The 112,262-nt window shown below is 63.9% G+C and carries 108 protein-coding genes, 1 tRNA gene and 1 pseudogene (2 of these 110 running past the window's edge); 69 read left to right on the top strand and 41 right to left on the bottom strand.

Annotation, left to right across the window (positions count from 1 at the left end):
* The 7 genes from I6F35_RS04580 to I6F35_RS04550 form a co-directional block, all read left to right on the top strand.
* Positions 1-1,482, top strand: partial view of a putative porin gene (locus I6F35_RS04580; protein ID WP_225116445.1) — the 3' portion only. Its footprint begins 393 nt before the window's first position; only the last 1,482 of its 1,875 coding nucleotides appear in the window; the start codon falls outside the window, past its left edge; the stop codon is at positions 1,480-1,482.
* Between the two features lie 2 nt (positions 1,483-1,484).
* On the top strand, positions 1,485-2,084 hold the full coding sequence (locus tag I6F35_RS04575; RefSeq protein ID WP_225116444.1) for a hypothetical protein: 600 nt from the start codon (positions 1,485-1,487) through the stop codon (positions 2,082-2,084).
* Positions 2,081-3,151 carry a peptidylprolyl isomerase gene (locus I6F35_RS04570; RefSeq protein ID WP_225116443.1) on the top strand — a complete coding sequence of 357 codons (1,071 nt, stop codon included), beginning with the start codon at positions 2,081-2,083 and terminating at the stop codon, positions 3,149-3,151. The genes I6F35_RS04575 and I6F35_RS04570 overlap by 4 nt, the downstream gene beginning before the upstream one ends.
* An 8-nt stretch (positions 3,152-3,159) precedes the next feature.
* Positions 3,160-3,909, top strand: a complete 750-nt coding sequence (locus I6F35_RS04565) for a hypothetical protein (RefSeq protein WP_225116442.1) — start codon at positions 3,160-3,162, stop codon at positions 3,907-3,909.
* Positions 3,910-3,933: 24 nt separating this feature from the next.
* On the top strand, positions 3,934-4,461 hold the full coding sequence (locus tag I6F35_RS04560; RefSeq protein ID WP_225116441.1) for a YbjN domain-containing protein: 528 nt from the start codon (positions 3,934-3,936) through the stop codon (positions 4,459-4,461).
* A 15-nt stretch (positions 4,462-4,476) separates the two neighbouring features.
* Positions 4,477-4,827 (top strand): hypothetical protein, encoded by a 351-nt coding sequence (locus tag I6F35_RS04555; RefSeq protein ID WP_225116440.1) that lies wholly within the window; start codon positions 4,477-4,479, stop codon positions 4,825-4,827.
* 168 nt (positions 4,828-4,995) lie between these two features.
* Positions 4,996-5,745, top strand: a complete 750-nt coding sequence (locus I6F35_RS04550) for a transglycosylase SLT domain-containing protein (RefSeq protein ID WP_225116469.1) — start codon at positions 4,996-4,998, stop codon at positions 5,743-5,745.
* A 97-nt stretch (positions 5,746-5,842) separates the two neighbouring features.
* On the opposite strand, the gene I6F35_RS04545 is transcribed toward I6F35_RS04550, so the two are convergent.
* A tRNA-Gln gene (locus I6F35_RS04545) sits at positions 5,843-5,916 on the bottom strand.
* Between the two features lie 537 nt (positions 5,917-6,453).
* Between I6F35_RS04545 and I6F35_RS04540 the strand changes: the two genes are divergently transcribed.
* The 5 genes from I6F35_RS04540 to I6F35_RS04520 all read left to right on the top strand — a co-directional run bounded on the left by I6F35_RS04540 (position 6,454) and on the right by I6F35_RS04520 (position 11,118).
* Positions 6,454-7,707: an ABC transporter substrate-binding protein gene (locus tag I6F35_RS04540; RefSeq protein ID WP_225116439.1), complete on the top strand. Its 1,254-nt coding sequence runs from the start codon at positions 6,454-6,456 to the stop codon at positions 7,705-7,707.
* A gap of 82 nt (positions 7,708-7,789) precedes the next feature.
* Positions 7,790-8,653, top strand: coding sequence for a branched-chain amino acid ABC transporter permease (locus I6F35_RS04535; RefSeq protein ID WP_225116438.1), 864 nt, complete (start codon positions 7,790-7,792; stop codon positions 8,651-8,653).
* Positions 8,653-9,648, top strand: a complete 996-nt coding sequence (locus I6F35_RS04530) for a branched-chain amino acid ABC transporter permease (protein WP_225116437.1) — start codon at positions 8,653-8,655, stop codon at positions 9,646-9,648. The genes I6F35_RS04535 and I6F35_RS04530 overlap by 1 nt, the downstream gene beginning before the upstream one ends.
* The gene (locus I6F35_RS04525; protein WP_225116436.1) at positions 9,638-10,405 is read left to right on the top strand and encodes an ABC transporter ATP-binding protein; all 768 of its coding nucleotides are present in this window, start codon (positions 9,638-9,640) and stop codon (positions 10,403-10,405) included. The genes I6F35_RS04530 and I6F35_RS04525 overlap by 11 nt, the downstream gene beginning before the upstream one ends.
* Positions 10,402-11,118, top strand: coding sequence for an ABC transporter ATP-binding protein (locus tag I6F35_RS04520; protein WP_225116435.1), 717 nt, complete (start codon positions 10,402-10,404; stop codon positions 11,116-11,118). Before I6F35_RS04525 ends, I6F35_RS04520 begins: the two co-directional genes overlap by 4 nt.
* 116 nt (positions 11,119-11,234) lie before the next feature.
* Here I6F35_RS04520 and I6F35_RS04515 read toward each other — a convergent pair whose 3' ends face one another.
* Positions 11,235-14,375 (bottom strand): multidrug efflux RND transporter permease subunit, encoded by a 3,141-nt coding sequence (locus tag I6F35_RS04515; protein ID WP_225116434.1) that lies wholly within the window; start codon positions 14,373-14,375, stop codon positions 11,235-11,237.
* Positions 14,372-15,541 carry an efflux RND transporter periplasmic adaptor subunit gene (locus tag I6F35_RS04510; RefSeq protein ID WP_225116433.1) on the bottom strand — a complete coding sequence of 390 codons (1,170 nt, stop codon included), beginning with the start codon at positions 15,539-15,541 and terminating at the stop codon, positions 14,372-14,374. The genes I6F35_RS04515 and I6F35_RS04510 overlap by 4 nt, the downstream gene beginning before the upstream one ends.
* 296 nt (positions 15,542-15,837) lie before the next feature.
* Here I6F35_RS04510 and I6F35_RS04505 point away from each other — a divergent pair, with 296 nt between their 5' ends.
* The 5 genes and pseudogenes from I6F35_RS04505 (at position 15,838) to I6F35_RS04485 (ending at position 19,332) form a co-directional block, all read left to right on the top strand.
* Positions 15,838-16,296 (top strand): MarR family transcriptional regulator, encoded by a 459-nt coding sequence (locus tag I6F35_RS04505; protein ID WP_225116432.1) that lies wholly within the window; start codon positions 15,838-15,840, stop codon positions 16,294-16,296.
* 340 nt (positions 16,297-16,636) lie between these two features.
* Positions 16,637-17,077, top strand: a pseudogene (locus I6F35_RS04500) (PKHD-type hydroxylase); the annotation flags it as partial.
* Complete coding sequence (gene exbB, locus I6F35_RS04495) at positions 17,074-18,057, top strand: tonB-system energizer ExbB (RefSeq protein WP_225116431.1); 984 nt, start codon at positions 17,074-17,076, stop codon at positions 18,055-18,057. The pseudogene I6F35_RS04500 and the gene exbB, both read left to right, overlap by 4 nt.
* Before the next feature lie 3 nt (positions 18,058-18,060).
* Complete coding sequence (gene exbD, locus I6F35_RS04490) at positions 18,061-18,531, top strand: TonB system transport protein ExbD (RefSeq protein ID WP_225116430.1); 471 nt, start codon at positions 18,061-18,063, stop codon at positions 18,529-18,531.
* 12 nt (positions 18,532-18,543) lie between these two features.
* Positions 18,544-19,332 carry an energy transducer TonB gene (locus I6F35_RS04485; RefSeq protein WP_225116429.1) on the top strand — a complete coding sequence of 263 codons (789 nt, stop codon included), beginning with the start codon at positions 18,544-18,546 and terminating at the stop codon, positions 19,330-19,332.
* Positions 19,333-19,551: 219 nt separating this feature from the next.
* Here the strand turns inward: I6F35_RS04485 and I6F35_RS04480 are convergent, their stop codons facing one another.
* From I6F35_RS04480 to I6F35_RS04470, 3 genes are all read right to left on the bottom strand, one after another.
* Positions 19,552-19,959, bottom strand: coding sequence for a hypothetical protein (locus I6F35_RS04480; RefSeq protein ID WP_225116468.1), 408 nt, complete (start codon positions 19,957-19,959; stop codon positions 19,552-19,554).
* A gap of 44 nt (positions 19,960-20,003) precedes the next feature.
* Complete coding sequence (locus I6F35_RS04475) at positions 20,004-20,684, bottom strand: site-2 protease family protein (protein ID WP_225116428.1); 681 nt, start codon at positions 20,682-20,684, stop codon at positions 20,004-20,006.
* A 114-nt stretch (positions 20,685-20,798) separates the two neighbouring features.
* On the bottom strand, positions 20,799-21,719 hold the full coding sequence (locus tag I6F35_RS04470; RefSeq protein WP_225116467.1) for a DMT family transporter: 921 nt from the start codon (positions 21,717-21,719) through the stop codon (positions 20,799-20,801).
* A gap of 101 nt (positions 21,720-21,820) precedes the next feature.
* Here I6F35_RS04470 and I6F35_RS04465 point away from each other — a divergent pair, with 101 nt between their 5' ends.
* Complete coding sequence (locus I6F35_RS04465) at positions 21,821-22,669, top strand: LysR substrate-binding domain-containing protein (RefSeq protein WP_225116427.1); 849 nt, start codon at positions 21,821-21,823, stop codon at positions 22,667-22,669.
* On the opposite strand, the gene I6F35_RS04460 is transcribed toward I6F35_RS04465, so the two are convergent.
* From I6F35_RS04460 to I6F35_RS04450, 3 genes are all read right to left on the bottom strand, one after another.
* Positions 22,666-23,412, bottom strand: a complete 747-nt coding sequence (locus tag I6F35_RS04460; protein WP_225116426.1) for an SDR family NAD(P)-dependent oxidoreductase — start codon at positions 23,410-23,412, stop codon at positions 22,666-22,668. The two genes, I6F35_RS04465 and I6F35_RS04460, sit on opposite strands and share 4 nt — an antisense overlap.
* Before the next feature lie 124 nt (positions 23,413-23,536).
* Positions 23,537-24,268 (bottom strand): SDR family oxidoreductase, encoded by a 732-nt coding sequence (locus tag I6F35_RS04455; protein WP_225116425.1) that lies wholly within the window; start codon positions 24,266-24,268, stop codon positions 23,537-23,539.
* Positions 24,269-24,400: 132 nt separating this feature from the next.
* The gene (locus I6F35_RS04450) at positions 24,401-26,209 is read right to left on the bottom strand and encodes an IlvD/Edd family dehydratase (RefSeq protein WP_225116424.1); all 1,809 of its coding nucleotides are present in this window, start codon (positions 26,207-26,209) and stop codon (positions 24,401-24,403) included.
* Between the two features lie 222 nt (positions 26,210-26,431).
* On the opposite strand from I6F35_RS04450, the gene ugpC reads away from it, so the two are divergent.
* The 14 genes from ugpC to I6F35_RS04380 all read left to right on the top strand — a co-directional run bounded on the left by ugpC (position 26,432) and on the right by I6F35_RS04380 (position 40,128).
* On the top strand, positions 26,432-27,493 hold the full coding sequence (ugpC, locus tag I6F35_RS04445; RefSeq protein WP_225116423.1) for a sn-glycerol-3-phosphate ABC transporter ATP-binding protein UgpC: 1,062 nt from the start codon (positions 26,432-26,434) through the stop codon (positions 27,491-27,493).
* A gap of 54 nt (positions 27,494-27,547) precedes the next feature.
* Positions 27,548-28,867 carry an ABC transporter substrate-binding protein gene (locus I6F35_RS04440; protein ID WP_225116422.1) on the top strand — a complete coding sequence of 440 codons (1,320 nt, stop codon included), beginning with the start codon at positions 27,548-27,550 and terminating at the stop codon, positions 28,865-28,867.
* A 116-nt stretch (positions 28,868-28,983) separates the two neighbouring features.
* Positions 28,984-29,943, top strand: coding sequence for a sugar ABC transporter permease (locus tag I6F35_RS04435; protein ID WP_225116421.1), 960 nt, complete (start codon positions 28,984-28,986; stop codon positions 29,941-29,943).
* The gene (locus I6F35_RS04430) at positions 29,936-30,844 is read left to right on the top strand and encodes a carbohydrate ABC transporter permease (protein ID WP_225116420.1); all 909 of its coding nucleotides are present in this window, start codon (positions 29,936-29,938) and stop codon (positions 30,842-30,844) included. Before I6F35_RS04435 ends, I6F35_RS04430 begins: the two co-directional genes overlap by 8 nt.
* Before the next feature lie 44 nt (positions 30,845-30,888).
* Complete coding sequence (denD, locus tag I6F35_RS04425) at positions 30,889-31,875, top strand: D-erythronate dehydrogenase (protein WP_225116419.1); 987 nt, start codon at positions 30,889-30,891, stop codon at positions 31,873-31,875.
* 20 nt (positions 31,876-31,895) lie between these two features.
* A complete protein-coding gene (locus I6F35_RS04420) occupies positions 31,896-32,864 on the top strand; it encodes a sugar kinase (RefSeq protein ID WP_225116418.1) in 969 nt (322 codons plus the stop codon).
* Positions 32,861-33,508 (top strand): bifunctional 4-hydroxy-2-oxoglutarate aldolase/2-dehydro-3-deoxy-phosphogluconate aldolase, encoded by a 648-nt coding sequence (gene eda / locus I6F35_RS04415; RefSeq protein WP_225116417.1) that lies wholly within the window; start codon positions 32,861-32,863, stop codon positions 33,506-33,508. Before I6F35_RS04420 ends, eda begins: the two co-directional genes overlap by 4 nt.
* Before the next feature lie 53 nt (positions 33,509-33,561).
* Positions 33,562-34,728 (top strand): acetyl-CoA acetyltransferase, encoded by a 1,167-nt coding sequence (locus I6F35_RS04410; RefSeq protein ID WP_225116416.1) that lies wholly within the window; start codon positions 33,562-33,564, stop codon positions 34,726-34,728.
* Between the two features lie 161 nt (positions 34,729-34,889).
* Positions 34,890-35,090 (top strand): hypothetical protein, encoded by a 201-nt coding sequence (locus I6F35_RS04405; RefSeq protein WP_225116415.1) that lies wholly within the window; start codon positions 34,890-34,892, stop codon positions 35,088-35,090.
* 132 nt (positions 35,091-35,222) lie between these two features.
* Positions 35,223-36,422 carry a CoA transferase gene (locus I6F35_RS04400; protein WP_225116414.1) on the top strand — a complete coding sequence of 400 codons (1,200 nt, stop codon included), beginning with the start codon at positions 35,223-35,225 and terminating at the stop codon, positions 36,420-36,422.
* A gap of 11 nt (positions 36,423-36,433) precedes the next feature.
* Positions 36,434-37,600: an acyl-CoA dehydrogenase family protein gene (locus I6F35_RS04395; protein WP_225116413.1), complete on the top strand. Its 1,167-nt coding sequence runs from the start codon at positions 36,434-36,436 to the stop codon at positions 37,598-37,600.
* A 150-nt stretch (positions 37,601-37,750) separates the two neighbouring features.
* The gene (locus I6F35_RS04390; RefSeq protein ID WP_225116412.1) at positions 37,751-38,887 is read left to right on the top strand and encodes a thiolase family protein; all 1,137 of its coding nucleotides are present in this window, start codon (positions 37,751-37,753) and stop codon (positions 38,885-38,887) included.
* On the top strand, positions 38,884-39,231 hold the full coding sequence (locus I6F35_RS04385; protein ID WP_225116411.1) for an OB-fold domain-containing protein: 348 nt from the start codon (positions 38,884-38,886) through the stop codon (positions 39,229-39,231). The genes I6F35_RS04390 and I6F35_RS04385 overlap by 4 nt, the downstream gene beginning before the upstream one ends.
* Positions 39,232-39,600: 369 nt before the next feature.
* Positions 39,601-40,128 carry a carboxymuconolactone decarboxylase family protein gene (locus tag I6F35_RS04380; RefSeq protein ID WP_225116410.1) on the top strand — a complete coding sequence of 176 codons (528 nt, stop codon included), beginning with the start codon at positions 39,601-39,603 and terminating at the stop codon, positions 40,126-40,128.
* 12 nt (positions 40,129-40,140) lie between these two features.
* Here I6F35_RS04380 and glsA read toward each other — a convergent pair whose 3' ends face one another.
* The 4 genes from glsA to I6F35_RS04360 all read right to left on the bottom strand — a co-directional run bounded on the left by glsA (position 40,141) and on the right by I6F35_RS04360 (position 45,659).
* The gene (gene glsA / locus I6F35_RS04375) at positions 40,141-42,000 is read right to left on the bottom strand and encodes a glutaminase A (protein ID WP_225116409.1); all 1,860 of its coding nucleotides are present in this window, start codon (positions 41,998-42,000) and stop codon (positions 40,141-40,143) included.
* Positions 42,001-42,022: 22 nt separating this feature from the next.
* Positions 42,023-44,098 (bottom strand): TRAP transporter permease, encoded by a 2,076-nt coding sequence (locus tag I6F35_RS04370; RefSeq protein WP_225116408.1) that lies wholly within the window; start codon positions 44,096-44,098, stop codon positions 42,023-42,025.
* A 41-nt stretch (positions 44,099-44,139) separates the two neighbouring features.
* Positions 44,140-45,285, bottom strand: a complete 1,146-nt coding sequence (locus I6F35_RS04365) for a TAXI family TRAP transporter solute-binding subunit (RefSeq protein ID WP_225116407.1) — start codon at positions 45,283-45,285, stop codon at positions 44,140-44,142.
* A gap of 152 nt (positions 45,286-45,437) precedes the next feature.
* On the bottom strand, positions 45,438-45,659 hold the full coding sequence (locus I6F35_RS04360; protein WP_225116406.1) for an acetyl-CoA carboxylase biotin carboxyl carrier protein subunit: 222 nt from the start codon (positions 45,657-45,659) through the stop codon (positions 45,438-45,440).
* Positions 45,660-45,792: 133 nt separating this feature from the next.
* Between I6F35_RS04360 and I6F35_RS04355 the strand changes: the two genes are divergently transcribed.
* Both I6F35_RS04355 and I6F35_RS04350 read left to right on the top strand, forming a co-directional pair.
* Complete coding sequence (locus I6F35_RS04355; protein WP_225116405.1) at positions 45,793-46,770, top strand: helix-turn-helix domain-containing protein; 978 nt, start codon at positions 45,793-45,795, stop codon at positions 46,768-46,770.
* Positions 46,700-48,259: a carboxyl transferase domain-containing protein gene (locus I6F35_RS04350; protein WP_225116404.1), complete on the top strand. Its 1,560-nt coding sequence runs from the start codon at positions 46,700-46,702 to the stop codon at positions 48,257-48,259. The genes I6F35_RS04355 and I6F35_RS04350 overlap by 71 nt, the downstream gene beginning before the upstream one ends.
* A gap of 301 nt (positions 48,260-48,560) precedes the next feature.
* Here the strand turns inward: I6F35_RS04350 and I6F35_RS04345 are convergent, their stop codons facing one another.
* A complete protein-coding gene (locus tag I6F35_RS04345) occupies positions 48,561-49,730 on the bottom strand; it encodes a patatin-like phospholipase family protein (protein ID WP_225116403.1) in 1,170 nt (389 codons plus the stop codon).
* Positions 49,731-49,883: 153 nt separating this feature from the next.
* Here I6F35_RS04345 and I6F35_RS04340 point away from each other — a divergent pair, with 153 nt between their 5' ends.
* The 3 genes from I6F35_RS04340 to I6F35_RS04330 all read left to right on the top strand — a co-directional run bounded on the left by I6F35_RS04340 (position 49,884) and on the right by I6F35_RS04330 (position 53,184).
* On the top strand, positions 49,884-50,666 hold the full coding sequence (locus I6F35_RS04340; RefSeq protein ID WP_225116402.1) for an acetoacetate decarboxylase: 783 nt from the start codon (positions 49,884-49,886) through the stop codon (positions 50,664-50,666).
* 138 nt (positions 50,667-50,804) lie between these two features.
* Positions 50,805-51,824 (top strand): transporter, encoded by a 1,020-nt coding sequence (locus tag I6F35_RS04335; RefSeq protein ID WP_225116401.1) that lies wholly within the window; start codon positions 50,805-50,807, stop codon positions 51,822-51,824.
* Positions 51,825-51,843: 19 nt separating this feature from the next.
* Complete coding sequence (locus I6F35_RS04330; RefSeq protein WP_225116400.1) at positions 51,844-53,184, top strand: carbohydrate porin; 1,341 nt, start codon at positions 51,844-51,846, stop codon at positions 53,182-53,184.
* Here the strand turns inward: I6F35_RS04330 and I6F35_RS04325 are convergent.
* The 3 genes from I6F35_RS04325 to I6F35_RS04315 form a co-directional block, all read right to left on the bottom strand.
* Positions 53,181-54,473 (bottom strand): MFS transporter, encoded by a 1,293-nt coding sequence (locus I6F35_RS04325; RefSeq protein WP_225116399.1) that lies wholly within the window; start codon positions 54,471-54,473, stop codon positions 53,181-53,183. The genes I6F35_RS04330 and I6F35_RS04325 overlap by 4 nt on opposite strands.
* A gap of 127 nt (positions 54,474-54,600) precedes the next feature.
* On the bottom strand, positions 54,601-55,797 hold the full coding sequence (locus I6F35_RS04320) for an acetyl-CoA C-acyltransferase (protein WP_225116398.1): 1,197 nt from the start codon (positions 55,795-55,797) through the stop codon (positions 54,601-54,603).
* Positions 55,798-56,027: 230 nt separating this feature from the next.
* Positions 56,028-56,798 (bottom strand): enoyl-CoA hydratase, encoded by a 771-nt coding sequence (locus I6F35_RS04315; protein ID WP_225116397.1) that lies wholly within the window; start codon positions 56,796-56,798, stop codon positions 56,028-56,030.
* Positions 56,799-56,931: 133 nt separating this feature from the next.
* Here I6F35_RS04315 and I6F35_RS04310 point away from each other — a divergent pair, with 133 nt between their 5' ends.
* The gene (locus I6F35_RS04310) at positions 56,932-57,468 is read left to right on the top strand and encodes a PaaI family thioesterase (protein WP_225116396.1); all 537 of its coding nucleotides are present in this window, start codon (positions 56,932-56,934) and stop codon (positions 57,466-57,468) included.
* Between the two features lie 60 nt (positions 57,469-57,528).
* Entirely contained in the window at positions 57,529-58,146 is a 618-nt protein-coding gene (locus I6F35_RS04305; protein ID WP_225116395.1) for a TetR/AcrR family transcriptional regulator, read from the top strand.
* 91 nt (positions 58,147-58,237) lie between these two features.
* Here I6F35_RS04305 and I6F35_RS04300 read toward each other — a convergent pair whose 3' ends face one another.
* The gene (locus I6F35_RS04300; RefSeq protein ID WP_225116394.1) at positions 58,238-59,149 is read right to left on the bottom strand and encodes a LysR family transcriptional regulator; all 912 of its coding nucleotides are present in this window, start codon (positions 59,147-59,149) and stop codon (positions 58,238-58,240) included.
* 175 nt (positions 59,150-59,324) lie between these two features.
* Here I6F35_RS04300 and I6F35_RS04295 point away from each other — a divergent pair, with 175 nt between their 5' ends.
* From I6F35_RS04295 to I6F35_RS04260, 8 genes are all read left to right on the top strand, one after another.
* Positions 59,325-60,821, top strand: coding sequence for a CoA-acylating methylmalonate-semialdehyde dehydrogenase (locus tag I6F35_RS04295; protein ID WP_225116393.1), 1,497 nt, complete (start codon positions 59,325-59,327; stop codon positions 60,819-60,821).
* A gap of 20 nt (positions 60,822-60,841) precedes the next feature.
* A complete protein-coding gene (locus I6F35_RS04290; RefSeq protein WP_225116392.1) occupies positions 60,842-61,987 on the top strand; it encodes an isobutyryl-CoA dehydrogenase in 1,146 nt (381 codons plus the stop codon).
* Positions 61,984-63,060: an enoyl-CoA hydratase/isomerase family protein gene (locus I6F35_RS04285; protein ID WP_225116391.1), complete on the top strand. Its 1,077-nt coding sequence runs from the start codon at positions 61,984-61,986 to the stop codon at positions 63,058-63,060. Before I6F35_RS04290 ends, I6F35_RS04285 begins: the two co-directional genes overlap by 4 nt.
* A 25-nt stretch (positions 63,061-63,085) precedes the next feature.
* Positions 63,086-63,973, top strand: coding sequence for a 3-hydroxyisobutyrate dehydrogenase (mmsB, locus tag I6F35_RS04280; RefSeq protein ID WP_225116390.1), 888 nt, complete (start codon positions 63,086-63,088; stop codon positions 63,971-63,973).
* A gap of 47 nt (positions 63,974-64,020) precedes the next feature.
* The gene (locus tag I6F35_RS04275) at positions 64,021-65,754 is read left to right on the top strand and encodes an AMP-binding protein (RefSeq protein WP_225116389.1); all 1,734 of its coding nucleotides are present in this window, start codon (positions 64,021-64,023) and stop codon (positions 65,752-65,754) included.
* Between the two features lie 3 nt (positions 65,755-65,757).
* On the top strand, positions 65,758-66,234 hold the full coding sequence (locus I6F35_RS04270; RefSeq protein WP_225116388.1) for a MaoC family dehydratase: 477 nt from the start codon (positions 65,758-65,760) through the stop codon (positions 66,232-66,234).
* A gap of 115 nt (positions 66,235-66,349) precedes the next feature.
* Positions 66,350-67,267: an SDR family NAD(P)-dependent oxidoreductase gene (locus tag I6F35_RS04265; RefSeq protein WP_225116387.1), complete on the top strand. Its 918-nt coding sequence runs from the start codon at positions 66,350-66,352 to the stop codon at positions 67,265-67,267.
* Between the two features lie 110 nt (positions 67,268-67,377).
* Complete coding sequence (locus tag I6F35_RS04260) at positions 67,378-68,607, top strand: TIGR03862 family flavoprotein (protein WP_225116386.1); 1,230 nt, start codon at positions 67,378-67,380, stop codon at positions 68,605-68,607.
* 139 nt (positions 68,608-68,746) lie between these two features.
* Here the strand turns inward: I6F35_RS04260 and I6F35_RS04255 are convergent, their stop codons facing one another.
* From I6F35_RS04255 to I6F35_RS04240, 4 genes are all read right to left on the bottom strand, one after another.
* Positions 68,747-69,205 carry a hypothetical protein gene (locus tag I6F35_RS04255; protein WP_225116385.1) on the bottom strand — a complete coding sequence of 153 codons (459 nt, stop codon included), beginning with the start codon at positions 69,203-69,205 and terminating at the stop codon, positions 68,747-68,749.
* 49 nt (positions 69,206-69,254) lie between these two features.
* Positions 69,255-69,632, bottom strand: a complete 378-nt coding sequence (locus tag I6F35_RS04250; protein ID WP_225116384.1) for a hypothetical protein — start codon at positions 69,630-69,632, stop codon at positions 69,255-69,257.
* Between the two features lie 706 nt (positions 69,633-70,338).
* Positions 70,339-70,836: a DUF4265 domain-containing protein gene (locus I6F35_RS04245; protein ID WP_225116383.1), complete on the bottom strand. Its 498-nt coding sequence runs from the start codon at positions 70,834-70,836 to the stop codon at positions 70,339-70,341.
* 29 nt (positions 70,837-70,865) lie between these two features.
* Positions 70,866-71,288 (bottom strand): hypothetical protein, encoded by a 423-nt coding sequence (locus I6F35_RS04240; protein ID WP_225116382.1) that lies wholly within the window; start codon positions 71,286-71,288, stop codon positions 70,866-70,868.
* A 409-nt stretch (positions 71,289-71,697) separates the two neighbouring features.
* Between I6F35_RS04240 and I6F35_RS04235 the strand changes: the two genes are divergently transcribed.
* Positions 71,698-71,844 (top strand): hypothetical protein, encoded by a 147-nt coding sequence (locus I6F35_RS04235; RefSeq protein WP_225116381.1) that lies wholly within the window; start codon positions 71,698-71,700, stop codon positions 71,842-71,844.
* 3 nt (positions 71,845-71,847) lie between these two features.
* Here I6F35_RS04235 and I6F35_RS04230 read toward each other — a convergent pair whose 3' ends face one another.
* The 3 genes from I6F35_RS04230 to I6F35_RS04220 are packed head-to-tail and all read right to left on the bottom strand — an operon-like array spanning position 71,848 to position 75,254.
* Positions 71,848-72,927: a D-TA family PLP-dependent enzyme gene (locus tag I6F35_RS04230; protein ID WP_225116380.1), complete on the bottom strand. Its 1,080-nt coding sequence runs from the start codon at positions 72,925-72,927 to the stop codon at positions 71,848-71,850.
* Positions 72,928-72,930: 3 nt separating this feature from the next.
* The gene (locus tag I6F35_RS04225) at positions 72,931-74,742 is read right to left on the bottom strand and encodes an ATP-binding cassette domain-containing protein (protein ID WP_225116379.1); all 1,812 of its coding nucleotides are present in this window, start codon (positions 74,740-74,742) and stop codon (positions 72,931-72,933) included.
* Complete coding sequence (locus I6F35_RS04220; RefSeq protein WP_225116378.1) at positions 74,742-75,254, bottom strand: YaiI/YqxD family protein; 513 nt, start codon at positions 75,252-75,254, stop codon at positions 74,742-74,744. The genes I6F35_RS04225 and I6F35_RS04220 overlap by 1 nt, the downstream gene beginning before the upstream one ends.
* A gap of 115 nt (positions 75,255-75,369) precedes the next feature.
* Here I6F35_RS04220 and I6F35_RS04215 point away from each other — a divergent pair, with 115 nt between their 5' ends.
* The gene (locus I6F35_RS04215) at positions 75,370-76,167 is read left to right on the top strand and encodes a hypothetical protein (RefSeq protein ID WP_225116377.1); all 798 of its coding nucleotides are present in this window, start codon (positions 75,370-75,372) and stop codon (positions 76,165-76,167) included.
* 150 nt (positions 76,168-76,317) lie between these two features.
* Here I6F35_RS04215 and I6F35_RS04210 read toward each other — a convergent pair whose 3' ends face one another.
* Entirely contained in the window at positions 76,318-78,693 is a 2,376-nt protein-coding gene (locus I6F35_RS04210) for a xanthine dehydrogenase family protein molybdopterin-binding subunit (protein ID WP_225116376.1), read from the bottom strand.
* 194 nt (positions 78,694-78,887) lie between these two features.
* Here I6F35_RS04210 and I6F35_RS04205 point away from each other — a divergent pair, with 194 nt between their 5' ends.
* Both I6F35_RS04205 and I6F35_RS04200 read left to right on the top strand, forming a co-directional pair.
* Positions 78,888-79,943 carry a Ppx/GppA phosphatase family protein gene (locus tag I6F35_RS04205; RefSeq protein ID WP_225116375.1) on the top strand — a complete coding sequence of 352 codons (1,056 nt, stop codon included), beginning with the start codon at positions 78,888-78,890 and terminating at the stop codon, positions 79,941-79,943.
* Positions 79,944-79,955: 12 nt separating this feature from the next.
* Complete coding sequence (locus I6F35_RS04200; RefSeq protein ID WP_225116374.1) at positions 79,956-80,648, top strand: RlmE family RNA methyltransferase; 693 nt, start codon at positions 79,956-79,958, stop codon at positions 80,646-80,648.
* Positions 80,649-80,938: 290 nt separating this feature from the next.
* On the opposite strand, the gene I6F35_RS04195 is transcribed toward I6F35_RS04200, so the two are convergent.
* From I6F35_RS04195 to I6F35_RS04185, 3 genes are all read right to left on the bottom strand, one after another.
* Positions 80,939-82,810, bottom strand: a complete 1,872-nt coding sequence (locus tag I6F35_RS04195) for a ferrous iron transporter B (RefSeq protein WP_225116373.1) — start codon at positions 82,808-82,810, stop codon at positions 80,939-80,941.
* A gap of 19 nt (positions 82,811-82,829) precedes the next feature.
* Positions 82,830-83,105, bottom strand: a complete 276-nt coding sequence (locus I6F35_RS04190) for a FeoA family protein (RefSeq protein ID WP_225116372.1) — start codon at positions 83,103-83,105, stop codon at positions 82,830-82,832.
* Between the two features lie 93 nt (positions 83,106-83,198).
* Positions 83,199-84,674: an MFS transporter gene (locus I6F35_RS04185; RefSeq protein WP_225116371.1), complete on the bottom strand. Its 1,476-nt coding sequence runs from the start codon at positions 84,672-84,674 to the stop codon at positions 83,199-83,201.
* 346 nt (positions 84,675-85,020) lie between these two features.
* Between I6F35_RS04185 and guaB the strand changes: the two genes are divergently transcribed.
* The 4 genes from guaB (at position 85,021) to I6F35_RS04165 (ending at position 88,772) form a co-directional block, all read left to right on the top strand.
* Positions 85,021-86,517: an IMP dehydrogenase gene (gene guaB / locus I6F35_RS04180; protein ID WP_225116370.1), complete on the top strand. Its 1,497-nt coding sequence runs from the start codon at positions 85,021-85,023 to the stop codon at positions 86,515-86,517.
* A gap of 178 nt (positions 86,518-86,695) precedes the next feature.
* Positions 86,696-87,733 carry an NADP-dependent oxidoreductase gene (locus I6F35_RS04175; protein ID WP_225116369.1) on the top strand — a complete coding sequence of 346 codons (1,038 nt, stop codon included), beginning with the start codon at positions 86,696-86,698 and terminating at the stop codon, positions 87,731-87,733.
* 246 nt (positions 87,734-87,979) lie between these two features.
* Positions 87,980-88,252 (top strand): hypothetical protein, encoded by a 273-nt coding sequence (locus tag I6F35_RS04170; protein WP_225116368.1) that lies wholly within the window; start codon positions 87,980-87,982, stop codon positions 88,250-88,252.
* A 205-nt stretch (positions 88,253-88,457) separates the two neighbouring features.
* Positions 88,458-88,772, top strand: coding sequence for a hypothetical protein (locus tag I6F35_RS04165; protein ID WP_346283136.1), 315 nt, complete (start codon positions 88,458-88,460; stop codon positions 88,770-88,772).
* Here I6F35_RS04165 and I6F35_RS04160 read toward each other — a convergent pair.
* Entirely contained in the window at positions 88,732-89,571 is an 840-nt protein-coding gene (locus I6F35_RS04160; protein WP_225116367.1) for a metallophosphoesterase, read from the bottom strand. The two genes, I6F35_RS04165 and I6F35_RS04160, sit on opposite strands and share 41 nt — an antisense overlap.
* A gap of 127 nt (positions 89,572-89,698) precedes the next feature.
* On the opposite strand from I6F35_RS04160, the gene I6F35_RS04155 reads away from it, so the two are divergent.
* Together I6F35_RS04155 and I6F35_RS04150 are read left to right on the top strand one after the other, a co-directional pair.
* Complete coding sequence (locus I6F35_RS04155) at positions 89,699-90,115, top strand: MAPEG family protein (RefSeq protein ID WP_225116366.1); 417 nt, start codon at positions 89,699-89,701, stop codon at positions 90,113-90,115.
* Between the two features lie 9 nt (positions 90,116-90,124).
* Positions 90,125-91,423 (top strand): RsmB/NOP family class I SAM-dependent RNA methyltransferase, encoded by a 1,299-nt coding sequence (locus I6F35_RS04150; RefSeq protein ID WP_225116365.1) that lies wholly within the window; start codon positions 90,125-90,127, stop codon positions 91,421-91,423.
* 71 nt (positions 91,424-91,494) lie between these two features.
* Here I6F35_RS04150 and I6F35_RS04145 read toward each other — a convergent pair whose 3' ends face one another.
* Positions 91,495-92,604: an endonuclease/exonuclease/phosphatase family protein gene (locus I6F35_RS04145; protein ID WP_225116364.1), complete on the bottom strand. Its 1,110-nt coding sequence runs from the start codon at positions 92,602-92,604 to the stop codon at positions 91,495-91,497.
* Positions 92,605-92,928: 324 nt separating this feature from the next.
* Between I6F35_RS04145 and guaA the strand changes: the two genes are divergently transcribed.
* On the top strand, positions 92,929-94,527 hold the full coding sequence (guaA, locus tag I6F35_RS04140; protein ID WP_225116363.1) for a glutamine-hydrolyzing GMP synthase: 1,599 nt from the start codon (positions 92,929-92,931) through the stop codon (positions 94,525-94,527).
* A gap of 119 nt (positions 94,528-94,646) precedes the next feature.
* Here the strand turns inward: guaA and I6F35_RS04135 are convergent, their stop codons facing one another.
* Positions 94,647-95,249, bottom strand: a complete 603-nt coding sequence (locus I6F35_RS04135) for a TetR/AcrR family transcriptional regulator (RefSeq protein ID WP_225116362.1) — start codon at positions 95,247-95,249, stop codon at positions 94,647-94,649.
* Between the two features lie 118 nt (positions 95,250-95,367).
* On the opposite strand from I6F35_RS04135, the gene I6F35_RS04130 reads away from it, so the two are divergent.
* The 3 genes from I6F35_RS04130 to I6F35_RS40110 all read left to right on the top strand — a co-directional run bounded on the left by I6F35_RS04130 (position 95,368) and on the right by I6F35_RS40110 (position 97,462).
* Complete coding sequence (locus I6F35_RS04130; protein WP_225116361.1) at positions 95,368-96,408, top strand: aldo/keto reductase; 1,041 nt, start codon at positions 95,368-95,370, stop codon at positions 96,406-96,408.
* 492 nt (positions 96,409-96,900) lie between these two features.
* Positions 96,901-97,212, top strand: coding sequence for an SDR family NAD(P)-dependent oxidoreductase (locus I6F35_RS40115; protein WP_275945432.1), 312 nt, complete (start codon positions 96,901-96,903; stop codon positions 97,210-97,212).
* A 130-nt stretch (positions 97,213-97,342) separates the two neighbouring features.
* Positions 97,343-97,462, top strand: a complete 120-nt coding sequence (locus I6F35_RS40110) for an SDR family oxidoreductase (RefSeq protein WP_275945431.1) — start codon at positions 97,343-97,345, stop codon at positions 97,460-97,462.
* 67 nt (positions 97,463-97,529) lie between these two features.
* Here the strand turns inward: I6F35_RS40110 and I6F35_RS04120 are convergent, their stop codons facing one another.
* Positions 97,530-98,129: a TetR/AcrR family transcriptional regulator gene (locus I6F35_RS04120; protein WP_225116360.1), complete on the bottom strand. Its 600-nt coding sequence runs from the start codon at positions 98,127-98,129 to the stop codon at positions 97,530-97,532.
* 112 nt (positions 98,130-98,241) lie between these two features.
* On the opposite strand from I6F35_RS04120, the gene I6F35_RS04115 reads away from it, so the two are divergent.
* Positions 98,242-99,273 (top strand): aldehyde reductase, encoded by a 1,032-nt coding sequence (locus I6F35_RS04115; RefSeq protein ID WP_225116359.1) that lies wholly within the window; start codon positions 98,242-98,244, stop codon positions 99,271-99,273.
* Between the two features lie 286 nt (positions 99,274-99,559).
* Here the strand turns inward: I6F35_RS04115 and I6F35_RS04110 are convergent, their stop codons facing one another.
* A complete protein-coding gene (locus I6F35_RS04110) occupies positions 99,560-100,159 on the bottom strand; it encodes an NADPH-dependent F420 reductase (protein ID WP_249792366.1) in 600 nt (199 codons plus the stop codon).
* Positions 100,160-100,175: 16 nt separating this feature from the next.
* A complete protein-coding gene (locus I6F35_RS04105) occupies positions 100,176-100,910 on the bottom strand; it encodes an SDR family oxidoreductase (protein ID WP_225116466.1) in 735 nt (244 codons plus the stop codon).
* Positions 100,911-101,200: 290 nt separating this feature from the next.
* Here I6F35_RS04105 and I6F35_RS04100 point away from each other — a divergent pair, with 290 nt between their 5' ends.
* Entirely contained in the window at positions 101,201-102,097 is an 897-nt protein-coding gene (locus I6F35_RS04100) for a LysR family transcriptional regulator (protein ID WP_225116357.1), read from the top strand.
* Between the two features lie 135 nt (positions 102,098-102,232).
* Positions 102,233-102,838, top strand: a complete 606-nt coding sequence (locus tag I6F35_RS04095) for a hypothetical protein (RefSeq protein ID WP_225116356.1) — start codon at positions 102,233-102,235, stop codon at positions 102,836-102,838.
* A gap of 41 nt (positions 102,839-102,879) precedes the next feature.
* Here I6F35_RS04095 and I6F35_RS04090 read toward each other — a convergent pair whose 3' ends face one another.
* Positions 102,880-103,854: a LysR family transcriptional regulator gene (locus I6F35_RS04090; RefSeq protein WP_225116355.1), complete on the bottom strand. Its 975-nt coding sequence runs from the start codon at positions 103,852-103,854 to the stop codon at positions 102,880-102,882.
* 94 nt (positions 103,855-103,948) lie between these two features.
* On the opposite strand from I6F35_RS04090, the gene I6F35_RS04085 reads away from it, so the two are divergent.
* A complete protein-coding gene (locus I6F35_RS04085; RefSeq protein WP_225116354.1) occupies positions 103,949-104,572 on the top strand; it encodes a permease in 624 nt (207 codons plus the stop codon).
* A gap of 632 nt (positions 104,573-105,204) precedes the next feature.
* On the opposite strand, the gene I6F35_RS04080 is transcribed toward I6F35_RS04085, so the two are convergent.
* From I6F35_RS04080 to I6F35_RS04070, 3 genes are all read right to left on the bottom strand, one after another.
* Positions 105,205-105,759 carry a CDP-alcohol phosphatidyltransferase family protein gene (locus tag I6F35_RS04080; protein WP_225116353.1) on the bottom strand — a complete coding sequence of 185 codons (555 nt, stop codon included), beginning with the start codon at positions 105,757-105,759 and terminating at the stop codon, positions 105,205-105,207.
* A 1-nt stretch (position 105,760) separates the two neighbouring features.
* Positions 105,761-106,360, bottom strand: a complete 600-nt coding sequence (locus I6F35_RS04075) for a hypothetical protein (RefSeq protein ID WP_225116352.1) — start codon at positions 106,358-106,360, stop codon at positions 105,761-105,763.
* Positions 106,361-106,679: 319 nt separating this feature from the next.
* Positions 106,680-107,564: an SDR family oxidoreductase gene (locus I6F35_RS04070; protein ID WP_225116351.1), complete on the bottom strand. Its 885-nt coding sequence runs from the start codon at positions 107,562-107,564 to the stop codon at positions 106,680-106,682.
* Positions 107,565-107,657: 93 nt separating this feature from the next.
* Here I6F35_RS04070 and I6F35_RS04065 point away from each other — a divergent pair, with 93 nt between their 5' ends.
* Together I6F35_RS04065 and I6F35_RS04060 are read left to right on the top strand one after the other, a co-directional pair.
* Positions 107,658-108,506, top strand: coding sequence for a helix-turn-helix transcriptional regulator (locus I6F35_RS04065; RefSeq protein ID WP_225116350.1), 849 nt, complete (start codon positions 107,658-107,660; stop codon positions 108,504-108,506).
* A gap of 106 nt (positions 108,507-108,612) precedes the next feature.
* Complete coding sequence (locus tag I6F35_RS04060; protein WP_225116349.1) at positions 108,613-109,833, top strand: MFS transporter; 1,221 nt, start codon at positions 108,613-108,615, stop codon at positions 109,831-109,833.
* Between the two features lie 22 nt (positions 109,834-109,855).
* Here the strand turns inward: I6F35_RS04060 and I6F35_RS04055 are convergent, their stop codons facing one another.
* Positions 109,856-110,317 (bottom strand): hypothetical protein, encoded by a 462-nt coding sequence (locus I6F35_RS04055; RefSeq protein WP_225116348.1) that lies wholly within the window; start codon positions 110,315-110,317, stop codon positions 109,856-109,858.
* A gap of 121 nt (positions 110,318-110,438) precedes the next feature.
* Between I6F35_RS04055 and I6F35_RS04050 the strand changes: the two genes are divergently transcribed.
* Both I6F35_RS04050 and I6F35_RS04045 read left to right on the top strand, forming a co-directional pair.
* Entirely contained in the window at positions 110,439-111,107 is a 669-nt protein-coding gene (locus tag I6F35_RS04050) for an isoprenylcysteine carboxylmethyltransferase family protein (RefSeq protein ID WP_225116347.1), read from the top strand.
* 15 nt (positions 111,108-111,122) lie between these two features.
* Positions 111,123-111,989 carry an SAM-dependent methyltransferase gene (locus I6F35_RS04045; protein ID WP_225116346.1) on the top strand — a complete coding sequence of 289 codons (867 nt, stop codon included), beginning with the start codon at positions 111,123-111,125 and terminating at the stop codon, positions 111,987-111,989.
* Positions 111,990-112,088: 99 nt separating this feature from the next.
* On the opposite strand, the gene I6F35_RS04040 is transcribed toward I6F35_RS04045, so the two are convergent.
* Positions 112,089-112,262: the 3' end of an alpha/beta hydrolase gene (locus tag I6F35_RS04040; protein ID WP_225116345.1), read on the bottom strand. The gene runs 792 nt beyond the window's last position; only the last 174 of its 966 coding nucleotides appear in the window; its start codon lies off the right edge, out of view — the gene reads right to left on this strand; the stop codon is at positions 112,089-112,091.

The raw sequence follows: 112,262 nt of genomic DNA, 5'->3' as shown, positions 1-112,262 counted from the left end.
ATCGTGAAGCGGCAACTCCGCGAAGACATCAAGAAGGAGGTAATGGCGAAGGCCGAGAAGGAGAACTGGGCCTCGCCGGGCAAGTATCCGGAATGGGCGCAGCGCATCCGCTTCTACGGTGATTTCCGCGCCCGCTATCACGGCAGCTTCTTCCCCACCGGCAACGATCCGTTCTTGCCCAACTTCAACGCAGTCAATTCGGGCTCGCCCTACAACGTGTCCGATGACAACATCAACCAATTCCCGTCATACAACACCTATCAGAACCGCAACCAGGTGCGGCTGCGCGCCCGCCTCGGGATGGATGCCGACCTCACCAACGGCTTCGCGGCGGGCCTGCGGATCGCCACCGGCGAGAGCAACTCGCCGGTCTCGACCAACCAGACCCTGGGCGGCAGCGGCTCGAACTTCTCCAAATATTCGATCTGGCTCGATCGGGCGTTCCTGAAGTATCAGCTGCCGAACCAGGACGTCGTGGCCTCGGTCGGCCGGTTCGACAATCCGTTCTGGTCGCCGACCGACCTGGTCTGGTACCGCGAACTGGGCTTCGACGGCTTCGCCGTGCAGGCCAAGCAGGAGGTGATGCCTGATATCACGGCGTTCGGCGTGCTGGGCGCGTTTCCGATCTACAATACCGACTTCAACGTGGGTACCAGCTCGCTTTCCTTCAATGGTGGAGGAAAGCTTCCGAGTCACGACAAGTGGCTGTTCGGCGGTCAGGCCGGTTTCGCGGCACGGTTCGACCCAGTCTCCGAATTCCGCTTCGGCGTCGCCTATTACGACTTCGAAAATGTCCAGGGACAGGCCTCTGCGCCCTGTTTTGTGTTGAACGCCGCGGACAGTTGCAGTTCTGACCTGACGCGCCCGCTGTTCGCGCAGAAGGGCAACACTTATTCGGCGTTGCGCAACATCATCTCGGACAGCTACAACGACTTCGGAACGATCACTCAGTTTCAATACTTCGGGCTGGTCCAGAAATATCGGCCGGTGGTCGCCAGCGCCTCGCTCGACCTCGGCGAATTCCACCCGTTCCACATCGTACTCGACGGCGAGTTTGTCTGGAACTCGGCCTTCGATCGCGCACTGACGGTGGCCGGCACCGGGCCTGGGGCTCTGCCCAACATCCCCGGCGTCGCTCTCAACAACCGCGCCGGCACCGCGAATGGCGCGGTCGGCCCGTTCAACGGCGGCGACATGGGCTGGATGGCGCGCGTCACGGTCGGCAACCGCGAGATCAAGCACTTCGCCGACTGGAACGTCCATGTCGGTTACAAATACCTGGAATCCGACGCGACGCTCGATGCCTTCGCCGACGCCGATTTCGGGCTCGGCGGCACCAACCTCAAGGGCTACTTCCTCGGCGGCAATGTCGGCCTCAGCGAGAACGTGTGGGCAACCGTGCGCTGGCTCAGCGCCAACAACATCGCCGGCTCGCCCTATGCCGTCGACGTCCTCTTGGTCGACCTCAACGCGAAGTTCTGATCATGAAGAAACGCATCCTCACCTTCCTCACGATCGCCGCCGCGGTGGGTTCGCACGTCGACCTCGCCTGCGCCGACACCGAGACCGACCGGCTGCGCGAAGCCCTGCGCAGCGCCACCTTGCAGACCCGGCAATTGGAGGACCAGCGCACCGCGCTGCAGGCCAAGCTGGCGGACGCCGAGCGCGACAAGGCCGCGGCCAAGGCCCAGGTCGACGCCGCCAAGGCGCAGGTGCGCCAGGTCGAGAAGCAGCATCGCGAGGCGGTCGACGAGTTCAACAAGCGGCTCGCCGAACGCGACGAGACGCTGGAGAAGTGGAAGTCAGCCTATGAGGAGGCCGCCACCGTCGCCCGCGACAAGGACGCCGCGCGCGCCAAATTCGAGGGCGAGGCCAACGCCTACAAGGCCTCGACCAAGGGCTGCATCGCCAAGAACGACCAGATGCTGAAGGCCGGCCGCGAGCTGTTGAAGCAGTACAAGAGCGTCACCATCGGCGACACCATCGTCGCGCACGAGCCGATGCTGGGGCTGCGGCGGGTGGAAATCCAGAACCGGATCCAGGACAGCGGCGACAAGATCCTCGACCAGAAGGCAGAACAATGAAACGCTCTCTTTTCCGCGGCGCACTCCCGATCCGGTCCGTGCGCGTGTCGCTCATGGCAACGGCGCTCGCCGGCCTGCCGCTGGCCGTCGCCGCCCAGACGGCACCGCCGCCGGCGCCGCAGCGTCCGGTGCAGGCCGTCGCCAAGCCGAAGCCGGTGGCCCCCGTCGCCGCGGCTCCGCAGCCGGCGGCGACGACGCAGGGCGCGGCCACCGCGAAATCCGGCGCCGGTGACGACGTGATTGCCCGGGTCGGCAGCACCAACATCTCGGCCGACCAGATCCGCGCCTATGTCGCCGCGCTCGGGCCGCGCGAGCGCGCCGCGTTCGGGCAGGATCCGAACCTGCTCGGCCAAGCGGTGCGCTTGATGCTCGCCAACCGCCTGGTGCTGCAGGAGATCACGGCCAAGAAGTGGGACCAGCAGGCGGCCATCGCCGAGCAGCTCGAGCGGGTGCGCGAGAGCGCGGTGGTCGAGCTCTATCTGCAGCAGGTCTCGACCCCGCCGGCCGGCTTCCCGAGCGAGGACGAGTTGCAGAAGGTCTATGACGCCAACCGGGCCTCGTTCCTGACGCCGCGGCAGTTCGAGCTGGCGCAGATCTTCGTGCCGGTGGCCAAGGACGCCGACAAGGCGGCCGAGGACACGGCGAAGAAGGCGGTCGAGGACATCCAGCGCAAGCTGAAGGCCCCTGGCGCCGACTTCGCCGCGCTCGCTAACGAGACCAGCGACGCCAGGAACGCCGACAAGACCGGCGGCGCGCTCGGCTGGGTCGCGGAAAATCAGATCCGGCCGGAGATCCGCAGCCAAGTGATGGCGCTCGCCAAGAGCGCGATCGCCGAGCCGATCAAGCTCGACGACGGCTGGCACATCATCAAGCTGACCGACACCAAGGCCTCCTACACCAAGACCTTGCCGGAGGTGCGAGAGTTGCTCACCCAGCAGATGCGCAGTGAGCGCGCTGCCGCGCTGCGGCGGGCCTATCTCGCCGAGCTGTTGAAGCAGAACCCGCCCGTCATCAACGAGCTCGCGCTGTCGGGCCTGATCGGCGGCCCGGCGCCGGCGGCGCGGTAGCCTGCGCGATGGCCGCGATGCCGCCGCGCGCCGCACCGGCCCCGGACCTGACGCTGAGCGCCGGCCAGCTCCGGACCCTGCTCGCGATCGGCGGCTACCGCGGCGACGTGATTGCGAGCTGGCGGCGGCACCTGCTGCCGGCCGGCTGCCGGGTCATGTTGCAGTTCGGCGATCAGCTCGCGCGCGACGGCGACGGTCCGACCCAGGTCGTGATCCGGTGCAGCCTGGAGCTCAACGGCGATGCCGCGCGGATCGGCGAGGTGAGCTATTGGCAGATCCGCAAGGTGCTGCCGGTCACGGTGGACGGCGAGCGCGTCCAGCTGGCGCTCGACGCCGACCTGTTGCTCGGCAGCGCAATCCGGCTCGACGATGTCCTGGCGCAGGGCGCGGCGATCGTTCGCCATCTGAAGCTGCTGCTGTCGGACGCCCGTCGGACGCTGAGCCATCTGCCGGTCGACGACCGGACGGGCGAGGACACCGGTCCGCCGGTGGTGCGGATCGAGGCCCGCTTCGCCGCCGACCTGGCCGCCGGGCGCTCCGGCCTCGTGGCCCCCGAGCCCGGCGGACCGGCGCCGGTGCGCACCACCACGCGCCATCTCGCCATCGGCATGGCAGCCTGCGACTGCCTGGCCGATCACGTGCTGCCCGAGCTGGCGCAGGCCGTTCGCGCTGTCATCGCGCAGGCGCGATCGACCCGCGCGCTGCCGGACCACCACAACCTCCGCACCACAACCCACCCGCATTCCGCCGCCATTTGACGATCTCTCATCACGGAGCTTTCCATGTCCGATGACACCATTACCAAACTGACTCTCGAGAGCCTGCGCGACCTGTTTCAGCTCGCCGGCTATCGCGTCGAGACCTTGACCGATCCCGTCGCCAACATGTCCTATCTGCGTTCCGGGACCAACGGACTGGCGTTCGACGTCCGCCCTGGAAACCGGATCGGCGACGAAGAGCAGAGCTTCATCGATGTCGCCCTCATTGCCGTGCTGCAGGTGCAAGGCGAACTGCCGCTTGACGTGGTCAACCGCTGGAATGCCACCCGCCGGTTCGCACGCCTGCAGTTGAGCCCGCCGTTTCTCGCTCTGTCGCTCGACTTCTCGGTGGCGGGCGGCGTGACGCAGAATAATCTGCGGGCCCAGATCGAAATCTGGGATCACCTGGTGCAGCAGCTCGTGGCCTATCTGCGCGAGGAGCTGGCCAATCTGTCAAAGGCCAAGGCGCCAGCGCCGGCTGCGAGCGCGGCCTTGCAGACGCCGGCCACCGATCGCGTCGCCGAGACCGACGTACCCCATACGGTGCAGTAGTCGCGCTACATGCGGATGAAGAGAGGTCGCGTCTCCTGGCGACGACGAAGCGCGCGAGGGCTCGGCGCGGCGCTGGGCGCGCTCGCCGTGTTGTTCGGGGACAAGCCGACCTCGGCAAGGGCCGCGCCCGATGTCGATGGCAGGCTGAACGCGGCACAAGTGCCGGCGGCTTGGCAGGATTTTGCCAAGCGCCTGCAGCTTCGATTGCAGGAGCGGCTGGCGTCGGACTCTACGCCGGCGCTCCGCTTCCACGATGCGATCGCAAGGCGCGCACCTGAGGCCGGGGCGGCGCCACCGTCGATTGTCGTGCGCGTGTGGGTGATGCCCGACGGCAAAGTGCAGCGCATCGAATTGGAAAGGCCTTGACGGCGACGCCTCGCATGATCTGTCCGCGCTTCTGATCGGAGATGGCGTGGGCAGCACGCCGCTCGATATGCCGCAGCCGCTGCGCATGCGGCTCTCCTTGCGACCGAAGACGCCCGCGGAGGATTGAAAGTGCCAGCAGCACGGGCATGGCAGCGACGACGCGGTCTGATGATGGCGATGGCTGCACTATCCGCCACTTTGATGATGACCGACGGTCGGGCCGAGCCAGCCATCAACGATGCGAGTTTCGCTGTCCGTTACGCCGCGATCGAAGGGCCCGCAGACACGGTGCCCGCGCCGGGCCCACCGTCCGGCGGGCCGCTGGCTGGTCCTCCGGCTCCAGCCAAGCCCGATGCGCCCATGAACCGTAGCGACGCGCTCGCCTACTACCGGGCGCTGATCGAGAAGGAGGCCGGGCGGCAGGGACTGCCGCCGGCCATTGCCGAGGCAGTGATGGCAGTGGAGAGCGGTTACAATCCGGGCGCGATCGGCGGTGTCGGCGAAATCGGATTGATGCAGATCCTGCCGTCGACAGCGCGCATGTTGGGCTTCACGGGAAGCAATGCCGAGCTGGCGATGCCGGAGAACAACATCCGCTACGGCGTGACTTACCTCGCGCAGGCGTGGCGGCTTGCCGGCGACCTTTGCACCGCGACGATGAAGTATCGCGCAGGGCACGGCGAAACGCGCTTCTCCCATCTTTCGGTGAACTACTGCCTCGCCGTACGCGCCAAGCTGGCCGCGCGCGGATTTCCCGTCACCGGCAGCGTGCCGGTGGCAACCTTCGGCAAGCCGGCCGGGCAAGGCGGCGGCTGCGGTCAAAAATGTCTTCGAACAGCAGCCGTCGGCCGCGTCGATCTCGCAGCCCTCAACGCCAGGCTGAGCGCAATCGTGATGCAGGCGCGCAGCGGAAGGTGAGGGGTCGGTAGGTCGGTCCACGACCGACCCCGACGGTCTATCGTTCGGGCCAAAAGCCGGCTCCGGATCATCAAATGGTTGGTGAGATTGCCTGATCTGGCTGGGGAACCTGGATTCGAACCAAGACAAACAGAGTCAGAGTCTGTTGTGCTACCGTTACACCATTCCCCAAAATTGCTCAACGGCATCAATAGCTTAAGTCTGTGGCCGGGGCAATTGGTGGCGAGTGAGATCGTTGCGGATCGTCGCCTCGCGTCGAGGTCCTTCTACTGTCCGGTCGGGGCCTTGGCAAGCAGGTAGGGTGGGTCTTTCCGCGTAAAATGCGGCCGGCCACGGGTAGGTCCATCGGCCAATTGGCTTCGGTGCTCCCCGAATTCTTCTTCGCAGGATGGCTGTGACCATCGGCATCTGCCTGATTGGGACAACACTCCCTCACGCCTGACATGACGCGACGCGTGTGGTGACATGCAACGTCGCACGCGAATGTGCGCGCCGCACGCGCAGTGCTCAATTGACCAGCGTTGAATCGGCGGCGCGATCAATTGCGTGATGCGCATGCGCACTCGCGGTCTGCTCAGCTTGCCGAGGTCAAAGCGCCATGCGATGGTGATGTACCAAGAAAGCGGGAGACGGGGCTGCAACGGCTCATGGCCATCCCGCGCATAAAAGAAGCCCGGCACCGGGCAGGGATATTGGAGGCGTTCGAGGATGAGATTTTCATATGTCATCGGGCTGTGTTCGGCTGCCGTCATGTCGGTCGCGCTGGCGGGCAATGCCGCGGCTCAAGGCAAGACCGTCAAGATCGGCGCGATTTTCCCGATGAGCGGCAATGCCGCGAGCATCGGCGTTCACGTCAAGCATGCGTTCGATGTCGCGCTCGACATCATCAACAATCCTCATCCCGAGCTCGGCAACTTCCCGCTTGCCAAGAATGGCGGTCTCGCGGGCCTCGGCGGCGCCAAGGTCGAGATCGTCTACGCGGATAACCAGGGCAGCCCAGCCACCGGACAGAACCAGGCGCTGCGGTTGATCACGGAGGAGAAGGTGGTGGCGCTGACCGGCGCCTATCAGTCCGGCATCACGCTGACCGCGAGCGCGATCGCCGAGAAATACAACATCCCCTTCGTCAACGGCGAGTCGGTGGCGCCGAACCTCACCGAGCGTGGCTTCAAATGGTTCTTCCGCGTCACGCCGATCGCGACCGATTTCGCGCGCGTCTACTACGAATTCCTCACCGACATGAAGGCCGCCGGCGCCAAGACCGACAACATCGCGATTCTCCACGACAACACCGAATACGGCGCCTCCGTCGCCAACACCATCACCACGGCGTTCAAGGAGAAGGGCATCGCGATCGCGCTCGACGTCGCCTATGCCACCAACGCGACCGACGTGCAGAGCCAGGTGCTGCAGCTCAAGGAGAAGAAGCCCGACGTCGTCATCGTGATCTCCTACACGTCGGATGCGATCCTGCTCGCCAAGACGATGCAGGCGCTCGATTACAAGCCGCCGATGTTGCTCGCCGACGACGCCGGCTATTCCGACCCGTCCTTCATCAAGGCGGCCGGCAAGGTCTCGCAAGGCGCCTTCAACCGCTCGTCATTTAGCGTCGGTCCCGCCGGCTCGCCGACCGCGATCATTGCCAAGATGTACAAGGACAAGAGCGGCGATGACATGGACGACACCGTCGCGCGCCAGATGCAGGCGCTGTTCGTGCTGTGCGAAGCGATCGACCGCGCCGGTTCGACGGAACCGGCCAAGATCCAGGCCGCGTTGAAGGCGACCGACCTCAAGCCCGATCAGATCATGATGGGCTACCAGGGCGTCAAGTTCGACGACAAGGGCCAGAACATCCTGGCGTCGGGCCTCATCATCCAGCTGCAGGACGGCGAGAACTACGTCTCGGTCTGGCCGAAGGCCAGCGCCGAGAAGCCGCCGAGCATGCCCTACAAGGGCTGGTGATAGATGCGAGGGCGGGGCGCAAGCTTAGCCCTCGTCATATGCCGTCAATGGCGACGGCACGGATGGATAGACGCAAACCTTCATGACCTTCACGCTTGTTCAGGTGATCGTCGGCGGCCTCCTGCTGGGAGCTGTCTACGCGCTGTTCTCCTCCGGCCTGACGCTGGTCTGGGGCATGATGAACGTCGTCAACTTCGCCCATGGCGATTTCGTCATGCTCGGCATGTATGTCGCGTTCGTCGTTTACACGCTGCTCGGCGGAGGCCCGCTCGTCGGCGCGCCGCTCGCGATGCTGCTGCTGGCTACGCTCGGCGTCATCGTCTATTTCGCCTTGATCCGCGACATCATGAAAGGGCCGATGCTGGCGCAGATCCTGGGCACCTTTGGGCTCGCGCTGCTGCTGCGCTATTCGGTGTTCTGGTGGTTCGGCGCCAATTTCCTGTCGCTGCCGGAAAACCTCGTCGGCGGCACCTTTGACATCTTCGGCATCCGCATCCAGGCTTCGCGCCTCTTGGCCGGCGTGGTCGCGTTATTGGTGACGCTCGGGCTGCATCTGCTGCTGACACGCACCACGCTCGGTTCGCGGATGCTGGCGGTGGCCGAGGATGCGACGGCCGCGCAGCTCATGGGCATCCGGCCCGACAGCATGCAGGCGGTTGCCTGGGCGATCGCGGCCGGCGCCACCGGCCTTGCCGGCGCGCTGATCGCAACCTTCTTCTACATCGTGCCGACAGTCGGCGAGACGCTCGGCATCGTGGCCTTCGTCACGGTCTCGCTCGGCGGCTTTGGCAGCGTGCCCGGCGCGCTGGTCGCAGGGCTCCTGATCGGCGTGATCGAGTCGCTGTCGGGCTATCTGATCGGCGCCGTCTACAAGGACATCGTGGTCTACGCGCTGTTCCTCGGCTTCCTCTGGTTCAGGCCACAGGGCCTGATGGGCAAGACGTGATGCGGCGCTATGTTTGGCTCCTGATCGCGCTCGCGCTGGTGATCGCCTATCCGCTGGTGTTTACCACGCCGTTCCAGCAGCGGCTCGGCGCGCTGGTGCTGCTTTATGCGATCGCAGCCTCGGCCTGGAACATCGTCGGCGGCTATGCCGGCCAGGTCTCGGTCGGCCATGTCGTGTTCTTCGGCTGCGGCGCCTATGCCGCGATGGCGGCGTATGCGCATTTCGCGCTGTCGCCGCTGATTGGAATTCCCGCCGGCATCGTCTTTGCGGTCCTGATCGCGGCCGTGATCGGCGGCCCGACGCTGCGGTTGTCGGGCCACTATTTCAGCATGGCGACGATTGCGGTCGCCGAGCTGGCGCGGCTGATCGTCACCAACACCGAATATCTCGGCGCGGCCGTCGGCCTGAGCGGCCCGACCGTGCCGCGCAACGTCTTCGATCTCTCCTTCATCTCGGCGCTGCCATACTACTACCTGTTCCTCTTGATCCTGATCATCACGCTCGGCATCACCTGGTGGATGACCAACAGCCGGATGGGGTTCTACCTGCGCGCCATCAAGGATTCCGAGCGCGCGGCGCGTTCGCTCGGCGCGCCCGCAAGTCGCACCAAGCTTTACGCCTACATGCTGAGCGCGGGGCTCACCAGCGTCGCCGGCGCGCTCTATGCGATGATGTTCGGCTTTGTCGATCCCGAGTCCGGGCTCGGCATCCTGATCTCGGTGAAGATCCTGATCATGGCGGCGCTCGGTGGCGCGGGCCTGTTGTTCGGTCCTTTCGTCGGCGCGGCGATCCTGGTGCCGCTGGAGGAAATCTCCAACAGCCTCCTCGGAGGCAAGGGCGCCGGTCTGACCTTCGTCGTCTACGGCGCCATCATCGTGCTGATCGCGCGCTTCCAGCCCGGCGGCATCCTGTCGCTGATCAACCGTCTCTGGGCGAAGCGCCGGGCCGGGCCGATAGAAGAAAAAGTCGCCGAAGGGGCCAGCCATGCTTCTTGAGGCGCGCGGGGTGACAAAAGCTTTCGGCAGCTTCAAGGCTGTCGATGCCGCCAGCGTCACGCTGGAGCAGGGCGATATCCTCGGCCTGATCGGACCGAATGGTGCCGGCAAATCCACCTTCTTCAATTGCCTGACCGGCGATCTCGCGCTGACGTCGGGGCAGGTGCTGTTCGAAGGCCACGACATCACCCAGTTGCCGTCCGAGGCGCGTGCGCGTCTTGGGCTGGCGCGCACCTTCCAGGTGCCGCAGACCTTCGAGGGCATGACGGTGCTCGAGAACGTGATGATCGGCGCCTTCCTGCGCACGACGCATCGCGCCGAAGCCGAGACCAAGGCGCGGTCCGTGCTGGAGTGGGTCGGCATGATGCGGCTCGCGGATGCCCCGGCGCGCTCGCTCGGCACGCCCGGCCGCAAGCGGCTGGAGATCGCGCGGGCGCTGGCGACCGAGCCCAAGGTGCTCCTGCTCGACGAGGCGATGGCTGGATTGACGCAACGCGAGGTGCGGCTTGCAATCGATCTCGTGCGCGACATCCATCGCTCCGGCATCACGCTCGTGATCGTCGAGCACATCATGGAAGTGATCATGTCGCTGGCGAGCCGGGTGATGGTGTTCCACCAGGGCAAGGAGATCGCACGCGGCAGCCCGCGCGAAGTGACGTCCAATCCCGCTGTCATCGCAGCCTATCTCGGCACGCGCGCCGCCAAGGCCGCCGCCGGCCACACACCGATCGAGTTGATGGGCGGGCCCTCGACATGACCGGGCCGCTGCTGAAGCTGGAACATCTGGAAGTGCGTTACGGCGATTTGATCGGCGTCTCCGACGTCTCGCTGGAAGTGCCCGCGGGCAGCGTGGTTGCGCTGCTCGGCTCCAATGGCGGCGGCAAGACCACGACGCTGAACGCGATCGCGGGCCTGATCCCGGTGCATGCCGGCAGCATCCATTTCAACGGCGAGGAGATCGGGGGGCAGAGCGCGTTCGCCATCGTGCGCAAGGGGCTCGCTTTGTCGCCGGAAGGCTGGCGGCTGTTCGTGCAGCAGAGCGTCGAGAACAACCTTCTGCTCGGCGCCACGCCGCTGCAGGGCAAGACGCGCATCGGGACGTTGCTCGAACGCGTCTACGAGATCTTCCCGCGATTGAAGGAACGCCGCAGCCAGCGCGCCGGCACCATGTCCGGCGGCGAACGGCAGATGCTCGCCGTCGGCCGCGCGCTGATGAGCGACCCGAAACTGTTGATGCTGGATGAACCGTCACTCGGCCTGGCACCGGCGGTGGTGGAGTCGATGTACGAGACCTTCGGCCGGCTGCATCGCGAAGGGCTCACCATCCTGCTCGCGGAGCAATCGATCGAGCTTGCGCTGGAAGTCTCCGACTTCGCCACCGTGCTGCAGGTGGGCCGCAGCGTGCTGTCAGGCACCGCCGCGGCGCTGGCGCAGGACCCGCAGGTGCAGAAGGCCTATCTCGGCGCGTGACGTGTGGATCCTGCGGGCTGAGGCTTGTCATTGCGAGCGGAGCGAAGCAATCCATGTCTCCGCGCGCTGCGGCATGGATTGCCTCGTCGCTGTGCTCCTCGCAATGACCGTGCTGCTTACTCCGCAGCTTCCTTGACGGAACGCTCTTCCCGGTGCTCCTCGTCCGCATCGGTCGAGCTGCTCCAGCCGGCGAACAAATTGGAGAGCTTGTCGAGATAGAGATAGACCACCGGCGTCGTGAACAGCGTCAGCGCCTGGCTGACGATCAGGCCGCCGACCATGGCGTAGCCGAGCGGCTGACGGATCTCCGATCCCGTGCCGGTGCCGAGCATCAAGGGTACGCCGCCGAGCAGCGCGGCCATCGTCGTCATCATGATCGGGCGGAAGCGGAGCAGGGCGGCCTGCCGGATCGCGGCCTCCGGCTCCAGATGATCGTCGCGCTCGGCCGCGATCGCGAAGTCGACCATCATGATGCCGTTCTTCTTGACGATGCCGATCAACAGGATGATGCCGATCAGTGCGATCAGGCTGAAGTCGAAGCCGGCCGCCATCAGGATCAGGAGCGCGCCGACGCCGGCCGACGGCAGCGTCGACAGGATGGTGATCGGATGGATGTAGCTCTCGTAGAGGATGCCGAGGATCAAATAGACGACCACCAGCGCCGCCAGGATCAGTAGCGGCACCGTGCTCAGCGACTGCTGGAACGCTTGCGCGGTGCCCTGGAAGCTCGAATTCAGCGTCGGCGGCGCGCCCAGCTCGACCATCGCCTTCTGCACCGCATCGGTCGCTTGGCCCAGCGCCACGCCCTGCGCCAAGTTGAAGCTGATGGTGATTGCCGGGAACTGGCCCTGGTGACTGATCGAGAGCGGCCGCACCGGCACGCTGGTCCAGGTCGCAAAGGTCGACAGCGGCACCTGCTCGCCGGTCAGCGGCGATTTGAGATAGATCTTGTTCAGCGTGTCGATGCTGCCCTGCAGCTCGGGCAGCACTTCCAGGATCACGTGATAACTGTTGAGCTGGGTGAAGTACTGCGTCACCTGGCGCTGGCCGAACGCGTCATACAGCGTATCGTCGATGAGCTGCGGCTGGATGCCGTAACGCGAGGCGGTGTCGCGGTTGATCTTGAGTTCGAGCGTAGTGCCGTTGGTCTGCTGGTCGGTCGCGACATCGCGCAGTTCCGGCAAGGTCTGCATCTTCGCCAGGATCTTCGGCGCCCATTCGTTCAGCTCGGCGAGGTTGGCGTCCTGCAGGGTGAATTCGAACTGGGTGCGGGTCGGCCGGCCGCCGAGCCGGACATCCTGCGCCGCCTGCATGAACAATCTGGCACCTTCGACCGGCTCGAGCTTCGGCCGCAGGCGCGCGATGATCTGCTGCGCGTTGGCGGAGCGCTGGTCGCGCGGCTTCAGCGTGATGTACATGACGCCATTATTGCCGGCCCGGCCGCTGCCGCCGACGGCCATGGCGACCGTCGCGACATCGGGATCGGCGAGCACGATCTTGCCGAGCGCTTCCTGCTTGCGCTTCATCTCGGCGAAGGAAACGTCCTGGTTGGCTTCAGAGGTCGCGGTGATCAGGCCGACGTCCTGCTGCGGGAAGAAGCCCTTGGGAATGATCACGAACAGGTAGACCGACAGGCCGAGCGTCGCAAAGAAGATCATCAGCGTGGTGAACTTCCAGCGCAATGCGAGATCGAGCACGCTTTGATAGGCCCGCAGCATGGCGTCGAAGCCGCGCTCGCTCATCTCGTAGAAGCGGCCGTGCTTGGTCTCGCCATGGGAGCGCAGGAAGCGCGAGGCCATCATCGGCGTCAGCGTCAGCGATACGAACATCGAGACGAAGATCGTCATCGCCAGCACGACCGCGAATTCGCGGAACAGGCGCCCGATGATGCCGCCCATCAGGAGCAGCGGAATCAGCACCGCGACCAGCGAAATGCTGATCGAGACGATCGTGAACCCGATTTCGCTCGCGCCCTTGAAGGCCGCCGCCATCGGCTTTTCGCCTTCCTCGATATAGCGGGTGATGTTCTCCAGCATCACGATGGCATCGTCGACCACGAAACCGACCGCGATGGTCAGCGCCATCAGCGACAGGTTGTCCAGCGTATAGCCGAACACCCACATCAGCGCGCAGGCGCCAAGCAGAGCGAGCGGCACCGTCACGGTCGGGATGATCGTCGCCCAGAAGCTGCGCAGGAAGACGAAGATCACCATCACCACCAGCGCGATGGTGAGCAGCAGCGTGAACTGCACGTCCTCGACTGCGGCGCGGATCGTGGTGGTGCGGTCGCTGATGACATCGATCTTGATCGCCGGCGGGATCGCCGCGACCAGTCGCGGCAAGGTCTCCTTGATCTTGTCGACGGTGTCGATGACGTTAGCGCCGGGTTGTTTGAAGATCACCAGGAACACGCCCCGCTTGCCGTTGGCCCACGCCGCCTGCTTGGCGTCTTCCGGACCGGCGACGGCCTGGCCGATATCGCGAATTCGCAACGGGCCGCCATTGCGGTAGGCGATGATGACGTCGTTCCAGGGCGCAGCCTTCAGGAGCTGGTCGTTGGCGTAAACCGTGTAGGCGCGGGTGTCGCCGTCGATATTGCCCTTGGGACTGTCGACGGTGGCGCTGGTGATCGCGGCGCGCACGTCCTCCAGCGACAGGCCTTTTGCCACCAGCTTGCCCGGATCGATCTGCACGCGGACCGACGGCTTCTGCTGGCCGCCGATAATGACCTGCGCCACGCCGGAGATCTGGCTGATCTGCTGTGCGAGCTGGGCGTCGACCGCGTCGCTCACCTCAGTCAGCGGCAACGTCTCCGAGGTTGCCGACAACAGCATGATCGGCGCGTCCGCCGGGTTGACCTTGCGATAGGTCGGCGGCGACGGCAGGTTCTTCGGCAACTGGCCGCTTGCCGCGTTGATGGCGGACAGGACGTCGTTGGCGGCGCCGTCGATGTTGCGGTTGAGGTCGAACTGGATGGTGATCGCCGTAGTCCCGAGATAGCTCGTCGAGGTCATCTGGGCCACGCCGGGAATCTGAGCGAACTGGCGCTCCAGCGGCTGGGCCACCGAAGTCGCCATGGTTTCCGGACTGGCGCCGGGCAAGCTCGCGTTGACCTGGATGGTCGGGAAATCGACCTGCGGCAGCGGCGCGACCGGCAACAGCGGATACGCCACCAGGCCGACAAAAAGAATGCCGGCCATCAGCAGCGAGGTGCCGATGGGGTAGCGGATAAAGGGAGCGGAAATGCCGTAGCTCATTCCGGCTTCACCTTGGATTGTGTCGCGTCCGAGCTCGCGACCGCCGTGCTGACGAGGGCGCCGGGCGAGACTTTGTATTGGCCTGAGGTAATCACCTGCTGGCCCGGCGATAACCCCTCGTCGACCACCGATTTGCCGTCGATCGAGTAGCTGACCTTGATCCGGTGCAGCTCGGCCTTGTTGTCCTGATTGACAGTATAGGCGTAAAGCCCGTCCGTGCCATGCTGGACGGCATCGTCGGGAACCACGGTCGCGTCCTTCAGCGTCCGCACCAGGAGCCGCGTCGAAACCGACTGACCCGGCCACAGCGCGTGGTCCTTGTTCTCGAACACCGCTTTCAGGCGGATAGTCCCGCTGGTCGTATCGACCTGGTTGTTGATCAGCGCGAGAACGCCGGTGGACAAAGCGCGCTTGCCGTCGGTGGAGTAGGCGATCGTTTTGGGCGGGGAAGCCGCGAGCGCGGCCTTGATGTCAGGCAATTGATCCTCCGGCGCGGTGAAGATCACCGCGATCGGCTCGATCTGGGCGATCGAGACGATGCCGGTCTGGGTTGCGGCATTGACGATGTTGCCGACATCGACCTGGCGCAGGCCAGCGATCCCCGTGATCGGCGCCTTGACGGTGGCGTAGTCGAGCTGCGTCTGCGCATTCGTGATCGCCGCCTCGTCGGCGGCGATCTGCGCCGTCAACTGGGCAACCATGGAGCGCTGGGTATCGGTCTGCTGGCGGGTCGCGAACTCGCCGAGCCTTGTGTAGCGCTGCAGATCGAGCTTGGCGTTGGCGAGATTTGCCTCGTCCTGCTGTTTCTTGGCCGTGGCCTGATCAAGCGCGGCCTGATACGGCCGCGGGTCGATCTCCACCAGGACGTCGTCCTTCTTGACGAGCTGGCCTTCCTGGAAGGCGATCTTCATGATCTGGCCGTCGACGCGGGTGCGGACCTGGACGGTGTTGAAGCCCTGCACAGTGCCGAGGCCGGTCAGATAGACCGGGAAATCCGCCGTCTCGACGCGCGCGATCCGAACCGGGACGGGCGGACGGGCAGGGGCGGCAATTTTTTGTCCATCAGCCTTGGTGTGCTCTCCGCCATAGCGCTGCACGCCAAAGTAGCCCGCGGCGCCGATCGCGGCAACCAGCAGGACCCAACCTATCGTTCGTGACTTGGACATGCACGCTCATGGGTTCGAAAACAATCATGGGTGTTTAAAACCGTTCCGAGGAACCCATATAATATGTCAGCACTTAATGAGTACACACACTAACGCTTGAGAATCCTAAACATTTGGAAAGGTTTAGAGTGTGATCCGGAGAAAGTGGAAACCGGCTTTCCATCGCGACAAATGCAACGCATCTGCGCGGAGATCATGCGCGAGCAAAGAGATGAAATCATGATCCGATTTTGTCCAAGCGGATCAAGATCTGGGAGCGCGCTGCTGAAATCCTGGATTGGTCTGGCGAAACCGATATGTCACTCGAGCTGAAACGTCAGCTTGTTTCGCAGCTTGTCGAGAGTTCGCGCCTGCTGCGCAACTATATCGATCATCGTGCGAAGGCGCGCGGCACCACGCGTGCGCAATGGATCGTGCTGTTTCGGCTGCGCGAACAGGAGGGGCTGTCACAGGTCGATCTCGCCGACGTGCTCGAGCTGCAGCCGATCTCGCTGGTGCGGCTGCTCGACCGACTGGTCGAGCACGGCCTGCTCGAACGCCGGCCCGATCCGAAGGACCGTCGCGCCAACCGGCTATTCCTCACCGACCGCGGCCGTCAGCTCGTCGACGATCTCGACAGCCTGCGCGATGCGATCGCAACCGACGTGCTGCACGACATTCCCGATCAGAGGATCGAGGCCAGCCTTCGGACGTTGCGGGACATCAAGGACCGCATCAAGTCGCTCGGCGAAGGTCCGGACGTCGCGGTGAAATAGTCGGCCTGCGATGTGGCGCCGCATCCGTCATCGAGGCGCTCCAATCCGAAAATCAATGCCGTCCATGGTCGCAGCCCGCGAGCGCCATCTGGCTGAGAGATGGACGATTGAGCGCCGATTAAGGTTCGTTTGCAATCGAACTATGTCGTGCCGCGGCGCTTTTGCGGCTCTTTAGAATCATTATTAGAACGGTTTCAAACAATCAGATTAGAAGCGTTCTGATCCTGGTCGCTATTCGCTTCGACGTGTTTGCGGAAACGACCACAAAGCCGTCCATGAACAACATCTTCATGCGCTGCATCGAAGCGATCTGCCGCGATCGGACTTAGAATCTCTCCACCCTTCGTTCAACCTTTACGCCGCCGACGACGGCCTCCATTTCGGTCTGCACGTCGACGACCCGGTGAGGGAAGACGATCTGACCGGCCTGCGGATTCGCGCCGACCTCTCGATCACGCTATTTTTGCCGGAACGGGAAGACTATAATGGCGCCGCGGTCGTCATCAAAGATTTCCACGGCTCACGTCAAGTGAAGCTGTCGGCTGGCGATCTTTACCCTGCTTCTGGTTTGCATCTGGTCACGCTGGTACCTAGAGGCGCATCGGTTGCGTCTTTCTTCTGGCTGCAGAGCATGATACGGGATGCCCATGCTCGCAGTCTGATCTTTGATCCAGACACCGCTATCCAGGCCTTGGTGGAGCGGCTTGGGCGAGACAACACCGAAACGGTCAGATTGACCGGCATCTATCACAACCTGATCCGCCACTGGGCCGAAGTATGAACATCTTAACTACCCGCGCGACGCTAGTTGCACTTTCCGTGCTGACGCTGGTCTCGCTGGCGGCGCCGTTGTCGGCGCAGCAGCAGATGGCTCCCGCTCCATCCGTGCCTGTCGCGCAGCAGCAGGCTGCTCCGGCCGCTCCGCAACCGCCGGCACAGGCGGCGACGCCGGCGCAGTCACCCTCAGCAGTGGCGCCGGTTGCATCTCCGGGAACTCAGGACGCGGCGTCCGCCGATGGCGAAGGCAAGTCGCAGAAGTCGGCCACCATCGCCGGGCTGAAGGAACTGTCGCCCTGGCTGATGTTCTGGAATGCCGACATCGTCGTGAAGGCGGTGATGATCGGCCTCGCCTTTGCGTCGCTGGTGACCTGGACGGTGTTCATCGCCAAGATGATCGAGCTCACCCTCGTGCAGCGCAAGCTGCGCGCCGCACTGGCCAAGATCAGCGATGTGCGCTCGCTTGCGGAAGCGCAATTCGCGCTCGGCGCCAAGGGCAGCGTGCTGTCGACCCTGATCGCCGCAGCGATGCGGGAAGGGCGCCTGTCGGCCGGCATCTCCAGTGATGCCGGCATCAAGGAACGCGCGGCGTCGAGCTTTGCCGAGATCGTGCGCGCCGAAGGCCGCCGTATCCGCGTCGGCATGGGCCTGCTTGCGACCATTGGCGCCACCTCGCCCTTCGTCGGCCTGTTCGGCACCGTCTGGGGCATCATGAACAGCTTCATCGGCATCTCGAAATCGCAGACCACGAACCTCGCGGTGGTCGCACCCGGCATCGCCGAGGCGCTGCTCGCAACCGCGATCGGCCTCGTTGCCGCGATCCCGGCCGTGATCATCTACAATCACTTCTCGCGGGTGACGAAGGGCTATCTCGAATTGGTCGGCCGGGCCTCGGGGGCGGCGGCGCGGCTATTGTCACGCGATCTCGACCGCACGCATGTCAGCATGTCCGGCGGCGCACATTCGCGCGCGGCGGCGGAGTAGGCCATGGCTGTTTCGATTGCAGAGAACGACGGCGACGACGACGATTTCGCGGAATCGCACGAGATCAACGTCACGCCGTTCATCGACGTGATGCTGGTGCTGCTGATCATCTTCATGGTGGCCGCGCCGCTTTCCACCGTCGACCTGCCGATCGACCTGCCGACTTCGAGCGCGACGCCGCAGAAGAAGCCGGACAAGCCGACCTATGTCAGCATCAAGTCGGACCTCACGCTGGCGATCGGCGAGAATTCCGTCAAGCGCACCGAACTGGTCCATTCGCTCGACACCCTGGCCGACATGAGCAAGGACAAATATGTGTTCCTGCGCGCCGACCGCGCCGTGCCCTATGGCGAGCTGATGGGGGTGATGGAAATCCTGCGCTCGGGCGGCTACACTCGGGTCAAGCTGGTGACGCTCGAAGGCGTTCCCGGTGCGCCTGCCGCGCCGCCAACGGCTGAGCCGGCAAAACCCTGACGGCGGGCAGCGATGTCTGACCTCGATCTCGAGCAAAAGCCTTCCCGACGCTTGTGGATTTGCGCCGCAGTGACGGCGCTTGCGCTGCATCTTGGCGGGGCGGCGCTGGCGCTTGCGAATTTGCGCGGCGACGACGTCGGCGACGGGCTGGGCGCGAATGCGGCCGAGTTCGCGGTGGAGATGGCCTCGCCCAAGGTCGAGGAGGAAAACCTGCCGCCGGGTCCTGACGCCGATGCGTCGCAGGCATCTCCGCAGCTCGCCGAGCAGAAGGCCGAGGTGAAGGAGACCGACCTTCCGAAGGACGTGCCGACCGAGTCCGAGGACCCCGATCGCATCGTGACGCCGAACGACTCGCAGAAGCCCAAAGAGGAAGAACCGGAGGTCTCGAAGGTCCAGACCCAGGCTTCCGAGGAGGCGCCCGCCCAGGAAGCAACCGCGCGGCAGACGCTGGAGGAGAAGGCGCCCGAGGCCGAACAGGCCAAGGCCCCCAATCTCGGCATCGGCAAGGACAGGCAGAAGCTCACCGCCGATTGGGGCCGCAAGATCAGCGCCTATTTTGAGCTCCACAAGCGCTATCCGCACAACAAGAGCAAGGCGACCACGGTGAGGGTCAGCATCGTGCTGAACCGCCGCGGCAACGTCGTCAACGTCGCCGTCGCCGAATCCTCAGGCGATCCTACCTTCGACGACGCGGCCATCTCGATGATCCGCCGCTCCGATCCGGTCCCACCGCCGCCGGCCGAACTCACCGAAGACCAGTTCGCCTTCAGCCTCGATGTGAACTTCAAGAAGCCGAAGTAGTGAACTTGCAGGATGGGTAGCGCGGGGCGAAATCCATCGATTTCGGAGCAAGCGCGAATGATGGGCTTCGCTCCGCTCTACCCATCCTGCGTTTGCTGCATTCGTCCCGCGCTCAACTAGAGCATTTTCGGTTCTGATTGAATCAGAACCGAAGCTCTAGATTCTTGTTTTGACGCGTTTTCTTCACGCGAACCGGTGTCCACTTCGCTCGAAAACGCTCTAGCGCCAGAAATACCGGATGCCGACGTAGACCACGACGAGGCAGGCGAAGATCAGCGCTACCGGCAGCGGCCGTTTGCCCGTTGGCCCGGACACGCCGGTCTTCTTGGCGGGCAGGCGACGGAAGGCGGTGACGTTGCCGCGGTCGGCGACCGGCTCGCGGGAGGGGGCGGGAACGTCCGGCGGCTTACCGGCACCGCCCATCTCGGCATAATAGCTCTTGTACATCAGCTTGATGGTGGCCTCGCCCGCCTCGGCCTCGGGCATCTGCTCCGAAAGCTTGTTGTAGGTGGCGAGGAAATTCTGCGCGTCGGCCGACAGGGATGACGTGCCATTGAGCTTGGCGAGCATTTTCCAGGTCGCGAAGTCCGCTCTGGCGCGGGTGTCCGCACGTCGAGCGATCAGCATATCGGCAGCTTTGATCAAGAGGCCCTCGCGATTTTTTCCTCAGCTTAGGCGTTGCCCGTGATGAGGAGAAGCGCACGTATCACATAGCCGGTCAGTGTCCCCAGTATCGCGGAAATAATATCAAGATTGAGACCAAGCTGCGAACCGAGGAGGGGCAACAGGATCAAAAGCCCGATCAGGATCAGCAGCCCATAGGGCTCGAGCCGTGCGAGCGGCTCGGCAAGCGCCCGGGGCAGCAGCCCGACCGCCACCCGGCCGCCATCCAGCGGCGGGATCGGCATCATGTTGAAGATCGCAAGCACGATATTGATCAGGAAGGCGTTTTTGAGATTGTCCGCGATCCAGCGCGCGCTGTCCGGTGGGATGAAAGGGAGCGCGTGAAACGCGAGCGCGACAACCATAGCGAGAATGATGTTGATGGCAGGGCCGGCCAGCGCCACCCAGACCATGTCGAGCCGGGGATGCTTGAGGTTGCGGAAATTCACCGGCACCGGCTTGGCATAGCCGAACAGAAACGGCGAGTGCGACAGCAAGAGCACGGCGGGCAGAATCACCGTGCCGAACGGGTCGATATGCTTGACAGGATTGAAGCTGACGCGGCCGAGTTGCCAGGCGGTATTGTCACCCAGCCGGTAAGCGACAAAGCCGTGTGCCGCCTCATGGAAGGTGATGGCGATCAGGAGCGGCAGCACCCAGACGGAGATGGTGTAGAGGGAGATGTTCAAGGAGGATATCCGGTCGCGGCGGCGGCCGCTTTCAACCAGACATGGTTGCAGCTCGGTTCCAGCGCAAGGCGGTCAACGCGCGACGCATTGGCGCGGAATATCGGCCCGCCGGCGTCACGGCAGCTTCTGCACCGCCGCCGGATCGGCCTTGCGGACCTTTTTAGGGCCCGATTGCGCAGTCGCGATCCAGATCCCCGCAAACACGGTCACGATACCGACCGCCAGATTCCAGCTCAGCGGCTCGCCCAACAGCGTGGCGCCGACGAGAGATGCCGCGATCGGATTGACGGTTACCGAAATTGCGACGCACGTCGGCGTAGTACGCTCCAGTGCGAACGCCCACAGATAGAATGTCAGCGCGGCTCCGAAGGCGCCGAGATAGATCGCGCCGAACCATTGCGGTGCGCCGAAGGCCGCGACCGGTGCGAAACTGTCGCGCGCGAGCGAGGCGACGGTAAGGCAGGCCGCGCCGGCGGCCATCGCCATCGTGGTGAACGGAACGGGACCGGAGCGACGGATGAAAGGTTTTGACCAGATGCTGTAGAGCGCCATGCAGAGCGCGGCCGCTACCATCAGCAGATCGCCGCGCCACGCCCCTTCCGGCGCGGCGCTGAGGCCGGAAAGCAGGGCCATGGCGACGCCGAGGATCGTCACCAGCACGCCAACGGTCTTTCGCAGCGTCAACTGCTCGCTGCCAAGCGCGGCGCCGACCGCCATCGTCACCAGCGGCAATGTCGAGAGCGCGAGCGCGCCTCGCGCCGCCGTCGTGAAGATCAAGGATGCGTTGAACAGGATCGGAAACGCGGCGAAGAACAGCAGGCCCAGGCCGATCACGGCCAGCCAGTCGCGCCGCGCCGGCCAGCCCCGCTTTTGGATCAGGACGAGCGGAAGCAGCAGCAGGAAGCCGATGCCGAAGCGAAACGCGCCGATGGCGAGCGGGTCGATGGCGTTGACCAGATAGCGCGTTGCTCCGATCGACGTGCCGCCGAGCGCGCTCGAAAGCAGCGCGGCCAGGACGCCCCACGTCTCACCCATCATGTCTCGCCCATCCATCCCGTTTTCGCCCTTGTCGACCCTAGGTGACAGGCGATAATCAAGGAATGGAATTTATCTGATAGATAAAATCACGGATCGTCATGAGCCTCGACCCAGATCTTCTGAAGGCTTTCGTCGCGGTGGCGGACCATCGCTCCTTCACGCGTGCGGCCGTGGCGCTGAACCGGACGCAATCGGCGGTGAGCATGCAGGTGAAGCGGCTGGAAGAGCGGCTGCAGGCGGAGCTGTTTCACCGCACCAAGGCCAATGTCGATCTGAGCGCGGCCGGCGAGGGCCTGCTTGGCTACGGGCGACGCATCATAAGCCTGAACGAAGAGGCGGTCGGCCGGGTGCGTGAGCACAAGGTGGAAGGAGGCGTTCGCCTCGGCGTGATGGACGACTACGGCACGCTGCTGGTCCCGCCGCTGCTGGCTAGCTTCGTCGCCAATTATCCGCTGATCCATATCGAGATGGAGACGGGGCTGACGTCCTCGATGACCGACCGGCTTGGCGAGACCTATGATCTCGTCATCGCCATGCATCCGGAAGGGCGTGGCGACGGCGAACTGCTGCGGCGCGAGCAGGCGGTGTGGGCGGCAAGCCCGGAGCATCGCGTCGAGGAACTCGATCCGCTTCCCGTGGCGCTCTATCCGCAGGGCTGCCTGTTCCGGAGCTGGGCGATGCAGGCGCTCGACGCTGCGAAACGGCCGTGGCGGCTCGCTTTCGTCAGCCACAGCTTAGCTGCGGTCGAGGCGATCGCGGTGCAGGGATTGGCTGTCACCGTGGTCAAGGCCGGCACTTTTCCGCCGCGGCTCCGGCGCTTGTCGGAGCGCGACGGCATGCCGCCGCTGCCGCGCGCCGAAATCAGGCTGCACCGCGCGGCAAACCTGCCGCGCGCGGCGTCATTATTGGCCGATCATCTGGCCGCAGAGCTTCGCCAGCCAGCTTAATACGTCGCGCGGCCGCCGGAGATGTCGAACACGGCGCCGGTGGAGAAGGCGCAATCCTCCGAGGCCAGCCAGGCGACCAGCGCGGCGAGCTCTTCCACCAGCACGAAGCGGCCCTTCGGGATCTTCGACAGCATGAAATCGATGTGCTGCTGCGTCATCTGGTCGAAGATCGCGGTCTTCGCCGCCGCAGGCGTCACCGCGTTGACGAGGATATTGTGCTGCGCGAGCTCCTTGCCGAGCGATTTCGTCAGCGCGATCAGGCCGGCCTTCGATGACGAATAATGTGCCGCGTTCGGATTGCCTTCCTTGCCGGCGATCGAGGCGATGTTGACGATGCGGCCATAACCTTGGCTGAGCATTGCCGGCACGATCGCCTTGCAGCAGATGAAGGGGCCGTCGAGATTGATGCGCAGCACCTTGCGCCATTCTTCGAGATCGGTCTCCCACACGGTCTTGTTGATGCCGGCGATGCCGGCATTGTTGACGAGAATGTCGATCTTGCCGAACGCCTTCAGCACGTCGTCGCGCGCTTTCTCGACGCCGGCCGGATCGGTGACGTCGACCTTGAAGGCGGTGACGCCAGCGCCGATCTCCTTTGCGGTCTTCTCGGCCAGCGCGATGTCATGGTCCCAGATCGCGACCTTTGCGCCCGACGCGACGAAACGCTCGGTGATCGCGCGCCCGAAACCCTGCGCGCCGCCGGTAACGACGGCACTGCGGCCATTGAGATCGTATTTGTTCATGGAGTGCCTCCCTTTCATCTAAGTTCCTCATGGTGAGGAGCCGCGAAGCGGCGTCTCGAACCATGAGGCCCGTGGCCCATCCCTCGAGACGCCGCGCTATGCGCGGCTTCTCGGGATGAGGGTGTCAGAGTGTCCAGCCGCCGTCGATGACGTGCGCGACGCCGGTGGTGAACGAGCTCTCGTCGCTCGCGAGATAGACGGCGAGCGCGGCGATCTCTTCGGCGGTGCCGAGCCGGCCCATCGGCTGGCGCGCCACGAACATGTCGCGTCCGTTCGGACCCGCTGCAGCCGCGCGCTCAAGCATCGATGGCGTCTCGATGGTTCCGGGGCAAATACAATTGCAGCGCACGCGCTTGATGTAGTCGACCGCGACGGAGCGGGTGAGGGCCGCGACCGCCGCCTTCGTCGCGCCGTAGACGTAGCGGTTCGGCGCCGCCTTGAACACGCCGGCGGCGGAGGAGATGTTCACGATCGAGCCGCCGCCCGCTTCCAGCATGCCCGGCAGGAAGGCGCGGATCGTGCGATGCATCGACTTCACATTGAGGTCGAAGGAGAAGTCCCAATCGTCGTCGGAGCAATCGAGCACGGTGCCATGATGCACGAAGCCGGCCGCATTGAGCAGGATATCGGTCTTGCCGACGCGCTTGGCCATGGCCGTGACCGCAGCGGTGTCGCGCACGTCGAGCCGGGCGACTTCGGCGATACCTTCCTGCTTGAGGAGCGCGAGCTTCTCCTCATCGATGTCGGTCGCGAACACGCTGGCGCCCTCGCGCGCAAAGGCGACTGCGCAGGCGCGGCCGATGCCCACGGCCGCCGCAGTGACGAATGCGCGCTTGCCCTTCAGCCGGTCTGACATGTCTTGTCCCTTCATTCTGCTCGTCATTCCGGGGCGTCGCGAAGCGACGAACCCGGAATCCATGGCGCCACATACGCAAGCGGAGAAATGGATTCCGGGCCTGCGCCTCGCGCATCCCGGAATGACAAGATGCTAGTGATTATCCCGGGCCACCCCGACCTTGCCGGCGATGTCTTGATAGCGGGTGGCGAGTTCGAGGCAGGCGCCGGTGGCCTGCTGGCCGACGGTCGCGCGGTAGAGCTCCTGCCACGGCGTCTGGTTCGCCGGATAGCGGAAGCCGCCATTCGCCTTCAATTCGGCATGCCGCTTCTTCACCTCCTCGTCGGGGATCAGGATGTTGGCGGTGCCCTTGTTGAGGTCGATGCGGACGCGGTCGCCGGTCTTCAGGATCGCCAGCCCGCCATCGGCGGCCGCTTCCGGCGATGCGTTGAGGATCGACGGCGAGCCCGAGGTGCCGGACTGGCGTCCGTCGCCGATGCAGGGCAGGGACAGGATGCCGCGTTTGATCAGCGCTGCCGGCGGCTGCATGTTCACGACCTCGGCGCCGCCGGGATAGCCGATCGGACCGGCGCCGCGGATGAACAGCATGCAGTGCTCGTCGATCTCGAGCGAGGGATCCTCGATCCGCTCGTGGTAATCCTCCGGGCCCTCGAACACGATGGCGCGGCCCTCGAAGGCGTTAGGATCCTTCGGGTTGACCAGATAGCGGTCGCGGAACTCCTTGGAGATCACGCTGGTCTTCATGATCGCGGAATCAAAGAGATTGCCGCGCAGCACCAGGAAGCCTGCGTCCTTCACCAGCGGCTTGTCATAGGTAAAGATCACATCGCCATCGGGCTGGGCCGCTTCCTTGCAGTTCTCGCCCATGCTGCGGCCGTTCACCGTCACCGCGTCTTCATGGATGCGCTTGTGCTTCATCAGTTCGCGCACCACCGCCGGCACGCCGCCGGCGCGGTGATATTCCTCGCCGAGATAGAAGCCGGCCGGCTGCATGTTCACCAGCAGCGGCACGTCGTGGCCATATTTCTGCCAGTCGCCGATCGACAATTCGACGCCGACATGGCGCGCGAGCGCGTTGATGTGGATCGGCGCGTTGGTCGAGCCGCCGATCGCCGAATTCACCACGATGCAGTTCTCGAACGCCTTGCGGGTGAGGATGTCGGAAGGTTTCAGGTCCTCCCAGACCATCTCGACGATCCGCTTTCCGGTCTCATAGGCGATCTGGCCGCGCTCGCGATAGGGTGCGGGGATCGCGGCGCAGCCCGGCAATGACATGCCGAGCGCTTCCGCCAGCGAATTCATGGTCGAGGCGGTGCCCATTGTATTGCAATGGCCGACCGACGGCGCCGAGGAGGCGACGACGTTCATGAATTCTTCGTAATCGATCTCGCCGGCGGCGAGTTGCTCGCGCGCCTTCCAGACCACGGTGCCGGAACCGGAGCGCACGCCATTGTGCCAGCCGTTCAACATCGGCCCGCCCGATAGCACGATCGCCGGCAGGTTCACGGTCGCCGCCGCCATCAGGCAGGCCGGCGTGGTCTTGTCGCAGCCGGTGGTCAGCACGACCGCATCGAGCGGATAGCCGAAGAGAACTTCGACCAGGCCGAGATAGGCAAGATTGCGGTCGAGCGCAGCGGTCGGCCGTTTTCCTGTCTCTTGAATCGGATGGGTCGGAAACTCCATCGCGATGCCGCCGGCGGCGCGAATGCCCTCGCGCACCCGGTGCGCCAATTCAAGATGATGGCGATTGCAGGGCGAAAGATCGTTGCCGGTCTGCGCAATGCCGATGATCGGTTTGCCGGACTGCAATTCCTGCCGCGTCAGTCCATAATTAAGGTAGCGCTCGAGATAGAGCGCGGTCATGCCGGGATTGTGTGGGTTGTTGAACCATTCGCTGGAGCGGAGCTTGCGCTTTGTGACTGGCGTAGCAGGCTTGTTCATTGTTTCTCCCCGAGCGCAACGGCTTATGCTGCACTGCACTCAGCCTTGTTTCGTTGACGCGACTTTATGCACGTCGACCGACTGTTCGCAATTGATTGAGCGCGGCGATATTCAACTTTGATCCAAGGACATGGCGAAAAAATTCTGCTAAGAGGCAACTCAACTTGAAGAGCGGGCAGGGCCGTTATGGTCCTAACCGCCGCTAGAATCGGAGGGAAATGAATGGCGTCGGTGCAGATAAGCGACGTGCGGAAGTCGTTCGGTGGGTTTGAAGTCCTGCACGGCGTGACTGTTCCGATCGAGGACGGTGCGTTCGTGGTGCTGGTCGGCCCCTCCGGCTGCGGCAAGTCGACGTTGCTGCGCATGTTGGCGGGGCTGGAGAACATCACCTCCGGGACCATTTCGATCGGCAATCGCGTGGTGAACAACGTGCAGCCGAAAGAGCGCGACATCGCGATGGTGTTCCAGAATTACGCGCTCTATCCGCATATGACGGTTGCCCAAAATATGGGCTTCTCGTTGAAATTGCGGAATGCGAACCAGCAGGACATTAGCGCCCGGGTCAAGAAAGCTGCCGAAATCCTTGCATTGACGCCGCTCCTGGAGCGCTATCCGCGCCAGTTGTCGGGCGGTCAGCGCCAGCGCGTCGCCATGGGGCGCGCGATCGTGCGCGATCCCCAGGTGTTCCTGTTCGACGAGCCGCTGTCCAACCTCGATGCCAAGCTGCGGGTCGCGATGCGCACCGAGATCAAGGAATTGCATCAGCGGCTGAAGACCACGACGGTCTACGTCACCCACGACCAGATCGAGGCCATGACCATGGCCGACAAGATCGTGGTCATGCATGACGGCATCGTGGAGCAGATGGGATCGCCGCTCGATCTCTATGACAAGCCCGACAACCAGTTCGTCGCGGGATTCATCGGCTCGCCGGCGATGAACTTCCTCAACGGGCATCTGAAATCCAACGGCCAAGTCTATGTCGAGACTGAGGACGGCGCCAAGCTGCCGCTGGCCACCGCACCCACCGCGTCCGATGGAAAGCCAGTGGTCTACGGCATTCGCCCCGAACATCTCGAACTCGCCAGCGACGGCATCGAGGCCGAGGTCGTCGTCGTCGAGCCCACCGGCTCGGAGACGCAGATCGTGTCGCGCATCGGCAAACAGGACATCATCGCCGTGTTCCGCGAGCGACATGAGGTCAAGCCCGGCGAGCGAATTCATTTGCGGCCGCGCGCGTCGTCCGCTCACCTGTTCGACAAGGACACCGGCCGTCGTCTCTAGGCGGCCGGACTAACAAGCCCAAGCAAGACCATAAATTAAGGGAGAAGACTTGAAATGAATAAGTTCACCGATCGCCGTTCGCTGCTCAAGGGCGGTGCGGGCCTTTTGGCCGCCGCAGCGACGATGTCGAGCGATCAGCTATTGGGTTATGCGAAGGCCTGGGCGCAGACTGCGCCGTGGAAGCCGGAGCCGGGGGCGAAGATCAACCTATTGCGCTGGAAGCGTTTCGTCGAAGCCGAAGACGTCGCCTTCATGAAGATCGTCGACGCCTTCCAGAAGGCCAACAACGTCACCATCAACGTTTCCAACGAATCCTACGACGACATCCAGCCCAAGGCATCCGTTGCCGCCAACACCGGGCAGGGCCTCGACATGGTCTGGGGTCTCTATTCGCTGCCGTTCCTGTTCCCGAGCAAATGCGTCGATGTCACCGACGTCGCCGACTATCTCGGCCAGAAATGCGGCGGCTGGACCGACTCAGGCAAGGCCTACGGCATGCTCAACGGCAAATGGATCGGCATTCCCGTTGCCGCCACCGGCGGCCTCGTCAACTACCGCGTCGCCGCGGCCGAGAAGGCCGGCCACAAGGAATTCCCGAAGGATCTCGCCGGCTTTGCCGACCTCGTGAAGGGCATGAACAAGAACGGCACGCCGGCCGGCATGGCGCTGGGTCACGCCTCGGGCGACGCCAACGGCTGGCTGCACTGGGCGCTGTGGGCCCATGGCGGCAAGATGATCGACAAGAACAACAAGGTCGTCATCAACTCGCCGGAGACCGCGAAGTCGCTGGAATACGTCAAGGGCCTCTACGAGAACTTCGTGCCGGGCACGGCATCGTGGAACGACAGTTCCAACAACAAGGCGTTCCTCGCCGGCCAGCTTCACCTCACCACGAACGGCATTTCGATCTATGTGACGGCGAAGAAGGAGAATCCGCAGATCGCGGAGGACATGAATCACGCGCATCTGCCGCCCGGCATCGACGGCAAGACGCGCGAGCTTCATCTCGGTTTCCCGATCCTGATCTTCACCTTCTCGAAGTATCCGCAGACCTGCAAGGCGTTCACCGCCTTCATGCTGGAGCCGGATCAGTTCAACCCCTGGATCGAAGCGGCGCAGGGTTACCTGTCCCACTTCCTCCTCGGCTACGACAAGAACCCGGTCTGGACCGCCGATCCGAAGACCACGCCTTACCGCAGCGTGGCGCAGAGCGCCTCGACGCCGGCCGGCGAGGCGCAGATGAGCGAGAACGCAGCAGCCGCGATCGCCGACTTTGTGCTCGTCGACATGTACGCGAACTACTGCACCGGACGCGAGGATGTGAAGACCGCGATGGCTTCGGCCGAACGCGCGGCCAAGCGCATCTTCCGCTAAGCGGGCAGCCGGCGCGGACTGCCCGCGCCGGCTCTCTGGTTGTTGAGCGATCGGGGGGACGCTCGGATGCCACGGAAGCGGGCCGGGCGCTGCCTTCGATTTGAGTTGGAGACGGAATGAGTACTGTCCAGACATCGATGCCGGTACAGGCCGCCGCAGCCGGCGAGCCGTCACTATGGTCGAGGCTGCGCGCCAACCGCAACTGGGCGGCGCTGTGGTTCATGCTGCCGGCGGCAGCTTTCCTGATCCTGTTCCTGGCCTATCCGCTTGGCCTTGGCATCTGGATGAGTTTCACGGACGAACGCATCGGCCGTGGCGGGATTTTCATCGGCCTCGAGAATTATCAATGGCTGTGGGACGACGCGATCTTCTGGCTGTCGGTCTTCAACACGCTGCTCTACACGCTGATCGCCAGCGTCATCAAATTCGCGATCGGGCTCTATCTCGCGCTGCTCTTGAACCGGCACATGCCGTTCAAGGCGATGATCCGGTCGATCGTGCTGATCCCCTTCATCGTGCCGACGGTGCTGTCGGCGATCGCGTTCTGGTGGATCTATGACGCCCAGTTCTCGATCATCTCCTGGTCGCTGATCAAGCTCGGCGTCATCGACCACAACATCAACTTCCTCGGCGACAGCACCTGGGCCCGCGCCAGCGTCATCTTCGCCAATGTCTGGCGCGGCGTTCCCTTCGTGGCGATCACGCTTCTCGCGGGCCTGCAGACGGTCTCGCCCTCGCTCTATGAGGCGGCGACGCTTGATGGCGCCACCAACTGGCAGCGCTTCCGCTACATCACCTATCCGCTGCTGACGCCGATCATTGCCGTGGTGATGACGTTTTCGGTACTGTTCACCTTCACCGACTTCCAGCTGATCTGGGCGCTGACCCGCGGCGGACCGGTCAATGCGACGCATCTGATGGCGACGCTGAGCTATCAGCGCGGCATCATCTCCGGACGGCTGGGCGAGGGTGCGGCGATTGCGACGGCGATGATCCCGTTCCTATTAGCCGCGATCGCGATCTCCTGGTTCGGCATGCAGCGCCGCAAGTGGCAGCAAGGATCGAACAATGACTGATTCAGCCCTGCATTCGAAAGCGCCGGCACAGGCCGCGAGCGACGACTCCGAGGGCATGAGCTATCTGGAGTCGCTGCCGCGCCGCCTGATCACGCTGTATCTGCCGCTGTTCATCATCCTCGTGGTGCTGCTGTTCCCGTTCTACTGGATGGTGCTGACGTCGATCAAACCGGACGAGCAGCTGATCGACATGGAGAAGTTCAACCCGTTCTGGGTTGTCCATCCGACCTTCAAGCACATCAGCAAGCTGCTGTTCGAGACCCAGTATCCGCGCTGGCTCTGGAACACGATGTATGTGGCTGTTGGCGCCACCTTCCTGTCGATCGCGGCCAGCGTACTGGCGGCCTATGCGATCACGCGACTGCGGTTCAAGGGTGCCGACACCGTCGGCATCCTGATCTTCTTCGCTTACCTCGTGCCGCCGTCGATCCTGTTCATCCCGCTGGCCTCGGTGATCCAGGCCTACGGCCTGTTCGACTCGCCGCTGTCGCTGATCCTGGTCTATCCGACCTTGCTCATTCCGTTCTCGACCTGGCTGCTGATGGGGTACTTCAAGACCATCCCCTATGAGCTCGAGGAATGCGCGCTGATCGACGGCGCCTCGCGCTGGCAGATCCTGGTCAAGATCATCGTGCCCTTGGCGGTCCCCGGCCTGATCTCGGCCTTCATATTCTCGTTCACGCTGTGCTGGAACGAGTTCATCTATGCGCTGACCTTCCTGCAATCGACGCCGAACAAGACGGTGCCGGTCGCGATCGTCAACGAGTTCGTCGACGGCGACATCTACAAATGGGGATCGCTGATGGCTGGCGCGCTGGTCGGCTCACTGCCGCTCGTGATCCTTTACGCCTTCTTCGTCGAGCATTATGTGTCGGCCATGACGGGAGCCGTGAAGGAATAGCGCAGGCGCCCATCTAGCCCTGAAGAACACGAAGGAGTTGGGTCTTGCACGTTCTGATTCTCGGCGCCGCCGGCATGGTCGGCCGCAAATTGACCGACCGTCTGCTGCGCGACGGCCGCCTCGGCAAGCAGGACATCACCAGGATGACCCTGCAGGACGTGGTCGAGCCCGCAAAGCCGGCCAATGCCTCGATCCCGGTCAAGGTGGTGGCGTCCGATTTCGCCGATGCCGGCGCCGCCGCGCCGCTGATCGCCGAGCGGCCCGACGTGATCTTCCATCTCGCCGCGATCGTGTCGGGTGAGGCCGAGGCCGATTTCGACAAGGGCTACCGCATCAATCTCGACGGCACGCGCTACCTGATCGACGCCATCCGCCTAGTCGGCGGCGGCTACAAGCCGCGGCTGGTGTTCACGTCCTCGATCGCGGTGTTCGGCGCGCCGTTCCCGGAGAAGATCGGCGACGAGTTCTTCCACACGCCGCTGACCAGCTACGGCACGCAGAAGTCGATCTGCGAGCTCCTGATCAACGACTATACCCGCAAGGGCCTGTTCGACGGCATCAGCATCCGCCTGCCGACCATCTGCGTGCGGCCGGGCCGGCCGAACAAGGCGGCGTCGGGCTTCTTCTCCAACATCATCCGCGAGCCGCTCGCCGGCGAGGAAGCGATCCTGCCGGTGTCGGAAGACGTCCGGCACTGGCATGCCTCGCCGCGATCGGCGGTCGGCTTCCTCGTGCATGCCGGGACCATGGATCTCAACACCATCGGCCCGCGCCGTAACCTCAGCATGCCCGGGCTCTCGGCCACGGTCGGCGAGCAGATCGCGGCGCTCGAGCGCGTTGCCGGCAAGAACGTTACTGCCCGGATCAAGCGGGTGCCGGACCAGACCATCATCGGCATCGTCTCCGGCTGGCCGCGCGATTTCGTCACTGAGCGCGCGCTGAAGCTCGGCTTCACCACCGCCGAGAAGACGTTCGACGATATCATCCGAATTCACATCGAGGACGAGCTCGGCGGCAAGTTCGCGGCGTAGTTTGCCTGCAGGATGCGGTCATGACGCGGGTAGCCTCTATCGGCGAATGCATGATCGAGTTGAGGCAGGCCCAGGGCGGGCCCCACAGCGGGACGCAAGGCGGCCTCTACTCCCGGGGTTACGGCGGTGACACCCTCAACACTGCCGTCTATCTCGCGCGCCTCGGCATCAACGTCGACTACATCACGGCGCTTGGCGACGATGCCTTGAGCGATGAGATGAGCGCGGGCTGGAAGGCCGAGGGTATCGGAACCACGCGCGTCGTTCGGCTGCCGGGCAAACTGCCCGGCCTCTATCTGATCCAGACGGATGAGAAGGGCGAACGCAAATTCTTCCATTGGCGCGAAAACTCGGCCGCGCGCAAGCTGATGCACCTGCCGGAGACCGAGGACCTCCTGAATTCGCTCGCGACCTATGATCTCGTCTACCTCTCGGCCATCACGCTCTCGATCTATGATGATTACGGGCGAGGGCGGTTGATGACGGCCTTGAAGCGCGCGCGCCTGCTCGGGACGCGCTTCGCGTTCGATACCAATTTCCGTGCCCGTGGCTGGCCCGATCTGAGCGAGGCGCGCAGCGTCTACAGCGCCGCGTTCGAGGCAGCCGACATCGTGCTCGCCTCGACCGAGGACCTGCTGCCGCTCTATCCCGGCGAGAGCAACGAGGCGCTGCTTGCAGGCATTCCGAGCCCCGAAGTGGTGCTGAAGCTGCCGGAGCCTGCCTGCGTCCTGCGCTTTCCCGGCGGATCTCGGGAGGTGAGGGCCGAGCCGGTGACCCAGCCGATCATCGACACCACCGCGGCCGGCGACAGTTTCGCGGCCGCCTACCTCGCGGCCCGGCTGTCCGGTGCCGAGCCGCCGGAAGCCGCGCGTGCCGGTCACCGTCTGGCCGGCGTCGTGGTGTGCTATCCCGGCGCGATCATTCCGCGCTATGCCATGCCGCCGAAGAAAGCGCCGCGACCGACCAGTTCCCGCAGGGCCTCGCAATGACGTCAGCCAAACAGGAAACGCTCGCCACGCTGTTCAGTGAGGCCAAGGTCATCCCCGTCCTCACCATCGAACGGCGCGAGGATGCGGTGCCGTTGGCACGCGCGCTGGTCGCAGGCGGCGTGGACACGCTGGAAGTCACCTTGCGCACGCCGGTCGCAATCGAGGCGGCAAAGGCGATCCTGGCCGAGGTGCCGGATGCGATCGTCGGCATCGGCACGATCCTGAGCCCCGACGATCTTGCGCGCGCCGAGGCGCTCGGCGCTAGGTTCGGCATCAGCCCGGGTGCGACGCCCGAGCTCCTGAAAGCCGCGGCCGGCTCTAGCCTGCCTTTCGCGCCGGGGATCGCGACCGCGTCCGAGCTGATGCAGGCGCTGACGCAAGGCTTCGATCTCGTGAAATTCTTCCCCGCGGAATCTTCCGGCGGTATAAAGGCACTGCGGGGGCTGGCCGGACCGTTCCCGAACGTGCGGTTTTGCCCCACCGGCGGCATCGGGGAGGCCAATGCCGCCACCTGGCTGGCGGAGCCCAATGTGGTCGCGGTCGGCGGATCCTGGCTCTGCCCGTCCGCCGAGGTCAGGTCCAACAATTGGGCGGGCATAACCGCCATGTGCGACCGCACCATGAAATCGCTGAAAGCCGGGTGAAGTCCGGTTGGGGATCAGCTACAAGCGATCAGGAACATTTTGGGAGAACGGCCATGACAGCCAGCATCGTGGGGTGGGCGCACACCCCCTTCGGCAAATTCGACGCGGAGACGGTTGAGAGCCTGGTGACGCGTGTCGCCAACGAGGCGCTGACCGATGCGGGCATTTCGGCTGGCGACGTCGACGAGATCGTGCTCGGCCATTTCAACGCCGGCTTCTCGCCGCAGGATTTCACGGCCTCGCTGGTGCTGCAGGCCGATCCGCAGTTCCGTTTCAAGCCGGCCACGCGCGTCGAGAACGCCTGCGCGACCGGATCGGCCGCCGTGCACCAAGGCATTCGCGCGATCCAGACCGGCGCCAAAATCGTGCTCGTGGTCGGCGTCGAACAGATGACGAAGACGCCAGGACCGGAGATCGGTCGCAACCTGTTGCGCGCGTCCTATCTGCCCGAGGACGGCGAGACGCCCGCGGGCTTCGCCGGCGTGTTCGGCAAGATCGCGCAGGCCTATTTCCAGAAGTATGGCGACCAGTCCGATGCGCTGGCGCTGATCGCCGCCAAGAACCACAAGAACGGCGTCGCCAATCCCTATGCGCAGATGCGCAAGGATTTCGGCTTCGAGTTCTGCCGCGCCGAGAGCGACAAGAACCCGTTCGTCGCCGGCCCCTTGAAGCGCACCGACTGTTCGCTGGTGTCGGACGGCGCCGCCGCGCTGGTGCTGACGGATTCGGAAACCGCCAAGACCATGGGCAAAGCGGTGAACTTCCGCGCCACCGCGCATGCGCAGGATTTCCTGCCGATGTCCAAGCGCGACATCCTGCAGTTCGAGGGCTGCACCGTGGCCTGGCAGCGCGCGCTGGAACAGGCCGGCGCCAAGCTGTCCGATCTTTCCTTCGTCGAGACCCATGACTGCTTCACTGTCGCCGAACTCATCGAATATGAAGCGATGGGCCTGACCCCGCGCGGGCAGGGTGCGCGGGCGATTCTGGAAGGCTGGACGCTGAAGGACGGCAAGCTGCCGATCAATCCATCCGGCGGGCTCAAGGCCAAGGGCCACCCGATTGGCGCCACCGGCGTCTCCATGCATGTGATGAGTGCGATGCAGCTCACGGGCCAGGCGCCCGAGGGCATGCAGTTGAAGAACCCTGAACTTGCCGGCATCTTCAACATGGGCGGCGCCGCGGTTGCGAATTACGTTTCGCTGCTGGAGCCGGCGAAGTAGGCTGTCGGCGGAGCGGGCTGCCGTAGCGTTGCAGGGTGGGTAGAGCGCAGCGAAACCCACCATCTTCGCCCCAGGGTCGTCGTTGATGGGTTTCGCTGCGCTCTACCCATCCTACGGAAGCACCGCGGTATGCCGCGGCGCATCGTTTCGGAGCGTGCATCATGGGTAACGAAAGCTCGTTGTCGCTGGACGAACTCAACGATCGCATCGCGATTCTTGAAGACAACATCAGGCAGTTGATCGAACAGGCCGCCGCGGCGTCCGGCGAGCAGAACGAGGCGCGCATTGCCGACCGCATCAGCCAGCAGAATGACGAGCTCGAGCGGCTGATGAAGGAGCGCGACGCGCGGTCGCCGAGATAGCTTCCGCTACCCGCCGCGCATACGCCCATACGCGCGGCGCGCCTTGATCTTGCGGACGCCCTGCCGTTACTACGTCCCCGGTAGTGATAACGCGGCCGTGATTGGCCGCCTCTCGGGGAGGATGACGAGGCCATGGGACCGCTGGAGGGCATCAAGATCGTCGACATGACGACGGTGCTGATGGGGCCGTATGCCACGCAGATGCTCGGCGACTACGGCGCCGACGTCATCAAAGTGGAATCGCCCGATGGCGACGTCACGCGCCAGATCGGCCCGACGCGCCATCCCGGCATGGGTCCGGTGTTCCTCAACACCAACCGCAGCAAGCGCTCGATCTGCCTCGACCTCAAGAAGCCGGCCGGCCGCGAGGCGGTGCTGCGCCTGATCGCGAAGGCCGATGTGCTGGTCTATAATGTGCGCCCGCAGGCGATGGCGCGGTTGCAGCTCGGCTATGACGTCGTTTCCAAGATCAATCCGCGGCTGATCTATGCCGGCGTGTTCGGCTTCGGCCAGGACGGCCCGTATGCCGCCAAGCCGGCCTATGACGACCTGATCCAGGGCGCCACCGCGCTTCCGGCGCTGATGGCGCAGACCTCCGACGGCGTGCCGCGCTACGTGCCGAACGCGCTGGTCGATCGCATCGTCGGATTGACCGCGGTCGGCGCGATCTGCGCGAGCCTCGTGCATCGCGAAAAGACCGGGCAGGGCCAGCGCGTCGACATCCCGATGTTCGAGACCATGGCGGGCTTCGTGATGGGCGACCACATGGGTGGGCTGACTTACGATCCGCCGCTCGACCGCGGCGGCTACAAGCGACACCTGTCGCCGGACCGGCGGCCATACAAGACGAAGGACGGCTATATCAGCGTCATCGTCTATAACGACAAGCAGTGGGACAATTTCTTCGCAGCCACCGGCCGCGATGATTTGCGCAACAATCCGAAGTTCGCGACCTTTGCCGGCCGCGCCGTCAATATCGATGTCGTCTATGCCGAGCTCGCGCGCATCTTCGAGACCAGGACCACCGCGGAGTGGAACGCGATCCTCGAGAAGGCCGACGTGCCGGTCATGCCGATGCACGACCTCGAAACCCTGCTGCAGGACCCGCATATCGTCGCAACCGACGTGTTTCCGGTTATCGAGCACCCGACCGAAGGCCGCATCCGCAGCATGAAAGTTTCGGCGCACTGGTCGGATACCAGGGCCGAGCCGCAACGACTGGCGCCGCGGCTCGGCGAGCACAGCGCGCAGATCCTGGGCGAGGCCGGCTTCACCGCGGACGAGATCGCCGCCATGCTGCGCGACGGCGTCACCAGGGCACCAGCGAACTAGGACAGACACAGATGGATTTTGCGCTCTCGGCCAACCAGGAATCCATCCGCGATGCAGTCGCAAAAATCTGTGCGCGCTTTGACGACGCCTATTGGCTGAAGAAGGACAAGGAGGGCGGTTACCCCGCCGACTTCCACCGCGCGCTGGCGGATGCCGGCTGGCTCGGCATCTGCATCCCCGAGGAATATGGCGGCTCCGGGCTCGGCATCACTGACGCTGCGATCATGATGCGCACGATCTCGGAATCCGGCGCCGGCATGTCGGGCGCGTCGGCCGTGCACATGAACGTGTTCGGGCTCAATCCGGTGGTCGTGTTCGGCACCAAGGAGCAGTGCCGGCGCATGCTGCCGCCGATCATCGATGGCCGCGACAAGTCCTGCTTTGCGGTGACCGAGCCGAACACCGGGCTCAACACCACCCAGCTCAAGACCCGCGCGGTGCGCAAGGGCGACAAATACATCGTCAACGGCCAGAAGGTCTGGATTTCGACCGCGCAGGTCGCCAACAAGATCCTGCTGCTGGCGCGCACCACGCCGCTGGAAGAGGTGCGTACGCCGACGCAGGGTTTGAGCCTGTTCTACACCGATTTCGACAAGAAGCGCGTCGCCGTGCACGAGATCGAGAAGATGGGCCGCAAGCCCGTCGACTCCAACGAACTGTTCTTCGAGAACTTCGAGATCCCGGTCGAGGACCGGCTCGGCGAGGAAGGGCGCGGCTTCGAATACATCCTGCACGGCATGAATCCGGAGCGGATCCTGATCGCCGCCGAAGCGGTCGGGCTCGGCAAGGTCGCGCTGTCGCGCGCGCAGGCCTATGCCAAGAGCCGCATCGTGTTCAATCGCCCGATCGGCATGAACCAGGCGATCCAGCATCCGCTCGCCAAATGCTGGATGGAGCTGGAGGCCGCGTGGTTGATGGTGCTGTCGGCCGGCTGGCACTACGACAATGGTTTGCCGTGCGGCCCGGCTGCCAACTCGGCGAAGTTCCTGGCCGCCGAAGCCGGTTTCCGCGCCTGCGAGCAGGCGGTGATGACCCACGGCGGCTTCGGCTATGCCAAGGAATATCATGTCGAGCGCTATTTGCGGGAATCCCTGATCCCTCGCATCGCTCCGATCAGCCCGCAGCTCATCCTGAGTTTTATTGCCGAGAAGGTGCTGGGGCTGCCGAAATCGTATTGAAGGTGGGGTAATGGCGTCTCCACAATTGACACTGTCATTCCGGGGCGCGCGCAGCGCGATCCCGGAATCCATTTCACCACGTCACATGTGGTCCGATGGATTCCGGGCTCGCCGCTTCGCGGCGCCCCGGAATGACGAGGAGATAGCCTCATGAGTTTCATCACTGGCGTCGGGCTCACCTCATTCGGCAAGCACGAAGGCTCGTCCTCGCTCGACCTCATGAGCAAGGCGGCGGAGCTGGCGATTGCCGATGCCGGCCTGAAGCGGTCCGAGATCGACGGCATCCTCTGCGGCTATTCCACGGTGTCGCCGCACATCATGCTCGCGACCGTGTTCGCCGAGCATTTTGGCATTCGCCCGTCCTATGCCCATGCCGTGCAGGTCGGCGGCGCCACCGGGCTCGCGATGACCATGCTGGCGCATCATCTCGTCGATGCCGGCGTGGCGAAGCATGTGCTCGTGGTCGGTGGCGAGAACCGTCTGACCGGGCAGAGCCGCGACGCCTCGATCCAGGCGCTCGCCCAGGTCGGCCATCCCGATTACGAAGTGCCGCTCGGGCCGACCATCCCCGCCTATTACGGCCTCGTCGCCTCGCGCTACATGCATGAGTATGGCGTCACCGAGGAAGACCTCGCCGAGTTTGCGGTGCTGATGCGCAAGCACGCGCTGATCCATCCCGGCGCGCAATTCCATGACCCGATCACGGTTGCCGATGTGATGGCTTCAAAGCCGGTGGCGAAACCGCTGAAGCTGCTCGACTGCTGCCCCGTTTCCGACGGCGGCGCGGCATTCGTGATCAGCCGCGAGCGGACTGGCGACGTCGGTGTGCGTATCCGCGGCTGTGCGCAGGCACATACGCATCAACATGTCACTGCTGCGCCGGCTCTAAATGAACTCGGCGCCGAGATTGCGATCGCCAAGGCCAAAGCGATCTCTCGTGTTGCGATTTCCGATGTGCGTTACGCCGCGGTCTACGACAGCTTCACCATCACGCTTGCGATGCTGCTCGAGGATCTTGGCCTGGCAAAGCGCGGCGAGGCGGCAGCGCGCGTGCGTGCCGGTCACTTCAATCATGACGGCGCGATGCCGCTCAACACCCATGGCGGGCTCTTGAGCTACGGCCACTGTGGCGTCGGCGGCGCGATGGCGCATCTGGTCGAGACGCATCTGCAGATGACAGGACGCGCCGGCAACCGCCAGGTCCGCGACGCCTCGCTGGCGCTATTGCATGGCGATGGCGGCGTGCTGTCCTCACATGTCAGCATGTTCCTCGAGAGGGTGCGATGAGCGACTGGACCAGCGGCGCGGAGGCGATCGTCTATCAATCCTGCGCCTCCTGCGGCGCTGTGCAATATTGCCGCCGCAGCTTTTGCTCTGTCTGCGGCGCACCCGATCCGCAGGAGAAGCGTGCCAGCGGGGCAGGGACGGTGTACGCGACCTCGCTGGTCTGCCGCGCCGCCACGCCCGAGACGCGCGCGCATGTGCCCTACAACATCGTGCTGATCGACACCGCCGAGGGCTTTCGCATGATGGGCCATGGCGAGAACGATCTTGCGATCGGCGACAAGGTGAACGCGCGTTTCGCGCAGTTCGCGGGCCGCCTGGTGCCGTATTTTGAAAAGGCTAAATAGTCGCGATCACCGCCAATAGAGCACAATGCTGGCGATGACGACCATTGCCGTCACCGCCAGCATTTGCGCGAGCGCCTCCGAGGCCGCCCTCTTGGTGGCTTCCTTCATGCCTATTCCCCCTAGACTTGGGCGTGACTCATCGTGGCGCGGAATCCCGCGCGGACGATGGCCTTTTAGATTGGTACTCGGAACACCCCGCGACGCATATTCGCTCTGATTGAGTCCCCACTCGGCGAATATCGACGGTAGCAAGGTCGAATACCATTGCGGCGGCATTTTGACTCGGCTGTGTTGCTCGTGCGTCAAGCGCCAGATAGTGTTTTGAGACTTAACGGAACCAAGCAAAACGAGAAAAACGAGAAGGAAAGAATGGCCCGCATCGAATACAGCGATCCTGCCAAGGCCAGCGATCGCACCCGCGAAATCCTCGACAAGAACCGCAACGCCAACATCTTCCGCATGATGGCGCATTCGCCCAGCTATTTTGAGCAGTATTGCCGGCTCGGCGGCGCGATCCGCCACAAGGGCGAGCTTGATCCTGTCGTGCGCGAGCTTGCGATCACCCGCACCGGTATCCTGTGCGAGGCGCCTTATGAAATCGTCGCGCACAAGCGGATCGGCAGGAATGTCGGCGTCACCGACGAGCAGAACGAGGCGCTGGCAAGCTGGCAGTCCGCCACCTGCTTCAGCGAGGTGCAGCGCGCCGCGCTCGCCTTCACCGACGAAATCGTCAAGCTCAACAAGCCGACGGACGCGACTTTCAAGGCGATCGCCTCGAAGCTTTCGCCGGCCGCACTCGTCGAGCTGCAGCTCTCGGTCGGCTTCTACATCATGACCTCGAAATTCCTCGAGACATTCGAGATCGACCTGCAGCCGGTGACGGAAGTGGTGGGCTGAGAGAGAGGGGCTTTAGGTCGACGTCAGCAGATCTACCTTCGCATTGGCGACGATCAGCCGGTCGGCGAGCAACTGCGCGAGGTTGCGCATGATCCGCTCGCTGGCGCGCGGGTGCTGCTTGCGGAATTGCTCGAAATCGCCGAGCCGGATTTCCCAGGCGGTTGCGGCCTGATCCGCCGACACATCGGCGGAACGCACCGGCTCGATCATCGCCATCTCGCCGAATGCCATGCCGGCGGTGAGCGTCGCCAGGCGGATGCCATCGGGCAGGGTGACGTGCACCACGCCGCTGCGCAGGAAGAACAGCGAGCCAGCGGGCTCACCGGCGGAAAGGATCTTCTCGCCGGAGCGATAGGTGCGGGTCGCGGCGAGCAGCGCCAGGTCAGCCAGCTCGTCCGCGCTCAATCCGGCCAGCAGCGGCTGCTCGGACAATTCCGTGGTCTCGAAGAAATCGATCGAGCCGCCATAGCGGTACACGATCTGGTCCTCCGCCCATTCGATCGCGGTATCCAACAGGTAGAAGTCCCTGATGTTGCCGAGCTTGGCCGTCCATTCACGCAGCGTCTTCCATTGCTTCGACGAGCGTCTGACGCCCGACAGGATCACGGTGACGCCGAGCGCGGCGAGTTCTTCGAAGGCCTCGGCGACCAGCCGCGCGCCGGCGCGGGTGGTGGAGGTGACCCGATGCAGGTCGAACACGACGAATTGCGGCCGCGGCTCCGACGCCAGGCGCCGCGAGACGTAGTCGACCGCGGAGAGCGACAGCGTGCCGACCAGTTCGATGATCCGCACTTCCTGATGATGTGCCGCCAGGATGTCGCGCTCCTGCGGGCGGCGGACGCGCCGCGACGGGCTCTTGCCGATATTGTAATCGGCGATGATGCTGGTGCGCGCGTCATCGCTGCGGTTGAGCATATGCAGGTCGTAGTGCGAGGACAGCGCCTCGCACACCTTGATGCCGCGCACGCTGTTGCCGTGCTTGTCGAGTTTGGGCGAGTAGCTGCCGAGCCCGAGCCGCGCCGGCAGCGCCGCGAGAATGCCGCCTCCGACCCCGCTCTTGGCGGGGATGCCGACGCGATAGATCCATTCGCCGGCGAAATCATACATGCCCGACGACGTCATCACCGAGAGCGTGCGCGAGATCGCATACGGCGTCATCACCTGCTCGCCGGTCAGCGGATTGATGCCGCGATTGGCCAGCGTTGCCGCCATCACCGCGATATCGCGCGCGGTCACCAGCACCGCGCATTGCCGGAAATAGACATCCAGCACGGAGGCGACATTGTCCTTGATCACGGCATTGGTGCGCAGGAGATAGCCGATCGCCCGGTTGCGGTCACCGGTCGTGCTCTCCGAATGATAGACCGCCTCATCGAGCGTGAGTTCGCGCCCGGCAAAGCGGCCGAGCGCCTGCCGGATATAGTCGAAGGCGGCATCGCCCTTGGCCTCGTGGATCAGCCCGGTGCAGGCGATGGCGCCGGCATTGACCATCGGATTGAACGGGTGGTTTTCCGCATTCAGCCGGATCGAGTTGAAGGGATCGCCCGACGGCTCGACGCCGATGGCGCTTTCCACCCGGCCCGCGCCCAGCGTGTCCAGCGCCAGCGCGAACACGAAGGGCTTTGACATCGACTGGATGGTGAAGGGCACCTTGGTGTCGCCGACCTCATAGACGTGGCCGTCCAAGGTGGCGAGGCTGATGCCGAAGTGGGCAGGGTTGGCCTTGCCGAGCTCGGGAATGTAATCGGCGACGGCGCCGCCGGTCTCGGCGGCGAACTCGTCATGGCAAGACTGCAGGAACCGCAGTAGAGGCGGTTTTGAGCGGGTCCAGGCCGTGGCACTGGCGGGGGAAGGAGGCGGCTCCGGTTTCATCGCCTCCTGTTGTGCAACGCAATCAGGGAGCGCGCAACTGGTTCGGTATGAGCGCCTGCCGCCGGACCAGAAGCAGCGCGATCAGGACCGTCGGCACCAGGATAGCAAGGCCGAGCAGCGTCACCTGCATCTGCGAGAGGGGCATGATGCCGCCGCCGGGGGTCGCCACCACGAAGCCGCCGATCACGAGCAGCACCCGCAGCGGCCATTCCAGCGCGCCCGCGCGACTGAGATCGCCGACAAAGGCCTGGTAGCCCTGGATGCCGCCGCAGATGAACAGCGTGCCGACGCCGGCAAGCGTCATCAAGCCGAGGCCGGCGAGGTAGGGGGAGGGTCCCTGCAGCACCAGCGCCGGGTTCAGCACGAAGAAGAACGGGATGAAATAGATGATGCTGCCGACCCACATCGATTCCCAGCCTGTCTTCATCGCCGGCGATCCGGCGATGCCGGCCGCCGCGAAGGATGCGATCGCGACCGGCGGGGTGATCGACGACAGCATGCCCCAATAGAAGATGAACATATGGACCGCCATCCGGTTCAGCCCGAGCTTCTCCAGCGCCGGTGCCACCAGGATGGCGAGGAAGATGTAGCAGGCGGTGGTCGTCAGGCCGAGGCCGAGGATCAGGCTGGTGAACGCGCACATCGCCAGCAGCAGGAGGGCGTTGTCGCCCGCGAGCGTCAGCAGGTCGTTGGCGAGGCTGGAGACCACGCCGGTCATCGAGAACGCGCCGATCAGAAGCCCGCAGCCGGCGAGGATGCCGACCAGCTCCACGAAAGTGCGGCCGTTGACCTCGAGGAATTTCGCAATCGTGGCGGGCGTCCAGCGCGTGTCCTTGGAGAAGATCTGGTTCAGCACCAACAGCAGCGCGGTGGCGTAGAACGGCGCATGGCTCTCGCGCTTGAAGTAGAGCAGCATCACGATCAGGAGCGCGATGACGAACACGTAGTACCAGCCGGACTTGAGGGTATCGATCACCCGCGGCAGCTCGGCGCGCGGGATGCCCTTCAGGCCATGGCGCGCGGCATAGGAGTCCACCTGCATGAACAGGCCGACGTAATAGAGCACGGCGGGAATGATCGCAGCGACCGCGACTTCGGCGTAGCTGACGTTCAGGAACTGGGCGATCACGAAGGCGGTGGCGCCCATCACCGGCGGCGCCAGCACCGCGCCGGTCGAGGCGCAGGCCTCGATCGCGCCGGCATAGGAGGCGCGGAAGCCGCTGCGCTTCATCACCGGGATCGTCATGGTGCCGGCGGTGAGCACGTTGGAGATGATCGAGCCGGACATCATGCCCAGCAATCCGCTCGCGAAGATGCAGACCTTTGCCGCCCCGCCGCGGAACGTGCCGCACAGCGCAAAGGAGATGTTGATGAAGAACTTTCCGGCGCCCGTCATCATCAGCGCGGTGCCGAAGACGAGGAAGCCGATCACGGTGTCCGCAAAGGCCTGGATCGGAATGCCAAGCAGGCTCTCGCCCGAGAGCACGTGATAGGCGGTGGCCTGATCGAAGGTGAGCTCGGAGCCGCGGAACGGCCCGAGCCAGCTTGCTTCGGCAAACAGCGGATAGACCGTGAAGGGGAACACGCTGAGCAAGAGGCTCCAGCCGCCGGTGCGGCGCAGCGCCTCCATCAGCACCGCCCACATCACGACTCCGGCGACGAGCACATTGCGCGGCGCGCCATCGGACTCCCAGCCGGACTCCGCCGCCTTGCGGATGTTGAGCATCAGCCAGATCGCGGCCGCGAACGTCAGCGCGAACAAGAGAAGATCGTACCAGGGAATCCGGTCGAGCGGCGCCGAGCCCGTTCCCGGAAAGATCAGGAAGGTGAACGGCAGCATCAGCGCGATCAGCAGATAGAAATACTCGGTGTTGAGCTGGGTGTAGCCGATCAGGAAGCGCAGCGAGAATTGCTGGTTGATGCAGAGCAGGATGGTGACCGCGGTCGCGACCACCAGCGCCCAGCGCCAGCCGCCGCGCAGGCTGCGGACGCGCGTGACCTCGGCCTCCTGCATGTTGCCGGCGCCGGAGTGAGGATCATCGAACTCGATCCTCTTCGGCGGCGCGGCCATGGCGCTATCGAGCGGAGAAGCTGACATCAGGGACTCCCCACGTTCGCCAGTAATGGAAGCTTGCGGATCTATTCAAAACCGTTCGGCATGTTCGCCTTGGCAAGCGCCGCCGCACGCGCCTTCGTCCAGCCTTCCAGGAATGCCTTGTCATCGGACGGCGGATTGGACTTGCCGTAGTCCGCCCAGGCGGCGGTGAGCACCTCCTGGCGCTTGAACAGCGCGTTGTTGTGGGCCTCCTGCTGGTCGCTCCACTGGCCCGCTTCCTTCAGCGCCTTCACGGCGCCCGGATGCACCGGCACGACCCAGTTCTTGGTCTGCCGGTCCGCGGCAAGCCCGCCCGCGCCCGGAGCTGAATCCTTGTAGGCGTCGTAGTTGACGATCATCGCCTTGGTGATGGCGTAGACCTGGTCTGCGGGCACCGACGCGTAGGCGACGAAGATCGGGTAGGGGTAGGTGCCGAGTTCGATCGGCTTCTCTGGCGAAATGCCGGCGCCGCAGGTTGCGCGATGCGGGAAGAAGAACGAGCCGACCTTCTGCACGCGTTCCCATCCGGCCTTGTCGTTGGCCGGAAGCGGCGGCCAGATCAGTCCCCGCGGCGAGGTCTCGGCTTCCTTCGCGGGGCCGGTGATGGTGGTGCCGAACGCCGCATCGGTGTCGTTGTTGATGAGGCCCTTCCACATCGCGCCGTAGCTGGCGAACTCGACGGCCTTGACGTCGCTCTGCTTGAGGCCGCCGAAGGCGAGGATGGCGAGCGAATTCTGGTTCAGCGCGGGCGAGCCGACCACGAAGCCGACGCGTTTGCCCTTGAGATCCTTGATGTCCTTGACGCCGATATCGGCCGCTACACCAAGCGAGCCGGCGTTGCAATCGACCGAGGACAACAGGAGCTGCAGCGGCTGCGGTCCCCATTCCCTGGCGCCGAACTCGAACACGCCTTCTTGCGCAAAATAGGTGCCGGAACCCATCGCCGACATTGTCGCGCGCTTGGCGCGCAGCGGCGCAAGCCGCGCGACGTCGTTGCCGGCCGGCAGCACGCGGACGTCGGTGCCGTACTTGTCCTTCATCATCTTGCCGACGCCGACTGCGATGTTGAATCCCGCGGTGCCCGTGTCGTAGGCGGTCACGCCCATCGTCGGCGGCAGCTTGATGTCTTCGGCGAGCGAAGGTCCTGATACGAGTAGGGTGACGCCGAGCGCGAGCAGACCACGGATCATGGTTCCTCCCTGATGTTTCGCTTAGCGAAACGTGTTGTTTGAGAGGATCATTGCACCGCATAGCGGTGATGGCAACGGCGCTCCGTTGGCGCGAGCCACCACCATCGTCGCATCACCGGACAGATTGTCGCGGATGTCGCTGTGTGCGCGCGTCAGGTCGTGACGATCGCGACCGCCTGTCCTTCGGCGATCACCTCATCGACGCTGACGAGGATCGACTTGACCGTGCCCGCGGCGGTCGACGTTACCGGAATCTCCATCTTCATCGCTTCGACCAGCGCAACCTCGTCGCCGTCGGCGATGCTCGCACCGGTCGCCACTGGTATTGCGCATACACGGCCGGCCACTTCGGTGATGATCTTGATATCTGGCATTCCACGCTCCCCATCCGTTTCGCGAAACGCATGGCGCTCTGCGAACGGCTTTTGTTGTGGCCGCACATTGCCTGAGGTAGCTTGTTCTGCAAGTGGAATTTTATTCCGTGTGGCGGAATGGAGCCTATAAAATATGGGAAGGCGCTCGGAACGGCTTAGCCGTCAGGGAATGCTCGTCAGCGATCTCGCAGGCGAGGGCGACGTGATCCAGGTCGTGTCGCGCGCGTTTGATGTCCTGCGATGTTTCGAAGGACACGAAGCGCGGCTCGGCAATCTCGAAATATCCAATCGTTGCGGTCTGCCGCGATCGACAGTGTCGCGGCTTACGCACACGCTGACGCGCATGGGCCAGCTCGTCTATCTGCCGCGCGACCAGAAATATCGGATAGGTCCGAGCGCGGTGGCGATGAGCACTGCGATGATGAAGGGCCTGCAGCTCCGCAACCTGATCCGGCAGCGTCTGCAGGACGTCGCCGAGCAATTGCCGGGCACCGTCGGCTTCGTCATCCCCGATCGCTTCCAGCTCGTCTATCTCGAATATGCGCGCTCGGCGAACGCCCTCGGCCTGCATGAGGTCACCGGCAGCCGGATCTCGATGGCGACCACCGCCGCGGGCCATGCCTATACGGCCGCGCTCGAGACCGAGGTCGGCGATGCCCTGATCGCGGAGATGGAGCGCGAGATTCCCGAAGGCGCGAAGCTGCTCAAGCCGCGCATCGAAGGCAATCGCCGCCTCTTGCGCGAGCACGGCTATGTCGTCGCCTGCGGCCTTTGGAGCCCGCACATCAATGGCGTCGCGGTGCCGCTGTGGTCGCCGCAATATCAGACCTATGTCGTGACCACGATCGGCCTGTTGTCGGCCATGTATGACGAGAAGCGGCTGCACAGGGAAGTGGGGCCGCCGATGGTGCAGCTCGGCGCCACGCTCGGCAGCCTGCTGGAAGGCGCCGATGCCAGCATCTTCAACAACCGGCTCGAGAGAAAATCCGTTCCGGCGGCCGTGAACAATAACAATAAGATCATACAGACGGAGGAAAGGAATGAACTGGAAGCCGGAACTCGACGAGCTCGCCCGGCGCGAAGCGTTCGCGCGCGAGATGGGAGGCGTTGAGAAGGTCAAACGACAGCGGGATCAAGGCCGGCTTACTGTTCGCGAGCGTATCGACAAGATTGTCGATCAGAACTCCTTCCACGAGATCGGCGCCATTTCCGGCATTGCCGAATATGACGAGAACAATGAGCTCAAGCAGCTGACGCCGGCGAACTGCGTGTTCGGCCGCGCCAAGGTGGACGGCCGCACGGTCGTCGTGGTCGGCGACGATTTCACCGTGCGCGGCGGCTCGGCCGATGCGTCGATCTCCGCCAAGCCGTTGATGGCGGAAGAGATGGCGCATGATTTCCGGCTGCCGATCATCCGCATGATCGAAGGCTCGGGCGGCGGCGGCTCGGTGAAGACGATCGAAACCAAGGGCGCAGCCAACCTGCCGGGCGGCGTCGGCGGCACGCGGTGGTACTGGTACACGACGGCAAACCTCGCGCGCGTGCCGGTCGTGGGTCTCGGGCTTGGCTCGGTCGCAGGCCTCGGCGCGGCGCGTCTGGCGGCCACGCATTACTCGGTGATGACCAAGAGCTCCGCGATGTTCGTCGCGGGCCCGCCGGTGGTGAAGCGGCTCGGGCAGGATCTGACCAAGCAGGAGCTTGGCGGCGCCGACATCCAGACCCGCGCCGGCGCGATCGATCAGGCGGTCGAGACCGAGGAGGAAGCATTCGCCTATGCGCGGCGCTTCCTCTCCTATCTGCCGCAATCGGTGTTCGAACTGCCGCCGACCATTCCCTGCACCGACGATCCTGAACGGGCCGAGGAATCGCTGATGAAGGCGGTGCCGCGCAGCCGGCGGCAGGTCTACAAGATGCGCCCGATCATCGACGCGGTGGTCGACAAGGGCTCGTTCTTCGAGATGAGCGCCAATTTCGGCAAGCCGATCATTGTCGGCCTTGCGCGGCTGGAGGGCAGGGCGGTGCTGCTGCTGGCCAGCGATCCCTTCCATTATGGCGGGTCGTGGACGGCGGAGGCCTGCCAGAAGGTGGTCCGCTGGGTCGACTTTGCCGAGACCTTCCATCTGCCGGTGGTTTACCTGATGGACTGCCCCGGCTTCATGATCGGGCTCGAGGCGGAGAAGAGTGCGACCATCCGCCATGGCGTGCGCGCGATGGCGGCGGTCAACCAGAGCACCGTGCCGTGGTGCACGATCATCGTGCGCAACGCCTTTGGCGTCGCCGGCGTGGTGCACCAGCCGGCCAACCGCTTCTCGATGCGCTACGCCTGGCCGTCGGCCTATTGGGGCTCGCTGCCGCTGGAGGGCGGCATCGAAGCCGCTTACCGCGCCGACATCGAGGCGGCGCCCGATCCGGCTTTGAAGCTGAAGGAGATCGAGGACCGCCTCAACAAGCTGCGGTCGCCGTTCCGTTCGGCCGAAAAATTCTGGGTCGAGGAGGTGATCGACCCCCGCAGGACCCGCTCGCTGCTCTGCGAGTTCGCGCGTCTCGCGGAGCCGATCCGCAACGTTGGCCCGCCAGGCAGCATGTCGACAAGGCCGTAGTTGCCGCTTTGTTTGACACCACTGTCGTCCCGGCCTTGAGCCGGGACCCATAACCACAGGAAGGCGTTGTGGCGCGAGCAAGCGGTTGCAGCGGAGCAGTCAACAACAGCCTGTGGTTATGGGTCCCGGGTCAAGCCCGGGACGACGGAGGGAGAGAGCGCGCGGAAGCCCCTCAACCGTCATTGCGAGGAGCGAAGCGACGAAGCAATCCACCTCTCCACAAGCAGAGGCACGGATTGCTTCCGCCTACGCTCGTTGAGCTACGGCGGACAAGTCGCTCCGCTCGCAATGACACCCAGAATTACACCTCGCTCTCGCGATGCACGTCGTGGACCACGATGCCCATGCCGTTTTCGGGCATCTTGATCCAGTCACGCCGCTGCAGCGTGCGCTTGGTGTCCTCGTGGCCGCTCATCCAGTGCTCGCGCATCGAGGTGCCCGAGAATTCGTGATCCTTGGCGTGGCCTTCATAGGCCTTCTGCTGATAGATCAGTTGCAGGATCGCGATGCTCGGCAGGGCGCTGTTGGAATCGCGCAAGTGGCGTTCTTCCTCCGACAATTGCTCGTCCGGAATCTTGGACAGCGCCTTGTAGAGGCGGGCGCGGAGATTGTGGGTCTTGCGATACATGTCGGTGTTGTAGCGCGTGCGCGAGGAATACATGATGTCCTTGTGGCGGGCCATCACGTCATGGATGTCGCGGGGCAGCACGCCGCGGGCCGAGAACAGATCGACCTGGAACACCAGCGAATTCAGGCTGTCGGCCTGGTCGAGCAGATGCTGCAGCGGCGTGTTGGAGACGATGCCGCCATCCCAGAAATGGTCGGTGCCGACCTTCACCATCGGCAGCGCCGGCGGCAATGCGCCGCTCGCCATGATGTGCTCGGGAATGATTTCGTCATGCGCGTTGTCGAAATAGATGAAATTGCCCGACAGCACGTTCACCGCGCCGACCGCGAAGCGCATCTTCTTGGAGTTGATGCGGTCGAAATCGACGAGCTCCAGCAGCGACTCGCGCAGCGGCGCGGTGTCGTAATAGCTGGTGGCGGTTCGGGCGCCGGCGGGGCTGAGCCATGGGCTGGTGTTGTGGGGCGAGAAGAAGCCCGGCTGACCCAGCACCGTCGTCATGAACGAACTGGTGAAGTTGCGCGCCTTGCGGAAGATGTCGCCATCAGGCGTATAGTGCCAGATCTTGCGGCCCGTGATGCGGTCCCAGAACGTGTGCAATCGCTCCAGCCGCAGCTCCGGCGGATTGCCGGCGATGATCGCCGAGTTGATTGCGCCGATCGAGACGCCGCAGATCCAGTCCGGCTCGATATTCGCCTCGTGCAGCGCCTGGTAGACGCCGGCCTGGTAGGCGCCGAGCGCACCGCCGCCTTGCAGCACCAGCGCGACACGCTCGCAGCGCTCCGGCCGCCAGCCGCGACCGGGTATTGTTTGTTGTTGGTCGAGATGTGGGCTGCGCGCATCCATGTCCTTACACTCCCTGCGCGCCAACGATTCCGTGTGCCCGTGACGCGCTGATGACAGCTACGCCGGGTCATGCCGCTGACGGAAATCCCTCATATCAGTGTCAATGTCCGCCGCTAGCGTTTGGGCCACCAATTGCAAACAGGGGGATTTGCGATGCGCAGGGAAGAACTCCTGAAGCTTCCGTCGATGCCGGCCGCGGGTCCGAGCTATCCCGCAGGACCTTACCGCTTCGTCAATCGCGAATTTCTGGTCATTACCTACGAGACCGATCCCGAACTGATCCGTGCCGGGCTGCCCGAGCCGCTCGAGCCGATCGATCAGCCGATCGTGCACTACGAATGGATCAAGATGCCTGATAGTTCCGGCTTCGGCAGCTACACCGAGTCCGGTCTGGTGATCCCGGCGCGCTTGCACGGCGAAGAGGTCAATTTTGTTTCGCAGATGTACCTCGACGATGATCCGCCGATTGCGGCGGGCCGGGAGATCTGGGGCTTTCCGAAGAAATACGCCCATCCCAAGCTCGAGATCGTCAAGGACACGCTGACCGGCACGCTGGAATATGCCGGCCAGCTCGTCGCCATGGGCACCATGGGCTACAAGCATGAGAGCATGGCGGGCAATGGCGAGATCACTCGCGCGACGCTGTCGAAGACGCAGATCAATCTGAAGATGATCCCGGGTGTCGACGGCCGTCTCGAAGTCTGCCAGCTCGTCGCGATCAATCTGACCGATATCAACGTCAAGGGCTCATGGATCGGCCCCGGCCGGCTGCATCTGGTGCCGCATGTCAATGCGCCGGTTGCGGATTTCCCGGTGCGACGGGTCGTCGGCGCACATCATTTCCTGGCCGATCTGACGCTGCCGTTCGGCCGCGTCGTGCACGACTACAACAAGGAAGCCGAGCAGGTTGTCGCGACCGGTCTCGCGGCGGAGTAAGTCGCGACATCAAACTGTAACAGAAGCGTAATTCAATCGTCGCGTGTTGGCGTGCGGGGAAAGGACCTTGCATCGATTGCGCTGCCTTGCGCAGGGGTTTGCTATGTCTGGCGTCTGGCGTTGAGCTTGGGTCCGGTCATGTCGGCTGAACCAGTCAAGATTATCAGCGTGCCTGCAGATACCGTGCCCATTATTCCGGGTCTGGTATGGGCATTCCGTCTGCATAGCGACGGAAGTGCTGCATCGCTGCCGATCGATGCGCCGATCGAGTTTGGCCATGATGGCAGGCTCTGGCTGCATTTCAATCTGGCGGATGGTCGCACGCGGCAATGGATTGCCGGCGTGCCGCTTCCATCGCTCGCGCGCGATCTGCTGCTGTCGCATGACAATTTCCAGCAGCTCCACACCATCGATCACTGCGTCTACGGCGTGTTTTCCGATCTCGTACGCGAGATCGATTCCCCGACGGAGGAGACCGGCTTCCTTCGCTTCGCGATGACCGAACACCTGTTGATCAGTGGCCGCCACCAGGCGCTATGCGCGGTGGATGCCGCGCGCCGCGTGCTCGAGGGCGGCCATCGGGTCGAGACCGTCGCCGCGCTGCTCGAGAAGATCGTCGACGGAGTCGCCGACACCCTGGATCGGATGGCCGACAAGATCGGCATCGACATCGACAATATCGAGGAGAAGGTCCTGACCGGCGAGACCAGGTCCGAGATTCGTTCCGAGCTGAGCCGGCTGCGACGGATCTGCGTGCGGCTGCACCGGCAACTCACCGGATTGCGCGTCCTGTTTCACCGGCTGGAGCAGAAGAACCCGGACCATCTCAGTCCGGCGCTGCGCCTGCATGCCGCAAAGCTTGCGCAGCGGCTCGACGGTCTCGATCACGCCATCGTCGAGCTTCGCGAACGCAGCCGCCTGCTCGAGGAAGAGTTGCGCTTTCGCCTGGAGGAGGAGAGCAATCGGCATCTGCACGCGCTGTCGGTCGTGACCATGCTGCTGCTGCCGCCGACGCTGGTCACCGGCATTTTCGGCATGAACACCAAGGGACTGCCGTTCACGGACGCCGACGGCGGCTTCCTCTGGGCCGCCGTGCTGATGATCGCCGCCTCCGGCATTGCCTACCTGATCATGCGTCGCCTGGGCATCGTGAAGTAGCGGGCTGTGGTCTCATTGCATGTATGGAGTGCTTACCCGCGCGGTCACGGTTTTCGCGGCGATCACCGCTCTTGCCCTCGCGCCTGCGGCGCACGCGGCCGATCGGCCTGACGCCAGCATTGACCTGCGCGACAGGCTCGCCGACGCCGGCTACCAGTTTAGCCTGACCTATATCGGCGAGGGGCTTGCCAACGTGACCGGCGGCATGCGCACGGGCGCGATCTATACCGGCCGGCTTGACCTCGGCACCACGATCGATCTGGAAAAGGTGATCGGCTGGACCGGCGCCACCTTCCACGCCAACATGTTCCAGATCCATGGCGACGGCCTGTCGCGCAGCTATGTCGGCAATCTGATGCTGGTCTCCGGCATCGAGGCGTTGCCCGCGACGCGGCTCTATGAGCTCTGGATCGAGCAGGAACTGCTCGGCGGCAAGCTCGCTGTCCGCGTCGGCCAGCAGGCCTCCGACATCGAATTCATCGACAGCAAGTACGACGACATCTTCGTCAACTCGGCTCTGGGCTGGCCCGGCATCACCGGCATCAACCTGCCGGCCGGCGGGCCATCGCCGCCGCTTGCCGTTCCCGGCATCCGCGTCAAGGCGCGGCTCTCGGACAAGATCACCGCCTATCTTGCGCTGTTCGATGGCACCGCGGCGCCTCCGGACGCGGACGATGCGCAGATCGCCAATCCGCACGGGCTGCTGTTTCGCGTCAACGATCCGCCCTGGTGGATCGGCCAGCTCAAATACAGATTCGAGATCGGCGAGAGCCGGTTGCCGGCAACCATCACAGGCGGCGGCTGGTATCACATGATGTCGTTTGCGGATCAGCGCTTCTCGGCCGACGGCCTGTCGCTCGCCGATCCCGACAGCTCCGGCGAAGCCCTATGGCGGCGGCGGAATCAGGGATTGTTCATGGTCTACGAGCAATTGCTCGCGCGCGCCGCGCCTGGTTCGGACAAGGGCGTCGCCTTCTTCATGCGAGCCTCGGTGAGCCCGTCCGATCGCAACCTGGTCAGCGCCTATGTCGATGGTGGCTTCCTGTTCACCGGATTCAGCGACGCCCATCCGAACGACAGGTTCGGCGTCGCTGCAACCTACGCCCGGATATCCGACCGCGCCCGCGCTCTCGACCGTGACATCCAGCTCTTCACCGGCACGCCGTACCCGGTCCGCGACTACGAGGCGATCTTTGAGGTCACCTATCAGCACGAGGTCAGGCCCGGCTTCCTGCTGCAACCGGTGTTTCAATATATCGCCCATCCCGGCGGCGGCGCGGTCGATCCCTACGATCCCACGCAGACACGTCGCATCAAGGATGGTGTGATGGTCGGCGTGCGCACGACGATTACGTATTAAGCTGCCGCGACGACCGCTTTCGGCGCCGGCCGCTTGATCGCCAGCGCGATCGACGCCGCTATGAGGCAGAGTACGCCAGCGATGAAGAAGGCGGGCAGATAGCTTGCGTACACTGTGCGCGACAGGCCGGCACCGAAGGCGGCCGCCCCGGCGCCGAGTTGATGTCCGGCAAAGATCCAGCCGAAGACGAGATTGGCGCGCTCGGCGCCAAAACGCTGCGCGGTCAGGCGCACGGTTGGCGGCACGGTCGCGATCCAGTCCAGCCCGTAGAACATCGCAAACAGCGACAGGCCGTAGAACGAGAAGTCGGTGAATGGCAGGAATATCAGCGACAGCCCGCGCAGGCCGTAATACCAGAACAGCAGCCAGCGGTTGTCATAGCGGTCCGAGAGCCAGCCCGAGATGATGGTGCCGAAGAAATCGAAAATGCCCATCGCGGCGAGCAGGCTCGCGGCCTGCACCTGCGGGATGCCGAAGTCGAGGCACATCGGGATCAGATGCACCTGCACCAGGCCGTTGGTCGAGGCGCCGCAGATGAAGAAGGTCGCGAACAGGATCCAGAACACCGGGGACTTCGAAGCGTCGCGCAGCGTGCCAAGCGCCGCCGCCATGATCGGTGCGTTGCTCGGCGCCGGTGCGGGGAGCGGCTCGGTCCCTTTATCGCCGAACGGACGCAGTCCGACATCGCTTGGGCGATCGCGCACGACAAGCAGCACCAGGAAGGCGGATGCACCGAGCGCGACGCAGACCAGCGACAGCGCGATCCGCCAGCCGAAGCGTTCGGTGAGGCTCGCGAGCAGCGGCAGGAACACCAATTGCCCGGTCGCGACGCTCGCGGTCATGATGCCGATGACGAGGCCGCGCTGCGCCACGAACCAGCGGGTCGCGATCGTCGCGCCCAGCACCAGCGCCGTCATGCCGGTGCCGATCCCGATGACCACGCCCCACAGCAGCACCAATTGCCAGACCTGCGTCATCGCCAGCGAGGCGAGCAGGCCGGAGACCACGATGAGCTGCGCCGCCAAGGTCACATTGCGCAGGCCGTAGCGGTTCATCAGTGCCGCGGCGAACGGCGCCATCAATCCGAACAGGATGAAGCGGATCGAGAGCGCCGAGGAAATCTCCGCGGTGCTCCAGCCGAACTCCTGCTGCAGCGGCACGATGAAGACGCCGGGTGCGCCGACGGTGCCGGCGGCGATCAGCGCCGTGAGGAAGGTGACGCCGACCATCACCCAGCCGTAGTGAATCTTGCGGCGGCCGAGCGCGGCCGCCAGCCAGTTCGAGATCATGCAGCCTCAGAAATTTTGTCTGGAAGTCTTGTTAATTGGCTGCCACGTCTAGCACCAGGGAACCATGACATAAATGCTGTAGTTCCCTCATTTTAGGACGTGGACACTTCGCGCGAAAACGCTCTGTCTAATGTGCAACGCGCTCCACTGCGATCGCGGTGGCTTCGCCGCCGCCGATGCAGAGCGCTGCGACGCCGCGCTTCAGGTTCTGTGCTTCCAGCGCATGCAGCAGCGTCACGATCAGCCGCGCGCCGGTAGCGCCGATGGGATGGCCGAGCGCGCAGGCGCCGCCATTGATGTTGAGTTTGTCGCGCGGAATTGCGAGGTCGCGCTGCGCGGCCATTGCCACCACTGCGAAGGCTTCGTTGATCTCGAACAGATCGACGTCGCCGACGCTCCAGCCGACCTTGTCGAGCAGCTTGCGGATCGCCGGAATCGGCGCCGTGGTGAACCATTGCGGCTCCTGGCTGTGGGTGGCGTGGCCCTTGATCTCGGCGAGCACCGGCAGCCCGTCGCGGTCGGCGAGCGAACGCTTCGCCAGGATCAGCGCCGCGGCGCCGTCGGCATTGGCGGAGGAGGCAGCCGGTGTGATGGTGCCGTTGGCGCGGAATGCCGGCTTCAATCCGGGTATCTTGGCGGGATCGACCTTGAGCGGATGCTCGTCATTGGCGATCACGCGCGGACCGGCTTTTTCCGCGACCGTGATCGGCACGATCTCGGCCTTGAACGCGCCGCCTTCGACCGCCTTGCGCGCCCGCGTCAGCGTCTCCATGGCGTAGGTGTCCTGGTCTTTGCGGGTGAACTGATAGGCTTCCGCCGTCGCCTCGCCGAAATCGCCCATCGAGCGTCCGGTCTCGTAGGCGTCCTCGAGTCCATCCATCATCATGTGGTCGATGATGCGGTCATGGCCGGCGCGATAGCCGCCGCGCGCCTTGGCAAGCAGATAGGGCGCGTTGCTCATGCTCTCCATGCCCCCGGACACCACGATCTCGGCCGAGCCGGCCTTGATGATGTCGTGGCCGAGCATGGTCGCCTTCATGCCGGAACCGCAGACCTTGTTGACGGTGGTGGCTCCCGTCGCATCGGGCAGCTTGGCGCCGCGGGCGGCCTGGCGGGCCGGCGCCTGGCCCTGGCCGGCCGGCAGCACGTTGCCCATGAATACTTCGTCGACACGTTCTGGCGCGAGCTTGGCCCGCTCCAGCGCCGCGCCGATCACATGGGAACCGAGCTTGTGGGCGCTGAACGGCGTCAATTCGCCCATGAAACGGCCGAGCGGCGTGCGGGCGGCGGAAAGGATGACGACGGGATCGGAGGCATTGGCCATGGCGGGCTCCCTGGTATCGGAGGATTCTTGGTCACATGACGTTGATCATATGATGCGCCGCAAAAATTGCAACGCCCCGGCCGCATGACAAATTATCGTGCGAAGGATGAGCCGGCGCTTATCCCACCGCCGTCATCATCCGCGAAGGCGGATGATCCAGTAACCACCGAACTTCGGTTTGCGGTTACTGGATGCCCCGCCTTCGCGGGACATGACAGGATCGTTTGCGGCTAGCGCTTCCGCTCCAGAAAGCCCTGCATCAGCCGTTGCGGCTCTCCGGTCAGGAACGATTTTCCGAACACGCCGACACTCAGGTTGACCGACTCCGTCAGCGGCAGTTCTTCCCATTGCCGCAGCAGATCCTTCTGGATGCGCAACGCTTCGGGGCCGCATTCGAGCAGCGCCGCCACCGTGTGCTCGACTTCGGCATCGAGTTCGCCTTGTTTGGCGACCTTGTCGACGAGGCCCCACGCGAGCGCGGTCGGCGCGTCGATGTTCTCGGCCGTCATCACCAGCCAGCGCGCGCGGCTCCAATTGATCAGCCGCGGCAACAGCGCGGCATGGATCACCGAGGGGATGCCGACGCGCACCTCGGGCATGCCGAACTTGGCATCATGCGCCGCGATCCGGAAATCGCAGGCTGCAGCTACTTCCAATCCGCCGCCCAGGCACCAGCCCGGCATTCGCGCGATGACCGGTGCCGGGAACCGGCGCACCGCCTCGCAGAGGTCGCGCAGCCGCGTGATGAAGGCTTCCGCCGATTTCTGCTCGAGCTTCGCCATCTCCTTGATGTCGGCGCCGCCGATCATGCTCTTCTCGCTCTGGCCTGCCAGGATCACCGCGCGGATGTTGCGGTCGCCGGCAAGCTTCTCGAAGCCGTCCCGGACGCCATCGGTGACCGCCGAGCTCAGGATGTTCAGCGAGCCGGCATTGCAGATGGTGAGGCGGACCACGCCGCGGGAATCGCGGTCGACGCCGCAATGGGGATTGAGCATTTCCATGGGATCATCTCGGGCAGGGAACATCCGGCCACTTCCCGGACAATGGCGGCGCTTGTCAAGCCGCCGCGCGACCGGTGTTGCGATGCAGCAGTGCGTGCGATAGAATGATGGTTATCATTTAAAAGGAGCTGCCATGACCTTCGTTGACACCGTCGATCTGTTCTCGCCTGCATCCCGCCGCGAGCGGGTGGTGGATTGGCAGGCGCCTGGACCGACTGCGAAGGTCGCTGCCGCGATGTCGGGCATGGAAGCGATGTGCGGAATCCGCGACGGGATCCTGCCGCCACCGCCATTCGCCAAGCTGATCGGTTTACAAATGGCGGTCGTCGAGCCCGGCCGGATCGTGATGGAACTTGATCCCGACGAGAGCCTCGAGAACACCATCGGTCTCCTGCACGGCGCGACCGCCGCGGCGTTGCTCGATACCGCGATGGGTTGCTCGATTACGACCATGTTGCCGGCCGGCCAGACTTCGGTCACGCTCGACCTCAAGCTCACATTTCTGCGACCGCTCTCGGTGCGTTCAGGCACGATCACGGCGGAAGGCAGGGTGATCAAGCTTGGCCGCCAGACCAGCTACACCGAAGGTTTCGTCCGCGACGGTGCCGGCAAGCTTGCGGTGCACGCAACCGCGACCTTTTCCATGATCGGGGGCGCGAGCCCGAAATAGATGCAGCTTTTTTCGTGGGCGGATGTTATTATATGACTGGAAACATCCAATGAGATACCCATGCGTTATTCGAAAGAACACAAGGCGGAGACCCACGAGCGGATCGTGAAACAGGCCTCGGTCAGGCTGCGTGAGCGCGGCGCCCACGGCATCGGCGTCGCCGACCTGATGAAGGAGGTCGGACTGACCCATGGCGGCTTCTACGCCCATTTCGATTCCCGCGAGGCGCTGGTGATCGAGGCGTTCAACTACGCCATGGACCGCGGCAACGAGCGCTGGCGCAAGATCGCCGAAGACACGCCGCCGGAGAAACGGCTGGCGGCTCTCGTCGATTCCTATCTGACGACGACGCACCGCGACGATCCCGGCCGCGGCTGCGCGGTTCCCTCGCTCGGCGCCGAGATCGCCCGCGAAAGCCCGAAGACCCGCAAGGCCTTCGCCGCCAAGCTGGAGCGGATGATCGACATGATCGCCGGTCAGATTCTGGACGTGCCGCCCAGGACCGCACGCAAGCAGGCGATGGCGACGCTCGCGACCATGATGGGAACCGTCGTGATGGCCCGCATCGCCGGCAATGGCGAATTCTCCGACGAGATCCTCGCCGCCGGCCGCGACGCCGTATTGTCTCGCGCCGCTGCGAAGCCGGCGGTGAAGAAGGCGCGCCCCAAAGCGCACTGATTTGCAGGGTGGGCCAAGCGAAGCGTGTCCATCTTTCTTGCATCGAATGTGGATGGTGGGCACGCTGCGCTCGCAATGACGGTGGACAAATTCAGCATCCGCTGAACAGCGCGCGCTCGTCCTCCACCGTCTCGTAGATATAATCCGCCACCGCGCGGATGCGGGCGAGGTTCTTGCTGTCGGCGTGCATCAGAAGCCAGAAGGTGCGTGATATCCGCACGTCCTCCGGCAGCACGGCAGACAGTTCCGGATGTGCCGTCGCCATGAAATGCGGCAGCACGGCAATGCCGTAGCCCGCGATCGTCGCGTTGAGCTGCGCGATCAGATTGGCGCTGCGGAGTTTGGCGGAGATCCTGGGCGAGACTTGCGGCAGATAGTCGAGCTCGGGCGTGAACAGCAGTTCCTCGATGTAGCCGACGAAGCGATGCTTCGGCAGGTCGCTTCGTGCGGTGATTTTCGGCGCGCGGTCGAGATAGGAGGGCGCCGCGTAAAGCCCGAGGTTGTAGTCGAGCAGCTTGCGGCCGACGATGCGGCCTTCCTTCGGCATCGACAGGCTGATCGCGATATCGGCCTCGCGCTTCGACAGGCTGAACAGCCGCGCGGTCGCCACGAGTTGCAGGTCGACATCGGGGTACCGGTCGGTGAATTTCACCAGCCGCGAGGCGAGGAAGTGGCTGCCGAAACCATCGGGCGCGCCGATCCGCACCGTGCCGGTCAGATGCGCGCGCGAGCCGCCGACCGCCTCCTGGTTGGCGACGATGGTCGATTCCATCGCCTCCGCGCTGTCGGCGACGCGCTGGCCGGCTTCGGTGAGGAGATAGCCGGTCTTGCGGCGGTCGAACAGCTTCGCCGAAAGGTGATGCTCCAGCCGGTCGACACGGCGGATGACCGTGGCATGATCGACGCCGAGTTGTTTTGCCGCAGCCGAGACCGATCCGCCGCGCACGATGGCGAGCACGAAGCGAAAATCGTCCCAGTCGATCGCGCCGCCTTGATCCAGCATTTCCGCACATCTATGGTGCAATTTATCCGACTTGAATCCCATAAAATGCGGGTCAAAAGGGTTTGTAAAGCGATCTAGAGCGTTTTCGAGCGAAGTGGATTCCGGTTCGCGTGAAGAAAACGCGTCGAAACTAAAGGTGTGGATCGGCGTTCGGCCGGGACGAAGGGAGGTTTTCATGCGCTCAATCGGACATTTCATCGGCGGCAAGGAGGTCAAGGGCACCTCGGGCCGGACGGCCGACGTCTTCGAGCCGATGACCGGCGATGTGCAGGCCAAGGTGGCGCTGGCCTCGAAGGCCGAACTGCGCGCCGCGGTCGAGAATGCCAAGGCCGCTCAGCCGGAATGGGCCGCGACCAATCCGCAGCGCCGCGCCCGCGTGATGATGAAGTTCCTGGAACTGGTGCAGCGCGACTACGACAAGCTTGCCGAACTCTTGGCGCGCGAGCACGGCAAGACTGTTCCCGACGCCAAGGGCGACATCCAGCGCGGGCTGGAAGTGGTCGAGTTCGCCTGCGGTATCCCGCATCTGATGAAGGGTGAATATACCGAAGGTGCCGGCCCCGGCATCGACATCTATTCGCTGCGCCAGCCGCTCGGCGTGGTCGCCGGCATCACGCCGTTCAATTTCCCCGCGATGATCCCGATGTGGAAGTTCGCGCCTGCGATCGCCTGCGGCAACGCGTTCATCCTGAAGCCCTCCGAGCGCGATCCCGGCGTCCCGATGCGGCTGGCGGAACTGATGATCGAAGCCGGCCTGCCGCCGGGCATCCTCAACGTCGTCAACGGTGACAAGGAAGCGGTCGACGCCATCCTCGACGATCCCGACATCAAGGCCATCGGCTTCGTCGGCTCCTCGCCGATCGCGCAATACATCTATGAGCGCGCGGCCGCGACCGGCAAGCGCTGCCAGTGCTTCGGCGGCGCCAAGAACCACGCCATCGTGATGCCCGACGCCGACATGGATCAGGCGGTCGACGCGCTGATCGGCGCCGGCTACGGCTCCGCCGGCGAGCGCTGCATGGCTGTCTCGGTCGCCGTTCCGGTCGGCAAGACGACCGCCGATCGTCTCATGGAAAAGCTGATCCCGCGCGTGGAGAGCCTGAAGGTCGGCACCTCGATCGATCCCTCCGCCGATTACGGCCCACTGGTGACGCGCGAGGCGGTCGAGAAGGTGAAAGGCTATATCGACATCGGCATCAAGGAAGGCGCGACGCTTGCGGTCGACGGCCGCGGCTTCAAGATGCAGGGCTACGAGAACGGCTTCTATCTCGGCGGCTCGCTGTTCGACAACGTCACCAAGGACATGCGGATCTACAAGGAAGAGATCTTCGGCCCGGTGCTGTCGGTGGTGCGCGCGCATGATTACAACGAAGCGTTGGCGCTGCCGTCCGATCACGACTACGGCAACGGCGTCGCCATCTTCACCCGCGACGGCGATGCGGCGCGCGACTTCGCCGCCAAGGTGAATGTCGGCATGGTCGGCATCAACGTGCCGATCCCGGTGCCGATCGCCTATTACACCTTCGGCGGCTGGAAGAAGTCGGGCTTCGGCGATCTCAACCAGCATGGCCCGGATTCGATCCGCTTCTACACCAAGACCAAGACGGTGACCTCGCGCTGGCCGTCCGGCGTCAAGGAGGGCGCGGAGTTCTCGATCCCGACGATGAAGTGACCTCGTCAGAGGCGGGCGCGATGCAGTTCGCTCTCAACGAGGACCAGATCGCCGTCAGGGACATGGCGCGGGCGTTTGCGGCGGAGAAGATCGCGCCGCATGCGCTGCGCTGGGACGAGGAGAAGTATTTTCCCGTCGAGGTGATGCGCGAGGCGGCAGCCCTTGGCATCGGCGGCATCTATATCAGGGACGACGTCGGCGGCTCCGCGATGACGCGGTTCGACGCGGCGCTGATCTTCGAGGCGCTCGCGACCGGCTGTCCGACCGTGTCGGCCTACATCTCCATCCACAACATGGCGTCCTGGATGATCGATGCCTTCGGCACTGATGCCCAGCGCCAGAAATGGCTGCCGAAGCTCTGCACCATGGAGCTGCTCGCGAGCTATTGCCTGACCGAGCCGGGTTCGGGCTCCGATGCGGCGGCGCTGCGCACGCGCGCGGTACGTGACGGCGATCATTACGTGCTGAACGGGCAGAAGCAGTTCATCTCGGGCGCCGGCGGTGGTGACCTTTATGTCGTGATGGTCAGGACCGGCGACGACGGTCCCGGCGGCATCTCGACACTCGTGATTCCCGCCGACACGCCCGGCCTTTCGCTCGGCGCCAATGAGCGCAAGATGGGCTGGAACGCGCAGCCGACCCGCGCGGTGATCTTCGAGAACGCCCGCGTGCCGGTCGAGAACCGGCTCGGCGAGGAGGGCATCGGCTTCAAGATCGCGATGGCTGGGCTCGATGGTGGCCGGCTCAACATTGCAGCCTGCTCGCTCGGCGGCGCGCAGAGCGCGCTCGACAAGGCGCTGGCCTACATGAAGGACCGCAAGGCATTCGGGAAGCGGCTCGACGAATTCCAGGCGCTGCAATTCCGTGTCGCCGACATGGCGACCGAACTCGAGGCCGCGCGCACCTTCCTGTGGCGCGCTGCTGCCGCGCTCGATCGCAAGGATCCCGAGGCGACCAAGCTCTGCGCGATGGCAAAACGCTTTGGCACCGATGTCGGCTTCGACGTCGCCAACCAGGCGCTGCAACTGCACGGCGGTTACGGTTACCTCAGCGAATACGGCGTCGAGAAGATCGTGCGCGACTTGCGCGTGCACCAGATCCTGGAAGGCACCAACGAGATCATGCGGCTGATCGTGGCGCGGAAGATGATCGAGGGAGCGCGATGAACGCTGCTGTACAGGGTGAGGGCGACCTGATCGTTCGCCGCGAAGGCGCGGCGGGCGTCATCCGGCTCAATCGTCCCAAGGCGATCAACGCCATGACGCTGGAGATGTCCGAGGGTATCGACGCGGCGCTGGACCGGTTCGAAGCCGATCCTGCCGTTGCTGTCGTGCTGCTGGAAGGCGCCGGCGAGCGCGGCCTGTGTGCCGGCGGCGACATTCGCGGACTCTATGAGAGCTCCAAGGTCGGAGGCGATCTCGGCAAGCGGTTCTGGCGCCAGGAATATGTCATGGACGCGCGGATCGCGAAATATCCGAAGCCCTATGTCGCGTTCATCGATGGGCTGGTGATGGGCGGCGGCGTCGGCCTGTCCGGCCACAGCTCGCACCGTGTCGTCACCGAGCGCACCAAGCTGGCAATGCCGGAAGTCGGCCTCGGCTTTTTTCCCGATGTCGGCGGCACCTGGCTGTTGTCGCGTTCACCGGGCGAACTCGGTGCCTATTTTGGCCTGACCGGGCAGACCATGAACGGGCCCGACGCGATCTATGCGAAATTTGCCGACGTCGTGGTGCCGTCGTCGAAACTGCCTGAACTGCGCGAGGCGCTGACGAAACTCGGCGCCGGCGTGACACATGCCGAGGTCAGGAAGCTGATCGCAAGCTTTGCGACCGGCGAGACGTCGGGTCCTGTTGCGGCGCTGCAGCCCAAGATCGATGCCTGGTTCGCGCATGATCGCATGGAAGACATTATCGCATCGCTGCAGCGCGACGGCTCCGAATTCGCGCTGTCGACGCTGAAGGTGCTGAATGAGAAATCGCCGCGCGGCATGGTGGTGACGCTGAAGCTGCTGCGGCTGGCGCGCGCTGCATCCTCGCTCGAGGAATGTCTGGTGCGGGAATATCGCGCCGCGCTCGCCGTGTTCGCCAGCGACGATTTCCGCGAGGGCGTGCGTGCCGCCGTGATCGACAAGGACCGCAATCCAAAGTGGTCGCCGCCGCGCGTCGAGGACGTGACGGCGGAAATGCTCGCGCCATATTTCGCCGAGATCGGCGCCGATGAGCTGACATTCGATAAATAGAAGACAGGACGGGGAGGACATCGAGATGGCAACGATCGCATTCATTGGTCTCGGCAACATGGGCGGCCCGATGGCCGCCAACTTGGTGAAGGCCGGCCACAAGGTGACCGCCTTCGACCTGGTCGCGGCGTTGCGCAATCAGGCCCAGAGCGACGGCGCTGCGATCGCGGAAAGCAGCGTTGCCGCGGTGAAGGGCGCCGAGATCGTCATCACCATGCTGCCGGCCGGCAAGCACGTGCTCTCGGTGTGGAACGAGGTCCTGCCTGCGGTGGCCGAGGATGCGCTCATCATCGACAGCTCGACCATCGATGTTGAAAGCGCGAGAGAGGCGCATGCGCTGGCGGCCAAGCATGGCGTGTTGTCGGTGGATGCGCCCGTCTCCGGCGGCACCGGCGGCGCCAAGGCCGCGACGCTCACCTTCATGTGCGGCGGCGAGGAGGCGGCATTCGCCGCGGCCAAGCCCGTGCTGGAAAACATGGGCAAGAAGATCGTGCATTGCGGCGTCGGCGGCGCGGGCCAGGCGGCCAAGATCTGCAACAACATGATCCTGGGTATTTCGATGATCGGCGTCGGCGAGGCCTTCGTGCTCGCTGAGAAGCTCGGGCTCTCGCATCAGGCGCTGTTCGACGTCGCCTCGACCTCGTCAGGCCAGTGCTGGTCGCTGACGACCTATTGCCCGGTGCCAGGCCCGGTTCCGACCTCGCCCGCCAATAACGGTTACAAGCCCGGCTTTGCCGCGAATCTGATGGTGAAGGATCTGACGCTGGCGCAGGATGCTGCCAACACCGCCGGCGCGGTGACGCCGCTCGGCAAGCACGCGCAGGAGATCTACCAGGCGTTCGATGCGGCTGGTCACGGCGGGGTCGACTTTTCCGGAATTATCCAGCACGTTAGGGCGCTCGCCGGAAAATAACGGTCGCTATCCTCTAGCGACCACAAGGGCGCGGAGGGAACGACCTGATGACCACCTTTCAGGAAGCGCGCGCGTTTCTGCTTCAGCACCGCACGGATTACGAGACCGCTGTAACGGGATTCCGCTGGCCCGATCCGGTGCCCTTCAACTGGGCGCTGGACTGGTTCGACGCGGAGCTTGCGCAAAGCCCTGACAGTCGCGACCGCGTGGCGCTGTGGATTGTCGATGCCGGCAGCGACCGCGAGACGAAGCTGTCGTTCGCCGCGCTGTCGCGTCGTTCGAACCAGGTCGCGAATTTCCTGCGCGCGCAAGGCTTGAGGCGCGGCGATCATCTCTTGCTTCTGCTCGGCAACGTCGTGCCGCTCTGGGAGACCATGCTAGCGGCGATGAAACTCGGCGTCATCGTGATTCCCGCGACCACGCTGCTGACGGCTGACGAATTGCGCGACCGCCTCGAGCGCGGCAAGGCGAGGGCGGTGATCGCAACGCAGGACCAGGTCGGAAAGTTTGTCGATCTCGGCAGCGAAAAGCTCGTGCGCATCGTGGTCGGCGCGGCCTCACAGCAGGACGGCTGGCTGCCGTTCGAGCAGGCGGCGGATGCGCCGGAGGTCTTCACGCCGGACGGACCGACCAAGGCCGACGACCCGATGCTGCTCTATTTCACCTCGGGCACCACGGCGAAGCCGAAGCTGGTGCGGCACAGCCAGCGCAGTTATCCGGTCGGCCACCTCTCGACCATGTACTGGATCGGCCTGCAGCCGGGCGACGTGCATCTCAACATCTCCTCGCCCGGTTGGGCCAAGCATGCCTGGAGCTGCTTCTTCGCACCCTGGAATGCCGGCGCCACCGTGTTCGTGGTCAACCAGCCGCGGTTCGACGCCAAGGCGCTGCTCGCCACCATCGGCCGCTGCGGCGTCACCACGCTGTGCGCGCCGCCGACAGTGTGGCGCCTCTTCATCCAGGAGAAGCTTTCGGCCTTCAAGGTATCGCTGCGCGAAGTCTGTGGCGCCGGCGAGCCGCTCAACCCCGAGGTGATCGACCAGGTCCGCGCGGCCTGGGGCCTGACCATCCGCGACGGCTATGGCCAGACCGAGACCGCGGCGCTTGCCGGCAACTCGCCGGGCCAGACGGTCAAGATCGGCTCGATGGGCCGGCCGCTGCCCGGCTATCGCGTGGAGATCACCGATCTCGACGGCAATCCGACCCGAGAGGGCGAGGTCACATTGGTCCTCGGCGCCGACAGGCCCGCCGGCCTGATGCAGGGCTATCAGGGCGATGATGGCAAGCTCTCCGGCGCCGATGGCGCGATCTATCGCAGCGGCGACGTCGTGTTCCGCGACGAGGAGGGCTATCTGACCTTCGTCGGCCGCACCGACGACGTCTTCAAGTCATCCGATTACCGCATCAGCCCGTTCGAGCTGGAGAGCGTGCTGCTCGAGCATGAGGCGGTTGCGGAGGCCGCCGTGGTGCCGAGCCCCGATCCGATCCGGCTCGCGATCCCGAAAGCCTATGTGCTGCTGGCCCCGGGCGTCGAGCGTACGCCGGAAACGGCGCTGTCGATCTTCCGGCATCTGCATACCCGTCTGGCGCCATTCAAGCGCATCCGCAAGATCGAGCTCGTCACCGAGCTGCCGAAGACGATCTCGGGAAAGATCCGCCGGGTGCAGTTGCGCCGGCTCGAACATGAGGATAATCGCGAGGACGCGTTGCGCGGTGTGGAATTCCGTGAAGAAGAATTCCCGGAACTGCAGAAGGTGCGCGCGACCGGATCGGAGAATTAATCAATGAACGAAGTCTGGAAGAGGCCGCCGGTGTCGCTGGAAACCTATCAGGGCATGGTCGGCAAGGAGATCGGCGTGTCCGCCTGGCACCTGATCGATCAGCGGCGGATCGACACCTATGCCGACGTGATCGAGGATCACCAATTCATCCATGTCGATCCCGAGCGCGCCAAGGAAACCCCGTTCGGCACCACCATCGCGCACGGTTTCCTGACGATGTCGCTGCTCAGCATCATGTCCTATCAGGTGATGCCCGTGATCGAGGGCACCACGATGGGCGTCAATTACGGCTTCGACAAGCTGCGCTTCATCTCGCCGGTGCGCTCCGGCAAGCGCGTCCGCGGCCGCTTCGTGCTTGCCGAGGCCAAGCTGCGCAAGCCGACCGAGCTGGCGTCACGCACCAATGTCACTGTCGAGATCGAGGGTGAGGAGAAGCCGGCGCTGGTCGCCGACTGGCTCGGCCTGATCTACTTCGCCTGACGCTCCCGCGCTCGTCATGGCCGGGCTTGACCCGGCAATCCATCACTGCTCAAAACGCTCTGATTTTTATGGATGCCTGGTCAAGCCCGGGCGTGACAAACTGGGAACACACTTCATGGCAATCAGATTTGACGGACGCGTCGCCATCGTCACCGGCGCGGGCAATGGTCTGGGGCGGGCGCACGCGCTGGGGCTCGCGAGCCGCGGCGCCAAGGTCGTGGTCAACGATTTCGGCGGCGCGCGCGACGGTACCGGCGCGTCGCTGTCGCCGGCGGAGACCGTGGTCGAGGAGATCCGGAAAGCCGGCGGCACCGCGATTGCTGACGGCGCCGACGTCTCGAACTTCGAGCAGGTCACGGCGATGGTCGAGCGCGCCACCAAGGAGTGGGGCAGCGTCGATCTGCTCTGCGCCAATGCCGGCATCCTGCGCGACAAGTCGTTCGGCAAGCTCGAAGTCGCCGATTTCCAGAAGGTGCTGGACGTCCATCTCGTCGGCACCTTCTATTGCTGCAAGGCGGTGTGGGCCGGCATGCGCGACCGCAATTACGGCCGCATCGTGCTGACGACCTCGTCCTCCGGACTCTACGGCAATTTCGGCCAGGCCAATTACGGGGCGGCCAAGGCCGGCATGGTCGGGCTGATGAACGTGCTCGCCGAGGAAGGCCGCAAGAACGACATCCGCGTCAACACGATCTCGCCGACGGCCGCCACCCGCATGACCGAGGAGCTGCTGCCGCCGCAGGCGCTCGCGCTGATGAAGCCGGAATCCATCACGCCGGCGGTAGAGTACATGCTGAGCGAGGACGCGCCGACCCGCACCATCATGGGCGCCGGCGCCGGCTCGTTCGCGGTGATCAGGATCCTGGAGACCGAAGGCATCAACCTGCCGTCGTCGGAATGGACGCCCGACGCCATCGCCGCGCATTTCGCTGAGATCAGCGACATGTCGAAGGCCAAGGCGCTGCAGGGCGCGTTCGAGCAGACGCAGAAATATGTCACCCAGGCGGCGGCAAGAGCGGGGATCAAGCTCTAAATCCCGTCGTTCCGGGGCGTCGCGAAAGCGACGAACCCGGAACCTCGAGATTCCGGGTTCGCTCGCTGACGCGAGCGCCCCGGAATGACGAGATGTTCTAAAGTCGCACCATGCCTTCAAGCGAACCCAGCATCGCCGTCATCGGTGCCGGCCCCGCCGGCCTGATGGCGGCCGAGGTGCTGGCGCAGGCCGGCGCGCAGGTCACCGTCTACGACGCGATGCCGTCGGCCGGCCGCAAATTCCTGATGGCCGGCCGCGGCGGCCTCAATCTCACGCACAGCGAGCCGCTGCCGAAATTCCTCGCCCGCTATCGCGAGGCGATGCCGCACCTTGCGGCGGCCATCGAAGCGTTCCCGCCGCAAGCGTTGCGCGACTGGAGCGAGGCGCTGGGCCAGCCGACCTTCATCGGCTCCAGCGGCCGTGTCTTCCCGAAAGCGTTCAAGGCCTCGCCGCTGCTGCGCGCCTGGCTGCGTCGGCTCGATGGCGCCGGCGTGCGGCTGCTGCTGCGGCATCGCTGGACCGGGTGGGACGATGATGGCCGCCTGCTGTTTCAAACCCCGGAACGACAACGCGCTGTCGAAGCCCGCGCAACCATCCTGGCGCTCGGCGGCGCAAGCTGGCCGCGGCTCGGATCCGACGGGTCATGGGTGGATGTACTCGCGGCGAGAGGCGTGAGGATAGCGCCGCTGCAGCCGGCCAATTCCGGCCTCACCGTCGCCTGGTCGGATATCTTCCGCGACCGCTTCGAGGGCCAGCCGCTCAAGGGCGTCGCGCTGAGCGTCGGCGGGCAGACGGTGCGCGGCGAGGCGATCGTTACCCGCACCGGCATCGAGGGCGGCGCCATCTATGCGCTGTCGGCCGATCTGCGCGAGGCGATTCTCCGCGACGGCGAGGTAACCCTCCATGTCGCATTGCGGCCCGACCTCGGGATCGATGAACTCACCACGAAGTTATCAGCGCCGAAAGGCAAGCAATCATTCTCGAACTTCCTGCGCAAAGCCCTGAACCTCGCGCCAATCACTATCGCGCTGTTGCAGGAGGTCGCAAAAGCTTCGGGGACGTCTCTGCCGTCGCAGCCTCCCGCCGATCTCGCCCGCCTCATCAATGCGGTGCCGTTGTGTCTCACCGGCATCGCGCCGCTCACCCGCGCAATCTCCACCGCCGGAGGCATCGCGTTCGACGAACTCGACGCCAACTTCATGCTCCGTCGCTTGCCCGGCGTCTTCGCCGCCGGCGAGATGCTCGACTGGGAAGCGCCAACCGGTGGTTATTTATTGCAGGCGTCGTTTGCGACCGGTGTGGCGGCGGGGAAGGGCGCGCTGAAGTGGCTTAATGCGTAGGATGGGTAGAGCGCAGCGAAACCCATCAATTTCAGTCCGGACGCCGCCGATGGGTTTGGCTGCGCTCCATCCATCTTACGAGCCGAGTTTAGCGAAGAACGACACAGAAAAGCAATCGGCGGCAAAGCCGCTAGTTCACTTAGGCTGAGCCTTGCTGCGCGCCTTCTTCATAGTCGGAAATCAGTCTCCCCAACAACTCGCGCTCTTCAGGGGTCTTTTCAGTCGGATCGTCCAGTACGTTGCGGGCGAGATAATACTCGGTTTCGCTTTTTATCCGGCCTCGCTTCATGATCTTTGCGTAGCTCTTCGAATATCGTCTCCGCAATTCAGAGAGAGTGACAATGTCGCGGCTTCGAAGCTCGAGGTCGAATTTCTCTACCTCCGCAGGAGCAAAATGTAACGACATTTCCACGCAATCATTGATTGCTTGGCGGAGTCCTGTGAAGGCCAACTTCATGCTTTTCTTCTCTAACGCTTCACAGACGGCCATGGGCCGTTTGTCCAGCGGCAAATCCTCAACGGCCGGCATATATCGCTCAATATAAAATGAAAGAAAATCTTTCAGCTTCGCATAATCCAATTCAGATTCGCCTTGCATCCCAACCATCCGCTACCGCCTGCGAGCGCTAGGTGCCACCTGTGGTCAACTATGGTCCGGTGAAAACCGATTCTACCCTGAGGTCGTTTAGTTTCTTGTGTTCGTCCAATTTGATTCTTATCCATGCGTCTTTCTGGATCATAAATCTACCGCCCCAAATGAAACGTATCATCGCATACACTTCATTGGTTCTCTCGACATAGCTATGTTCGACATTATTTTCCGTGAAATATCTGTCTATTTCAGAAAGTGGTGTTCCGAGGGGCAGATCGCGTGTCACCCTTTCGTTGATTTGCGCGAGAGTGAGCCAGTTGTTGAGCCTTTCCGCGTGCAAAAATAGAGCAAGCCCCCAAATGGTAGATATGAAAAATATCAATACAACTGCAGCAACTATTGGTTGCCTGACTGCGGCGAGCAGTCTCTTCATAAGTATATCTTCCGGATGATTGCTGAACGAGCGATCTTTTGAAAAACTACCGAGGATTGTATATCTTTTTCGTTCCGCTTAAACAACACCGTCGCTTCAGGAAGGCGCCGACCGGTGGGTTGTTTATTGCAGGCCTCGTTTGCGAGCGGCGCGGCCGCGGAGAAGGGCGCCTTGAAGTGGGCTAGAGCGCAGCGAAACCCATCAATTCAACCTGGCGATGATCATCCCAACCCGCGAGCCTAGGCGAGTGGCAATGCACCAAATAGGGTAGTTGATTGCTGGATGTGGCATTGGGGGAACAACCCCAAACCACTGCGTCCGGGGCCTCCAAACCATGAGGCAGGTTTTCCTCCGGCCGCGGTGAAACCGGTGAAGTCTCAGTGGGTACCGAACTCAGGTCGAATCTGAACCAGTAGTCGAGCAACCTGTTCACTCTTCTCGGCTAACAACCGCCCGTGATCGGTTAATCCCATATGCTCGGTGGCAGCAGTGTAGAGATAGCCCGCGATCTCGCTAGCGGTTGCGCCTTCGTCCATTAGCATGACGTAGGCCTATCTGCGTAGGCATCGTATTCGTCCGTGGCCCTTGGCATGCCGTAGACCCCGATGGGGTCCCAGTCCCGAAGCAAGATCTCACGGACACGAGCACGGTTCTCTCGCGACTGATACTTGTTTCGTCCGTGAGCCATTGCCTTGCCAGCTTGAGCCTAATGTGGCTTTCGGTTCGCTTGATGCGTCGTGGATGTTGGCCTAGCCTTCCTGGAATAGCCAAACTCCCTCTTTTTCCCCATTTTCGAGTATTGCATACACTTCATACAAATCTGACGACGTCGGCACATCCACGGCGAAAGCAACCGAACTCCTATGCTCAATTCAATCTGGCCGCTTTCATACGAACAGCCAGCCTTCTCTAGCATCTTCCAATACTCACCTCGTCGCTTCTCGGTAGGGTCGACCAGAAGCATGTACGTTGAGTGACCGCCGCGATCAACGACGCATTCGAAATCAAACTGCATTGGATCTTCGCTTGGCGATGCCTTGACGACATCGCGATAGCTGATTCCTCTTGTGAAGCTGGGAATGTTCCTGAGTTCAAAAAGGCCTTCCTCTCTATTGATTTTTGCGGCCCACAGCTTTTCACCTGCGTGTCCATGCCAATCTTCAGCGTCCAATTTGAACCTGACTTTGACCAGTTGGTCGCTCATGCAAACTAGGTCCTCCGTTCTTGAACCGACTATTGCTGTTCGGAGTCCGTAGGATGCGCTATTGCAAGCGTCGCGAGCCAGTCGCGGTAAAATTCCTCCTGTAGGGCAACTGAGGCGGGAATCACATCCGGGCCTTCAGCAAATAACTCGACGAGGTTCTTTGGGGGCTGACCGCTGGTGAGTTTACAGGCCTTACCCTGGCCCAGATTGCTCGCCATCGGCACAGGATAGACGTTCAAGCTCGCGCTATAGCAGAATGGAATGAGGCCATCTTTTGCAAGCAGAACGCGAACGTCGCAGAGGGCTTGGAAGAAGTCGGTTGCCGTGCTTTCAACGGTCTTATCTCGGTATTCGCAACGGAGCCGGCAGTGGTCGCCCTCGTCGAGCAGCGTGAAGACAGCAGTCTCGTCGTCATTCCCGCCGATCAAGTACACCCTATGTTGCTCTTCCATATCACATCCTTAAAATTGATTTCGCCGTTAGATTGCAATAAGATCTAGATACTGAAGTTTGATTGCAGTGCCAAGTCACCTTGCTCACCCCGGGTTGCAGGCAGGGCAGTCCGGTATCTGCGTGTTCGCAGCGTCCCTCCGCTGATCTTCGTTACGTGGCTCTTGAAAAGCTAGCCTGCACCAGTTGCGCTTAGCCTCGCGGCTGCAGCGAAAGTCTGTTTTTTTGCGCAGCGCGGCAAAAGTTTGGGCTGCCATCAAGTCGACGGTTGTGCTCTCCTTGCCTGCGGGACCTCTTGCTGATCATTTTCGGCCCCAGCCCCATCGGCTCAAGCGGGAGCGCCGCCCCCGACGTTGATCCGCCCGATCGCGCTGGTCGCCTTGGTCATGAGTTGAGCTGGAGTTGGCAGCCATGGTGCAGAACCTTGTAGCCGGACTGGTCGTGGTGGCTCTGATCGTGATGGGTGTGCTTGCCTACGTCCAGAAACACGAAGGGTGCCTGCACGGGCGCTCGCTGCAAACCCTCAAGCCCTGCGGATCAGTCGGCACGGAAATGTAGCGGCTACCGCAACCTGCCACGTGCTGCGACCGGCAGCGTGCCGATGATCTCTTCGCCGCGCACCATCACGACCTCGTCCATCATGTTGACGACGACGCAGACGTGATTGGGCACGATGCGGACGACATCGCCGACATTGGGCCGGGTGTTGCTGCGGGAGAGATCGAGAAAGCCGTGCTCTTCGGCAAAGCGCGCGATCTTGGCCTCGGGGTGTTCGAGGATGAGCCCGTGGCCCTCGAGCCCGCCGGTATCCGTCGTCAGCGTCTTTGATCCCGCATCGAGAATGCCGCGCTCAGGTGCGGCGCGGCTCACCACCGTCGAATAGATATGCAGCGCGCAGTCGTCCCAGGTCGCGACGCCGGCCGCGACCTGCATGCGGTCGTTGTAGATATAGGTGCCGAAGCGATGCTCGGTCGCGCCTTTCAACTTGCCAAGATTCTTCAGGTTCGGCGTGCCGCCGGTGGACACGATGGTCGCGTCAAGACCGTGGGCGCGCACGCCAGCCAGTGCCTCGTCGAAGAATGCCTGTGCGTCCGTCCAGCCGGTCTCGGTCGGATACAGCATGAAGCCGGCAAATTGCAGCCCCTTGCTAGCAGCGATCTCGCGCGCCAACGCGACGGCTTCAGTGGGTGTCTCGACGCCGGCGCGCTTGCGCCCGGTGTCGCATTCGACCACGACCGATAGCGTGCGGCCGGATGCAGCCGCCGCCTTCGGCAGGTCGGCGACGACCACCGAATTGTCCGCTGCCACGGTGACGTTTGCTTTGCCCTGCAGCGCGCCGAGCCGCGCCATCTTCTCGTCGCCGAGCAGGTTGTAGCTGATCAGGATCTCGGAGATCCCCGCGTCCGCCATGATTTCGGCCTCGCCGAGCTTCTGGCAGGTGATGCCCTTGGCGCCGGCCGCGATCTGCATCTGCGCCAGCGCCGGGTTCTTGTGGGTCTTGATGTGCGGACGATGCGCCACGCCGGCGGCATCGCACGCGGCCTGGATGCGCGCGATGTTGCGCTCGACGCGATCCATGTCGATCACGGCGCAGGGCGTGCCATATTCACGGGCGATTTTTACGGCGAGGGGAGTGGTCATGGATTATGCCTGTTCGATCTCTTCGCGCAGCACTTCAAGTTCGAGCCAGCGGTCTTCCGCCGCCGAAAGCTCCTGCTGTGCCTTGGCAATCGCGCCGGATGCGTCGTCGAATTTCTTGCGATCTTTCGTATAGAGATTCGGATCGTCAAGCAGCTTCTGCTGCTTTGCGATCTCTGCCTGCAGTTTCGCGATCGTCTTCGGCAGCGTTTCCAGCGCGTGTTTCTCGTTGAAGCTCAGCCGCCGTTTTGGTGCCGCGCTGGGCGCGCCAGTCTTCGCTTCCTTTTTCTCTTCGACGACCGCCGGCTTCACCGCCTCGCGCTGCAAATCGGCGCCGCGCTGCACCAGCATGTCCGAATAGCCGCCCGCATATTCGATCCAGCGGCCATTGCCCTCGGGCACGATGACGGACGTCACCACGCGATCGAGGAAATCGCGGTCATGGCTGATCAGGATCACGGTGCCCTCGTAATCGCCGAGCATCTCCTCCAGCACGTCGAGGGTTTCGAGATCGAGGTCGTTGGTCGGCTCGTCCAGCACCAGGAGGTTCGAGGGTTTTGCCAGCGCGCGTGCCAGCATCAGCCGGCCGCGCTCGCCGCCCGACAAGACCTCCAGCGGCGTGCGGATCTGCTCCTGCGCGAACAGGAAATCCTTCATGTAGCCGACGACATGCTTCGGCTTGCCGCCGACCATCACATGGTCGCCGCGGCCGCCGGTCAGCGCTTCCGACAGCGTCGATTTGGGATCGAGGCTTTCGCGGTGCTGATCCAGTGTCGCCATTTCGAGGTTGACGCCGAGCCGCACGCTGCCGCTGTCGGGCGTCTCCGCGCCGGTGAGCAAGTTGACCAGCGTGGTCTTGCCGGCGCCGTTCGGGCCGACCACGCCGACGCGGTCGCCGCGCTGGATGCGGGTCGAGAAATCCGCCACGATCCTACGTTCGCCGAACGCCTTGCCGATATTCTTCGCCTCGATCACCAGCCGTCCGGATTTCTCCGCCTCTGCGGCGCCGAGATTGGCGCTCCCTGCGGCGCCGCGATAGTTGCGCCGCTGCGAGCGCAGCGCATGCAGATTGGCGAGACGCTTGACGTTGCGCTTGCGCCGGCCGGAGACGCCGTAGCGCAGCCAGTGCTCTTCGTTGACGATCTTGCGGTCGAGCTTGTGCTGCTCGCGCTCTTCCTCCGCCAGCACCTCGTCGCGCCAGGCCTCGAACGCGCCAAAGCCGCGATCGATCTGCCGGATCTGGCCGCGGTCGAGCCAGGCGGTCGCGCGCGATAAATTGGTGAGGAAGCGACGGTCGTGGCTGATCAGCACCAGCGCCGAGCGCCGGTTCTGCAATTCACTCTCCAGCCATTCGATGGTCGGCAGATCGAGATGGTTGGTCGGCTCGTCCAGCAAGAGGATGTCGGGCGAGGGCGCCAGCACCCGCGCCAGCGCCGCGCGGCGAGCTTCGCCGCCGGAAAGATGCGTGGGATCCTCGTCGCCGGAGAGCCCGAGCTGTTCGAGCAGGTAGCGCGCCTGATAATGATCGTCGCCCGGTCCCAGGCCGGCCTCGACATAGGCGAGCGTGGTGGCGTGATCGCCGAAATCCGGCTCCTGCGGCAGATAGCGGATGGTCGCGCCCGGCTGCACGAAGCGGCTGCCGGAGTCGGGCTCGACCAGGCCGGCCGCGATCTTGAGCAGCGTCGATTTGCCGGAGCCGTTGCGCCCGATCAGGCACACGCGTTCTTCCGCCGATACCGACAGCTCGACGCCGGTCAATAGCGGCGTGCCGCCGAAGGTCAGTCTGATATCCTTGAGCTGGATCAGGGGCGGCGCCATCACGCTTTCCCGGCAGCAATTTGTTCGGCGCGGCGGCGCTGGATGCGGCGGATGGCGGTGTCGAGCGCCGAGAGGAACGTCGAACGGTCGCGCGGCGCGAACGATCTGGGACCGCCGGTGATCTCGCCCGACGAGCGCAGGTCGGTCATCAGATTGCGCATTGCGAGCGTCATGCCGATCGATTGCTCCGTGAACGGCTTGCCGTTCGGCGCGATCACGTCAGCGCCGGCCCTCACGCAGCGGCTCGCCAGCGGAATATCCGCGGTGATGACGATGTCGCCATTTCCAGCGCGCTCGGCGATCCAGTCATCGGCGGCATCCATGCCGGAACCGGCGGCAACGCGTTCGATCAGCGGATCCTGCGGCACGCGGATGAAATTGCCCGCGACCACGCTGACGGCAAGCCCGTGCCGCAGCGCGACGCGATAGACCTCGTCCTTCACCGGACAGGCATCGGCATCGATATAGATGCGGGTGGGGTTTTCAGTCGGCATCACGGCTTGGCGGTTCATTCGTGGCCCGCATGTAACCCATCGGGCGGAAAATTGCGAGCCGGGGGCCAGGCTTGCCACGGACCATTGATGGCGTACGATCCTGGCAGAAAACAACCGAAATAAGGGGAACCCCATGAGCGGTCCGCAAGCCTATCGCGTTTCGGCCTATAACACCTCGAAAGAGTCCGAGAACAAGATCCATGACGACACGGTCGCGCGGCGGTACGGTTTCTCGGGCGGGCTGGTCCCCGGCGTCGACGTGATGGCCTACATGATGCACCTGCCGGTTGCGACATGGGGCCGCGATTTCCTCGCGCGCGGCCTGATCGACGCGCGTTTCCTCAAGCCGGTCTATGACGGCGAGCTGGCGGAGGTGAGGGGCGAGCAGCGCGACGGCGCGCTGGCGATCGAGGTGTTCAGCCGCGGCGAGCTTTGCGCCACAGGCAGCGCGTCGCTGCCGGCTGCGGCGCCTGCGGTATCGCTGAAGGATTACACCGAGGTCGCCGCGATCGCCGAGCGCAAGCCGGTGAACGCGTCCTCCTACGAAGTCGGCAACTGGCTCGGCACGCGTTCCTACATTTGGGCCGGCGACGCCGCTACCGGCTATCTGGCCGACATCCGCGAAACCGACGGAATCTACGCGCGCGAAAATCTCGGTCATCCCGGCATGCTGCAGAAGGTGATGAACAAGCTTCTGGTCGACAACGCCATCCTCGGACCCTGGATTCACGTCGGCAGCCGCATGCAGCTTCTGTCGGCGGCGAAGACCGGCGACGCACTCACTGCGCGGGCGAAGGTCACCGCCAACTATGACAAGAAGGGCCACCGCTTCGTCGAGCTCGACGCCCTCGTCATCGCCAACGGCACCACGCCGCTGGCGCACTGCTGGCACATCGCGATCTACCAGCCGCGCGAGCAGGCCGCGGCGTAGTCATCGCCCCACCACCGACTCAACCGTCATCCCGCGCAGGCGGGGATCCAGTACGCCGCGGCTTCTCGGTGAATCTCGGACGTCTCTGCAATACTGCATCGCCCGCCTTCGCGGGCGATGACAGCGGAACGTTACGATGACAGCGGAACGTTACGCCGCCTTCGCCTTCTTCGCGTCCTGGATCGCGCGCCACACCCGCTCGGGCGTCAGCGGCATGTTGATATGCGTGACGCCAAATTCCGACAGCGCATCGACCACCGCGTTCACCACCGTGGCAAGGCTGCCGGCGCAGCCGGCTTCACCGCAGCCCTTGGTGCCGAGCGGGTTGCTCTTCGCCGGCGAGGGGTGATCGCCGACCGTCATCGACGGAATGTCCTCGGCGCGCGGCAGCGCATAGTCCATGAATGAGCCGGTGATCGGCTGGCCGCTCGCGTCGTAATTGACCTCTTCCATCAGCGCCTGGCCGATGCCCTGCGCGACGCCGCCGTGCAATTGTCCCGCGACGATCATCGGATTGACGATGGTGCCGAAATCGTTGACGCCGGTGTAGCGCACGATCTTCGTGACGCCGGTGTCCGGATCGATCTCGACCTCCGCCACATGGCAGCCGTTGGGGAAGGTCGACGGCGTCTCCTTGGTGGCGTGGTCGACATCAAGCGAGGAGGGCCCGCCTTCAGGAATCTGGCCCTCGCGCATCCGTTGCGCGAGCTCCATGATCCCGATCGAGCGGTCGGTACCGGCGATGGTGAAGCGGCCGTCGGCGAATTCGATATCGGCTTCGGATGCTTCCAGCAGATGCCCGGCGGCTTTCTTGCCCTTCTCGATCACAAGCGCGGAAGCCTCGACGATGGCCTGGCCGGTCGCGGTGATCGAGCGCGAGCCGCCGGTGCCGTTGCCGAACCGCACCAGATCGCTGTCGCCCTGTTCCAGTTTGACCTTGTCGAAGGGCACGCCGAGCTGGTCGGACAGCACCTGCGCGAATGGCGTCGCATGGCCCTGGCCGTAATCCAGCGTGCCGGTGGTCAGCGTCACCGATCCGTCGGGATCGAAGGTGATCTTGCCGAGCTCGCCGCTCGGCGGCGCGGTGACCTCCAGATACGAGCCGACCGCGATGCCGCGCAGCTTGCCGCTCTTCTTGCTCTCCCGCTTGCGCTTGGGGAAATTCTCGTAGTCGGAGATTTCCAGCGCCTTCTCGAACACGCCCTGGAAATCGCCGCTGTCGTAGGTGACGCCGGACGCGGCGGGGAAGGGCAGTTGTGACGGTTTGATGAAATTGCGCTTCCGCAAGGTGAGCCGATTGATGCCCATCTCGTCGGCGGCCTTGTCGATCAGCCGTTCCATGTAATAGTTGGCCTCGGGCCGGCCGGCGCCGCGATAGGCGCCCATCAGCGTGGTGTTGGTCAAGACCGTCTTGATGTCGACGCCGAGCAGCGGCGTGCGGTAGACGCTTGCGAGATTCTTGCCGGTGTTGAGCGACAGCGGGCCTGGCGCGACGCCGGTGATGTAGGCGCCGAGATTGCCGTAGCCGGAAAGCCGCACCGCCAGGAACTTGCCGTCGGCGTCGAGCGCCAATTCGGCATGGATGAGCTGCGCGCGGCCCTGGCTGTCGGAGAGGAAGCTGGTCGAGCGTTCGTCGGTCCATTTCACGGGACGGCCGAGTTCCTTCGCCGCATGCGCGATGGCGATGTATTCGGGATAGCTGAGGTTCTTCATCCCGAAAGAGCCGCCGACATTGGCGGTGAGGATGCGTACCTTGTCCGGCGCGACGTTGAGGATTTTCGCCAGCGTCGCCTTGTTGCCGGAGACGCCCTGGGTCGGCACCTGCAGCGTATAGCGCTCGGTCTTCTTGTCGTAGACGGCAAGCGCAACCCGCGGCTCCATCGAGACGACAGCGACGCGGGTGTTGACGATGTCGAGCGTCGTCACATGCGCGGCGCCGGCGAAGGCCGCATTGATCTTGTCGGTGTCGCCATAGTGATAGTCGAGCGCGACATTGTTCGGGATGTGGTCGTAGAGCTGCGGCGCGCCGGGCTTGGCGGCCTCGGCGGCATCCGTCACCGCCGGCAGCTCCTCGATATCGACCTCGACGGCCTCGGCCGCATCGCGCGCCTGCGCCACCGTTTCCGCCACCACGAAAGCGACGGGATCGCCGACGAAGCGGACCTTGTCGGTCGGCAGCGGCGGGCGGTTGGTCTGCAGCAGCGGCGAGCCGTCCCGGCTTTTCAGCGGCATGCCGCAGGTAAACGGGTTGTAGTTGGCGGCCGCGAGGTCGGCGCCGGTCCACACCCCCAGCACGCCCGGCATCGCCCTGGCGGCCGAGGTGTCGATGCCCTTGATGATCCCATGGGCGTGGGAGGACCGCACCATCCAGCAATAGGCCTGGCCGGGCAGGGAGAAATCGTCCGTGTATTTACCCTTGCCGCGCACCAGCGTGTCGTCCTCCTTGCGGCGGACGGGCTGTCCGACGCCGTATTTTTGCAGTGCGATAGCGTTTTCGAGAGCGGCGGGAGGCGTGTGATCTTGCATCGGAAATACCTGAATGCCGCGATTTGGAGCAATTTCGCGGGGTTTCGACCAGATAACGTAGGGTGATGTAAGCGACAACGCCCGATTAGGCATGTCGCGTGTGATGATTTGTTGCGTAGGCCTTTGGCGCTGCTAAAGTTTCCGTGAACGGAAATTCTTCGGCAGGCCGGGCGCCTCGCGGAAAGACAGTGTTGATGAAGGATGACACGCGGCCTTGCGTCGGCCTTGCGGCCCGCGAGAGCCCGTCAGGGTTGGTTACGGCGGCCGTGGAAACCGGCGTTTACGCCGCGCTCGACCTTGGCACCAACAACTGCAGGCTCCTGATCGCCTGTCCTACCGCGGACGGGTTCCGCGTTGTTGACTCCTTTTCGCGAATCATCCGGCTCGGCGAGGGTATTTCGGCGACCGGTTCCATCAGCGACGCCGCGATCGAGCGCGCGATCGCCGCGCTTTCGATCTGCAGCGACAAGATTCGCTACCGCAGGGCGAGGCGTCTGCGGCTGATCGCGACCGAGGCCTGCCGCGCCGCCGCCAATGCCGACAGTTTCCGCGCCCGCGTCGCTGCCGAGACCGGCATCGAGCTGGAGGTGATCGACCGCGAGACCGAGGCGACACTGGCCGTGATCGGCTGCTCGCCGCTGCTCGACCGACGAGGCCGCGGCGCGATCCTGTTCGATATCGGCGGTGGCTCGACCGAACTGGTGCGGATCGAGCGCGATCCGGCGAGGCCGGATGCCTCGCCCCGCATCAAATCCTGGATGTCGATCCCGCTCGGCGTGGTCAGCCTTGCCGAGCAATTCGGCGGTCGTGATGTCACAAAAGAGTTGTATGCGCGTATGGTCGCCGAGGTCGCGCAATATGTCGCTCCGTTCGCGGCCGAGCACGGCACGGATCTGCGCGACATGCACATGCTCGGAACATCAGGCACGGTGACGACGCTCGCAGGGGTGTTCCTCAACCTGCCGCGCTACGATCGCCGCCGCATCGACGGCATCTGGATGAACGATGCCGACGTCACCGCGACGATCCAGAAGCTGCTGTCCATGAGCTATCAGGAGCGCGTCAACAACAGTTGCATCAGCATCGAGCGCGCGGACCTCGTGCTCGCCGGCTGCGCCATCCTCGATGCGGTCAGGACCGCGTTCCCGCTGCCGCGGCTCAGGGTCGCCGACCGCGGCCTGCGCGAAGGCATGCTGGTCGAGATGATGCGCGAGGACGGTGCGCTGAAGGCGTGCCTGCAGGCGACGTAGCGAGATCGAGACATGGCAAAAGATTCGACCGGCCGCCTGCACATCACGGTCAAGAGCGGCGGCAAGCGAAAGTTGTCGTCGAAGCTGTGGCTGGAGCGGCAGCTCAACGATCCCTATGTCGCGAAGGCCAGGGCGCAGGGCTACCGCTCGCGCGCGGCCTTCAAGCTGGTCGAGATCGATGACAAATATCGCCTGCTCAAGCCGGGCATGACCGTGGTCGATCTCGGCGCCGCGCCAGGCGGCTGGAGCCAGGTCGCAGCCAAGCGCGTCGGCGCCGCCGAGGGCAGGGGCAGGGTGATCGCGATCGATCTGTTGGAAATGGGCGAGATCCCCGGCGTCACCTTCGCGCAGTTCGATTTCCTCGACAACGACGCGCCCGAAAAACTGATCGCGATGATGGGCGGCCGCGCGGACATCGTGATGTCCGACATGGCCGCCAACACCACCGGCCACCGCAAGACCGACCAGCTCCGCATCGTCGGCCTGGTCGAGACCGCCGCCGCCTTTGCCTGCGATGTGCTCAATCCCGGCGGCACGTTCCTGGCAAAAGTGTTTCAGAGCGGCGCCGATGCGGAGCTATTGGCGCAATTGAAGCGCGACTTCGCGACCGTGCGTCACGTGAAGCCCGCCGCCAGCCGGCAGGATTCCTCGGAGCGCTACGTGCTGGCGACCGGCTTTCGCGGCGGCACGAAGGCCGCGCCATAAACGACGGTGTCGTCCCGGGCTTGACCCGGGACCCATAACCGCAGGCTTCGGTGATGTGCTCCGCTGCAACCGCTTGCTCGCGCACAACACCTCCCTGTGGTTATGGGTCCCCGCCGTCGCGGGGACGACAGAGAGAGCGGCACGCTCCGCTCGCTCTCCTCACCCTGAGGAGATCGCGAAGCGATCGTCTCGAAGGGCGAGGCCACCGGCGGGCCTCATGGTTCGAGACGCGGCGAAGGCGCCGCTCCTCACCATGAGGGTCCAACGGCGGTCCTCGCCTCGAAGTGGAGCTATCCAGCCCCCAACGCGACCGCGATGTTGTACATCGCAAGGCTCGCCAGATACGCCAGCGCCAGCATGTAGATGAAGGTGAGCGCCATCCATCGCCAGCCTCCGGTCTCGCGGCGGATCACCGCGAGCGTCGAGGCGCATTGCGGGGCGAAGATGTACCACACCAGCAGCGACAGTGCGGTGGCGAGGCTCCACTTGGTGGCGAGCACATGGCCGATCTGGTCCGCGGCTTCCTTGCCCCCCTCAATGGCGTAGACGGTGCCGAGCGCGGCCACCGCGACCTCGCGCGCGGCCATGCCGGGGATCAGCGCCACCGCGATCTGCCAGTTGAATCCGAGCGGCGCCAGCAGCGGTTCGAGCGCCTTGCCGATCATGGCGGCGAGGCTGTAGTTGATGGCGGGTCCTTCGGCGCCGGCCGGCGCGGTCGGAAACGACGCCAGGAACCAGATCAGCACCATCATCGAGAAGATCGTCGTGCCGGCCCGCTGCAGAAACGCCTTCGCCCGCGTGTAGACGCCAATGGCGATGCTCTTCAGCCGCGGCACTTTGTAGTCGGGCAATTCCAGCATGAACGGCGCCGGCGCGTAGTCGCGCAGCATGAAGAATTTCACCAGGAACGAGACGCCGAGGGCGCTGGTGATGCCAGCCGCATAGAGGCCGAACAGAACCAGGCCGCGCAAATTGAACCAGCCCCACACGTCGCGGTCCGGAATGAACGCCGAGATGATCAGGGTGTAGACGGGAATGCGCGCCGAGCAGGTCATCAGCGGCGCGATCAGGATGGTGGTCAGGCGGTCGCGCCGGTTATCGATCACGCGCGTCGCCATGATGCCGGGGATCGCGCAGGCAAAGCTCGACAGCAATGGGATGAAGGCGCGGCCGTGCAGGCCGGCGCCGCCCATGATGCGGTCCATCAGGAACGCTGCGCGGGCCATGTAGCCGAAATCTTCCAACAGCAGGATGAATAGGAAGATGATGATGATCTGCGGCAGGAACACGATGACGCTGCCGACGCCGGAAATGACGCCGTTCTGCAGGAAGCTCTGCAGCAGCCCTTCCGGCAGCGTGTCGTGCACGAACTGGCCCAGCGCGTCGAAGCCGTCGGACAACAGTTCCATCAGCGGCTGCGCCCAGGCGAACACGGCCTGGAACATCAGGAACAGGATCAGCGCGAGGATGAAAAGTCCCGCCACCGGATGCAGCACCACCGCGTCGATCCGTGCGGTCCAGGTGTCGGGCCTGGTCGGCAGTGTGACGGCGGACGCGATAATGCGGTCGGCCTCGCGCTGGGTCGCGCGCAACTGGGAGGCGGTGAGGGGCTGCCAGCGATTCGGCCCGGCGGGTGTCTGTTCCCGCGCCGCGATCTCGTCGGTGCGGCGGAGCAGGTCGGCGATCCCGCCCTTGCGCACCGCGATCGAGGTCACGACCGGCACCCCAAGCGCTTCGGACAGTTTCGGCACGTCCACGTTCACGCCGCGGCGGGCCGCAATGTCGAACATGTTGAGCACCAGCAGCAGCGGCCGGCCGGTGTCCTTGAGCTCGAGCAGCAGGCGGATCGTCAGCCGCAGATTGGTGGCATCAGCGACGCACAGGATAAGGTCGGGCGCCGCCTCGCCCGGGGTGCGGCCCAGCACCATGTCGCGGGTGATCTCTTCGTCCGGGCTGCGCCCGCGCAACGAATAGGTGCCGGGCAGGTCCACCAGCGAAACCTGCCGTCCGGCGGGGGTGACGAAAAACCCCTCCTTGCGCTCGACGGTGACGCCCGGATAGTTCGCGACCTTCTGGCGGCTGCCGGTCAGCGCATTGAAAAGCGAGGTCTTGCCGCTGTTGGGCGTGCCAACCAGCGCGAGATGCAGGAGAGGGGCTTCCATCGGGTTATCGCTCGCTCCATCAGGCGACGATGATCGCCATGGCCTCGCGCCGGCGCAGGGCGATGGTGACGTTCTCGACCCTGACCGCGATCGGGTCGCGTCCGACGATTCCCTCGTGCAGCACCTCGACCCGGGCGCCCTCGACGAAACCGAGTTCGATCAGCCGGCTCTCGAGTTCGTGGCCGTCGAGCGCGGACGTGGCGTCGGCGGCCGCCAGATGCTGGATCACGCCGGAATACCCGCGCTTGGCCAGTCCCAATGGCTGAGATGTTCGACTATCGGCTTGTTCGCTCATTGCCCGTCTTTTCCAGTCGGGCGCGAAAGGGTCAAGCGCTGCGACCAACACGAAGCTGGGATTTAGAACGATTACAAGTTGGTGGCGCGTCCGCTATCCGAGGCGCTGATCCCGTGCATCCTGCGTGCCTTCGCTTGCGGCCTTGACGGCGGCCTTCGCCGCGCCCTTGCGGCTGGAGATCTCGACCGCCTTGCGGCCGGATATCTCGTGGCCGGCGTCATCAGGCATCTGCCAGAAGAACCAGGCCGACGCCGCCGAGATGACCGCGACCACCAGGAAGGCGGGCGCGAATACGGTCGCGGTCAACTCGCTCGCGCCATGCAGCCACATCGTCGTCTCCACCGAGAAGGCGCCGACCGCGACGCCGGCGGAGATCGCAAGCTGTTGATTGACGCTGACCAGCGTCGTGGCCCGGCTCATCTGCGCCGGCTCCACCTCGGCATACGCGACCGTGTTGATCGCGGTGAACTGCAGCGAGCGGAAGAAGCCGCCGACCACCAGGATGATCATGATCAGGAGCAACGGGGTCGCCGCCGTGAACAGCGCGCAGGCGGCAAGGAAGAGAGAACTCACCACCGCATTGACCGTCATCAGGTTGCGGAAGCCGAAGCTGCGGATGATGCGCGCAGCGAGCGTCTTCATGCCCATGGCGCCGACGGCGGACGCGAAGGTGACGAGGCCCGACTGGAACGGCGACAGCCCGAAGCCGACCTGCATCAGCAAAGGCAGCAGGAACGGCAGCGCGCCGATACCGAGGCGGAACATGAAGCCGCCGATGATGCTGGCGCGTAGCGTCGCCAAATTCAGCATCGAGAAATCCAGCACCGGCGATCCCGTCCGCCGCGCGTGGATGACGTAGAGCGTCATCGAGATCGAGCCGACCGCGATCAGCGCGGCGACCACCGTCCATGGCAACAGGTTGAGGCCGGCGACCGAAAGCCCGAAGGCGATGCCGGCAAGGCCGATGCCGGCGAGCACCATGCCATAGAGGTCGAACGGCTCCGGGTCCTCACTCTTGATCGGGTCGATGTATTTCAGCGCCATGAAGATGCCGAGGATCCCGATTGGAATGTTGATCAGGAAGATCCAGTGCCATGAGAAATAGGTGGTGATGAAGCCGCCGAGCGGTGGCCCGATCACCGGTCCGATCAGCGCCGGCACCGTCACCCACGCCATCGCATTGACCAGCGCGCTCTTGTCGATCGAGCGTAACAGCACCAGCCGCCCGACCGGCGTCATCATCGCCCCGCCGAGTCCCTGCAGGATGCGCGCGAACACGAAATCGGTGACCGAGGACGACAGCGCGCAGCCGATCGATCCCAGCATGAACACGCCGACCGCCGCCGCAAAGACCAGTCGCGCGCCGAACCGGTCGGCAGTCCAGCCGCTCGCCGGAATGAACACCGCAAGCGAGAGCAGGTACGAGGTGATCGCGAGCTTCAGCGTCAGCGGACTGGTGCCGATATCGGCCGCGATCGCCGGCAGCGAGCTGGCAATAACAGTCGAATCCATGTTCTCCATGAACAGGGCGGTGGCGACGATCAGCGGGATCAGGCGTTGCTTGTCCATGGAGTCAGAGGCTTGAGAAGCGGGCGGGCGCGGACGGGCTGTACCACCCGGCTACCAGACTGGCTATTGCGGAACCCGCATGACGACCTAGATCCTCTGCGACGCTCGATTTTGGCGTTTCCCGACGCGATTCTGCACCCAAAGCGGGCGATGTCAGATCGGGACAGGCGCTGAAAAAGCCTGTGCATGGCTGGCAAACACTTTGATTCGTCATGGCACCATGCTATCGACCAGCGTCAACCCCACCGATGGGCTCCGATTCGACGGCGATGCGAGAGGCAGCGCCGGGAGGCGGCGCTCATCCTTTTACGTTATCGCGGCGGATCGCCGCCGAAAGGAGTTGGCAATGGCGACGGTACAGGCATCCCCCGCGATCCGCGAGGCTTTCACGTTTGACGACGTACTGCTGAAGCCGGGCCTCTCGGATGTGCTTCCTTCCGAAGTGGACATCCGCTCCTACGTCACCCGCGCCATCCCGCTCAATATCCCGATCATCGCCTCCGCGATGGACACCGTCACCGAAGCGCGCATGGCGATCGCGATGGCGCAGTCCGGCGGCATCGGCGTGATCCACCGCAATTTCGATCCCGAGGGCCAGGCCGCTCAGGTGCGGCAGGTGAAGAAGTTCGAATCCGGCATGGTGGTCAACCCGCTCACCATCGGTCCCGACGCGACGCTGGCGGACGCGCTGACGCTGATGAAGGACCACGGCATCTCGGGCATCCCCGTCGTCACCGGCGGGGCCAAGAACGTCCCCGGCAAGCTGGTCGGCATCCTCACCAACCGCGACGTGCGCTTTGCCACAGATCCCAGGCAGAAGGTCTCGGAGCTCATGACGCGCGAAAACCTCGTCACGGTGCGCGAGGGCGTCAGCCAGGATGAAGCCAAGCGGATGCTGCACAAGCACCGTATCGAAAAGCTCCTGGTCGTCGATGATCAGTATCGCTGCGTCGGCCTGATCACCGTGAAGGACATCGAAAAGGCGGTCGCGCATCCGCTGGCGTCCAAGGACGGACAGGGCCGCCTGCGCGTCGCCGCGGCGACTACGGTCGGCGAGGGCGGTTTCGAGCGCACCGAGCGGCTGATCGACGCCGGCGTCGATCTCATTGTCGTGGACACCGCGCACGGTCATTCCTTGCGCGTGCTGGAAGCGGTCAACCGCATCAAGCGGCTCTCCAACGCGGTGCAGGTGATCGCCGGCAATATCGCGACCAGGGACGGCGCGCAGGCGCTGATCGATGCCGGCGCCGATTCGATCAAGGTCGGCATTGGCCCGGGTTCGATCTGCACCACCCGTATCGTCGCCGGCGTCGGCGTGCCGCAGCTCACCGCGATCATGGATGCGGTCGAAGCGGCGAAGAAGGCCAATGTGCCCGTGATCGCCGACGGCGGCATCAAATATTCCGGCGATCTCGCCAAGGCGCTCGCCGCCGGTGCCGACATCGCGATGGTCGGCTCGCTGCTCGCCGGCACCGATGAAACGCCCGGTGAAGTCTTCCTGTGGCAGGGCCGCTCCTATAAGGCCTATCGCGGCATGGGCTCGGTCGGCGCGATGGCGCGCGGCTCGGCCGACCGCTACTTCCAGCAGGACATCAAGGATACGCTGAAGCTCGTCCCTGAAGGCATCGAGGGGCAGGTGCCCTACAAGGGCCCGGTCGCCAATGTGATGCATCAGCTCGCCGGCGGCCTGCGCGCTGCGATGGGCTATGTCGGCGCCAGGAATATCGCCGAATTCCACGGCAAGGCGGAATTCATCCGCATTACCGGCGCGGGTCTTCGCGAGAGCCACGTCCACGACGTCACTATCACGCGCGAATCCCCGAACTATCCGGGCGGGGCGTAAAAAACTTTCTTCCGGTCATTTTTCCTCCGTCATTCCGGGGCGATGCGAAGGCATCGAACCCGGAATCTCGAGATTCCGGGTTCGGTCCTCCGGACTGCCCCGGAATGACGGCGTTTGAATTGAAACGCCGCGCCGCTTCTCGTAATGACGATGAAGCAAAAAATCTGGAGGAAACACCATGTCCCAAGGCAACAAGCGGGAAGGCAAGCGCATCGTTCTCGCCTCGCGTCCCGTTGGCGAGCCCAAACCATCCGACTTCCGCCTCGAGGAATATGCTGCGCCGGAGCCGGGCGCAGGCCAGGTTCTCCTGCGCACGATCTGGCTGTCGCTCGATCCCTATATGCGCGGCCGCATGAGCGATGGCCCGTCCTACGCGCAGCCGGTGCCGGTCGGCGGCGTGATGGAAGCGGGCACCGTCAGCGAAGTGATCGCCTCCAACAATCCCGGCTTTGCCAAGGGCGACATCGTGCTGTCGCGCGCCGGCTGGCAGACGCACGCGCTCTCCGACGGAAAGGGCCTTACCAAGATCGATCCCAAGCTCGCACCGATCTCGACAGCGGTTGGCGTGCTCGGCATGCCCGGCATGACCGCCTATACCGGCCTGCTCGATATCGGCAAGCCGCAAGCAGGCGAGACCGTGGTCGTGGCTGCGGCGTCAGGCGCGGTCGGCTCCGCAGTGGGGCAGATTGCAAGGATCAAGGGCGCCCGCGCGGTCGGCATCGCCGGCGGCAAGGACAAATGCGACTTCGTGAAGAACGAACTCGGCTTCGACGAGTGCCTCGATCATCGCGATCCCGATCTCGCGGCGAAGCTGAAGGAGGCCTGTCCGAAGGGCATCGACGTTTACTTCGAGAATGTCGGCGGCGCGGTGTTCGAGGCGGTGTTCCCGCTGCTGAACCCGTTCGCGCGCGTGCCGGTCTGCGGGCTGATTGCGCACTACAACGATACCGAGAGCAAGGCGCCGAAGTGGGCTGCTACGATGATGCGCGCAATTTTGACGAAGCGGCTGACGTTCCGCGGTTTCATCGTCAGTGATTTTGCCGCCCGTCACAGCGATTTCCTGCGCGACATGTCGCAGTGGGTGCGTGAGGGAAAGGTCAAGTACAAGGAGTTCGTCACTGAAGGTCTTGAGAATGCACCCGAAGCTTTCATGGGCCTCTTGAAGGGCGCCAATTTCGGCAAGCAGCTCGTCCGCGTCGGGCCGGACAGGGCGTGATGCGTCACGGCTCAGCGAGCACCGCGATCCATCGATCGCGGTGTTCCGACCTCGCGCATCGGTGAACGGAAATCAGGAACGCACTGCTGCATGCGGCTGTTGGTGGCCGAGCATGATCCGAAAAGAGTGGGAACGTTTCGCTCGCGATAACGCGAAGCGTCTCCGCGCGAGGATCATGCCCAACCAGGAAGCCAAGATGCCGGGAGCCGAACGTCATCGGTTCCTCGCATCGGAATGGAGCAGTTCATGAGAAGACTGGCAATCGTATCGGCAGCACTGGTCGCGGCAGCGACATTGGCAAACCCCGTCGCCGCCCGCGAGCGCTATGTGCAGCAACCCGCCGTGGACCCTGACGTGACCATCTCGGCCGCCCCATATTCGGCCGCCCCATATTATCCCAGCGGTCCGGCCTATTATCCGGGGCCGCGCGTCGGGGCATTCGCCACCGCGCCTTGGGACAATTCCCCGCCGCCGGCCTACTACGGCTCGCCTTACGCGGCGCCGTACTACGGCTACTGACGGGTTGGTGCCCGTCATAGGTTCCTCGGACAGATACATGGAAGCAGCAAAGTCCGTCGCGCCAACGCGGCGGACTTTTTCCATGCCGGCGCGGCCGTCCGTACCCGAAAGGTCACACCGTTAACCAAATGCTTCCGGTGAGCGGCGCGTTTGCTTGACTGTGCATGCAACACATTGAATTAATACATTATTTTCAGGTGCAGCCATGTTCGAAATCGGTATTTTCTGTGTCATTTTGCTGGCGGCCGGCTATGGAGTGACCATGTGGGTCATCGGCCGCCGCGCCGACGTTTTGCACGGCAAATTTGTCGAGCCCCAACCCGAGCTCGAGTCGCTCGGCATAGGCCCGCTGGTGCCGCCGCCCGCACCACGCGCCAACGCGGAATCGCTGCAGGCGCTGCTGACGGTGATCCAGCAGGATCTGGAGGACAATCATTCAGCGGGATCTGAAGGATACGGCGCAGATTTGAGGCGTCGTCCTAACCCGCCGCCATCTCTGCGAGCAGCGCGTCCAGGCTGATATCGGTCTGGCCTTTGGCCCTGACGTGGCAGACCTCGAAACTGTCGGGGCGGAAGCGGTACTCGACGATCCCGGTTTCCTTGATTCCGATGACGTCCTGCATCCGGTCCGGAATGACGAAGCCGGCTGACGGCGCCCAGATATGGCGGACACGGCCAAAGGTGAAATCACGCCGCTGATGCACATGGCCGCTGCCGACCAGGCGCCAGTCGACGGCGCCGAACATCTCGATCAGGCGGCGGCGGGCCGGCTGCGGAACGTAGCGGATCGCGGTTTCCGCAAGCTCGGCGTCATCGGGCAGATTCAGGAACAGCGGCTTGTGCAGGAACAGCGCCACCGGCTTGCCGTTGACGTCGCCAAGCTGTGAAGCAAGCCAGTCGAGCTGCTCGGCTTCGCTGGAAAGTCCGGTATTCATGACGAGCGAATTGAGCCCGATGAAGCACCAGCCAGCAGCCTCGAAGCGCCAGCGATCCTCGCCGACGATGGAACGGAACGCATCGCAATGCTCTTCAGTTGCCGGCTGCGTCGGCGGCGTGCCGACGGCGGTCGGGTTGTCGCCGATGTCGTGATTGCCGGGCAGATAGCGGCAATCGACCGGCAGCGCCGCGTGCAGTGATTTCGCAAACTCAAGGTCGCCACGGCTAGTCGGGCCGTCGAAGGCGACGTCGCCGCTGTTGAGCACCAGATCGGGCCGCGTCGCGGCGATGTGCTCAGCGATCGCCTGAAAATTCGCGGTCAGCGTCGGCCGGCGCCGCGCGAGGTGGGTGTCGGAAATCTGGGTCAGGCGAAATTCGGACATGGAAAACTTCCTTTTGTGACGATCCTAGATCGGCCGGAAGTCGGAATGATGACGCCGTCGCATTGTCAGCGGCGGATGGGGCCGCTATTAGCTTGAGCCTTATGCCTCCGTACCCGGAGAGTTTCCCATGTCGGTTCAAATGGTTCTGGCGCCGGTATTCGTGCTGGTCGCGCTCACCTTCGCGCTTCTGTTTGGCATGATACGATCGCGCCGCGACGCGCGGGTCGGCGGCGAAACTCGTGACACTGCGCTCAAGGAGCCCAACTGGCCGGCACGGGGGACGCTGCTGGCCGATTGCTACCGCGACCAGTTCGAACTGCCTGTCTTGTTCTATCTGCTGATCGCGCTGGCGCTGCCGCTGCGCCGTGCCGATCTCTTCATCGTGCTGTTGTCCTGGGTGTTCGTGGTGACGCGCTTTGCGCATGCCGGCATCTTCGTCAGCTCGAACGATTCCGGTCCACGCTCGACCGCCTGGCTCGCAAGCGCGCTGGTGCTGTTTGCGATGTGGCTCTACTTCGCGCTGAAACTCCTGCTCCTGATCTGAAAGCTCCTGATGACCCCCGCCGCGCGTCTCTCCGCCGCCATCGAATTGATCGACACCATCGACACGCAGCGCGTGCCGGCGGCCAAAGCGCTGAAGGAGTGGGGCACCGCGCACCGCTACGCCGGCTCCGGCGACCGCGCCGCAATCTCGGGTCTGATCTGGGACGTGCTGCGCCGGCAGTCCTCGAGCGCCTACCTGATGGACGACGACAGCGCCCGCGCGCGCGTGCTCGGCATGCTTCACCTTGAGCGCGGCATGAATGTCGATGCAATCGCCGCGCTCTGCGACGGCGGCCGCTTCGCCCCGGAGCCGCTCACCGATGCGGAACGCTCGGCGCTCGCCTCGCGCTCGCTGGAGAGCGCGCCGGCACACATTGCCGGCGACTATCCGGAATGGCTCGATCCTTATCTGGCAAAGATGTTCGGCGACGATCGCGTGGCGGAAGCGACGGCAATGGCGAGCCGCGCGCCGCTCGATCTGCGTGTCAACACGCTGAAGACGAGCCGCGACAAGATGCTGCCGCGGCTGAAGCATCTCGGCGCCAGGGAAACGCCGTGGTCGCCGCTTGGCCTGCGCATCGAGCTCGGCGCCGACGCCCGCAACGTCGGCATCCATGCAGAGGAGGATTTCGTCAAGGGCGGCATCGAGGTGCAGGACGAGGGCTCGCAACTCGCCGCGCTGTTCTCCGGCGCCAAGCCCGGCGAGCAGGTGATCGATCTCTGCGCTGGCGCAGGCGGCAAGACGCTGGCGCTCGCCGCGATGATGCAGGGCAAGGGCCGCCTGATCGCGACCGACCGCGACAAGCGCCAGCTCGCGCCGATCCACGAGCGGCTGTCGCGCGCCGGCGTGCACAATTGCGAGGTCCGCACGCCCCGAGGCGACAGCGATCCGCTCGCGGACATCAGGGGCTCCGCCGATCTCGTGGTGATCGACGCGCCCTGCACGGGCACCGGCACCTGGCGCCGCAACCCGGACGCCAAATGGCGGATGCGCCCGGGCGCGCTAGAAGTGCGGCTCAAGGACCAGGCCGAGGTGCTCCAGCGCGCAGCGCCATTGGTGAAGCCGGGCGGGCGGATCGCCTACATCACCTGCTCGGTGCTGCCGGCCGAGAACGGCGAGCAGGTCGCAGCCTTCCTCGCCAGCCATTCGGAATTTTCAATCGTCCCGCCGGAGCAGACCGCTAGTGTGCTCTGGGACAAGGCGGAAGCCTTCGCTGCTGCCGCGCTGCAGTCGCCCGAGGGCTGGCTGATGACCCCCCGCCGCACCGGCACCGACGGCTTCTTCGTCTCGATCCTGAAGCGCGCGTGAGTTGTGTCATTGCGCAGGGTGGGCACGCTCCGCTTTGCCCACCCTGCGGCTCTTCAGGGTTTGCACGCTCGTCAAATATCGAGTTCGGCCCAGATCGCCGCATGATCGGACGCCGCTTCGGCTTCCTTGGTGATCTCAGGGAAATGCGGAAACAGGGTGCCGTTCTTGCCGCCCCAGACGCCCATGCGGAAGATTCCGCCGGCCGTTGCCTTCGCAAACAGGTCCGGCGACAGCAGGATGTAATCGATCTTGTTCGATGCCGTGCCGTTCTTGAACGTGCCGGGCCGTCCGCCATCGTCGAAACCCTGCAACTCGCTGATGTCCTTCAGCCCGGTCTGATTGAACAGCGGTGCCAGAGGATCGCTGTCAGGAGTGTCGTTGAAGTCGCCGACGATGGCGATGAACTCATGTTCCCTGCGGAGCTGCCGATAGATCGTTGCGGTGCGCTCGGCCTGGCGCTTGCGCTTCGCGTCCGAGACAGGCGGCGAGCCGAAGCCCTTGCTCTTGAAGTGATTGGCAAGAACGATCAGCTTATTTCCATCCGCGGTCTCGATCTCGTACTGCGCGCAATCGCGGCTGAAGATCACGCCATCCTCATCCTCGTCATCGACATGGCTGGCGATCGAGACGATGTTGAACTTCTTCTTCGTCATCAGCCCGACATCGATACCGCGATCGTCATTGCCATCGATCAGCATGATATGATCGTAGGGCGTGCCGCTGACGGCCGGCATCACATCCTTGCAGAACCGCACCAGGGCAGGGCGGCTTTCCGCCTCCACGACGCCGAGCACATCCGCATTGATCGCCTGGATCACCCGCGCGGTATTGCGCGTTGCGTTTTCGTCGACCTGCTCGAGCGTGAGATCGACCCACCCGATCCAGTCGTCGCGCCCGTCCGCCACCACCTCGACCGGCCCGCCGCGCGGCCGCTTGACGAGATGTCCGCGGTTCTGGCGCAGGATCGCGTATTTGCTTTCGTCTGATTTCTTCAGGCCGAGCGTATCGAGAAGTTCGAGGATCCGCCTTTTATCCGCCGGCGTGTACTTGTCCTTGCCGAGAATGGCATTGACGTCGGCCTGCGCCTTCAGGATTTCCCGGCCTTCAGCCGAGAATCCGGAACCGTTGAGCGCACGCGCGCGCATGAAGAGATTTTCCACATTGAAGGATGCGAGTTTCATGAATACCCCCGGCCGCGAACATGAACAATCTATCTGTAGTAGATAATGGGAAGATATTCTACGTGAAGATGATCGCAGGAAGCAACAACGGTCGGCCTCAAGACGCGCGCGAGCGCGCTTCTCGGGTTCACTTCGTAGAGCTGAATCGTGAAATACGGACTACAGCCGGCAAGTGATCGCCATGTTCGTCACGACGGCGGTCCCGCTTCAGGCAAATTAGGTCAATGTTGCTGACATAATTGCCTTTGTCCATGCCTGCAAAAGAATGTGCGCCATTGGTCCGCCGCCGTTGCGGGGCCGCGCCCGGTCGCGTATCTGCTGGCCATGACAGCCGCAAAGCCCGCCCGCGAGTCGTCGACGCCTTCCGTGGCCTCGGCGCATGACAAGATTCTGATTGTCGATTTCGGCAGTCAGGTGACGCAACTGATCGCCCGCCGCGTCCGCGAGGAGGGCGTCTATTCCGAGATCGTGCCGTTCCAGAAGGCCGAGGCCGCCTTCAACGAGATGAAGCCCAAGGCGGTGATCCTCTCCGGCGGCCCGGAATCGGTGCACAAGGAGGGCTCGCCGCGCGCACCGCAGGCGATCTTCGAGTCCGGCGTCCCCGTGCTCGGCATCTGCTACGGCCAGATGACCATGGCCGCCCAGCTCGGTGGCGAGGTCGAGGGCGGGCATCATCGTGAATTCGGCCGCGCCGATCTCGAGGTGAAGACGGCAAGCAAACTGTTCGACGGCACCTGGTCGATGGGCGAGCGCCACCAGGTCTGGATGAGCCACGGCGACCGCATCACGAAAATGCCGCCGGGCTTCACGGTCGCCGGCGTCTCGGCGAATGCGCCGTTCGCGGTGATCCAGGACGAGAAGCGGAAATATTACGGGTTGATGTTCCACCCCGAGGTGGTGCACACGCCCGACGGCGCAAAGCTCCTGCGCAATTTCGTCCGCAAGGTCGCCGGCCTCACCGGCGACTGGACCATGCGCGCTTTCCGCGACGAGGCGATCGAGAAGATCCGCGCCCAGGTCGGCAAGGGCAGGGTGATCTGCGGCCTCTCCGGCGGCGTCGATTCAGCGGTTGCGGCCGTGCTGATCCATGAGGCGATCGGCGACCAGCTCACCTGCGTCTTCGTCGACCACGGCCTGCTCCGGCTCAACGAGGCCGAGACTGTCGTCGACCTGTTCCGCCATCACTACAACATCCCGCTGGTTCACGTTGATGCATCCAAGCAATTCCTCGGCGAGCTCGCAGGCGTCAGCGACCCCGAACAGAAGCGCAAGACCATCGGCCGCCTCTTCATCGACGTGTTCGAGCAGGAGGCGAAGAAGATCGGCGGCGCCGAGTTCCTGGCGCAAGGCACGCTTTATCCTGACGTGATCGAGAGCGTCTCCTTCACCGGCGGCCCGTCGGTGACGATCAAGTCGCACCACAATGTCGGCGGCCTGCCCGAACGCATGAACATGAAGCTGGTCGAGCCGTTGCGCGAACTCTTCAAGGACGAAGTCCGCGTGCTTGGCCGCGAACTCGGCCTCCCCGAAGCCTTCGTCGGCCGCCACCCCTTCCCAGGCCCCGGCCTCGCCATCCGCTGTCCAGGCGACATCACCAAGGAAAAGCTCGACATCCTCCGCAAGGCCGATGCTGTCTACATCGACCAGATCCGCAAGGCCGGTCTCTACGATGCGATCTGGCAGGCGTTTGCGGTGCTCTTGCCGGTGAAGACCGTCGGCGTGATGGGCGATGGCCGGACGTATGAATACGTCGTGGGCCTGCGCGCGGTGACGTCGACCGACGGCATGACGGCGGACTTCTACCAGTTCGATATGTCGTTCCTGGGCGCGACCGCGACGCGGATCATCAACGAGGTGAAGGGTGTGAACCGGGTGGTGTACGACGTGACGAGCAAGCCGCCGGGGACCATTGAGTGGGAATGATTTTGGCCCATCCGGCGGTATCCAAAACTACGCCAAGGTACGCTGTAACGCTCTGATAAATTATAAAAACCGTTCTCCACCTATCGAGGTCTATCGGTGGGTAGAGATCGTGCAGAGGGCTATTTAGGTCGCGTCTTTACGGCCTTGTGGGCGTCAGCAAACGCGGCCCGGACAACTTCAAGCACCTCGTCCGATAGCGAAGGGTTGGCCTTGGCCACGGCCCGAGAGATTGCGAGAGCGCCGATCTCAGCAGCAGTAGCGGCGAGCGCCAGTCTTCGACGGTCGGCCTCGGGGATCGAAGGTTCGAGAGAAGCTTCGTTCATTGAGGTCCAAGTCATGAACGCGCTGGTAAAGCTCTCGCTGACGGCCTCATCATGGCGGCTGATTTCGCTGGCGGAAGCGGCCATCGGACAACCGTCAGAGACCTTCTCGCGCATATACGGAGAAAGGTATCCGTCGAGCAGTTCCTCGAACGCCATGTGTCGGTCGCCGATCCATTCGCGAGTGGCTTCCATGTTGGCGGCGAAGCCATGAGAAAATGCCGCTGCGGCGAGCTCATCCTTGGAATTGAAATGCGCATAGAGCGCGCCGTGCGTGAGCCCCGCTTCCTTGGCGATCTCTGCGACGCCCACTCCGTCGATCCCCCGCTCCCGAAAGAGACGGCTGGCCGCGCTGAGAAGCGCGTCTCGGTTCTCTGCTGCTTTCTCCTTCGAAACACGCATGAAAAATCTCTGATCCAAGCCCTAATTTTTTAGTTGCGGTCGCCATTAAAGTCAAGTAGCGCTCTCGACGGCGATACATTGCGGTCGCAATTAAAAGGTTCCTACAGGAGAAACAAGCATGCGTTACAAACTTTTCGGCCAGCACACGGGTCTGCGCGTTTCCGAGCTGGTGCTCGGCACCGGCATGTTCGGTACGGGCTGGGGCTATGGTCAGGAGCGCGACGAGTCGCGTCGCATCCTCGACGCCTATGCAGATGCGGGCGGCAACTTCATCGATACGGCCGGTGTCTATCAGGGCGGTCAATCGGAAGAAATCATCGGCGACGCGCTGGTCGGCCGTCGGGACGATTTCGTCGTCGCCACCAAGTACACGATGCCCGCCGGCGCCAAGGGCGGCATTCTCGTCACCGGCAATAGCCGTAAGGCGATGGTCGTGTCGGTCGAAGACAGCCTGAAGCGGCTGAAGAGCGACTACATCGACATCCTGTTCGTCCACATGTCGGACGGTGTCACGCCGGCCGAAGAGATCGTGCGCGGTTTCGACGACCTCGTGCGCGCGGGCAAGGTTCTCTACGCCGGTCTGTCGAACTTCCCCGCGTGGCGCGCCGCGCGCGCCGTCACCATCGCCGAGCTGCGTGGTGCGGCTCCGATCGCCGGCCTTCAGTTCGAGCACAGCCTGGTGGTCCGCTCGAGTGAGCAGGAGCTGCTTGCTGCCGGCCAGTCGCTCGGCCTCGGCATGGTCTCCTGGTCGCCGCTGGGTGGCGGCCTTCTCACCGGCAAGTACCGCCAGGGCGAGACCGGCCGAAAGGAAGGAATGGGCGGCAACGTCTTCCAGCAGGAGAATTCGCCGCAGCGCACGGCGATCCTCGACGCCCTGATCGAAGTTGCCAGGGAGCTGGGCGTCGCGCCGGGCGAAGCCGCGATCGCGTGGGTCGCTGCGAAGGGCACGCTGCCGATCATCGGCCCGCGCACCATCGAGCAGCTCAACTCCAACCTGGCGGCCGCGAAGGTCACCCTATCGGCCGAGCAGATCGCTCGCCTGGATCAGGTCAGCGCGATCCCGACGGCCTTCCCCTACAACGTCCTCGAAGGCGCTCGTCCGGGCTACACCGGCGGCAAGGTCGAAGAGTTCACCGCTCCGGCCATTTCCGCCGCCTGATCCGGGCCGGCGATGACCGAGGTCCTCGACAGTGTCTCCTCAGGCGAAAAGCCGGTATTCCGGACGAATGCCTTTGAGCGCATGGCGAGGACCGTCCCGCCCGGGCGCGTGCTCTGAGGGTGACGTAAAGCCGCTTCGATGGGTGCGAGTGCTCTGGCGTAAAATAGCGTGCATAAAGGCGGGCCTGCTTTGGGCGCCAATTTCGGCCATTCATCGCCTGGATCGGTAATCCCAAAATCTGTCGTTCGTTTCTGCGGCCTGAACGACTGACTTTGGGGACTTCGCGCCCGTTTCGCGTCGCCGCTGCGAATGGCACCTTTGTCAGGAGCGGACAAGCCGCGTTCGGCGAGTTGCGGGACTTATCCCGGAGCGACGAGCGGGCAAGGCACACCTAGTTCCCTGGCCGCCTCCAGCCCCTCGAGCAGGATCTGAAGCGCCGCCTCGGCTGCGCGCTCGGACCAGCCCTACGCCGCCGGCGTCGAGACCGTGACCATGGACGTCACCAGCGAAACGGACTGGCAGGCCGCCGTCGCGGCGGTCGTCGAGAAGCACGGCCGCCTGGACGTGCTGATCAACAATGCCGGCATCATCGCCTACGAGCCGCTGCACGAACTGAGCGTCGAGGCCTGGAACCGGATGGTCGCCGTCGACCAGACCGGCGCGTTCCTGGGCATGCGCGAAGCCGTTCGGGCCATGCGCGGCAAGAACCCCGGCTCGATCGTCAATATCTCGTCGATCTGGGGCGCGGCCGGCGTGGCCGGGGCGCACTCGTACCAAGCCGCCAAGAGCGCGGTGCGCACATGACGAAGAAGGCGGCCATCACGTACGCCACGGACGGCATCCGCGCCAACGCGGTGCCGCCGCGCTTCATCCACACCCGCTGACCGACGCCCAGGCCGCCGACCTGAACGCGGCCACCGTCGGCGCCACGCCGATGAAGCGCGGCGGCACGGCCAAGGAGATCGCCTATGGCGCGCTCTTCCTGGCTTCGGACGAAGCCAGCTTCGTAACCGGCGCCGAACTGGTGATCGACGGCGGCTACCTCGCCCAATGAGCGCAGACTGCCCGGCCGCCCGCTGTGGCGTAAGCCTGGTTTTTTTGATGAGGCGATTGGAGCCGCGTTACGGCCTGCTTGGTGCGATCAGACTTGAAATGACCGGCGTCAGCAATTCGACGAGCAATGCGGGGTCAGCCTGCGTCAATGGCTTGAGCTCAAGCATCTGACGCATCATTTGGACGCCGGCGACAAGGGCGAGGAATAATGCCGCTCGCTCAGAGGCATGATCGCCGGCGATCGCCGTAGCGGCGGTCGCATGGTGGACCTGCGCAATACGCTCGCGGGCGATGCGGGCAGCGGTCGCGCTGGTAGTCGACCGGAACAGGATGAGGAAGCCGTCAAGTGGTGTCCGACCCTGTGCCGTCACCCCGACGAGCGCTTCCGCGAAGGCGTGCGCGAGATCCGCTCGGCGCAGATTGCCTTCTGAAAGTATGATCGGATCACGCATGGTGTCAGTCACCACCTCGCCGAACAAACCTTCTTTCGACCCAAAATAGCGTCCGATCATCATCGCTGTGACGCCAGCGCCTTCCGCAATTCCGCGCAGTCCGGCACCCTCATACCCATGTTCGGCAAAGGCTTTTCGCGCGGATGCGAGGATAGCAGCGCGTGTTGCATCGGCTTGTGCGGCGCGCCCTCTAAGCGGCGGGACAGATTTCATCATACACCTGTAGACTCGATGCGTGGGCTATAGTATACATATGTAGACTGCAGTTCGCAATCTCGGGTCGCGCGTCGAAGTTCGCTCAGTTTGCAGAGAATCTGATGGAGTTAGAATGAGCGAGACGGTGCTAGTTACGGGCGGAACGGGTTTCATCGCGCAACACTGCATCCTGGCGCTTCTGTCGGCTGGCTATAGGGTCCGGACCACGATGCGATCGCCGGCGCGCGAGGACGAAGTGCGCGCCAATCTGAAAACCGGCGGTGCCGAGCCAGGCGAGCGGCTATCCTTCGTGGTTACCGACCTCAACTCCGATACGGGCTGGGCAGAAGCAGCATCTGGTTGCACCTATGCCTTTCACGGCGCCTCACCCACGCCATCCGGCGATCAGGTGACCGAGGAGGATTGGATCAGGCCGGCACTCGACGGCAACCTTCGCGTCCTCCGTGCTGCACGCGATGCTGGCCTCCGCCGCGTAGTTCTCACATCGGCGTTCGGCGCCATCGGAGCCGGCCGCAAGCCGCTCGACCGCCCATTCGTTGAGACGGACTGGAGCGACCCGAGTGGTGATATTGCGCCCTATCAGAAATCCAAAACCCTTGCTGAACGCGCCTCATGGGATTTCATCGCACGCGAAGGCAACGGATTGGAACTGACGGCGGTCAATCCAACCATGGTGCTTGGGCCAGCACTGGGTCCCGACTACTCGCACTCGATCCGGACGATCAAGCAGATGCTTGATGGCCAGCCGGGCTATCCGAAGATCAAAACCTGCGTTGTCGATGTGCGCGACGTGGCTGATCTTCACTTGCGCGCGATGACCGATCCCGCTGCAAATGGGGAGCGGTTCCTCGCGACATCGGGCAGGAGCCTATGGTTATCCGAGATCGCGAAAATCTTGAAAGACCGCATGGGCGCGGCGGCGGCCCGGGTTTCGACGCGATCTCTACCGAATCTGGTTGTGCGCGGGTTGGCAATGACCAATCCGGCTATGAAAGGCCTCCTGCCTCTTCTCGGCGCCGATCTTGATGCCAGTGGAGAAAAGGCGCAGCGCCTGTTAGGCTGGAAGCCACGCTCTCGCGAGGAGGCGATCATTGCGTCCGCGGAAAGTCTGGTCCGTCTCGGCTTGGCCAAAACCGGCGATTGAGCAGAGGAGGGGCGTCAAAATGGACATCACGCCCGTGCCTCTACTCGGCGATTTGTCGTGGCGGTGATTTCTGGGATAGTCGGCGCCAGCGAAGAAGAAGGCGATCTGATCGTCGGTTGCGCTGGCCTTGAACAATAGAGGGGGAGTGCCGTGGAGTAGTATCGATAGCCGAAGGACGCTCGGGCGAATCCTAGGCTATAGATAGTAGTCGACAGAGTCTAAGCGGCCCGCAGATCTGCCGCTCCGTCAGCGTCTCCCCGCTCTTCGAACGGCGCCGATACGCCGATTACTGCTCCTTCTTGAACAAATCCTGGAAGATGAGTTGGCCCCAAATGCGGCCGCGTCCGTGCACCAGCGCGCCACCCTCGTTGAGCTTTCCTAGCTTGACGGGTGCGAACCCGAGCTGTTTGGCCAAGGCCGCCACGGGAGCGATCGCCTCCTCGTCGTCACCAGATAGAAAGACGACCCGGTGGCCGCCTTCGACGATCGGATCGGCAGCCAGGGTGGCCGCAATCAGGTGATTGAAAGCTTTCACGAGCTTGGCGCCGGTGAACGCCTTTGCGACGAAGGCAGAGGACGGGAGACCGTCCAGCTCCTCAGGGGGAAGCAACGCATTCATCGCGTCGATGACCGTCTTGCCTTTCCAATTCGGCAGGGCCTTCGCAACCTCGCGATGCTCCCCGAACGGGACCGCCAAGATGATTGTATCGGCCTCGAGTGCTTGGCGCAGCGACTTGGCGACGACCGTGGGGCCAATCGCCCGAGCCTGCGGCGCCAACGCCTCGGGCGGCCGGCGGCTCGCGACGGTCACGTCGATGTTTTTACGGGCGAAGGCATGGGCGAGGGCCTGGCCTATCTTACCGAACCCTATAATCGCGTAGCTCATAATGCTTCTCCGATTTTCAGATGGCCGAGAAGCCGCCGTCGACGGACAACTCCAACCCATTCACGAAGCTGGAATCGTCAGAGGCAAGAAACACCGCGACCGCCGCAATTTCCTCGGGACGACCCATCTTTCCCCGCGGGATCAGGGATTCGAACATCCGCTTCGCCGCCTCGTCGAGAACTTGGTCCTGCATCGGTGTGGCGATCGGCCCCGGGTGCAGCACGTTCACCCGGATATTCCTGCCCTTCAGTTCGTTGAGCCACCCGCGTGCGAATGCGTGCAGCGCCGCCTTGCTCGCCGCATACACGCTGTAACCAGGAAAACCTTTGATCGAAGCAACTGACCCGGTCATGAAGATCGATCCGCCATCGTTGAACAGCGGCAACGCCTTCTGGACCGTAAACAGCGTGCCGCGCGCGTTCAGGTCGAAGGTCGCGTCGAAATGCTGCTCGGTAATCTCGCCCAGTGGGACGGCTTCGCCCGTGCCGGCGCTCGCATACAGGATGTCGATCTTGCCCTTTTTCCGCTTGACCGTATCGAACAGGCGGTCGAGATCGTCGAGATTGGACGCGTCGCCGCGCACGCCGGTCACGTTCCGGCCAATCAGCTTGACGGCCTCGTCGAGCGTCTCCTGCCTCCGGCCCGTGATGAAAACATAAGCGCCTTCTTCAACGAACCGCTTGGCGCTCGCCAGCGCCATGCCGCTCGATCCACCCGTGATGACTGCAACCTTACCCTCAAGCTTTCTCATGACTTTTCCTTCAGACTCCGTCTTTGGCTGATCGGGGAGGTTCCCCGAGACCTCCGAAATGGGTCTGCCGGTGTCAGGCGTTGAGTGCGGAAGCGCGCACATCGGTGGTGCGAAATCGATCCGGCTGAACGACCGACGCCAGCCGCGATCGGTGCCCGCCGCTCGGAATTGGGCCGTGCTTGTCGGCATAGGCAGTGATCACCCGGCCGTGCTACCCCACATTCGAGAGGATGTTCGATGGTGTTGGACTCGGGCTTTGGAAGGCAAGCCCCGCTGTGCGGGATTGCACCATGATCGACTGGGATGACGTTCGCTACTTTCTGGCCGTCGCGCGCGGAGGCTCGGTGCGGGCCGCCGCCGAGCGCCTCGGGGTGAACCACTCGACCGTGCTGCGACGCATCGCCCAGCTTGAGGAGCGCCTCGGGGTGCACATGTTCGAAAAGCTGCCTTCGGGCTACCGCCTGACGGCTGCGGGCGAGGAGGTCCTCGAGTTCGCGGATCAAATGGAAGCGTCGTCGCACTTACTGGAGACGCGCGTCTTCGGGCGCGACCAGAGCGCGAGCGGGCTTCTGCGGGTGACGCTGCCGCCGTTCTTCCCGACACACCTGCTCATGCCGGACTTCGCCGATTTCGCGCGCATGCATCCGGACATCGAGATGGAAATCCTGTCGTCCGGCGAGCCGGCCAATCTGACCAACCGGGAGGCCGATGTCGCGATCCGCATCGTCTCCGACCGCAAGACCCTGCCGCTCAATCTTCACGGCCTGAAGGGGCCGGAGCTGTTCGGCGGCGTCTACATGTCCCGCGATCGGCTGGCCGCGTGGCGTGCGGGCGCGCCTGATCCCATCCGGTGGATCGTCATAGACAATCATGGGCTCCCGAATTGGGCCCGTGAGGGAGAGGTTCGCGTCACCGAGGTTCCGTTCAGGACGCCCGACGCGGAGGCGCAGCTCGTTGCGGCGCGACAAGGGATCGGGATGACGAAACTGCCGTGCTTCGTCGGAGATGCCGACCCCCTACTGGTGAGGGCGCCGGGCATTGACCTGCACATGTACGGAACGCTCTGGCTTCTCACACAGGGGGAGACGCGCAAGACGAAGCGCGTGCGGCTCTTCACCGAATTCGTATCCCGCAGGCTCGCCGCGTACGCGCCGCTTCTCGCGGGACTGTCCATATCGCGCGACTGACGTGCGGCAGGTCGCCGGCGACGCGTGGCGGACGCAATCATCGACATGAACCATGCGAACAAGCTGACCGCTTGATCTAAATCAACGCGCAGTGCCATTGATCATCCGAATCTAAAATAAATATTGGAGGGGATCATGCCAGAGCAAAGCAGTATGCATGTGTACCTGAATTGGACCAAGCAGCGAATTGACGAGATGGACGCCATGTTGGCGTCTCTGGAGGCCAAAGCAGGACAGGCGAAGGCCGATCAACTGATCGCCGAAATGAAGAAGCAGCGCGACGACTTTCAATCCAAAGCCAAGGTTCAGGCTCAGGCGGGCGAGGCCGCCTTGCAAGCCAGCAAGGAGCAACTGGAAGCGCAGTGGCAGGGCTTCGAAACGAAGGTCAAGGCGTATTTCGACACGATCAGCAAGCAGGTCGAGCAACAGCAGGCCACGTTCGGCGACGCCGTCGCCGCTCAGCTCAAGGCGTGGCGGGCGGCGGCAGACGCTTTCAGCAGCGAAGCTGCTAAGATTGCAGCCGCGAAGCGCGCCGACGTCGATGCGGCTGTCAAGCAGATGAAGGCTGACGCGACGGAAGCTGAGGCGCGCTTCGAGAAGCTGAAGCAGGTGGGCAGCGAAACCTGGTCCTCACTGAGCGCAGCCTTGACCGAGTCGCGGAAGGCTTTCGATCGAGCCAATCAGAAGGCGGGAGATGCATTGAACGAAGCCGCAACCGGCAAGACCGGTGCGGCATCGTAATCAGCAAAATTGCGCTCGTAGTTGTGCAGAGGACTCTTAAATCAAGAACCGTTTGCGCCGCGATGCTTGCGGACCCTTTTGGCACTTCTACTGATGCGGGGCGCATCGGCGCTCTCGCTCTTCACGTGCTCGATAAAAGCACGTAGTTTCGGCAAGACCTGACGTCTCCCTGGATAGTACAGAAAGACCCCGGGCGCGGTTGCCGCGAAGGGCGTTAGCAGCGCTTGCAATCGGCCTTCAGCAATAGCCGCTTTGGCAAGCGGGCCGGGGACCTGCGCGAGCCCCAAGCCTTGTATCGCCGTTTTAAGCAGCGTGGGGTAGTCGTGCGCGATCAGCGGCCCCGACACGATCGCCTCCACCGTCCTGCCGCCGTCAACAAAGGGCCAGGGCGCAATCGCCCCGTTTGAACGGCGCATGCGCAGGCAGGCGTGATCTCGCAGATCGTCGATACGTTCCGGCCGTTTCCGGCGCCGCAGATATTCGGGGCTGCCGACGACCACCAGCGGGAAGGGCGGCGTCAGCCGCACCGTGACCATATCGGCAGCGATGAACTGGCCCAGCCGGATGCCTGCATCAAACCCTTCGGCCGCAAGGTCGACAAGCTCCCCGCTTGCGGCGATCTCCACTTCGACCTCGGGATAGGTCCGGCAGAAGGATGCGATCAGCGGCTCCAACAGAAGCGGCACCACCGCGGGCGGCACTGAGAGGCGCAACAGTCCAGCCGGCCGTTGACCTAGTTCATGTGCGACCCGGCTCGCCGCGACGAGCTCCTCGAAGGCGGGCTTCGCGCGCGAAATGAACCGCTCGCCGGCTTCGGTCAGACCGACGCTGCGCGTGGTGCGGACGAAGAGCACCGCACCGACACGCGCCTCCAGCGCGCGTACGGCCTGGCTGATCGCCGAGGGCGTTACCCCGAGTTCCGCGGCCGCTTTGCGAAAGTTGCGGTGCTGGGCAACGCTGAGGAACGCCTCCACGCCGTCGAGCGCGCCGTGCCTGACTGTGAAGTTCTGCTTCATGGCTCATCGACATTATCGCGGATAGTCGCGTGCCGGAAGCGCTCGTATTTCTCCATTCAGTCAATCTGCCGAGACAAAATATGGAGATTATCTCATGGATCGCGAAATTGAGATCCGGAAGCGCCGCGGGACGCGCGTCCTGCTGACTGTACTGGCCATCTGGGGATTAGCCGTCGCCGTTGCCGCCGAGGCGGGACTCTATGGCGCGATCTACCCGCTGTTGCTCGGTCCCATAATTGTGCTGGGCATCGTGGTGCCCGTCGCTATCTACGCAGTATCCGATGGCTTCCGTTCGTACGTCGAAGCGATCGGGCTGCGGCCGCTCACGGCATTTCAGATCTGGCGTATCGGGGCCGCGTTGGTCATTTTCTGGTACGGCGCGCACAACCTGCTCCCGCAATCCTTTGTTCAGAACGCGGGATGGGGCGACCTCATCACGGGGTTTCTGGCCCTTGGCGTCATCCTGCTGCCCGAGAGTCGCAACCGTTATTTGGCCGTCCACATCTTTGGGTTCGCTGATCTCGTTGTGGCAGTCGGTACGGGGCTGACTTTCTTCCTCCTCAACGACCCCCGCATGTCGGGCATCCAGACGCTGCCGATGGCGCTGATCCCGCTCTACGGCGTCGGCATTTCAGGTGCGAGCCACATCATGGCGTTCGACCTGCTTCGTCGTGGCGCAGGGATCAAGCACGCTGAGCGTGACGCTGCCAAGGCATAGCGGAGACAGCAAAACCGGTTCTGCCAAAGACGGTTGACGTTTGGCGGCTCGATTTTCGGGATAGGGCCGTCAAATATCGTGACCGAAAGACGTCTTCGCAGGCACCGGCGGCGAAATGGATTCCGGGCTCGTCCTTCGGACGCCCCGGAATGACAGTGTACCCGTCAAGCGACCACCGCCGTCATTGCGAGCGCAGCGAAGCAATCCATTCCTCCACTTGCGGCACTATGGATTGCTTCGCTCCGCTCGCAATGACGATGTGGATGCTCTGGGTGCGACATAGCAGCCCGACGGGCAGGGAAAGCCGGTGTTGCTCCGGTTGACCTGTGGTCCTACCCCCGTGCTTTTTGTTGCACGGGGCCCACGGGTGCAACCGGCACCCGGCTTTCCCTGCGCCCTCACTTCGATGAGAGGGTGAAAAGTGACGCAAGCCTCGGGCACGACATGCCGCGAGAATGCGGATTCACGTCCCCACTGCTGTTTGACATTTGAATCAGACCTCTCCCCACGTCGTCCCGGGGCTTGCGCGCCGCGACGAAGCCTTGAGTAGCCGGGCCCGGGGACCCATAATCACAGGCTTTTGTGATGTGCTGCGCCTGCGGCAAACGGGCTTGGCGAAGTGAGCAAGTGGATCAGAGGTGCCGATAGGCCGCCAGCACATAAGCCGTGCGAGCGCCGAGCGTCATGCCAAGCGACCCGGTCGCCACCGACAGGATCACGCTCTGCACGAGAAAATCGTGCAGCAGCAGGGTGGCAGCGGTGGCGACGAAAAGGATGCCACCGATATGGCGGCCGATCGGATCATAGATCATCGGCGTCACAATCGAGGACAGGATGAACACGAGAAAGGCAAGAGCTATCAGGGCGACCAGCCACGTCGGATAGATCTCAAGGTGGGCGAAGGCCGAAAACGCCGCCGCGACGACCGCGAAGTCAGCAGTCGCATCGAAATAGGCGCCTGCTCGCGATGGTACGCCAAATCGCCGGACCAGCGATCCATCGACAGCATCCGAGAGTATGGCGAAGCCGAGACAGATAAGCGCTGATTGAAACTCGAGGCTCGTCACCAGCCACCATAGGAGTAGCGCGCTGACGAGCCGCAGTCCGGTGAGAAACTGCGGCAGCAGCCGCAACAGTTCAAGCGTGAGCGAACCGCCGCCGCCAGCAGCGAACTGCCCGGTTACCATGCTAGTGGATCGCGGGCTGCAGAGCGCGTCCGGTGTCGCGGGCGATCTGGATCGCTCTGTGGGTGTTGGAGCCGGTATATTTGTTTGCTTCGTCATTTGGCTTCATCGTCGTGAGCCCGAGACTGAGAACCCGGCGGCCGGAAGCTTTGGCCACCATCTGCTCCGTGAGCTTGATCGCATGCTCGGCACCGCGGGCGGCCATCAAAAGGATCACGACGGGCCTTCTGCCGAAATCCGCCACCCGCTCGATATAGCGGGCAAGCGCCTTTCCCGGCGCGTCGGCATAAACGGGCGAACCGAGGACGATGAGATCGTAGCTCGCGACCGCGGCGGGTGCCTGACTACTCGCCGTCGTGGTCCAGACCTGCCAACCGGAAGCGACGAGCCCTTCGGCGAATGCTGCTATCACTTTTTTCGGAAAGCTGCTGAGTCCTGGCTGGTAGACGATCAGCGCCTTACCGGACGTTCCGTTTGGATTGGCGATCGCAAGTGGTGTCACCGTCTCCTGATCGAGCCGCCATTGCAACCATATCAGCGATCCGCCGGTTACCACGAAGATGAACGTCACCGCGATGAGCAAACCTTTCCAGAAAGTGCTCATGCCTCTGCTCCCCGTGAAACAAGGCCACCGACCCGCCTCGAAGGCGACCGTTTTCGATCCAATGCCGGAAATCGCACCTGCCCGCGTTGAGGCAAGTCAAAGAAACTTCACTTGTGGCGGCGAACACGACTTGCGGCGCCGCGAAGATGCTTGTCGCCATTACCACTGTGAGCGGTGGCAATCGTCGTGCAAGACTATTGCGCATTTCTGTTCGATCCCGACGGCAACAATCCGGAAGCGGGGATTTATCTCGCGGAATAGTTTCGTGAGCCTTGATCGATGCGACGACGGGGATCATCCCGAGCTGGATGCGGTCGACTCAGCCCTCGAAATAATAGGGCTGGTCGAGATCGGCGATCAGCTCCGGCTGTTTCGGCTCCCAGCCGAGCAACGCGCGGGTTCGTGTGCTGGAAGTGGGGGCGTCGATGCCGGCGAACCGTGCGAACCAGCCGAAATGCCCGGCCGCCTCGTCGGGGGACTTGGAAACGACGGGTACGTTCAGGCGACGGCCGATCACCTCCGCGATCGCCTTGAACGGCACACCCTCTTCGGCGATCGCGTGAAACGGACCTCCCGCCGCGCCGCGCTCGATCACAAGGCGGTAGACGCGGGCGGCATCGAGCCGATGCGCGGCGGGCCAGCGGTTGAGGCCGTCGCCGACATAGGCGGAGACGCCTGTCTCCCGTGCGATGCGGATCAGGATCGGAACGAACCCGTGATCGCCCTGGCCGTGAGTGGATGGCGGAAGACGGACGACGGAGGCGCGCACGCCGCGCGCGGCCAGTTCGTCCGCTGCGACTTCCGACTTGCGCGGGAAGGTGGCGGGGTGCGGATCTTGCTCGGTCGCAAGGCGCCCCGGCGCCAGCAGCGCGACGCCGCTGGTGACGAGCAGGGGACGTTCGGAGCCCTCGAGCGCACTGCCGATCGCTTCGATGGCGCGGCGGTCCAGCTCGCAGTTCTCGATGAATTTCGAGAAGTCGTGGTTGAAGGCCAGATGGATCACGCCGTCCGCAGCCGCCGCACCGCTGCGCAGGCTTTCGAGATCTTCGAGCGATCCGCGATGCACGTCCGCGCCGGCGGCGGTGAGGGCGGCTGCGCCCGCATCCGAGCGGGTGAGGCCGATCACGCCATGGCCGGCAGCGATCAGTTCGTGGACGACGGCGAAGCCGACGAATCCGGTGGCGCCGGTAACAAAGACACGCATGAGGAAGTCTCCACAGATAACTCGGAGCGCACTGTCTGCGTTTGCGATATCCTGGTAAAGTAGTGATGTTATCGGGGTATAATGGCTAACAGGATGAGCATATCGGCCACGAATGAGAACCTGCTCGGGGCTTATCTCAAAGACCGTCGCACCAAGCTCGATCCCGCAGTGTTCGGCTTGTCCGGGACACGGCGGCGCACTCCGGGGCTCAGGCGGGAAGAGGTGGCCCAGCGCGCCAATATCAGCGCGACCTGGTACACGTGGCTCGAACAGGGGCGAGGCGGCGCACCATCGGCCGACGTGCTCAATCGCATCGCCCGCGCGCTGATGCTGACGGAGGTCGAGCGCGAGCATCTCTTCCTGCTCGGCCTCGGTCGTCCACCCGAAGTCCGCTATCAGGCAACCGAAGGCGTGACGCCGCGGCTGCAACGCGTGCTCGATGCGCTCGAAGTCAGTCCCGCGCTGGTGAAGACCGCGACCTGGGATGTCGTCGCCTGGAATCGCGCAGCAGCCGCAGTGTTGACCGATTACGGATCGCTGCCCCCGGCGCAACGCAACATCCTGCGCATGATCTTCGGCGATCCGCGCGTCCGTGCCGCGCAGTTCGATTGGGAAAGCGTCGCGCGGTTCGTGGTTGGCGCATTCCGGGTCGACGCGGCGCGCGCGGGCGCAACTGAGAAGGTCGGTGCGCTCGTGGAAGAGCTGTGCCGGCTGAGTCCCGATTTCGAGCGGCTGTGGCGCGCCAACGACGTCCATGGTTACGGCGAGGGCGTCAAACGTCTGCGGCATCCGATCCTTGGGCCCGTCGCGTTCGAATATTCCGCCTTCGCCGTGGATGGCCGGCCTGATCTCGGCATGGTCGTCTACAATCCGGCGACGCCGGAGGATGCGGAGCGGGTCAGGTCGCTGATCGAATCGCGATCAAACAATAGGGGGGAATGAGCCTGCCGCCGCCGTTCGCAAAAAAGTGAGCCAGCGGGAACCTCTGCATGTCGGCTTTGGCGCCTCGCGTTCGTCTTGGAGCCAGAGAGCTGCAGGGAGATGCGGAATGAAGGATGCTCACTATCGCTGGGTGATTGTCGGAGCCGGCGGGCTTCTGGGCTGCGTTGCGATCGGCGGAATGTTCTCGCTGCCGGTCCTGCTCCAGCCGATCACGCGGGACACCGGCTGGTCGGTTACCGGCATATCCAGCGCCATGACCATCGGCTTTCTTGCGATGGCGTTGACCAGCATGATCTGGGGAACCTTGTCCGATCGGTTCGGGCCGCTGCCGGTGGTGCTCACCGGATCGATCGTGCTCGCGGCAAGCCTGGCGCTGGCCAGCCTTGCCTCCTCGCTGGTCGCGTTCCAATTCATCTTCGGCCTCATGGTGGGCGGTGCGACCGCCGCGATCTTCGCGCCGATGATGGCCTGCGTCACCGGATGGTTCGATACCCATCGCAGCCTTGCCGTGTCACTGGTTTCGGCGGGAATGGGGATGGCGCCCATGACGATGTCGCCGCTCGCGGCCTGGCTCGTCTCGATCCATGACTGGAGAGTCTCGCTTCAGATCCTTGCCATCGTCGTCGCCTGCATCATGATTCCCGCATCGCTCCTGGTGCGCCGCCCGCCGGCGCTCGAACGCGAACATGCCCCTGCTTCGGGCGAGGCCGAGACGCAGCCGGCGATGTCGCTGGCGCAGGCGCTGCGCTCGCCGCAATTCATCGTCCTGCTGGCGACGAATTTCTTCTGTTGCGCCACGCATTCGGGGCCGATCATCCATACGGTGAGCTACGCGATTAGCTGCGGGATACCGATGATCGCTGCTGTCACGATCTACAGTGTCGAAGGACTGGCGGGAATGGGCGGACGTATCGCCTTCGGCCTCCTCGGCGACCGCTTTGGCGCCAAGCGTGTGCTGGTCCTGGGCCTGTTCGCCCAGGCCTTCGGCGCGCTCGCCTACGCTTTCGTGCGTGACCTCGCCGCGTTCTACGCCGTGGCAGCGGTGTTCGGCTTCATCTATGCCGGCACCATGCCGCTCTATGCCGTGCTTGCGCGGGAGAATTTCCCGCTGCGGATGATGGGCACCGTGATCGGCGGAACGGCCATGGCCGGCAGCCTCGGGATGGCGACCGGGCCGGTGGCCGGAGGTTTGATCTACGACACCTTCGCCAATTACGCCTGGCTTTACATCGGCTCCTGGGCCGTCGGACTTGGCGCCTTCCTGATCGCGTTGACGTTCAGGCCGTTTGCGAATGCCAAGCCTCGGACCGCGCCCGCGCCGGCGTGAGGAGGAATTCGACGTGGGCGATCTACTGCGTCTTTCTCGCGCGCCAGCGTTTCAGCGCGGCGTCCATCGACTGGCGGATCGTCGTGTGGAACTCGGCCATTTCCTCCATGCGACTGCGTGTCCTTCCGCGGGCAGCGATGCCCGCGCCCTGTTTTAGCAATTCGGCAAGTGCATCTAGCAGGCGGTTCTGCTCGGTCAGCATGCCCTCGTAATTGTCGGATGCTTCATAGAGCACACGCTTGCTGCCGCGCTGGCCGTGGCGACGCGCCAACGTATATTTCTCCAGGAGCCGTGCTGCGACGCTGGCGGTGCTCTTGCTCATCTCGAGATCGGTGGCGATGTGGTCGAGGCTGACCGGCTCCGGGAACAGCAGCAGGTAGCCGTACAGGCGAGCGGCGGCCTGCGGCACGCCCCAGGGCACCAGCAGCCGCGCCACGTCTTCGATGAAACGCCGTTCGGCGCTAGTCGGAGCTTTGTTTGACATATTCGGCATTTCCCGAATATACTGGATATCGTGGATTTGTCCACGATGGGGCGACGGAGCGGAGAGCCGCCATGGCCGCCACGCCTGAGTTTCGACCCCGGATCTGTACCGGGAGCATGTCATGGTGAAAGTCACTCTTCAGATCGTGGTCTGGAGCGCGATCATGGCCGCTATGATCCTGTGGCCGGCCGGCACGCTGGCTTATCCCGGAGGCTGGGCCTTCCTCGCTGAATTTGTGATCGGCGGCCTTGCGATCACCCTGTGGCTCGCCAAATGCAATCCGCGCCTGTTGCGCGAGCGCATGAGTTCACCGGTGCAGCGCGATCAAAAGCCATGGGACCGGATCTGGCTGACGCTGTTCATCGTGCTGTTCTGCGCCTGGATGATGTTCATGGCGTGGGATGCTGGGCGCACGGGATTTGCCGCGGTGCCGGTCTGGCTGCAGGTGGTTGGCGGTATCCTCACCCTGCTTTATCTGCTCGGCGTGTGGTGGACCTTCCACGAAAATACCTTTGCCGCGCCCGTGGTGAAGATCCAGGAGGATCAGCGGGTGATCGATACCGGACCATACGCCATTGTCCGGCACCCGATGTATACGAGCGCCTTGCTTCTTGTCATCGGTCTGCCGCTGCTGCTCGGTTCCTGGATCGGTCTTGCGATGTCGGTGGTGTTCATTCTGGGCATCGCGTGGCGGACGCTGCATGAAGAGGGAGCGTTGCGAGCGGAATTGAAGGGTTACGACGAGTATGCCGCGCGCGTGCGCTACCGGTTCATCCCCGCGGTGTGGTAGCGTCGGTCAGCGAGGATGGCGCAAGCGGCCGCAAAGACCGGGGCAGGGCCGACCGTCATGGTCGCTATCGAACAATGGTTTCCAAGCCATCGGCGCATCCTGACCGATGATCTCGCCCTGTCGATCCTGCCCTTTGGTGCGCGAGCCTTTGTTCACGCGATGCGGCCGTTCCCGATCCGGGACTGGATGGTGCGTGTCACCGAACGTACCTTTCCCGGCCTCTGGAGCGGCATCATGTGTCGCAAGCGGTTCATCGATGATGCGGTGGTCGCTGCATCGCCGGAGATTGACGCAATCGTCAATCTCGGCGCCGGCTTTGATACGCGCGCCTATAGGCTGCAATCGCTGGCTGCGATTCCGGTGTGGGAAGTCGACCAGCCCGCCAATATCAGGTCCAAGCAGGATGGCATCCGGCGTCGGTTCGGCGGGGTTCCGCCGCACGTTACCCTCGTGCCGATCGACTTCGATCATGAAGCGCTGGAGCCTGCATTGTCGTCGTGCGGCTATGCACCGACCATGCGGACCTTCTTCATCTGGGAGGCGGTGACCCAGTATCTGAGCGAGACGGGCATCAGGAGCACGCTCGAATTCCTGGCCACGGCCGCGCCGGGCAGCCGGCTGGCGTTTACCTATGTGCAGAAGGATTTCATCGATGGCCGGAATCTCTACGATCAGCCGCGTCTCTATGAGCGATATGTGAAACAGAAGATCTGGTTGTTCGGCATTGATCCCCGAGATGTCGCGAGCTTCCTCGAACCATACGGCTGGCGCGTGACGGCGCATGCTGGCTGCGACGATTTAGCGGAGCGCTTCGTGAAGCCCACCGGTCGGCAACTGCTATCATCCCCGCTGGAAAGGATCGCATGTGCGGAGAAAATGTAGGGAAGCGCGCCTCGAGGAGTTGCGGCCGAGCGCAGCGCGGATTTGCCGGACAAGGCGCCGCCGAGGAATGAAGCAGATCCTTTTAGATGGCATTGTTGATTAGTCGACGCCGAACTTGCGCGCCGTCTCGCCGTCAGCAAGCGGCATCGCGCGCGCAGGCGTATCCGACAATAGTTGGCGAATGGCGGTAATCACCTCGTCCGGTGCCTCGCGCGGGATGAAGTGTCCGACTCCGGGAAGGACGCGTCGCTCGTAGCTGCTGGCAAAGAAGCG

The sequence above is a fragment of the Bradyrhizobium sp. BRP22 genome (assembly GCF_020194175.1).
GTDB lineage: Bacteria > Pseudomonadota > Alphaproteobacteria > Rhizobiales > Xanthobacteraceae > Bradyrhizobium.
Note: the sequence above shows the minus strand (reverse complement) of the source record. Positions and strands in the feature narration are given on the sequence as shown.

Coding starts and splice junctions, on each gene's coding strand:
- I6F35_RS04575 (WP_225116444.1), top strand. CDS start 1,485: ATGAAGAAACGCATCCTCACCTTCCTCACGATCGCCGCCGCGGTGGGT.
- I6F35_RS04570 (WP_225116443.1), top strand. CDS start 2,081: ATGAAACGCTCTCTTTTCCGCGGCGCACTCCCGATCCGGTCCGTGCGC.
- I6F35_RS04565 (WP_225116442.1), top strand. CDS start 3,160: ATGGCCGCGATGCCGCCGCGCGCCGCACCGGCCCCGGACCTGACGCTG.
- I6F35_RS04560 (WP_225116441.1), top strand. CDS start 3,934: ATGTCCGATGACACCATTACCAAACTGACTCTCGAGAGCCTGCGCGAC.
- I6F35_RS04555 (WP_225116440.1), top strand. CDS start 4,477: ATGAAGAGAGGTCGCGTCTCCTGGCGACGACGAAGCGCGCGAGGGCTC.
- I6F35_RS04550 (WP_225116469.1), top strand. CDS start 4,996: ATGATGGCGATGGCTGCACTATCCGCCACTTTGATGATGACCGACGGT.
- I6F35_RS04540 (WP_225116439.1), top strand. CDS start 6,454: ATGAGATTTTCATATGTCATCGGGCTGTGTTCGGCTGCCGTCATGTCG.
- I6F35_RS04535 (WP_225116438.1), top strand. CDS start 7,790: ATGACCTTCACGCTTGTTCAGGTGATCGTCGGCGGCCTCCTGCTGGGA.
- I6F35_RS04530 (WP_225116437.1), top strand. CDS start 8,653: ATGCGGCGCTATGTTTGGCTCCTGATCGCGCTCGCGCTGGTGATCGCC.
- I6F35_RS04525 (WP_225116436.1), top strand. CDS start 9,638: ATGCTTCTTGAGGCGCGCGGGGTGACAAAAGCTTTCGGCAGCTTCAAG.
- I6F35_RS04520 (WP_225116435.1), top strand. CDS start 10,402: ATGACCGGGCCGCTGCTGAAGCTGGAACATCTGGAAGTGCGTTACGGC.
- I6F35_RS04515 (WP_225116434.1), bottom strand. CDS start 14,375: ATGAGCTACGGCATTTCCGCTCCCTTTATCCGCTACCCCATCGGCACC.
- I6F35_RS04510 (WP_225116433.1), bottom strand. CDS start 15,541: ATGTCCAAGTCACGAACGATAGGTTGGGTCCTGCTGGTTGCCGCGATC.
- I6F35_RS04505 (WP_225116432.1), top strand. CDS start 15,838: ATGTCACTCGAGCTGAAACGTCAGCTTGTTTCGCAGCTTGTCGAGAGT.
- exbB (WP_225116431.1), top strand. CDS start 17,074: ATGAACATCTTAACTACCCGCGCGACGCTAGTTGCACTTTCCGTGCTG.
- exbD (WP_225116430.1), top strand. CDS start 18,061: ATGGCTGTTTCGATTGCAGAGAACGACGGCGACGACGACGATTTCGCG.
- I6F35_RS04485 (WP_225116429.1), top strand. CDS start 18,544: ATGTCTGACCTCGATCTCGAGCAAAAGCCTTCCCGACGCTTGTGGATT.
- I6F35_RS04480 (WP_225116468.1), bottom strand. CDS start 19,959: ATGCTGATCGCTCGACGTGCGGACACCCGCGCCAGAGCGGACTTCGCG.
- I6F35_RS04470 (WP_225116467.1), bottom strand. CDS start 21,719: ATGGGTGAGACGTGGGGCGTCCTGGCCGCGCTGCTTTCGAGCGCGCTC.
- I6F35_RS04465 (WP_225116427.1), top strand. CDS start 21,821: ATGAGCCTCGACCCAGATCTTCTGAAGGCTTTCGTCGCGGTGGCGGAC.
- I6F35_RS04460 (WP_225116426.1), bottom strand. CDS start 23,412: ATGAACAAATACGATCTCAATGGCCGCAGTGCCGTCGTTACCGGCGGC.
- I6F35_RS04455 (WP_225116425.1), bottom strand. CDS start 24,268: ATGTCAGACCGGCTGAAGGGCAAGCGCGCATTCGTCACTGCGGCGGCC.
- I6F35_RS04450 (WP_225116424.1), bottom strand. CDS start 26,209: ATGAACAAGCCTGCTACGCCAGTCACAAAGCGCAAGCTCCGCTCCAGC.
- ugpC (WP_225116423.1), top strand. CDS start 26,432: ATGGCGTCGGTGCAGATAAGCGACGTGCGGAAGTCGTTCGGTGGGTTT.
- I6F35_RS04440 (WP_225116422.1), top strand. CDS start 27,548: ATGAATAAGTTCACCGATCGCCGTTCGCTGCTCAAGGGCGGTGCGGGC.
- I6F35_RS04435 (WP_225116421.1), top strand. CDS start 28,984: ATGAGTACTGTCCAGACATCGATGCCGGTACAGGCCGCCGCAGCCGGC.
- I6F35_RS04430 (WP_225116420.1), top strand. CDS start 29,936: ATGACTGATTCAGCCCTGCATTCGAAAGCGCCGGCACAGGCCGCGAGC.
- I6F35_RS04420 (WP_225116418.1), top strand. CDS start 31,896: ATGACGCGGGTAGCCTCTATCGGCGAATGCATGATCGAGTTGAGGCAG.
- eda (WP_225116417.1), top strand. CDS start 32,861: ATGACGTCAGCCAAACAGGAAACGCTCGCCACGCTGTTCAGTGAGGCC.
- I6F35_RS04410 (WP_225116416.1), top strand. CDS start 33,562: ATGACAGCCAGCATCGTGGGGTGGGCGCACACCCCCTTCGGCAAATTC.
- I6F35_RS04405 (WP_225116415.1), top strand. CDS start 34,890: ATGGGTAACGAAAGCTCGTTGTCGCTGGACGAACTCAACGATCGCATC.
- I6F35_RS04400 (WP_225116414.1), top strand. CDS start 35,223: ATGGGACCGCTGGAGGGCATCAAGATCGTCGACATGACGACGGTGCTG.
- I6F35_RS04395 (WP_225116413.1), top strand. CDS start 36,434: ATGGATTTTGCGCTCTCGGCCAACCAGGAATCCATCCGCGATGCAGTC.
- I6F35_RS04390 (WP_225116412.1), top strand. CDS start 37,751: ATGAGTTTCATCACTGGCGTCGGGCTCACCTCATTCGGCAAGCACGAA.
- I6F35_RS04385 (WP_225116411.1), top strand. CDS start 38,884: ATGAGCGACTGGACCAGCGGCGCGGAGGCGATCGTCTATCAATCCTGC.
- I6F35_RS04380 (WP_225116410.1), top strand. CDS start 39,601: ATGGCCCGCATCGAATACAGCGATCCTGCCAAGGCCAGCGATCGCACC.
- glsA (WP_225116409.1), bottom strand. CDS start 42,000: ATGAAACCGGAGCCGCCTCCTTCCCCCGCCAGTGCCACGGCCTGGACC.
- I6F35_RS04370 (WP_225116408.1), bottom strand. CDS start 44,098: ATGTCAGCTTCTCCGCTCGATAGCGCCATGGCCGCGCCGCCGAAGAGG.
- I6F35_RS04365 (WP_225116407.1), bottom strand. CDS start 45,285: ATGATCCGTGGTCTGCTCGCGCTCGGCGTCACCCTACTCGTATCAGGA.
- I6F35_RS04360 (WP_225116406.1), bottom strand. CDS start 45,659: ATGCCAGATATCAAGATCATCACCGAAGTGGCCGGCCGTGTATGCGCA.
- I6F35_RS04355 (WP_225116405.1), top strand. CDS start 45,793: ATGGGAAGGCGCTCGGAACGGCTTAGCCGTCAGGGAATGCTCGTCAGC.
- I6F35_RS04350 (WP_225116404.1), top strand. CDS start 46,700: ATGAACTGGAAGCCGGAACTCGACGAGCTCGCCCGGCGCGAAGCGTTC.
- I6F35_RS04345 (WP_225116403.1), bottom strand. CDS start 49,730: ATGGATGCGCGCAGCCCACATCTCGACCAACAACAAACAATACCCGGT.
- I6F35_RS04340 (WP_225116402.1), top strand. CDS start 49,884: ATGCGCAGGGAAGAACTCCTGAAGCTTCCGTCGATGCCGGCCGCGGGT.
- I6F35_RS04335 (WP_225116401.1), top strand. CDS start 50,805: ATGTCGGCTGAACCAGTCAAGATTATCAGCGTGCCTGCAGATACCGTG.
- I6F35_RS04330 (WP_225116400.1), top strand. CDS start 51,844: ATGTATGGAGTGCTTACCCGCGCGGTCACGGTTTTCGCGGCGATCACC.
- I6F35_RS04325 (WP_225116399.1), bottom strand. CDS start 54,473: ATGATCTCGAACTGGCTGGCGGCCGCGCTCGGCCGCCGCAAGATTCAC.
- I6F35_RS04320 (WP_225116398.1), bottom strand. CDS start 55,797: ATGGCCAATGCCTCCGATCCCGTCGTCATCCTTTCCGCCGCCCGCACG.
- I6F35_RS04315 (WP_225116397.1), bottom strand. CDS start 56,798: ATGGAAATGCTCAATCCCCATTGCGGCGTCGACCGCGATTCCCGCGGC.
- I6F35_RS04310 (WP_225116396.1), top strand. CDS start 56,932: ATGACCTTCGTTGACACCGTCGATCTGTTCTCGCCTGCATCCCGCCGC.
- I6F35_RS04305 (WP_225116395.1), top strand. CDS start 57,529: ATGCGTTATTCGAAAGAACACAAGGCGGAGACCCACGAGCGGATCGTG.
- I6F35_RS04300 (WP_225116394.1), bottom strand. CDS start 59,149: ATGCTGGATCAAGGCGGCGCGATCGACTGGGACGATTTTCGCTTCGTG.
- I6F35_RS04295 (WP_225116393.1), top strand. CDS start 59,325: ATGCGCTCAATCGGACATTTCATCGGCGGCAAGGAGGTCAAGGGCACC.
- I6F35_RS04290 (WP_225116392.1), top strand. CDS start 60,842: ATGCAGTTCGCTCTCAACGAGGACCAGATCGCCGTCAGGGACATGGCG.
- I6F35_RS04285 (WP_225116391.1), top strand. CDS start 61,984: ATGAACGCTGCTGTACAGGGTGAGGGCGACCTGATCGTTCGCCGCGAA.
- mmsB (WP_225116390.1), top strand. CDS start 63,086: ATGGCAACGATCGCATTCATTGGTCTCGGCAACATGGGCGGCCCGATG.
- I6F35_RS04275 (WP_225116389.1), top strand. CDS start 64,021: ATGACCACCTTTCAGGAAGCGCGCGCGTTTCTGCTTCAGCACCGCACG.
- I6F35_RS04270 (WP_225116388.1), top strand. CDS start 65,758: ATGAACGAAGTCTGGAAGAGGCCGCCGGTGTCGCTGGAAACCTATCAG.
- I6F35_RS04265 (WP_225116387.1), top strand. CDS start 66,350: ATGGCAATCAGATTTGACGGACGCGTCGCCATCGTCACCGGCGCGGGC.
- I6F35_RS04260 (WP_225116386.1), top strand. CDS start 67,378: ATGCCTTCAAGCGAACCCAGCATCGCCGTCATCGGTGCCGGCCCCGCC.
- I6F35_RS04255 (WP_225116385.1), bottom strand. CDS start 69,205: ATGCAAGGCGAATCTGAATTGGATTATGCGAAGCTGAAAGATTTTCTT.
- I6F35_RS04250 (WP_225116384.1), bottom strand. CDS start 69,632: ATGAAGAGACTGCTCGCCGCAGTCAGGCAACCAATAGTTGCTGCAGTT.
- I6F35_RS04245 (WP_225116383.1), bottom strand. CDS start 70,836: ATGAGCGACCAACTGGTCAAAGTCAGGTTCAAATTGGACGCTGAAGAT.
- I6F35_RS04240 (WP_225116382.1), bottom strand. CDS start 71,288: ATGGAAGAGCAACATAGGGTGTACTTGATCGGCGGGAATGACGACGAG.
- I6F35_RS04235 (WP_225116381.1), top strand. CDS start 71,698: ATGGTGCAGAACCTTGTAGCCGGACTGGTCGTGGTGGCTCTGATCGTG.
- I6F35_RS04230 (WP_225116380.1), bottom strand. CDS start 72,927: ATGACCACTCCCCTCGCCGTAAAAATCGCCCGTGAATATGGCACGCCC.
- I6F35_RS04225 (WP_225116379.1), bottom strand. CDS start 74,742: ATGGCGCCGCCCCTGATCCAGCTCAAGGATATCAGACTGACCTTCGGC.
- I6F35_RS04220 (WP_225116378.1), bottom strand. CDS start 75,254: ATGAACCGCCAAGCCGTGATGCCGACTGAAAACCCCACCCGCATCTAT.
- I6F35_RS04215 (WP_225116377.1), top strand. CDS start 75,370: ATGAGCGGTCCGCAAGCCTATCGCGTTTCGGCCTATAACACCTCGAAA.
- I6F35_RS04210 (WP_225116376.1), bottom strand. CDS start 78,693: ATGCAAGATCACACGCCTCCCGCCGCTCTCGAAAACGCTATCGCACTG.
- I6F35_RS04205 (WP_225116375.1), top strand. CDS start 78,888: ATGAAGGATGACACGCGGCCTTGCGTCGGCCTTGCGGCCCGCGAGAGC.
- I6F35_RS04200 (WP_225116374.1), top strand. CDS start 79,956: ATGGCAAAAGATTCGACCGGCCGCCTGCACATCACGGTCAAGAGCGGC.
- I6F35_RS04195 (WP_225116373.1), bottom strand. CDS start 82,810: ATGGAAGCCCCTCTCCTGCATCTCGCGCTGGTTGGCACGCCCAACAGC.
- I6F35_RS04190 (WP_225116372.1), bottom strand. CDS start 83,105: ATGAGCGAACAAGCCGATAGTCGAACATCTCAGCCATTGGGACTGGCC.
- I6F35_RS04185 (WP_225116371.1), bottom strand. CDS start 84,674: ATGGACAAGCAACGCCTGATCCCGCTGATCGTCGCCACCGCCCTGTTC.
- guaB (WP_225116370.1), top strand. CDS start 85,021: ATGGCGACGGTACAGGCATCCCCCGCGATCCGCGAGGCTTTCACGTTT.
- I6F35_RS04175 (WP_225116369.1), top strand. CDS start 86,696: ATGTCCCAAGGCAACAAGCGGGAAGGCAAGCGCATCGTTCTCGCCTCG.
- I6F35_RS04170 (WP_225116368.1), top strand. CDS start 87,980: ATGAGAAGACTGGCAATCGTATCGGCAGCACTGGTCGCGGCAGCGACA.
- I6F35_RS04165 (WP_346283136.1), top strand. CDS start 88,458: ATGTTCGAAATCGGTATTTTCTGTGTCATTTTGCTGGCGGCCGGCTAT.
- I6F35_RS04160 (WP_225116367.1), bottom strand. CDS start 89,571: ATGTCCGAATTTCGCCTGACCCAGATTTCCGACACCCACCTCGCGCGG.
- I6F35_RS04155 (WP_225116366.1), top strand. CDS start 89,699: ATGTCGGTTCAAATGGTTCTGGCGCCGGTATTCGTGCTGGTCGCGCTC.
- I6F35_RS04150 (WP_225116365.1), top strand. CDS start 90,125: ATGACCCCCGCCGCGCGTCTCTCCGCCGCCATCGAATTGATCGACACC.
- I6F35_RS04145 (WP_225116364.1), bottom strand. CDS start 92,604: ATGAAACTCGCATCCTTCAATGTGGAAAATCTCTTCATGCGCGCGCGT.
- guaA (WP_225116363.1), top strand. CDS start 92,929: ATGACAGCCGCAAAGCCCGCCCGCGAGTCGTCGACGCCTTCCGTGGCC.
- I6F35_RS04135 (WP_225116362.1), bottom strand. CDS start 95,249: ATGCGTGTTTCGAAGGAGAAAGCAGCAGAGAACCGAGACGCGCTTCTC.
- I6F35_RS04130 (WP_225116361.1), top strand. CDS start 95,368: ATGCGTTACAAACTTTTCGGCCAGCACACGGGTCTGCGCGTTTCCGAG.
- I6F35_RS40115 (WP_275945432.1), top strand. CDS start 96,901: ATGGACGTCACCAGCGAAACGGACTGGCAGGCCGCCGTCGCGGCGGTC.
- I6F35_RS40110 (WP_275945431.1), top strand. CDS start 97,343: ATGAAGCGCGGCGGCACGGCCAAGGAGATCGCCTATGGCGCGCTCTTC.
- I6F35_RS04120 (WP_225116360.1), bottom strand. CDS start 98,129: ATGATGAAATCTGTCCCGCCGCTTAGAGGGCGCGCCGCACAAGCCGAT.
- I6F35_RS04115 (WP_225116359.1), top strand. CDS start 98,242: ATGAGCGAGACGGTGCTAGTTACGGGCGGAACGGGTTTCATCGCGCAA.
- I6F35_RS04110 (WP_249792366.1), bottom strand. CDS start 100,159: ATGAGCTACGCGATTATAGGGTTCGGTAAGATAGGCCAGGCCCTCGCC.
- I6F35_RS04105 (WP_225116466.1), bottom strand. CDS start 100,910: ATGAGAAAGCTTGAGGGTAAGGTTGCAGTCATCACGGGTGGATCGAGC.
- I6F35_RS04100 (WP_225116357.1), top strand. CDS start 101,201: ATGATCGACTGGGATGACGTTCGCTACTTTCTGGCCGTCGCGCGCGGA.
- I6F35_RS04095 (WP_225116356.1), top strand. CDS start 102,233: ATGCCAGAGCAAAGCAGTATGCATGTGTACCTGAATTGGACCAAGCAG.
- I6F35_RS04090 (WP_225116355.1), bottom strand. CDS start 103,854: ATGAAGCAGAACTTCACAGTCAGGCACGGCGCGCTCGACGGCGTGGAG.
- I6F35_RS04085 (WP_225116354.1), top strand. CDS start 103,949: ATGGATCGCGAAATTGAGATCCGGAAGCGCCGCGGGACGCGCGTCCTG.
- I6F35_RS04080 (WP_225116353.1), bottom strand. CDS start 105,759: ATGGTAACCGGGCAGTTCGCTGCTGGCGGCGGCGGTTCGCTCACGCTT.
- I6F35_RS04075 (WP_225116352.1), bottom strand. CDS start 106,360: ATGAGCACTTTCTGGAAAGGTTTGCTCATCGCGGTGACGTTCATCTTC.
- I6F35_RS04070 (WP_225116351.1), bottom strand. CDS start 107,564: ATGCGTGTCTTTGTTACCGGCGCCACCGGATTCGTCGGCTTCGCCGTC.
- I6F35_RS04065 (WP_225116350.1), top strand. CDS start 107,658: ATGAGCATATCGGCCACGAATGAGAACCTGCTCGGGGCTTATCTCAAA.
- I6F35_RS04060 (WP_225116349.1), top strand. CDS start 108,613: ATGAAGGATGCTCACTATCGCTGGGTGATTGTCGGAGCCGGCGGGCTT.
- I6F35_RS04055 (WP_225116348.1), bottom strand. CDS start 110,317: ATGTCAAACAAAGCTCCGACTAGCGCCGAACGGCGTTTCATCGAAGAC.
- I6F35_RS04050 (WP_225116347.1), top strand. CDS start 110,439: ATGGTGAAAGTCACTCTTCAGATCGTGGTCTGGAGCGCGATCATGGCC.
- I6F35_RS04045 (WP_225116346.1), top strand. CDS start 111,123: ATGGCGCAAGCGGCCGCAAAGACCGGGGCAGGGCCGACCGTCATGGTC.